Genomic DNA, 115,343 nt, shown 5'->3' with positions numbered 1-115,343 from the left:
CGTATGCCTCGTCCAAGCCCATGGCGCCGCTGATCACGGGGTTCACGAGATCGGGCGCGTGTTGGAGGACGATGCTTGCTCGCCCTAGCACGGCCGCGGCGACCCCCAACTGTTTGCCGAGGGAGCGGGTGGTGTGTCCCTTTTCGGAACGTGTTGTGTGTTCCGTGTCGGAGCGGTGGTGTTGTTCCGAGGCGGAACGGGCTTTGATGGTGATCATCGCGGTCTGTCCCTTGGTGAGGTTGCGGCGCCGGAGGTTGACGGAGAGGACGTACACGTCCGGGGCGTCACCCCCGTAGGTGGTGAAGTGTGGTTCGGTGCCGACCTGCTTGCAGGCGGCGAGCCGGCCGCGTCCGTCGAGGATCCGTCCGTGATGGTCCAGGACGATGGCTTGCAGCAGTCCGTTCTCACGGATGTCGTGGGCGAGAGCGTTCAGATCGTCCTCGTCAAGCGGGGGGATGAACGAGGCGGTGCGGTGGGATTCGATGTGATGCTCCTGGGAGGGGAGGGAGGTGGGTGGTGCACCCCGAAGGGGTGACGGGTCAGCGCTGTCGCGGGCTTGGGAGCCGGCTGGTTCCCTGGGCGGGCTACAGGGGCAGGTAGGTAAACCGAGCGGTGAGTTCATGGGGCGTGCCTAGGTCGGCGTGAGCCGACCGTGTCTTCATGGAGTTGGTCATTCTCTTGTTGGCAGTCGGTGCGGGTAGCGCACGGGATGGCGTCTCGGGGCGCAGTGCGGTGTGCACCGTTTTAGAGTCCGGGGAATCTCCGGTTTCGCGAACCGGGGAAGGACTGCTATATGCCGCCGACCGCACGATGCAGCGACGACACTGCCGACAGTTCGCCGGTGGCAGACAGGAAAGATCGCGAAAGGACTGGTGCAAGCGGGCAGGGGCATGTCAACGTGGACGACTCGCAGGGAAATAGCAGGTCAGATAGGTGATCGCGTTGACCGTCAATCTCTCCCAGCCCGGATTCTCCACCACCGTCGAGGCGCTGCGGGCGCGTTCGTGGCAGCTCGGTCCCGGCCAGCCGATGTCGGTGCTCGATCAGTTCAGCGAGGCTGATTTCAAGCTGGTCGTGGACGACCGGGCCGATGTTCACGTCAACAGCAAGGATGGACGTTTCTATCTCGGCTGGTTCCCCACGGGCCGTCCCGGCACCGACCGGGAGGGCTGGAAACTCGCCGTCACCGGCACCGCCCAGGTTCCCGGCTACCACGTCAGCTTCGACACGGAGACGCCTGCGCAGGTCGTCGCCGCGGCGGTCGCCGCCGTCCTCGCCACTTCCCGCCCCCTCTGAGGCCCTCACCCGATGAGGACAGGGTGCCCGCTTCGGCACCCGGCTGTTCATCCTTCGCCCGTACGCTTCCCCCGCTCTGAAGAGCGCCGCTTCCGCATGCAAGGAGAGCCCGTGGATCCGCAGAACCCTGATATGCCGGAGTTGACGGTCGGCGAGCTGGTCGACCAGTTGTCCGCCCTGGACCGTGATGCGACCGTGCGGTTGGCGGTCAATCCGTTCTTTCCCATGGCCCACCGCATCGCTGGCGTGATGCCTGGCCGGGACGAGAACGGGCGGCCCCTCGTCTTCCTTGCCGACGGTGACCAACTCGGCCATCTTCCACCTGATGTCGCGGTCGAGTTGACGTGGCAGGAGCCGACGATCGCGCCCACGCGTGGTCGTCGCAGGGCGGCCCGCCCCAGCGGCGGCGACCACTGAACCACCCCCGAGCACTCCGGAGGCGCTGCTGAACCCCCACCGTTCCTTCGACGCTTCCACTCCCGACCCGTCGGGCCCACCGCCTTGGTGGGTGTCGCCGCGGCATCTCGCCGGCGATGACGACGCCCTCGCCGACCTCGTCAGTACCTCCCTCGCCCGCATGGGTTGGCGGATGTGGCCGACCGCTCGCCAGACCATGCTCTATGTGAGCCCCGATGGCCTGTGCGGAGCTGAATGGGTCCATGCCGTCTACCCGTTCGCCCTGGGCGGCCTCCCGGTGGCGTGGCAGATCTCCGCCCGCTCCCACCCCACCAGCGCCATGCGCGAGTGGAACGCCTACTTCACCGGCGGTACACCACCGGAGGCGATCGTCGACTTCCTTCTCGCGCTTGACGCCCGCGCCGAGCCCCACGCCCCGCTCGGCGGGCCCGAGGTGGTGTTGGAGGCGCTGACCCGTCAGGGCTGGTTTCGCGATATCGACCGCCCCCAGAGTGCGGCCAACGATCCGGGCTTCACCGCCAGTTTTTCGCTGGAGGCGGTGCCGGAGCATGTCTTCGACGCCGACCCGCGCCCCGACCGGCCCGGCTGGCAGGCATGGGCCGAACCCGTTCTAGGGAATCCGCTGTGGTGCGCGACTTTCAGCGCCAGCGTCCCCCACGACCTCGTCGCCGTCTTCGCCACGTCCCTCGCCTCGCCTTTTCCCGTACGACGCCAGCGGCTACCCGAAGGCACCGAGGGACACCTCACCCTGCTGCCCCCAACCTGACGGGCAGCGCCATGCAGTCTGACTTTCCCCGCCTGTTCCGTCTGACGGAGGTTCTTTGTCCCCGCCGCTGATCCGTCTCGCCATCGGCCCAACGCACGGCACTGCCCACGTCGGCGTGCTGCTGGGGGTCGAGGCGGTGACGGCATGCGCCACCCACTCGACAGATCTTCAGCCTGTCCCGGAGGCGAGCGCGCACATCCTGTGCCAGTCCTGCGTCCGCGCCCTCCTCGTCCTGAGTACCGCGCCGCATCCCGGTGAGCCAGAGGCCCGGCCCGCCACCGGGACAGGCCGTGGCACTCTCGGGCACCGGCCTATCCCCGGCCACCTGCTCGCCTATTGCGGCAAACTCCTCGACACCCGGCCCACCCGATCCCGACGCCGGTGCGCTCTCTGCACCCGCCTCGGCGACGCCCTCGACACCCTGCGCCGCCAGGCTGATGAGCTGCTGCTTCCAGCGGGGGAGCCGTGTCACGGCGACGACCTCCTGCTCTGGGCGCCCCTCGGCCGAGGGAACCTTGTCACCGGCCATCGGCGCAACGCTGTCACGGGCAAGGGGTTCTGCGACCGGACGCTCGCTGGTGCCAACCCGGGGGCGTTGAACGAGTGCGCGCCGTGCAGATGGCGCTGGGAGGAGGCCGAGTTGGTGCGGCAGATGTTCACCCTGCCTCACATGAGGGACAGGGCCTGTAGCTGGGGCCAGCAGGACGTGGATCTCTTCGATGACCGTGCCTGCACTCTCGACTCCGGTGACGCCTACACGCTCTCCGGCTGCGAGGAGACGCATTATGTGGTCGCGGTCGCTGACCGTGGGGGTGAGAGCCACACCGATCTCCTCGTCTACCTCTCCGGCGAGGACCGGATTGCCGATCTGCGCGTGCGGCGGGACCGGCTGGTCGCTATCCAGCGCCCCGCCCGCTGAATCACCGCAGAACGGGTACGCAAGAGCCCGGAGGGTCAGGCCATAAATGGCCTGACCCTCCGGGCTTTCGCACTGTCCTCCACGAGTGCTTTGTGCCCGTTGGGGCTGGCTTGTGGGCGATAGGGTCCCCGTGACAGCTGCTGGGCCGCACGTTTTGAGGGAGCACTGTTGTGACCCTGGCCGAGGTCGGCCTCATCCAGCAGCCGCTCCCGCAACTGCGCCGAGGTGAAGACCTTGGTCGGCGTCCCGCCATCGGCCGCGGCCTGGGGCGCGGGAGCGGCTGCGGTGGTGCGCGCGGGGGCGGAGGTGGCTGTGGTGGGGGAGGGGCTGCTGGTGGAGCAGCCCGTCAGGGTGAAAGGGGCGAGTGTGGTGATGCCGACCACCCCGGGCGGTTCGGCGAGGTAGGGGGACCGGGGGTTAGTGGCCGAAATACTTGAGGCCGTCTTCGAGGGTGGTGTGGCGGTGCTCCATGGGGCCGCTGTTGCGGTTGAACCACACCGTGTCCAGGGCGGGTTCGGGTGTTTCGTGGCCCGCGTGGCAGCGCAGGAGGATCAGGCCGCGGGTGCTGAGGATCATCCAGTCGCGGTCCGCACCGCACTGCGGGCACGTGCGTACCTCGCCGTCGACAATGAGCTGTCCGCGCCAGGGCATCATCATCCCGGCCAACTCCCCCTGAGAGGCGGACAGTAAATCGGGCGGCAGGAAATCATCCACCGCGGTTGGGTCGGGGTCCTGTTGCGGGGTGGAGGTGGGGTCCGGCTGGCGGTCCGCCCACTGCATCATCTCCTGCGCGGCGCGTTGGGTTTCGCGCCACTCCCGGTTGTCGCGTTTGCGCTTGAACATCCCACTCTCCTTCACGTTTCGCCCCTCGGGCCCCACAGAGCGTGCCCCATACATCTGTCCGGCTTCAACTCTGAAAGTTGTTCATCACCGGGCCTTCCGCCGCTGGTCAGAACGCTTCGCGGAAGGCCGGGTCTTCATCTGCGGTGTGGTCGTCCCCCGTGTGGAGGCCGGAGGCAGGGCGGTGGTGTCGGCGGGCAGATCGGCCATGCGGCGCAGCCGCCACACCAGGACGTCGCTGAGGGAGCCAGCGGTATCCAGTTCCCGGCGCTGGGCGGCCTCGGCAAGCAAGCGGCCCGGGTCGTGGCCGGTGGTCTCGGCGTCGGCGAGGGTGACGGCCAGCGCCGGCCAGCCAACCTCCGCGAGGATCTGGTCCGCCAGCTCCGGCACCGCCGCCCTCACTAACGCCGCCTGCTGGAGCTGAAGCGGCCGGGCCATACGGCGCCCCCGCTCGTAGAGGGCAGCCAGCGGCTGTCCGGCAGCGGAGCGGTAGGCGGCACGCAGGTGTTCGGCTGTCTGCCGGGCGGCGGCGGCCTGCTGCGCATGCCCCTTCCTCGCGTGCCACCTCGCGGCGGCGACGGCGAGGAAGAACACCATGTCGATCACCATCGCCGTGGTCGTCCCATCCTCCCCCCGTCCCAGCGCCGGCCCACCGCGCACGAGGTCCCGGGCAGCCTGCCGCAGCGCCCGGTCATGCCCCCGTACAGCACGCACATGCGAGCGGGACGCCCGCTCGAACACCCAGGCAGCCTCCCGCAACTCCCGCCGCGTGTGCGCGGCGGACGTCTTCGCCAGCGCGTCCAACACCTCGCCGGCACCGACCAGCTGCGCCGCTACGGCCGGGTCGTCGCCTTGGTCGATGACCAGTACGGCGTGCCACGCCGCCTGTGTCGCACGGCGGCGAGCGGGTGCGGGCGCCGGGCCGCTCGCCGCGAGCTGGCGGCCGGAGGCCGATGGTGTATCCGGCATCTGCCCGGGTGCACCGTTCGCGGTGGTGGTCCAGCGTTCGCGGATGCGGGGGAGCGATAGGTCGGGGGCGAGCTTCGACCCGGAGTAGAAGACCGGTTCGTCGTCCTTGTTGCGGTCGTCGGGTAGGGCGACGGTGTAGCCGAGGAGGTCCCCGGACGGCGCGACCCGCCGCCGCACCAGGAGCCCGGAGGCGGCGAGCCGGTCGAAGAACTCAGCCTCATCCTGAGTGCCGGCTACCGCGCGCCGGACGGTCTCCCGCAGTTCCTCCCGCGGGGTGCGCTCCCTCTTCTCTCGTACGGCTTTGTGGCGTTCGGCGCTGGTGGGGCGTTGGGCGGCGGTGCCGTCACCGGCGTTGAGGCGGCGGAGGCCGTATTCGGTTTCGAGGAGGCGGGCTTCGGCCTGGGCGCGTTTGCCGTCCTGGCGCAGCCGGGCTTGCCGTCCGTCCTCGCGGACGATGGTGGCGATGATGTGGATGTGGTCGTCCGCGTGGCGGACCGCTGCCCAGCGGCATCCGGCGTCATCGCCTTCGGGGGCGATGCCGGTGGCGGCGACCATCCGGAGGGCGATCTCGCCCCATTGCTCGTCTGTGAGGACTGGGTCCTCGGGCGCGGCGCGGACGGACAGGTGCCATACGTGCTCGGCGGGGCGGGCGTTCTTGGGCAGGGCTTCGACGGGTTGGTCGAGGAGTTGCTGGAGGTCGGTGTATGTGGCTTCGGGGGTGCGGCCGGGGTCGGGGGCGAGGCTGTCCCAGGCCGCGACGAGGTGCGGGTCGGTGTGCTCCTCGTGGGTGCCGGGCCCGTACAGGTAGTGGAGCAGGCCGATGGTGCGCTTGCCCATTTTGTGGACGCGGGGGATCATTCGGCGGCCGTGGCCTGGTCCAGGTAGCGCTGGGTGAATTGGTCCACTCGGCTGGCGGCGCGGTGTACGGCGTTGAGGACTGCTCCGGTGTGCGGCACGTCGGCGCCGGAGTTGGTGGCCTTGGCAATCTGGTTGAGGTTGTTGCCGATCTGGCCGAGGTGGCGGCGCAGGGCGAACAGTTCGTTCACCATGGAGCGTTCGTCGGCGATCTGGGCGGCGGTGCGGTCGAGGTCGCGAGCGGCCTTGAGCGAGGTGTGGGCGAGGAACGACGCGACGCTCATACGGCAGGCGGCAGCGGCTCGGACGAGGAGCTGGTACTCGTCATCGTTCATACGACAGCTCGGCTGACGTACACGCTTGTGCTCGTCACGCAGACGCTCACGCTGCTGCACGGCGGGCTTCGAGACGACGGCGTGCGCGCACTGCTCGCTATGGCAGTGTTGGTTGCCCTCCTCGGGATGTGAGCCGCCCTCGGCCCCATCCCGATGGACCGGCGCCCCCTGGTGCCGGTCCACTTCCGTCACCCCTGGGGCGGGTGACGCGAGAGCATTGCTCCCACCGGGAGCAATGCTCTCGCACCAACTTGCTCGCGCTGAGGTCGAGTTGCAGTCGACCGAACCCTCGTCGGTGGTGTCGGTTGTGTTCGGGTGTGTCATCGGGAGCGGGCCTTCCTGGTGCGGGTGCGGTGCTGGATTCGGGCGGCCAGCTCGACCATCGCGGCCGGTCCGTCGAGGACTCGGATCGGTGCGCTGGGGGTGGCTTGGACGAGCCACTGGCCGGTGGGGAGGAGGACGGCGGCGTGCAGGAGCTGGTGGCGGACCAGGACCTCGGCCCACGCGCCGGCCTCGGCGGTTGTCGCGGCCGTGGTGCGGGAGTTGCGGGGGTACATGGGGGCTGTGACCTCCGAGATGGGGGCGGTACCCCGGTGTCTTGACCGGGGTACCGCTTCAGAGCGAGGGCGGGCGTTACGCGGTTTTAGCCGCATTCGGGGCAGCGTTCGTAGTGCCGGTTCAGGGCGCGGGCCATGGCCCGCTTGGCACCCAGCGCGTGTTTGGCGCTGACCTTCCCCGAGGGTTTGCCGTGGTGGCGTTCGGAGTGGTTGCGCAGGTAGGTGATGTCCTGTTCGTAGCCGGTGCGGATGCGGGTGAACCGTTGGCAGGTCTTCATCGGGTGCTCCTCGTGGTGGTGGTGCCGGTTGTGTCGCGCAGGCGCTGCAGGACCGGGGAGAGGTTCTCGTTGCGGATAGAGATGCGCTGGTCGCGCATGATCTCCCTGAGCTGGACGCGGGTGATGGCCTCGTTGCCGTCGCGTTCCAGCACCGTGGGGACGTGGGGGTGGATGAGGGCGACGATGTCGTCCTCGGAGAAGCGGGACCGTGGACCCCGGCCTGTGCGGGACCGTCCCCCGGTCCCCTTCCGCTGCGCTTTCGTCACGGTCCCGGGGACCGCGCGGGGACGGACGTCCTTCCCGTCGGTTGCGGCCGTCCTGTCAGCGCGGTCCCGGGGACGCTCCACGTCGCTGGGTGCCGGTCCCGAAGGCGTCACGGAGCGCCGGTCCCGGTCCCCGGTCCCCAGCTTTTTGGGCTTGGTTGGGCCTTCTGCCAGCGGTTTTATGTCGGGGACCGTGCGGTCCTGGTCCCCGGGGCCGTCGGGGACCGTGGGCCGGTCCCCGGCGGGGTGGTGTTCCGGCCCGGTCCCGTGAGACGGGCGGCCGGCACGGTCCCGGTCCCCGGTCCCTGGTGTCCCCGGTGTCAGTGTCCGGTCCCGGGGGCCGGAGGGCACGGTCCCGGATTCCGGTCCCGTTCCGGTCCCCGCGGGACGGTCCCCGTCTGGTGGGGTATCCGTTCGGTCCCGGGGATCGGTCCCGGACCGTGGCGTGGGGACCGGCTGAAGTTCCCGGTCCCCGGGGCGGTGGGTGGGGACGGTCCCCGTCTGTGGTCCCCGGTCCCGCTCGGTCCCCGTGGCGGTGCTGGTGGTGTGGGGGTGGTGGCGGGTGATGAGGATGTAGAGGTGGACGGCGCCGGCGAGGGCGAGTGGGGCGAGGGTGGACAGGATGGCGACGACGGTGTCACCCAGGCGTAGTCCACCGCCGGCCGCTATCTGCTGGTTGAGGCGGACCGCGTGGAGGGCGTTGGCCCAGATGCTCGCCGTGGTGGCGGTGCCGAACAGGGCCCATACGTACAGGCGGGCGCCGAAGGGCGCGGTGCGCAGGACGAGCAGGGCGCGGACCCCGTAGGCGATGAACCCGTCGATCACCAGGGGGAAGAGGTAGGTCAGGAATCCGCGGACGTGGATGGCGACGGCCATCTGCTGCAGCGCGTCGTACGACAGGGCGCAGCCGGCGGCGCCGAGGGCGAGGATGGCGAGGCGGTCCCAGGGGCCGACGGGGGCGACATCATGCGACGCGGTGGTGCTGGGGGTCATGCTGCCTTTCCGAGCGCGGCGATCAGAGCATGGGTGTGGATGTGGCCGGGGACCGGTGAGGACACCGGCGGCGTGTCCTGCGCGCCGCCCGATCCGTCGTCGTCCGCCTCAACGTCGGTGCCGTCCTGGTCCTCGCCGGTGCCTGCCGGTTCTGCGTCTTCGGCCTGGTCCTGGTCCTGGGCGTTGGTGTAGAGGTCCCAGTACCGGTCGCGGTCCTCAACGGCGTGGGCAGCCTCGCGCATGAGGTCGCGGGCGTAGTCGAGGTCGAGTTGGAGGGTGTAGGCGAGGCGCTCGGGGGCCCAGCCGCGGACGTGGGCGTGGCGGGTGACGGCCTCGCGCTCGGCGGCGGAGAGGTGCACGTCCCGACCGATAAAGGCCGCGCGAACCCGGGCGTAGTCGAGCCTTTTGGCGATCTTGGCTTGCCAGGCCCGGCGTTCGGTTTCGGTCAGGCCGCCCCAGACGCCTTCCTTGGTGCCGTTGTCGAGGGCGTGGTTGAAGCAGTCCCTCTTCACCGGGCACCGGCCGCACAGGGTTTTGGCCTGGGCGATGGCCTGGTGGTTGCGGGGCAGGGGGAAGAACAGCTTGTCCGCCTCAGCGGGGGCCAGGCTGCGGCAGAGGGCGCGGGCGTGCCAGCTGTGGTCGGCGATCCCGCGCAGCGCGGGCCGGGTGGCGTCGATGGTGGTGATGTAGCGCATGGGGAGTCTCCGGGGTACGCCTCATGAGGCCGTCGGCCGACACGCGTCACCGGTGGGTTGGGGTGCGCGTGTTCGGGAGGCGGGGCGGGCAAGGGGCGCGGGCGTGGGCCGTCGCAACGGGGGTCAGATGCCGGGAAGGGGCGGGTCAGCGGTGGCTGTAGCGGCGGTCGGGGCCGGTGAGTTCCACAGCAGTGCACATACCGGACAGGCGGGACAGCACTCGATCACCGACCGCGTTCCGCAGCAGCTGTTGTGTCCCCGCTCCGGGTTGGGGTGCTGGGGGGAGATTGGTGGTGACGAGGGTGGGGAGGTGGTGCTCGCCGCGCCAGGCCAGGACCCGAAAGGTGACCTCTTCCTTCCACTCGCTCCACTTGGCGGCGCCGAGGTCGTCCAGGACCAGCACCGGGACCCGCATGGCGTGCCGCAGGACGGCCTCGGTGTCCGTGTTCTGGCTGCGCAGTTGGCCGTAGAGGTCGGCGGCTTTGACGGCGTGCCAGCGCACGGCGCATCCGGCGGCGGTCAGGGACCGGATCGCGCCGAACGCCTGCCGGGTCTTCCCGGTGCCGGTCGGCCCCCACAGCAGCAGCGACGGACCGGTGCGGATCTCCCGACGCCCGGCCTGCCCGTACTGGGCGTGCCGGTCCCCGGCGTAGGGGGCAGTCGCCGACTCGGCGATCGTCTGCACCCAGGCGACGACGGCCGGATGGTCGGCGACCGCGTCCCGGTAGTCGGCGGGGATCCGCAGCTGGGCCGCCTCCAGCGCCGGAAGCGGCTGGGGAGCGGGATCGGCGGACAGGTGCCGGGCGGGGGCGATGCGGCGGGCGGCGAGCTGGGCGTCGAGGCGGGCGCGTAGCCGCTCGCCGATCGCGGGCTGGGGGTCGGCGGACCGGGTGAGGGTGCGGGTCACAGCGGCCTCCCGAACACGGCGCTAGCGGGCGGAGGGGTCGGGTTGAAGTACGGCTGATAGGCGTTGTCGGGGCTGGCCCAAGGGGCCCCGCCGGAGGCGCTTGAAGCCCCCGCTGCGACGAGGGCGGGTGGGTTGACGACCTCGTTCACCAGGCTCGGCAGCACGCTCGGATGCAGCGCCTTGGCCCGCAACCGGTCCAGCGCGGTGCGAATGTGCTCCGGTTCGAAGCCCTCGTCCAGCAGGGCCTTGAGGTTGCGCCCCAGCTGCCCGATGAAGTTCCCCGGCGGACGCTGGTGGCAGCCGCTGACGTACTCGGCCACCAGTTCCTTCGCCGAGACCCGCTCCAGAGCGGCGTCGGGTGCGGGCGCGGCGCGCCCCCTACGGGAAGATCCAGGATCCAGGATCCTAGATCCAGACGACGAGCCCTCGCGAGGATGCGACGAATCCTCCACGAATCCCGCCTGACCTACGGATTCATCAGGAGGCCCCGTGGGGGCCTTCTGATGGTCGATTTCAGAGCCCTCAGCGGCCGGGGACGTTCCGCGGGCGGCCTCAGCGAAAGACCCCGCGAGAGTCGAATCGGGTGAAACCGGTTGATCGAGCCCTCGTGGAAGGTCCGGCGAATCGGCGCCGGACAAGTTGCGGGAGGGCGTTGCCGGCGCGGCGGTGGCGCTCGGATGGGGGGCGGGGCAGGGAATGGTCGCGTGCTCCGCGCACTTGCGGCTCATCTGATGCTGCGGGCACCGGGGCAGCCGCGATGCGGACGGACGGTCGATCCGCTGGTGCTTCTCCCAGGTGACGATGTGGAGATAGGTGCGGCCGTCGCAGCCGGTGTACCGGCAGATCAGCCCGGCCACGGCCAACTCCTCCAGGTCCCGGGCGACGTGCGCGGGGGTGTGTTCCTGCCGCAGGGCCCACAGGCGTCCGGCGATGATCGCCGCATGGTCGCGGTGTCGGCCCTCGTCGTCGGCTTGGGTGAGGAGGCCGATGAACGTCAGCGTCGCGGTCACCGAGACCGAGGCGATGTCCTCGGACTCCCATATCTCCGGCTTGATCGTGCGGATCCGCGCCATCAGACCACATCCCCCTCGGGGGAGGCCGACGGGTGGCTGGAGGGTTCGGGTATCGCGCGGGCCGCGTTCGGCCTTTTGCGCGCGGGGGTGTGCATGTAACACTCTCCTTGAAGTGATGCCGTGCCGGTGTGTCCCTGTGAGAGGGCCGGTGCGGTGTTGGTGGTATGGCTCAGGTCCTTGCCGGGGCCGGAGTTGTGTATTGCGGTCGGCGTCTGAGAGTTCCCGCTCTCAGGCGCCGCCGTCATTTTCGGCTGCGGCTGTCGCTGGGGCGTTTCACATTGGGCGTCTCCTCGCAGTCCGGGGCCCGGTTCCGAGGTGATCCCGGGGGCCGATCAGCAACACACCACACACCCGGGGCGGAAGTCCATAGATAGCTCTAGTCCGCTGTACACCTCTGAAATTTCACAATGGACTGCAGAGCGGCGGCGGGGCTGCGGGGGCGGTGTCATGGATGGGCGTCGAGTGCCGCATACCTCGATGACACTCCGCACCCCAGACCCCCGTCTTCCCCTGCGCCGGTCGGTGTTCCGGCTGGTCACAAGGATTTAAACCCTGCGTAGTCGTGTCGTCAACGGGCTGCAAACCCACCCAACTCGCCGCACGCAAGCCCTCCCGTGCTCCTCGACCGTATGGGGAGCGGCCCTAACTCCCTTACCGGCCAAAGGGAATGAGAGGGCATCGCCGCTGAGGACGCGAACGGTCACCCTCCAAATGGGGCCCGGGGGGCGGGGAAATTCATCACCGGCAATTTTTTGCCGGTTTATTCGACCGGCAATTTTTTGCCGGTCCACTTGTCCCATTTCGCGTTGAGGGTGGCCTGTTGTCCCGCGAGTTGGTGCAGGATTCAAACACCGCCATATCTACCTGTGACCTGGGCCACGATCATGCATATGGTCTGGTCAAGGGAGATTTTCGATTGCGTATTGTGTGGGTCAAGCCGGATAGCAACGGATCGGCACAACCGGTCCTTACTTCGTCATGTGCGCAACCCATGCCGTGGCGAATTCCGGCCCAGGAGAGAGCAAGTCCACACGAAGGAATCCCATGGACCAGAACACCCCCCACGGTGACCCCGACGAAAATGAGGAGACGCCTCCCCCCGGCACACCCCGCCCGGGACAAGTCATGGGCCTTGGCGGGCTCCTGCGCGCATGGCGCACCACAGCCGGCACGCGGCTGGGCAACACCCTGACCCAACAGGACGTCGCGGAAGCCGTCGGCCGCTCCGAACGCTGGTACCGCAACCTGGAGAACGGCGCCACCGCCAAGCCCCTCGACCGCAAGCAATGCGAAGCCCTCGCCGACGTCCTCGACCTCGGCCGCGACGAACGCCACGCCCTGCTCCTGCACAACAACGGCGGATCACTCGATGTCCGCTCCCAGGAACTCGGCCCCCGGGCACGCAGCGCCCTGCGCCTGCTCATCGACAAGCAGATGCCGTCACCGGCCTACCTGTGCGACAGCAACTGGAACATCCTGGGCTACAACCAGACGATGGCCGAGTGGTTTCCCTGGGTGATGGAACCCGGCGCCAACCTGATGCGATGGGCCCTCACCACCCCCGAGGCCCGGCAGACCTACCATGACTGGGGCCAGCACGCCGTCGCCTTCACGAGCCTCCTGAAATTCGCCCTGGCCGGACGGGGCAACAACCCGGAACTGCCCCAACTCATCGCAGACGTCTGCAAAGACCCCGAAGTCCGCCATATCTGGGAAACCTACAACGAACTCGTCGAAAACCGGGACGGCGACGTCTACCGCATGAGCTTCGCGGCCCTCGACTGGGAACCCGTCGACCTCGTCAGCCACGTCCTCCACCCCGCCAGCCTCCCCGACTGCCGCCTCGTCGTGATCACCTGGCTCCAAGAAGAAGACGAACGAGACATCCTCGAATCAGCCGCACCAACGGAGGCAGAGTCAGTCGGTCAGAAGTGCAGGGGGTCCAAATCCCCGGCTCATCCACGTCTGCTCGCTCATGCGCTCACAGGGCGACTGTTCGTCCCCACCGCACAACAGGCAGCGGCCCTCGCCGGAGATGACGGCCTGGCCCTTCCCGTCATCAGCCAGATGATCGGTCCCAACTGCCAGTTGACGCTCTCCCCCCGGACGCAGACAGTCATCTGGGCAACCAAGGAAGACGACGACCGATGGGGCGTCGCAGAAGTCGACGCCTACACAGTGATCGTCCGCGTTCCGCAAGCGGCCCCACTCCCAGCCGCCTACCACGAGGTCAAGGCACTCACCCGCGCAGTCCTCCCCGCAGAACCAGCCGACGCAGTCGACCGAATCCAGATCCTGATCTCCCAACTGAAAGCACGTATCAGCCTTCTCGAAGAAATCCACCGAGACCTATGGGAGACCGACAACTCCCTCCCACACGCCTGGCACCCGGTAGACAAGCTCTAGCTACAGCAGCACGTCACACGCGGACTTTCCGCCGCCGTTGCGGGTCCGTCGCCGGGAAGCTGCGACCTGGGGCATCAACGAAGCCGATGGCACCAGAACGAGAGGCCGATAGGCGACGCCCAAGCGGTCTTGAGGGCAATGGGTCGCGGTCCCTGGGGGCCGGTGAGGTGCCGGAGATATGCGCGGTGTCGGGGGTCCGCGGGGCGTTGGAGGTGTCAGCAGGAGTGTCGCCGTGTGCGCCGGGAACGCAACGGGTCCGTCGGCGCCTGTTGTTCGGTCCACGCATCCACATGCCTCTTGAGTGGGCGAGTTGTGCGGTGTCTAAAGGAGATCGTCGAGCACAGTCTCGGCTGATTCTGAAGCGTCGGTCACGGCATCCAGGTGGTGGGCGGAGAGATATCCGCTTCCGAGTCCCGCTTCGGTAATGACTGCGCTGAGCCGCTGTTGCTGTGCGTCGTTCAGGGACCGCCAGGCCACGGGGTGGTTTAGGGTTTCGCGGGCGGCGTAGGCGTCGAGGGTGGCTGTGGTGGCGATGGCGTGGGTCAGCGGGCTGACGTGCTTGCTCGTCCGGTCATGGGGCAGGTCGAGTGCGGCCAGCCCGGCTCGGGTCTGGAACACGGCGTACGCAGGTGCGGGTGTGTTGAGCAGTGCCGTCGTCTCGCGGAGTATGAGGTCCAGGTCCGGGCTGGGAAGCGGGGAGGACGCCGAGCGGCAGTGTGCGCGTAGGAGTGCGGCGATGGTGGTCTCCCACGGTTCGGTGGGTGCGGTGGTGTCGATCATGTCGAGGGCCTGTTGGTCGAGGCCGCGTTCCATGAGCGCCATGATTGTGATTTGGCGGCCGTCGAGGAGGCGGTTGCCGACGCCGCGGTGCGCGTTCATGGCCTTGGCGGCTTCGGTCCAGTGGCCGATCCGTGCGAGGGCGCGGGCGCCGTCGATCAGCAGGGTCGTCCATAGTTCTTCGCACATCTTGCGGTGGTCGGCGTTGGTGCTGATGAGTGCTTTGAGATCGACCGTGTGGCCGTGGATCTCGGTTGTTTCGCGTTTCTGGGCGGCGCGGTAGAGGCGGGTGAGGACGTCGTAGGCGGCTTCGCCGTCGCCTTCGCGGGTGAGGAGGCGGGCAATGTTGATCAGGGGCATCAGCGACATCACGGCTATGGAACCCGTCAGGTTTCCGGCCTTGGCGAAGGTCTGGTGCTGCCGCCAGCACAGTTCGGTGGCGAGGTCGGGCATCCCGACGTCGGAGGCGATCAGCGCGGCGTAGTTGAGGACCCCGCTGGCGCGGGCCACCAGGTCATGGTGGCCCGCACCGGCGGGTGCGACGGTCAGCCCGGTGAGGTGGGTGATGCGCTCCTCTAGGGGGAGCGCAGGCGCCTTGAGGCGGCGGACCAGGGGGATGCGGCTGGCTATCGCGGGGACCACGAGGTCAGCCCTTGCGCGGCCAGTCGACGGTGAGGCGGCTGTAGGTCTTGTCAATGACGAACCGGGGGTCTGCGGCCGTGAGCTGGTGGCGGGCGTCGCCGACGGCCATGCGGAAGGCGGGCTCCGGGGCGGTGTTGCCCCAGCCCTCGTCCCAGTTCCGGATTTCGCCCGCGAGGTGGTCGGCGAGTTCGGCGGAGCGGGAGCCGTGGCCGATGACGCCGATCTCCCAGTACCGGCCCTTGTCGTCCTCGCCCTCCCGGATGGTCAGATAGGCGAGGGAGTCGCCGTCGAGTGCGGCCATGGAGCCCCAGCCGAAATGCGGGGTGAATCCGGGGCGGGAGCCGGGCATGCGGGAGAGGCCGTTGGGCAACACGAAGGCGAGGTAGAGGTACATCCACTCAAAGGGGTCGCCCTGACGGAGCTTTACCCCGGTGTAGACCTTGGACTGCTTCTGGTCGAGGACAGTGCGGATCGCGTCGCGGTCCACTTCCTGTTCGCTGAAGGTCTCCAGGTGGACGTTGCCCTCGCCCTCCATGCGCACGCGGGTGTAGATGTCGTCGCAGACGCCCTTGCGTAGCGGGATGAAGGTCGCCATCTCGCAGGAGACGGTCTTCCAGGTGTCCCCGTCGCGCTCGAAGGCGAAGCTGCGGGAGATGCTGCCGCGGATGCGCATCGGCAGGATCAGTCGGCCGCCGGGGGCGAGTTGGTCGAGGAGCTTCACTGGGACATCGCCCGCGCCCACGGTGAATTGGATGCGGTTGAAGGGTGCGTGCTCAGGAAGCCCCGCAGCACCGTCACCCAGCACCGCGGTCACGTTGTCGGCCCCCGCCCGAGCCAGGTTCTTGCTGGCCCCCTCGACCAGATCCCGATCCACATCCACGGTCCACACATGCCCGCCCGGGGCGACGAGCCGGCCCAGCAGACTGGCGTTGTACCCGGTGGCGGCCCCGGCCTCCAGAATCGTGTGACCGGGCTGCGCGCCGAGCTGTTCGAGCTGGGTCGCGACGATCGAGGGCGCCGAGATGCAGGAGATCATCTCTCCGTCCTCGTCGTGCTTGATCGGCACCGCGTCCTCCTTGTAGGCCGCCTCCAGGTCGACGCCGGGAAGGAACTCGTGGCGGTCGGTGGTGCGGAAGGCGTCGATCACGCCAGGGGTGCGCAGGTGGCCGCTGTCAACGAGGCGGTCCGCTAGTGCCTTGCGCAGGGTGGCGGAGGGGGAATTGGGTGTCACGGTGGTCTCCATTCGAGCGAGGGTAGGTCCGGGGGACGAGGCTCGGCGGGCGGACACGTCGGGTGCCTCTCCTTCGGAGAAGGCCACGTGTCGGCCCAGCCAAGCGGTGGCTGCCTGCTCGGTGGCAGGCACCCCGGCACGGTTGAACGCGAAGATCGCGTGATGGGCGAGGACGGCGCGCAGGCCGCGTGTCAGGTGGCCGCTGTCAACGAGGCGGCGCAGGCGCAGGCCGCCGTCGGCGAAGGCAGCGACGCGTTCGGCCCAGTCCGGTTCGGCGTTCGGGCGCCGGGCGGCGTCGGCGTTCATCAGGCGCCGCATCGACGTGACCGCCGTAGCGAGAGCCGGTCCGGTGGGCGGGGTGACGGGCGGGCGGAGGGCGGCGAGTTTGGCCCAGACGTCTCCGGCCTCGAAGGGGTCCAGCCCGGCCGAGCGGATCATGGTGGACAGCAGCAGCACACTGCGCTCTCGTCCACCTGGCTCTCCGGTCTCTGCCACGGCGGCGCGGCTGTCGGCGCAGAACACGTCGTGCGCGACGTCCATGCCGTCGGGCCCGCCGAACGCTTCGGTTTCCGGCTCGTAGACCCCGGTCACCCAGCCGCTGACGACCTGGTCGGCAACAAGCCGGTCGAGCAGATCCGCCGCGGGGCGCTCGGTGCGCAGCCGCAGACCGCTGTCCTTGCGGAGGAAGTGGAAGCGCTGGCCGGATAACGCGGCCGATAAGGCTTGGGCGGCTTCGGGGTTCACCGCGCCGCCGGGTAATGCCACGGTGGCGTGCCACCAGCCTGTTTCGCGGGTGATGGGAAGATTCTCGTCATCGACGTCCATGAGGGTTTCCTTGTTGGTGGTGCCGGTACGGGTCAGGTGATCAGCAGGGCACCGGTCCAGCCGGTGGAGTCGGTGCCGCCGAGGGCGAGCTGCGCGCCGCTGCGGCCCTCCATGAGCCCGGGTTTGGAGAGCCGGGGCAGATCGTCGGTCAGCCGCGTGTTCAGGTCGGTGATCAGCGGCGTGAACCGGTCCGGGGTGGGGCTGTCGGCGGCGACGGCGCGGGCGAGGGTCACGAGCCCGGCCCAGCCGTGGCACAGGGTGGCGTCGGTGATCCGGGCCAGGTGCGCCGGGCTGCTCAGTGTGCGCACGACGGTGTCCTCCGCCGCTTGTCGCCGGACGGGGTCGTCCAGGGCGAGGGCGGCGAGCTGCTGGGCGCGGGCGATGCCGGGCGGTCCGTAGCACCAGGACGGGCGGGCGAGCTCCGGCGCGGGCAGCTCTCCGGCGTCCATCTGGGCGCGGGTGATCCAGTAGCTGCCGCCGTACGAGTCGAGCCAGCGGGCGAGCACCCGGATGGCGTCGAGCTGCCCCGGCACATGGACATCCGCCCGGTGGGCGAGGGAGAGCACCGCCAAGGGCCCGGCGATGCCGTGCGCGACGCCGTTGTTGCCGTGTCCGCCGTCCATCTCCTTGCCGTCGGGTCCCTCCGCGGACCACCATCCTGGCAGCTCCCGCCCGTCGGCGTGGGCGGGTCGGGACAAGGAGACGAGATACGCCAGCACGTCCCTGAGCCGGGAAGGCGCCGAGCCCCGGACCAGCAGCAACGCGCCTAGTCCGGCCAGGCCGCGGATGAGGTCGAACTCCGCGAAAGGCGGCAGCGCACCGGACTCCTGCCGTCGGCGGGCGGCGGCAAGCCGGGCGTCCACCACACGGTCGACGGCGTCGCGGACGTCACCGCCCGCACGGCCGGCGCGGCCGAGCACGAACTCCAGCGCGGGAGCGCCGTGGAACAGCGACGCATTGGCCCCGGCGCTCACGCCGCCCGCGACCGCCCGCACGAGTTCCCGCCGAGCGGCGGTCAGGTCGCCGCGTTCGATGTGCAGCAGCGCGATCCCAAGGGCGCCCTCGGAGAGGTCCTGAGTCCTGGGCGGGACCGTCGCGGCCGTCATGCGCGAGCCTTGAGCGGGAAAACGAGGTTATGGGCCCGGCCGCCGATCCAGCCGTCCGCGTCGGACGGTGGGGCCTCGTGCAGGGACGCGACGCCGAACGGACTGGCGTCTAGATGGGCGCGGAGCAGATCCAGGTCCATCGGCCGGCTCAGATTGAGCGGAAGGTGCTGGTCGTCCTCGGCCAGCAGCACACGGTCCGGCACCCGAAACCGCACCATCCAGGCCCGCAGGCGCTCCACCCACTCGTCCGCCGCCGCGGTACGGGCGGGGAGGTCGCGGGCGCGGACCTTCCACCGCGCGGCCACCAGGATCGACCGCCGGTAGGTCAGGGCCGGGGTGAAAGGCAGGGTCCAGGCCGCACCCCAGTCGAACCAGGTGACCTGCGGCGCGGTGGCCCGGCTGATCTCGGCCAGGAACCGGGCCAAGGGCGGGGTGTAGTTGTTCCACAGAAAGTTCAGGGCGGTCGGTGTGAGCGTTTCCAGATGCTGGCCGGTGGCCGCTTCGGCGAGGTAAGGGCGACCGTCGCGCACGCCGACAACGAGGTCCGCCGGGAACAGGACGCCGTCGCCGGGGTGCCGGAACTCGCCGACGCTGATCACCCGGGGCAGTACACGCGGGGCTCGGGTGAGCAGGTCGGCCGGCACACGACCGGCGTGGAAGGAGAGCTGGACCAGCTCCGCACCGGGCTCGACCGTCGGCAGCGTGGCGTACGTTGCGCCGTTTCCAGGGAACAGGTGCCAAAACCGGCCCGTCATCGAACCGGCCGAGCGGGAAACGGTGGACACCCGAAGGCGGAAGTCTCCACGCTCCAGGGACAGTTTCGAGCGGGCGTGGACGGCCGCGCCGAGTTCGAGGTGGGGCGCGGTGACGGAGGGAGCGCCTGCGGTGGTTTCCAGCTCCTCGATCATCGCACCGGACAGGATGACCGAACGGGTGCCCTCGACCGCCGCCGTGCCGGCCAGCCCCAGCAGAAGCCGGTCGCGGAGGGTCATCGGCCGTGGGGGCTCGGCCCCCCGGCCGAATCCGTCGGGGAAGCCCAAGCCCTCTTCGGGGTTCGTGACCAACTCCACCGGCACTTCGACGGCTTCGCCGTAGCGCTCGATGAACCGCTCGGTCCAACGATGCCAAACAGAGATGCCATTCGGATGCGTGGCGAGACGAGCCAGAACGGTCGCGGCGGTCTCCGCCTCCGTCAACACCGAGCGGGGCAGCCGAACGACCGCATCCAGCCGCAGGTCAGGGGCAGCCAGCGTCTCGCGGACCTTCTCCCGCAGAGCGGGCGGCATGATGCCGGAGGGGTCGGCGACCGTCGCCGGCGCCCGCAGTGCCGACCGTAAAAGTCGTACCCTAAGGAGTTCCCCGATGAGCTTGGTCCGGTCACGTTCGGATGTGTCCGGAAACTCTGCGGCAAGCTTGTCTACCAGGGCCGCACTGCGTATCGGGGCGCGTGCCGCGTCAAGGACGAGGACGACCGCTGGGGTCAGGGCGAGGGAGAATTCGGCCGCGCCCTCGGACGGTATGAAGACCCGTTTGCCACGGCGCTGGGCGAGCGTGTTGACGCACACCTCCACGTCGGCTATCCGCTCGCCGTCCGCCTCCCAGCCGTTGACCGCCGCGTCGACCACGGCCGGGTCCGGCCGGCCGGTCGCCTGGTGGCGGGTGCCGATGTGTACCTCGGCCGTGTCGCCGAACTCGACCAGCGCGACACCGGCGAACAGCCCATACGGTGTGGGCCGGCGCGCGTACCGGATCGCGTACCGGGCCAGAGCCACAGCAGTCCGCCGCACCCGCCGCGCCTTCGGACTCCGGCCCGCGAGGATGGATTCCGTTCGGCGGGCGAGATCAGGGCTGGCACTCGACACCGCCAGCCGGAAGGCGTCGTCGGCCCACACAACGGCGAGCCACGAGCGCCAGGACTCAAGCGGCGCACCAAGTCCCGGCCACGGAGGCATCTCCGGCTCGGAGAGGTTCACCGCGGCCCGCAGCATCGCTCCCCCGGCGTCCTGATACCGGTTGAGTCGTACGCGCGTCATCACCACACTCCGTTCCTGGTGGAGCAGTGGCCGGGCGGAAAGCTCCGCCCGCCCACCGCCGTTGAACCGACTTAACTACGAGGTGACGCAGGCGCTCGGGCAGCTCGAACCACAGGTGTCACCCGTGGTGCACATCAGAACGGTCTCGGTCGCGGGCGTGCCCTCGATGAAGCTGATGTCCAGCCCGAACGGGTCGGCCTCAGCGACAGTGCGAGTGGTCTGCTGATCTTCGCCCACCGGCTTCTCGGTGTCGATCGCGGTCATGCGTGACTCCTTGGGTAGTAGCGGATCGTCCAGGGGTGCGGGCCTGGTCTGGCCGTCTGCGACGCTAACCAGGTCGCAGCCCCCTTGACGTCCCTCTTCGCCGCAAAGTGTGATTGAAGGTTGAATTCGGCTGAATCTGCACGGTGCGCGGGCCTCTCGATGCGAGCATGGTGGCGGTGGTGCCGAGGTACTGCTGACTGGCAGAAAGAGCCCCTCAGACGGGGCGGTTCGTCGTATCGGTGGTCGGCGCGGCGTCCGTGGCGACTGCGGGTGAAAGGTCAGGCTGCGGTGGCTCACGGATGCCGAGCCTCCGTATCTCGTGCCGTGTCATGTCTTGACGGCGATACCGGCGAAGGCTGGGCAGCCCTTCGCGGGGGCGGGGTGTGGGGTGAACTGGCGGATAGCGGAGTCGTGGGCGGACCACTTGTTGAGGGCGGTGAGCCCAGCGCCGAGGTGGCTGAAGTCACCGAAGAACGCCGCGACTTCCTTCTCGCTGCGGGGACGGGTGGAGATGCCGTGGCGTTCGTAGGCGGCCACTGCCAGGGACACACCGTGCGGGTTGAAGTGGGTGGTCAGGTGGGTGATCGACAGGATGCTGCCTGCTGATAGCCAGGACCGCAGCACGGCCATCGCATCCGCCACTGTGGTGTCGTCGGTGGACCACGGGAGCACGTCGTGGACTATTGCGGCGATCGGCTGCGTGAGATCGAGGGCTCCGGTCAGGCTCTCGTGTTGGAGGAGCTCCTGCATGTTCAGGAGGTCGGCGCCCAGCACGGCGGTCGTGTACGGGGGGCCGGTGTCGAGCCGGCACCGAGCGTGGCCGAGGACACCGGGGTCGCGGTCGATGTAGACGACAGGGCTGCCGTGGGGCAGGAGTTCATGGAGGTAGGGGCGGTGCGGCAGGCCGCATCCGAGGTCCAGGAACTGGCGGACACCGAGGCCGAGGGCGGTCGTGGCGGCCACCTGGAGGAAGTACCGGTTCGCCCTCGCCGCGGCGGGTGCCCACGGCGCGACCTGGCACAGGTCATACGCTGCCTTCCGATCGGCTTCGAAGGTATCGACCCCGCCCAGCAGGTGCTCGTACACCCGCGCCGCCCGCGCCGTGGCGGAGTAGTCGTGCCCCAGCGTTTCCAACGCTAGGGCACGACGAGCTGCCGTCACGTCCGCCTCCGGTGACGACGCCGCATCTGACGTCACGTTCATGGACGCCGTCACTGACCTCAGGCCCATGCCGGTCATCTGTCGGCCTCTGCTTCTTCGAGGTGGTGTTGGAGGGTGGTGACGGTGTGGGCGAGGCAGGCGGTGTGCCACACCCGTTCGCGGGGGTTGCCGGGCCACGGGGCGGTGGCCGCCTCCATGGCGCGCCGCACCGCGAGGTCCTCGGGGCGGGCTTCGGTGAGGAGTTGGGCGGCCATGTGGCGCAGTGTCAGCCAGGAGACGGCCAGTTCCGTCGGTGAGACCGGGCGGCGCAGGCGCCACCGGGTGTGCGCTTGTTGGGCTGTTGTGGTGATCGTTGTTGGTGTGTAGGGGTGGGCGTACGGATTCGGCGAGGGCAGCCGCCCGGCGGTGGTGAGGTGGGTGGCCGCTTCGGTGACCCGGGCGGGGCCGGAGACCTCCACGAGGCCCGCCTCGGCGAGTTGCCGCAGAGCCTGATGGGTCTCGCGGACCGTCGCGCACAGGGATACGGCCAGGTCAGGGGTAGACAGGATGGTTTCGGGTGGGTAGAGGCCGGCGGCTAGCTGCTCGCGCAGCCGGTGGGAGACCACCTGGGCATGCTCTCTCTGGGCGGCCAGGGAACCGGCCGGCATCGCCTTGACACCGCCGCCCTCCAGGACACCGTCCGCCAGGAGATCCTGGATCGCGTCCTCCACCAGGGACCGGGGCAGACCGTAGTCGCATCCGATCTGGTACGCGCTCAGCCGGGAGCCGAGGTACTGCTCGCCACTGTCCACGAGGAAGGTCAGGTATCTGGCGAAAGTAGCCAGTGAGCCAGGATCAGCTCGGCGCCCGTCCCGGACCGCCTCCAGAAGCCTTCTCACATCTCCCGCGTACGCTGCTGTCTCGTCCAATGGGCGGGACAGCGAACCCGCACTGATGACACGGGAGATGGCCTGGTCCCACCGGCGCAGATGCGCGGGCGAGCCCGAGGCCGCCGACCGGAAGGACTCGGCGGCCGGGAGCCAACGGCACACGACCCTAGCCAGGGATACGGCCCGCTGCCCGACACCGCCTGCGTCCTGGACCGCGAAGTGGGTGGTGGCGTTGGACGCGACCCGCAGATCACGGGACAACTGCTCACCACTGGCGGTCTCGTCACGGTCGACCCGCTGTTGTGCGTAGGTCATGGCGTCGGCGAGGGTGGTTGGTGTCCGGGGTGCGGGGAGGGCGCTGAGCGGCACCTTGGGGAGCCGGTCGTCGACCAGATGGCAGGGGACGAGGTCGTGTGCGAGGGCGAGCGCCCCGAGATGAGCGAGGGTCCGGGCTCGGAAGCGGCCCCTCAAAACGTCCAGCACCGCCGTCGCATGGTCGGTACTCCAGCCCCGGGCCGCGGCCACCTCCGACGCCGTCAGCCCGCTCACCACCTGTTCCAACACGGCCAGGTCTTCACCACGCAGAGTCCCGGCTTCGGGGACAGCGCCCGACAGGTCATCGGCGGTGACGAGCCGGTGCACCACAGCGGCGAAAACGGCCTGCGCGGGATCATCCCGCTCCACAGCGCGGCACGCACGCGCCAAGACCGCACGCGCCATCCCCGGCGACACCCCCATGGCCCGAGCGAGCTCCCTGCCCGCCAGACCATCAGCGGTCAACCGCAATGCGAGCTTCTCCCGTTCACGTACCAGCGGGGCCATGAGGGGGGCCGTGGTGGCGGTGTTCCGGGCGGCTTCGACGCTGGTGGCCGTCATCGCCGCCTCCGCTTCCGCTGGCTCTGGGCTGCGGCGATGGCTTGGGTCAGTTCGGCGTGCAGCGGCACGGTGAAGCCCATGATCCGTAGGAGCTTGCGCACCGGGGCACCGCCCAGGAGATGCAACTCGCGCCGGTCGGTATCCATGCGCAGGCGCAGGCCGAGCACCGCGCCGAGGGCAGCGGAGTCCAGGAACTGAACGTCGGTGAGGTCGAGGACCACGTCACCACGCGCCTCGCCCATGAGTGTGTCGAGGCGGTCCCGTAGGGGGGCGGTCTCCCGTTCTTCGACCATACCGCTGACAGAGATGATCAGGACGCCTCGCTCCGAGCGGGACGACAGCCGGGCCCCGTGGCCCAACTGCTCGGAGCTTGTCGTGTCCGGTGCGAGAGCTAGTTTGATGCCGGTGGCGCCGTAGCCGTGGACCTCGGACGGAGTGATGGCGGCGGTCTCAGCGTCGGGTTGGTGCCACTGGTGCACCGGCACCAGTCCCGGCTCCACCAGCGACAATCCAGTGAAGAGCCGCGCGATCTCCGTCCGGCTCCGGGTGCGGGCCTGCACCCGTTCCCCGGCCAGCAGCGCTTCGGCCCTGCGCATCACCAACGGTGCGAAGTCGTCGGTCGCATGAGACAGCACCATGGTGCTGCCCGGGGGGAGGGCGTCCACCAGGCGCGCGACGAGGGTGTGGGGCTGCTCCTCGTCCTGGAGGAAGTGCACGACGGCGGCGAGGAGTAGGCCGATGGGGCGGGTGAAGTCCAGGAACCGTTGCGCTTCGCTGAGGATGGCGTCGGGGTCGCGGAGGTCCGCTTGCACCACGGTGGTTGTGCCTGTGTGGCTGTGCAGGAGGGCGTCGGCGTGGGCGCGCACGATCGGGTCGTGGTCCACGTAGAGGATCCGCGAGTCGCTGTGGATGTTCTCCACGATGGTGTGGACGTTGGGGCCGGGATCGGCGGGGAAGCCGCATCCGACGTCGAGGAACTGGTTGATGTTGAGGTTTCGGGCGGCGTGGTCGACCGCGCGGATCACGAACGCGCGGTTCTGCGTGGCGATCAGTTGGGGGTCGAGGCCGAGCCCGCGGATACGGCGGGCGACGTCCCGGTCTGCTGTGTAGGCGGCCTTGGCGTCCTCGCCGTGCTGGTAGGCGTCGTAGAGCCCTGCGGTGCTGGGTGTGGGTGTTCCGGCTGGTGGGTGGGCGCGGTCGTGCTTCGGTTGTGTCATGGCGGTTCCGGGGTGTGGGTCTGAACGGCGGGGCTGGGAAATGAGGATGGGAGAAGGGGCGCGGTCCGGGTCGGGACGGCGGGGACCCGGGGTGGCGGCTATGGGCCGGTCGTTTGGGCGACGGCGTCGATGACCATGGCGATCACGGTGAAGGTGGCCAGGCGCCAGAGGAAGCAGCGAGGGCAGCACATAAGGGTTTCCGGTTCTGGGTCTACACGGCTTCGGGGCGGAGGAGTACGGGCAGTGTTCGGTGGCCGTGGGAGAGGAATGAGGGGAGTGGGGTTAGTTGGGTTGCGTGGATGGCGAGGGTGAGGTGGGGGAAGCGGGCGAAGAGCATGCGCAGGGCGGTGGTTGCTTCGAGGCGGGCGAGGGTGGCGCCGACGCAGGCGTGGACGCCGTGTCCGAAGGACAGGTGAGCCTTGTCGGGGCGGGCGGGGTCGAACCGGTCGGCGGTGCGCCCGTGGAGGGCGGGGTGGGTGTTCGCGGCGGAGTAGGCGGCGATGACGGCGTCGCCTTTGCGGATGATCCCTTGGGACTTGGGAAGGACGATGTCGGTGGTGGCGTAGCGCATTGGGAGGAGGGGGACCGGGGCTTTCCAGCGGAGGGTTTCCTCGACGATGTCGTCCCAGGAGAGGGCTCCGGTGCGGATCGCGGCGAGGTGCTGGGGGTGGGTGAGGAGGGCGGTGATGGCTTGGTCGATGAGGTTGACGGTGGTCTCGTAGCCCGCGGAGATGACGAGGAGGAGGGTGTCGAGGAGTTCCTGTTCGGTGAGCCCGCCGCCGAGTCCGTCGGTGTCGCGGGCCTGGATGAGGCGGGTGGTCAGGTCGTCTCCTGGCTCGGCGCGCTTGGTGGTGACCAGGCGGGTGAGGATGGCGTATAGGTCTTGGGTGTTGGCGGCTGCTTGGTCGGTGGTGAGGGTGGTGTCGAAGACGGAGTCGACGGTGCGGCGGAAGTCGGGGATGTGGTTGTCGGGGAGGCCCATCAGGTGGCCGATGACCCGGATCGGTAGAACCGCGGCGTAGCGCTCCCTCAGGTCGACCGGCGTGCCGGGTGCGGCGCGGTCGATGCTGGTGAGCAGTTCGCGGGTGATCTGTTCGATGCGGGGTGTGAGTGCGGTCATGCGGCGTCCGGCGAACGCCGGCGCGACCAGCCGGCGGAGCCTGCGGTGGTTGTCGCCGTGGGCGGTGAACATGTTGCGGACCCCGACCCACAGAGCCAGCGGCCACTCCTGGGTGTGGGTGGGGAAGCGGGGCCAGTGCCGGTGTGCGTCCTTGGAGATACGAGCGTCCATCAGCAGCGCTTTGAGGAGCTTCGGGTCGGTGATGGCCCACGCCTGCTCGCCGAGGACGTTGACGCGGGTGAGCGGACCGCGGGCCCGCAGTGCGGCGTCTTCGCCCTGCCGGTCGCTGCCCGTCGGATCGAGCACGAGAGCCGGTGCCGCGTGTTGTTGTGTGGTGATCACTGGGTGGGTGCCTTTCGATCAGGACGCGTGGCAGGTGGGCGAGAAGGTGACGGGGAGGGCGGCGAGGGCGCGGTGGAACGGGCCGGGCCGCCAGACGAGTTGAGGTGCGGGGACGGCGAGGCGCAGGTCGGGCAGGACGTCGCACAGGTGCTGGATCGCGGTCTGGGCGATGAGGTAGCCGGCCGCGCGGGCGGGGCAGGTGTGCGGGCCGGTCGACCAGGCGAGGTGGGCCCGGTTGCGGGCGCGGTCGTCGCCGGCGATGGCCGGGTCGTTGGACGCGGCGGCCATGCTGACGACGACCGGCTGATGCGCCGGCAGCAGTTGTCCTTCCACCTCCACTGGCCGTGGGGGGTAGGAGAGGCAGTAGTTCGCCATCGGCGGGTCGGTGTAGAGGGTTTCGTCGAGCGCGTCGATCGCGGTCAGGCTGCCGGAGAGCACATCCCCAGAGAACCGGGGATCGGTCAGCATCAGGCGCACGGTGTTGGTGATCAGGTTCGTCTGCGGCTCGATCCCCGCCCCATACAGAGTCACCAGCTGGTGGATCATCTCGATCCGATCGAGTCCGGCTTCGTGCGCTAGCAGGCGGCTGGTGACGTCATCTCCAGCCCGCTGCTGTTTGACGGTGATCAGTTCGTCCAAGGCAGCGGTGAGGATGTCGTTGCCGCGCTGGGCGTCGATGCCCTCGAAGATCGCGGCCATCCCTCGCGCTACACGCTCGCCTATCTCAGGCGGGCACCCGAGCAGGGTGTTCAGGGTCTGGAACACGAGCGGGAAGGCGTACTGCGACAGCAGATCCGCGCGCCCGAGCGGGCTGATCTCGTTGAGTAATCCGGTAGCTATCTCCTCGACCTGCCAGTTGAGCGCGTGGAGGTCTTCCGCGCTCAGTGCCGCGGTGGTCGCGGCCCGGTAGCGGGCGTGTTCCGGCCCGGAGCTGCGTAAGGCGTTGGGCCGCCACTCGATCATCGGAAGGATCGGGCAATCGCCGGGGACGGTGGACTGCCAGCCGCGCGGGTCGGCGGGGAAGGCGACTGGGTCGTTGAGGATGCGCAGGGCGGTGCGGTAGCCGATGACCAGGGTCGCGGTGACTCCGGGATGCAGTTCCACTGGCACCAGCGAGCCGTAGGCGAGTCGCATCCGCTCGTACGCGCTGTGCGGGTCGGCGGCGAACTCCGCCCCGTGTAGGGGGAACACCCCGTCCACAGCCGGACAAGGAGACGAGGGAAGGGGTTGGTTCATGGGGTGGGCTCCATACGGTCGAACAGGAAGCTGACGAGGGTGATCAGGGTGTGGAGGGAGGAGGCCCGGTCGCGGGCGTCGCAGGCGGTCAGCGGGGTGTCGGCGGTGAGATCGAGGGCCTCACGCACCGAATCCAGCGCGTGGCGGTGTGCTCCGTCGAACTCGTTGACCGCCACCGCGTAGGGCAGCCCCTGTTCCTCCAGGAGGGCGAGGATGGCGTCTGATTGGGCCAGGCGCCGGGTGTCGACCAGGACGAGCGCGCCCAGCGCCCCCTTCGCGAGGTCATGCCACAGGGGCAGGAACCGCGGCTGGCCCGGGGTGCCGAACAGATACAGCACCAGCTCCTCGTTGAGGGTGAGCCGTCCGAAGTCGAGCGCGACCGTCGTCCGCGTCTTGTGCGGCAGCCCGGCAACGTCGTCCACACCCGCACTGGCATGGGTCATCGCCTCCTCAGTGCGCAGCGGCTCCACCTCCGACACGCTGCTCACGAAGGTCGTCTTCCCGACGGAGAAGTGTCCGGCGACCAGGAGCTTTGTCGACCTGGTCACCGACGAGGGCAGATAAGCCACCCCCTCCCGTTCAGACGAGGGTGGGGGCACCGGCTCCCGTTCAGACGAGGGCGCGGAGTCCATCGAGTACCTCCTTCAGCAGGTCGGGGCTGGCGGTGATGTGGGCGCGTGTGGGGGTGGTGAGCAGGCCGTGGTCCATCAGGCGGGCGATCACGATCCGGGCGGCGGATGGCGGCAGGTCCGCATGGGCGGCGACCTCGGCGACCGACAAGGCGCGTTGGCGGCTGCACAGTGCGAGCACCCGCCGCTCCTCCCCGGACGCCTCGACGGGCGGGGCTACCGTGGTGGAGCGGACCAGCGCCGACAGGTCCAGGTCCCGGCTCGGGCGGGTGAGCCCGCCGGTACGCACATAGGCGCGTACCAGGTCACGGGCCCGCCGCGGCCCGTTCATGACCGTTCGGGACCGTCGTCCGCCACCCGGCGCGGGCCCGCCGTGAGCTCCCGGCCGACCCGGGCGGCCAGTTCGTTCATCCGGTGCGTGACCGCGCCGATGTCCGCTGTCGGGTCGGTGAGTACCACCAGCACGCTGTCCGTGGTCGCGGCGGACATGAGGACGAACCCGCCCTCGCACTCCACCAGCAGCTGCCGCACTCCACCGCCGACGTACTGGGCGAGTGCCTTGCCGACCGACACCTGGGAGGACACGGCGGCGGAGATCTTCTCCGCGTCCTCCCGGCTCACACTCTCCGACCAGGACATCACCAGACCGTCGGTGCTGGACAGCACCGCACCCTTCACACCCGCGAGGTCGAGATCCTTCAACAGCCAGCTGAGCGAATTCCCGCCGACATACTGCCGAGCCGAGTGAATAGCCATGGTCATGAAGTCCCTTCAGGAGACGGATGGGTCGACTGGGCGGCCTCACGGCCGCTGCGGCTGCCGGCCACCCACGCGGCGGCGGCACGGGAATGAGCTGGGCCCGGAACGAGGCCAAGGGATGGGTCCGGAGCGGACACGGCCGCTCGACGGCGCCGCCGAGGCAAGACGGCATCTCCTTCCGCCACGCCTTCTGGCTCCCGGACCGGGGCAGCAGCTGGGGTAGGTACGGGGGCGGCCTGGTCGAACACGGCGGCGTGCAGCAGCTCGCGGGTGATGAAGACGCTCGCCCGTGTCCCACCGAACGGGGAGGGGGTGTGGAGGGCGACCTGGAACCCATACCGGTGCGCGAGCGCCGCGATGGAAGGGAATCCGGCCTTCGGATGCGGGCCCAGCGCATGCAAATCCACTGCGGCACCGGACAACACCGCGCGTGCGAGGGCGAGGTCTTCGGCGGTCATCTGAATACCCGCGTCATCGACGAGGACGGTGACCCCGTGATGCCCCTGCTGCACCGACACCTCGACCGTCGCCGTCGGCGGCGAATACCGCAACGCGTTGTCCAGCAGATTCGCCACCACATGCACCAACGGCTCCACGAACCGCCCCTGCACCGCCACGTCCAACTCACCGAACCGCACCCGCGGAAAGTCCCGCACCCGCCCCATCGCACCCCGCACCACATCCGTCACCGACGTCGCCGGCCACGACCGCCCCGGCAAACCCCCACACATCACCAAGAACGACTGCGCCTGACGCGACATCTGCTGCGCCGTGTGATCGATCCGCGTCAGCGACGCGAACACCGCGTCGCCCTGGTGCTCGCGGAGGCAGTCGTCCACAACCCTGCTCATGTGCGCCCCGAGCGCGGTGATGGAGGAGGAGAACGAGCGCACCGCAGCCCGCGACGCCTCCCGAGATGTCTCGTTCAAGCCCTGTGTGGTCTGTTCGGCGCTGTCCACCCGCGCCCGCTCCAACTCGCACACCCACAACTCGGACAGCGCCTCGATCCCCGCCAGAAACCGCGTCCCGCGCAGGACCGCGGGGAAGGGAAGATCGGACACGGTCGGCTCCGGCAACCGCATCGACGCCGCGAGCTCCGCCAAACCGGTCGTCACCATGTACTCCAGCGCCCGATCCCGCGCCTCCAGAGCCCTGCCCAGCGCATCCCGCTCCTCCCGCGCCCGAGCTTGCTCACGCCACAGCCTCGATTTCCACCGTGAGCGGTAGACCAGCGCGACAGCCAGACATAAGCCCAGACCGCACCCCGTTACCACCACGACCACATCAGCTCTCATCAGATCTCTCAGGTCAGATCGGGTCAGCCACAACAGGAAAGGAATCGTTAGAAACCGGGAGGAAAGGGCGAACGCGGGGTGCGCCGGAACCGCCCGCGTCGCAACGGTGGAGGGGTGGCCGCCGGGGCGCTCCCCTGGCCCGTGCCCACGCAGGGAGGCGACGGGACAGGGGGCGGGACGCGCCCCGGCGCCGTTCTCACAGGGGTGGTCGGGTCAGGACCCCCGACCGGGCCTTCGCTGCCAACAGGGAGTGAAGGACCTGATGCCGGTGGCAGGGCAGGGGGAGGGTGGCCGCCGGGGCGCTCGACTCCGGGCCCGCGACTGGGGGTGTCGACGAGGGCGGAGACGGTGCGGTGCGCCCCGACGGCCGGTCGAAGGGCCGGCCTGCGGATCAGGGGCCGCGTCCGGCTTGGCGCTCATTGCCTCTGGGGCCGGCTACTGAAGTCCAGGGCGGTGCGTGTGGGCCCAGGAGACCGCGTTCATGACTGCGTAGGACTGCGTGCTCCTCGCACCGTGCTTCCAGGCTCCCGAGCACCAGTTGCCGCAGCTCCTGAGCTTGCTCAGGCTGCAACCCGGCCTGATCCGCGTACCGCTCAAGGGACCACCCCGCAGCCCACGCCTTGAGTAGATCCAGCTGCCAGAGCGGCATCTCCACGGGAGGGGAGCTGTGGATGGCGACGAGCCTGCGGGCTGCGGCAAGGTGCACAATCCGCGTCCACCGAACACCCCGCCCGCTTGTCAGCGCCCGCCCCAACAGGGCGACACCACGTTGCGCTTCCCTCACGTTGGGGAAGAGGCCGCAGTCCGACAGGGTCCGTGCTGATACGCCCTGGGCGACCGCGTCCAAAACCACTGCGTCCTTGGCCGACACCGGCCCATGACCCTGCGCGGTGAGTCCGTAGAAGCGGTCCCTCGCCACCCGGGAGACCCACGGCGGACACGTCGCCCCCCACTCGACGACGAAGCCCTCCCTCCCCGAGTCGGCGAAGCGAAGCCGCACATCGGGGAAGTTCAACCGGCCGGACAGCGCACCGACAATGCCGTACCCGATCTCACGCGTTGCCGCCTCCAGCACACCACCGAGCCGACTGCCCCCGACCGGGATTGCCAACAGCGGAGCCCGGAAGACACACAACGCCACAGAGGACGCGAGAAGGAGTGGGTCGGCCAACCGACCCAACATGAACTCGTAGTCATACGCCATCTGCGGAGGATGCGCCGTCACGTTCAACGCCGGATACGCCCGGCGGACAGGTGGGGCGGGCGCCGAAACTGAGGCGCCGCTTCGACCGGCTTGCATGGGTACGGTTGGGGAGACAGGACGGGTGGAAGCCGAGGGCATCGCTGCGAGGGTCATGAATCTTCCGTCAGTAAGGGGACTGAAGGGACAGTGAAGTGGCGCGGTCCGGGTGCGGCTGTGAGGAGAAGCGAACGAGGCTCCGTTGGTGGAGGACGTTCATCCAGACCCGCTTGCCAGACCTGTCGAGGCGCGGGATGTAGCCCCAGTTGTCGCCGATCTGCTGGACCAGGGACAGGCCCCGGCCACATTCATCGTCGTCGCCCGCACGACCCAAGTGCGGTGGAGCTGCGGAACCGTCCTCCACCCCGACACACAATCCCTGCTCGTTGCACTCCAGGGTCAGCGTGACCAAGTCGCCAGGATTTGAGCCATGCTTGATGGCATTGATCACCAGTTCGTTCACCGCCACCAGCAGCAGATCCAGGTCCTGGCCGGTCAGCGTTGATTCCCAGGCCCGCAGGAAGTGGCCGCATAGTCTCCGAACCGTCGGAGCGTAGGACTTGAGTGCTGGGAACACCGCACAGCACAAGCCCGGTGCCGACGGAGAACCGGTCGGGCGCAATGCTTCGCTGCCTAGGGCACCAGGCAGGTCGGTTCGAGTCCAGGCACGGAGCCAGTCGGCTCTCTCCCAGGGGGCCGGCTCGCTCGCAGTCACCGAAACCCGGTGCTCAGCCAGCCAGCTCAGCGCGTCGGCACGGTGCATATCGTCCCACTCGAGTTCCGCCCGTGACCGCACGAAAAGCACGCTCCCGTCGGCGGTACCCAGAAACGGGGCCAGCTTCCGCCACCCAAGCCGCTCTCGGAGCGACATGCGTGTGTTGGCGGTGTCGGCGACTGACGCGCGGACCACGTAGCCGCGCTCCTCGGCCGTGTGGGTCAACCCGTCGAGGGCAGCCAACGACTTGTCCGCGCTCGACTCGCAGGCATACAGGACTGCGGATTTCACAGAACCGGACACGGGCAGACCTCCGGCGGACAGTGGCGTGGAGGGATCGGTGGAGCGGGGAGGCCAGACCATTCGAATCACATCCTTGTGACCGGAGCTGAGGCGGAATGTGCCGCCGCCCGGCAAGGGCATCGGGGACTGCCGCGTGAGGGGGAGGGCGGATCTGGCGGTGGCGGGGCCCAGATTCGTGGAACGGCGGCTCGCGGGACAACCCTGACTTCTCACGGCCCGCGGCGTTTTCCGTGACTTCTCAGGGGCCCGGCCAGGGTTTCCGAGAGAAGTCACGGAAACCAAAGGGGCGTTCTCACCTGCGTCACTACACTCGGTGCACAACTCGTATGCGGAGGTGACGACATGGCCGAGCGGCACCCGGCCTCCTGCGCCGCACGACTGCGCGACCGTGCCGAGACTGAGGGCTGGCCCGCCGATCAGGCAGCCGCCACCATCTCGCAGTGCTGCTCGGTGGGCCTCTTGCGGGCACACCGCCTCGCTCAGGGCTGGACCCTCCAGCAGGCGGTAGACGCCTACCGGACCATGACCCGGGGCGTGGCCCGGGCCGCCCGCGTCGACCAGGAACAGCTGCGGATCTGGGAAACCCGCCCCGCACGCCGCCCCAGGGCGCAGACCATCGATCTCCTGTGCCGCTTGTACGAAACCAGCGCCGAAGGACTCGGCCTCACCGGCGACTACACCCCGCCCACCACTTCCACAGCGCCTGTGAAACCGATTCCGGGCCTCCACCGAAACCCCGCCCCCGCCGCCCCCCAGCCAGCGGCTGACGCACTCGACCAAATCCTCGACCGGACCCGACACGGCGTGGACCGCACTCTCGCCCGCGCCACCGTCAGCCCCACCCAACTGGATCTTTTGGAGGAGCGGCTGCTGGACCTGCGGCGGCAGTACCTCGTCACCGCACCGGTCCCCACGCTCGGCCTCATGCTGCCCGACCTCGAAGAGATCCAGCTCCTGGCCTCCGAACGGCAACCCGCCACCGTGCAGATGAGACTGTCGGAAATGACCGCCGTGCTGGCCACTCTCGTCGCCGATGCCCTGATGAAGCTCGGTCGCCTGCGCCAGTCCGGAGCTTGGTACGCCACCGCCCGCGCCGCAGCCGACGACAGCACCGACACTGACCTTCGCGCCCGAGTCCGCGCCCAGGCCGCGATGCTGCCCTACTACTACGGACCTCTGACCACAGCAGTCGCCCTCTCCCGCGAGGCCCGGATACTCGCCCGGCACCACCTCACCCCCACCGCAGCGTTCTCCGCCGCCGCCGAAGCCCGAGCCCTCGCCCGCCACGGAGACACCACCCGCGCCCACGAGGCGATCCAACGCGCCCGCGACGCCTTCGACCGCGCCAGCACCGGCGACCCCGACGACGCCTTCGCCTTCCCCGAACGCCGGCTCCTGCTCTACCTCAGTGGCGCACTTACCTACCTCGGGCACACCCACGAAGCCGAACGCGTCCAGACCCGCGCACTCACTCTCTACGGCAGCCACGGAGGCATCGACCCGGCCTTGATCCACCTGGATCAGGCGATCTGCCTCGCCCGCGAGCGCCACCTGTCCGAGGCATGCCGCCTCGCTACCAGTGCCTACCTCGAACTGCCGCCCGGCCAGCGCACCGAACTCCTGGAAGCCCGCGCCCACGACGTCCTCAGCAGCATCCCGGAACGTATGAGATCCGCACCGGCCGCCCGCGAACTCGGTGAAGCCCTGGCACTCCCCACCAGCGGGAAGTGACAGACCCACCCGGTCTGCATCAGCCTTGGGGCCATGACGGAGCCCCACCTGCCCGGCGGATACACCAGCGACGAACTGACCACCCTGCTCGCGCAGGCGTGCGAGGAACTCGGCCTCGATGGCGGCCGGCCGCGTCTGCTGCGCGGTCACACCAACGCCGTTGTCCTCCTCGGTGCCGTCGTCCTCAAGATCGCCCGCAAGGGGACCACACCGCAGACCCTCGAGCGAACGGTCGCCCTCGTCCGCTGGCTCCAAGACCAGGGCTTCCCCACGGTGCCCTTCCATCCCACCGCTCGGCAGCCCCTCCACCTCGCCGACGGAGCCCTGGCCACCGTCTGGACCTATCTGCCCCAGCCCGCCAACCCCATAACCGCGGCCGACCTCGCCGCCCCCCTCGCGGCCCTCCACCGCCTGCACACACCGCCAGTACCAGTACGGCAGCTCGATAACCTCACGGCAATCCGCCGCTCCCTCGCCACCACCCGAACCCTCGACGCCGAAGACTGGGACTTCCTCAGCCACCGAGCCGACCAGCTCGAACACGCCCTCACCCAAGTGGAATACGTCCTCGCGCCCAGCATCGTCCAGGGAGACCCGCAGCACCGCAACGCTCTCCATGACACGGCCGGCGACCTGACGGTTCTGTGCGACTGGGACACCGTCGCCCTGGGGCAGCCTGAATGGGACCTGGTCACCGTGGAGATCCATTGCAGGCGCTTCGGCTACGGCCCGCGCCACTGGGCTGACTTCGCCGACGGGTACGGGACCGACGTGACCACGTGGCCCGGCTACCGCGTCCTGCGCGACATTCGCGAACTGCGCATGATTACCACCAACGCCCGCAAAGCCGCACACACACCCGGATCGCTCTCCGAGGTGCAGCGCCGCATCAAGGGCCTGCGCGAGGAAGAAGACGCTCTGCTGTGGAGCATCCTGTGAAGCGGCAGCTCCTCGACCGTTGGGCCCCGTCTCTGCGGTTCCGAGAAATGGGGAGCAGACGGGCAGCAAGACGTCCGCCTTCGAGGCCCGTTGCTCGGAGGAGAAGCGAGGCTGGTTGCGCGGCCTGCGGGACGGGCTCCCCATGCTGCTATCCCGACGGGGGGCGGTACGGCTCATCTTCTACGCTCCCGATCATTGTTGGAGGACTCGTGTGAACGCCAGCAGCGCCTGGCACTTGCGTGGCTTGGCGCCGGCGAATGCGGCCTTCAACGGAAGAGCCAGGCGGTTGAGGGAAAGCCGCTGCCACGAGGCCCCAGGAACCTTGTGGGTCGCCGCGTTCTGTGTCGAGACGAGCACACACCGAAAGCGGTGGGGTGGACAATGACGTGGACCGATCCAGCACCGATCCCAACGCAGAAGGGCGTCTTCGATGTCTGACCAGCTCCGGAACGATATGCGGCAGGAGCGCCGGGCATCGGCCATGGGGTGGAAGCAGTTCGCCCGCGAGGCGGGGTTCGGGGAGGCATATCTGCGCAATGTGGAAAACGGAAACCGCGCGGTGACCCACGGCGTCGCAAACGCCTACGACCGGGTCCTGAAGACCGGCGGAGCATTTACGGGGGTACTGGAGGACATGCCAGCGATGGCGACGGGCGCGCCATGGGATCAACCGAGGAGCCTGACCGTTCTTACTGGCCTTTTGAAGGGGAGCAGCGTGGACCGTAGGGGCGTTCTCTCGGCAGGGGCGGCGCTGGCCGCCTCGGCGGGCAGTTGGTCCAAGGCCCTGGGGTCGAACTCGTCGACCGAGTTGCCTATCGCCCTCGCCCACGGAGCTGTCCTGCTAACCCATGTGGAGGACCGGCTCGAACATCTCAGGCACTTCGACGACGAACTTGGCAGCGGCGAGTTGTACCAGCTGGCCCGCAACGAATTGTCCTTGATCGTAATGTTGATTAAGTCGCGTCGCTACGACAGCTTCGCACTAGCTCATTTGCACTCGATGGCGTCCGAGGCGGCTCGTCAGATCGCATGGGCGGCCTTCGACCAGGGCTCCCCCGGCATTGCCCAGCGCTTCTTCGACGGGTCTCTTCGAGCTTCCGCCGAGGCCGACGACCCCATTGCCGGTGCCTACACGCTGTCGTTCGCCGCGATCCAGTGCTACTCCACCCCAGGTCAGGCAAACCGTGCAGTATCGCTTCTGGAGACGGCACAGGAACGGGTGAGGCGGAAGGCGACTCCACGCATGCACGCCATGCTGGCCGCCCGCAGCGCCCGTGCGCTATCAAAGTCCGGTGCAAAGAGGGAGTCTGCTCGCCAACTCGCCATCGCCCGATCTGCACTGGACAAGGGCAGGCACGACGATGACCCAAAATCCTTGTATTGGGTGGACTACGGTGAAATCGAAATGATCGCCGGCTCGTCCGCTTTGCAACTCGGAGACCCGGCCGAGGCGATACGCCGCTTCGAGGCCGCCATGCATGCCTCGTACCCTGGCGACGAGGCGTACCCGCGAAGTCACGCGATCTATCTGGCCCGAGCGGCTGAAGCCCATCTCGCGATGCACGACCTGGACGCAGCAGTCGCCAAGGCGCACCACGCGGCCCGATGCCTCGGTTCGGTGGACTCCGAGCGTTCCGCGACCGAACTAGATGGACTTCGCGTGAAGCTGGCGGCACATACTTCCTACGGCCCGGTACGCGAGTTTCTACAGGCCGGATAGGCCGAGCAGTCCGCAGAGACGGCTAGCCGCCACATTCTCGTCTAGAGCGAGGAGGGGGGTGATGCCGAGACGGTGGGCGACGGCGAGGTTCTCCTCGCTGTCGTCGAGAAACAGGCACTTGGTGGCCGGCACCCCGAGCTTGTCGAGCACTAGGTGGAAGATGGCGGGCTCGGGCTTGCGCATCCCGTGCTCCGAGGAGAGCACGACCTCGTCGAAGGTGCCGTGCAGGTCGAATCCCGCATACGGGTCGTACGGTTCCCGCCCGAGGCTGTTGGAGAGCACGGCGGTCCTGATTCCGGCAGACCGCGCCTGCTGGGCTACCTTGAGCATCTGGTGAGCCGGGAAGGCGTCGTGGAGATAGCGGGCCATCAGGTTGTCAGGTGCGACGCCCATGAGGGCGGCGAACCCGCTGTTCCAGTCGGTCTGGCTGATACGACCAAGCTCGAGCTGCCGAAACAGCTCCTGCCCTCGCGGGTCGGACCACGCGCGAAGAAAGGTGCCCCGCGCGAGCCCCTCCCGGTCCTCAAAGTACGAGATGACCTCGACCATGTTGAAGGTCAGCACCCCGAAGAAGTCGAAGATCAGGCCGTCGTACTTGGGCTTTGGGGATGTCGCCATTCGCGAAGCCTACGGTCTTGAACCCCTTTGCAGCAGGGACCCTCGGCCGTCATCTTCTCCAGAAGAGCTGGTGCAGCCCAGCCGGGCAGTGAGCGGCGGTGCGTCCCGAGCCGGCACCCGCTCTCCGCGTGACTCTTCCGCCCGCCTCGTTGCCTCCGCAGGGAGGCGGGCGCGATGTCCCTGCAGGGTATGAGACTCCACCGGCTCGTACGCTGCCTGGCCCTCACCGCTGGGCACGTGCCCAGCGGCCGGGCCGACGGCCAGACCGAAGCCCTGTTCGCCATCACCCGTGCCCACGCGCTCGCGAAGACCGGCTGGGCGCTGGCTGGCGTCCAACGGGCCCATGCCTCACTGGCGGCCGGGGGCGACGATCAGGTGCCGTTCTGGGCCCGCCAGCCTCCCACTCCCGCTTTCAGTTGATCAAACACCCCGACCCTGTATGGATCATGGCCGTCCCCGACCGGAGACGGAAACAGGGCCCTGCCCGCCGTCCGTTGCCAGTCCCTGCCCGGCTACGGCCGGGCAGGAACCGGGGCCTGCGGGCCTCGCGCCGTGGGCAGAGTGATGCCCTCAGCGTGGGCGGCCTGTCCTGGGCGCAACGTCCAGGGCACAGAGCCTGTTTCCGTCAGCCACTCATTCGCCAGCAGGCGTCCCACGACGAAGCTCTTCAGTGAGCGGTTCAGTTCCCAGCTCAGGCCCGCGCACAGCTGGGCGTACGAGGGGCCGTGTCCGTGCTCGCTCCGGAAGGCCACGGTGAACTCAGCCGCCAGTGGGCCGCGGTCCGTTTGGGTGTCCTTCCACTTGCCGTAGGCGGTCTTGAGGTTCCTGGAGAAGAACTGAGGGCGGCCGGGTGCCGTGAACGCCTGCGCGACCCGCTCAGGAGGCAGAGCGCACACGGCGCAGAACTCGACGGCCTCAGCGTGCCGTCGCAGGGCAGGGGTGGCCGCGCTTTTCCACTGTGTCCATGCATCTGCGTCGAACTGGAATCCCGGAGTTGAAGTGGCCACGACCGCTTTGCCTTCGCTTTTCGGGGGCTCCGCCGCCGACGCCGTGTCGGTGCGATGGCGCATGCCCGACAAATGGCGTACTGCGGGGTCGAGGCGGCAGCGGTCCCCGGACAGCTCGGCAAGGAAGCCTTTGCACAGGAGGTCGGGCAAGGTGGCCCGGCAGGCTTCGGGAAGGTCGGGCGGGATCTGTCCGAGGAGCTTGGACGTGCTGTGTGCGGCGAGGAATAGGCCGGCCAGCCGCGCGGCGGGCGGGAGCTTCCTGACCGGCTTGGCGGACAGGGCCCGCGTGGTCCATCCGGACACCCGCGAACGCGTGTTCTTCCCGAAGGACAGGGGGTGGTCCGTCTCCTGGGCCAGGTCGGGGACGGTGACGGGGACCGGTGCCGCAGGATCGCCGTCGAAGACCACATCCTCCACCTGCCAGCCCAGGCCGCGAAGAGCGTCAACGGCTCCCCGTGCGTCACTCAGCCGCAAGGCAGACAGATCCGCCCCGGTGATGTTGCCGACACCACCACGTGCTGCCCGGATGGCCACCACCACGGCGACGAGGTGAGCGTCGGGGCCGGGAAGGGGCAGCGAGGCCACGTAGCTCAACAGTGCGCGCGCCGCTTCACCCTGCTGGGACGTCAAGAGGAAGGGCAACTGCTGGGCCCTTCCGGCTGGGGCTGCGCTGACATTGCTGGGGCTGGATGAAGTGTTCGACACGGCACGTCCAACGCCTGCCGTAGGCCGGAGTCACCGCCTTTGCTCCGTCTGGAGCAGGACGCTGCCGAGGAGAGTTGCCCCTACTCGCCAGAACAAATCCTGGCCTGCATACCTGCTCTTTCGCTTGGCAGTGCTAGATAGACGAGCGTGGTTGGTGCCTTCAACAACTACGCGGGCGGAACTACCACCCTGGGGCCACCACGCTTCACTGTGAGGAGGATTCGGTCGATGCCAGGCAGTCATTTATCGGCCGTCTTTGACGCCCCCTGTTCCTGATTCGCTCACGGCAGACGGCAATCTTCCTGCGAGGACTTGAATCCGCCAGTAAGCCATGTCAACGTACAACACCCCCGAGGCCAGTCGAGCAGGTGGTGACCCGTGAAATCAATTCGACCGAGGTGAGTTTCGCGGGTGTTGTCCTTCAGTCCGAGCCCCGCCATGCCCACTTCGGGGTTGACGGTAATGGGGTCGGCTGGGGCCCTCTTATCTGGAATCTCCGCGACGCGGAATCAGGCGGGTCGGAGGAGTGCGCAGGGCGATGTATAGCCGACGATCCCCAGTTCGCCAAATCGGGGATCGTCCGGACCATTGATGTCGTTCGCAGGGGCCGCTTGGCGGTGGACCTGCTGCGAACGGAATGGACAGCTGCTGCCCGGAATGTGAAGGAAGGGCACCCGTTGCTGTCCGTTCGCGAACGGCCAGCTCGCCGAGGCAGGGCATCCGGTAGCCAGATCCGCTGTGGAGTCTTCTGGTGCCGCCCTGGCGGTTGGCCGCCCACTCGGTCTGTTGCCCAGAAAGGGGCCCTCCCTATGTGCCGACCCGCGATACCTGCTGCCCATTCCCAATATTCCCCCACACATTGGTTTGTAGACCTTTCAAGGTCGCACGCTGCAACCGCCTGCTCCCTTGCGGTGTCCCCGTGACGGTTGCGACCTGCCCCGGACAGAAGCTGACCGTGGATGAAGTCTGTGGCGAGCTGCAGATTTCCCGATCCACCTTCTACGACTGGAGACAGAAGCGCCGCGGCCCGCGCTGCATACGGCTGCCCAACGGGTCAATTCGCGTGCGGCGCAGTGATCTCGAAAATTGGCTGACTGATTGCGAGGACCTTACGTGAACGGAACTGTCAGCGTCCGGGTATTCACTACAAAGGTGAACCGGCTGGCGAAAGGATTCAGCTACACCGTCCGCTGGAAGGTCGACGGCCAGGTGTTCAGCAAGACCTACAAGACATCCGCGCAGGCGAATACTCGCAGATCCCAACTGGTCGCCGCAGAGAAGAAAGGCGAACTCTTCAGCACCATCACGGGGCTCCCGGCCACGCTGGAGACCCGCGCTTCGGGGCTGCGCTGGTACGACTTCGCCGTTGCCTACGTAGACGGAAAGTGGCCCAAGATCGCTGGGAACACCCGCAAAAACCTCTCGAAGGCGATGACCACCGCCACCATCGCCCTCTTGAGGAGCCCGCTGCCAGGGCACTTCGACCCCGTTCAGGTGCGGACCGCGCTGCGTGAGTGGGCCTTCAACGCGAAACGGCGCGCCGATCAGGACATCCCCGGCGAGGTCCGGGAAATCCTGGAATGGGTCCAGCGCAACACGCTGCCTGTGGCGAACCTGGACGACGAGGACACGGCAGAGAAGTTCGTAACGGCGCTCGGCACTCTCCTGAACGGGAAGCCCGCCGCCGCCAGTTCCATCTCCCGCAACCGCCGCATCATGAACCCGGCCATGGAGCAGGCGGTCAAACGCAGACTCATACGCGCCAACCCGCTCCCCAAGGGCAGAGGTGAGAGCAAGCCGTCCTCCCAGGCGGCCCAGGCGATCGACAAGCGGTCCCTCCTCAACGCCGCCCAGTGCACCGCGCTGCTGACCTGGGTCGGGCAGAGATCGCGCATGGGCCGCTGCTATCGCGCCTTCTTCGCCACTCTCTACTACGCCGGACTCCGCCCGGAGGAAGCCGTCGGCATGCTCGTCAGCGACGCCACTCTCCCGGAAGAGGGCTGGGGCGAGCTGCTAGTCCACACCGCGCAGCCGGAGGTCGGCAGCCGGTGGACGGACACAGGCGAGGTCCACGAGGCACGAGGGCTCAAGGGGCGCGCCCAGGGGGACACCCGGCCAGTGCCCGCCTACCCGACCCTCGTGGCGGTCCTGCGCGACCTGATCGCGGACTACGACCTCAAGCCCGGCGACATTCTCTTCCAGGGGGAGGGTGGAGGGATCCTCTCAGGCTCGGTCTACCGCCGGGTCTGGACGAAAGCCCGGAAGGAAGTCCTCCCAGAACACGAGTGCGCCTCCCCGGTCGGCAAACGCGTCTACGACCTGCGCCATACCTGCCTGACGGGCTGGCTCAACAGCGGTATCCCGCCGGCGCAGGTCGCTGCCTGGGCTGGGAACAGCGTCGCCGTCCTCCACGCGACCTACGCCCGGTGTGTCACCGGGCAGCTGAAGGATTACCAGAAGCGTATCGAGGCCGCCCGGGGGGTGGAGCTGGAGCTCACTGAGGGATGAGCTTGCTGGGATCCGATGCCCGCACCGTGCCGCGTTCGCGAGCACGATGCGGGCATCCGCGCGTTCCGGGGCAGGTCAGAGGCCCCAAACCATTCCACGCATATTCCACAGATACTCGTAGAGACCCGCCTTCAGCGGGGGTCAGCCGGACTCCGAGACCATCCGGAAGGGCAATACGCCGGTTCGCCAGGAAGGGGCTCCACCCCTCCTGACCTGCAAAAAACGGCACTGCGACGAGATGTACGGTGGTGCCCCCGGCAGGACTCGAACCTGCGGCCAAGCGCTTAGAAGGCGCCTGCTCTATCCACTGAGCTACGGGGGCCGGATGGTGGCTGCGGCTACCGGAGCCCTGGGGTCCGTGACCTTGCCGGGGTCAAGGATAGGGCTCCTGTCGCCTTGACCCGGTTGCTTCACCTGCGTGGCACGTTGTGTAGGTTCGGTGAAGCGAACCGATAATCGCAGGCAGGTGCGATTCCTGCATCGCTTTTCGCGTCTCGCGTCCTGGGTGTTGTGCACTCGTTATGCCTGCGCCCCACTCATCCCAAGTGTCCCAAGTGTCCGACCGGCGCGCAGACATTCCCATACGCTTCAAAAAGCCGCCAAAATTAGGCATTCTTCCCATGTGGTGACCTTGGATGCACGGCCCCAGCTGATCGACGCCCTTACCGCCCTACGCGACCGTGTCGCTGCTGTGCGTCTCCCCCTGTCCCTTCCGGACACACCCCGTGCACGTCAATCCCGCGTCGAGCTGCTCGCCCAGCTCGACGACTACCTCGTGCCGCGCCTCAAAGACCCCGGAGCCCCGCTCCTCGCCGTCGTCGGGGGGTCCACGGGAGCCGGGAAGTCAACGCTCGTGAACTCCCTCGTCGGGCGGCGAGTCAGCCAAGCCGGGGTGCTGCGGCCCACCACCCGTATCCCCGTACTCGTCTGCCATCCCGACGACCACCACTGGTTCGCCGGAATGCGAGTGCTCCCGCATCTCACCCGCGTATGGCTGTCCCAGCAGGACGAGAACGAGGAGATCGACGAAAGCGACGAGAACGACGCCGATGGCGTCCCCGAGCCGGAAACGGAGGGGGGAGCGCTACGGGTCGAAAAGGCATCGACCCTGCCGCGCGGACTGGCCCTGCTCGACGCGCCCGACATCGATTCCCTCGTCGTCGGCAACCGGGTCCTCGCCGCCGAACTCATCTGCGCCGCCGATGTCTGGGTGATGGTGACGACCGCGTCCCGCTACGCCGACGCCGTGCCCTGGCACCTACTCCGTACCGCAAAGGAGTACGACGCGACCCTGGTCACCGTCCTCGATCGGGTGCCCCACCAGGTCGTCGGCGATGTCTCACGGCAGTACGCGGCCCTGTTGACGAAGGCCGGACTCGGCGACGTACCCCGATTCACCATCCCCGAACTTCCCGAATCGGCCGGCGGCGGCAGCGGTCTACTGCCCACCACCGCCGTGGCGCCCCTCCTTGCCTGGCTGGCCCACCGAGTCCACGACCCCGCGGCCAGACAACAGGCCATCGGCCGCACGGCAACCGGAGTCATCAACTCACTCAAGGCCCGGATGCCCGAACTAGCCGCCGCCGTCGCCGGACAGTACGCCGCAGCCGTACGCCTCATGGGCGTCGTCGAGGAGGCCTACGACAGGGAACGGGAACGGCTGAATCGTCACCTCAAGGCCGGCTCCGTACTCGCTGGCGACGCCCGCACCCGCTGGCGCGGCTTCCCGCGCGACAGCTCCGCCGGCGAACTGCTCGACGCTCTCGCCGGCAGCCTGAGCGCGCTGGTGCAATGCGCGGTCGCCGCCGCCGACGAACATGTGCAAGACGCCTGGCGGCGAGAGCCAGGAGCGGAAGCCGTCGTACTGGCAGGACGCCTGGACCTGGAGGCGGCGGAACGCATCGGAATCGCCGTCCGACGCTGGCGCCGAGAACTGGAGGAACTGGCCGACGACGAGGTACGCCGACTGGAACTCACCCCCGCGCCCGACGCCGAGACCGTCGCCGCGCTCGTCGCCACCGCGCTCCTCGGCGGCCGCCGGGCCAGCAGCGCGGGAGAACAACTCGCCGAACGCATCGGCGCCCAAGGCGCGCTACGGCTGCGCGACCAGGCCGGGGACCTGATGACGACCTGCATCGACGGCCTGCTCAACAGCGAGCGCGACCGCCGGCTCGCACCCCTCGACGCCCTCGATGTGTCCCCCGAACCACAGGCCGAGCTGATCGCCGCCCTGTCCGTACTCCAGAAGGTGAGGTGATGGCGGTGACCGCCATCACGGGCGACGAGAACCAGACCGCTGAACAGGAGTCCACTGGACACGAGCCCGCTGAACAGCAGCCCGAACCACCGCCTCCGGTCGACGCGGAAGACGGCCACTGGGACGACGGACTGATCGCCAGACGCGCCACCGACCGCATCGAGGAGAAACGCGGACCAACCGTCACCGACGACCGCACGAACGACGAGGACCTACCGATCGGCGGCAACTACGACGGCCCGCTGCGCACCCGACTGGACGCGTTGAGAGAACTCGTCGGCCTCTCCCGTACCCGGCTGGACGGCACTGCCCTCGCCGAGGCCGGACGGGTCCTCGACGAAGCCTCCGCCCGGCAGCGCCTCTCCTCCCGGCACACCGTCGTCGCCATCGCGGGCGCCACCGGAAGCGGAAAATCCACCCTCTTCAACGCGCTGGCCCAGGTGCCGCTCTCCGAGACCGGCCTGCGCAGACCCACCACCTCCGCCCCCATCGCCTGCAGTTGGTCGGAAGGCGCGGCAGGACTCCTCGACCGGCTCGCCATCCCCTCACGGCTGCGCCGCCGCCCGCTGGCCGGAGGTGCCGACGAACTCTCCGGCCTGGTCCTCGTCGATCTACCCGACCACGATTCGGCGATGGTCAGACACCGTGAGCAGGTGGATCGCGTGCTGGCGCTGGTGGACGCGGTGATCTGGGTCGTCGACCCGGAGAAGTACGCGGACGCCGCACTGCACGAGCGATATCTGCGGCCACTCGCCGGCCACGCCGAGGTCACCTTCGTCGTGCTCAACCAGATCGACCGGCTGCCCGGCGACGCGGCTGACCAGGTCCTCGACGATCTGCGCAGACTGCTCGACGACGACGGTGTGGCAGTGGGAGAACACGGCGAACCCGGCGCCACCGTGCTCTCCCTGTCGGCCCTCACCGGCGAGGGCGTCGACGAGTTGCGAGACGTGATCGGCGCGTTTGTGCAGGAGCGCACCGCCGCCGCGCATCGGCTCGCCGCCGATGTGGACGTGGCGGCGGCAAAGCTGCGCACGGCCTACGTCGCCGACGGCCGGACCGGCCTCGACGAGCGGGCCCGTGAGGACTTCGCGGCCCGGCTCGCCGAGGCGGTCGGGGCGAAGGCGGCGGGCGAGGCGGCCGAGCGCGAGTGGCGTCGACACGCTGGACGAGCGTGTGGAACGCCCTGGCTACGGCTGTGGCGCTGGTACGAGCTCAAGCGCACACCCGGTGGTGCGGTCGGGCCGATCACACCACCGCTGGAGGAGGAGCTGACCGCTCGGCAGCGCGTCGAACAGGCGGTTCGTACGGTCGCCGATGAGGCGGCGGCCGGCCTGCCGGCGCCCTGGGCCCAGGCGGTGCGGGAGGCGGCGGTACGCGGCGCGGACGGCCTGCCCGAGGCGCTGGACGAACTGGCGGTGCGCGAGGCGGCGGCAACCGGTAAACGGCCCCTGCGGCCGGCGTGGTGGCCCGCGGCGGTGCTGGCCCAGGCGGCGATGACCCTGTTGCAGATCTATGGCGGCCTCTGGCTGGTCGGCCAGATCATCGGGCTGCTCCAGCCGGGGCTGATCGTTCCCGTGCTGCTGATGGCAGCGGGGATCGTGGGTGGCCCCCTCGTCGAGTGGGCGTGCACGGCGGCGGTACGAGGACCAGCGCGGCGCTACGGGCAGGACGCGGCGCGACGGCTACGGGAGGTGGCCGCGGGATGCGGCCGGGCGAGAGTGCTCGATCCGGTCGCGGGGGAGCTGATGCGGTATCGGGAGGTACGGGAGCAGTACGCGACCGTGGCAGGGAGGACGAGTACGAACAGCGGACGCGGTGTCGGCGGTGTCGGTAGTGCCGGCACCGCCAGCGGGATTGGCGGGGTTGGCGGGATTCGTGGGGTCGGTGTTCGGGGAGCCGCTGGAGGTGCCGGCAGACACGCTGACGGTGGTCTCGGGGGTAGGGCCGGCGCGAGTGGCGGGTCCCCGGCTCGGGTCCGGTGAGGGGCCCGGTCCTCGCCGGGGGTCAGGGCCCCTGGTGAGGCCCCGGGAACCGGCCTGGGCGGATGTCTGGCGACGGACCGGGTGACGGACCGGGTGACGGGCCCCGGGCGGTATCGGGCGACGGGCCCGGGTGACGGACCGGGTGACGGGCCCCGGGCGGTATCGGGCGACGGGCCCGGGTGAAGGCCGGGGGACGGGTTCGGGTGAAGGCCGGGGAACGGGTTCGGGGGTGATGGGGTTTTCCACAACCGTCCGGTAATCCACAGCCACCAGCAGGATTCTCCGGGCCATCCCACGATGGAGTCCGGCCGGCAGGAGCAGGCCGCAGCATCATCCGGCGCTCACCCGGGGATGAGGAGATCCGGGACCAGGGGCCGTTGGGTCCCGGAGTCTCCCTCTGACTCGCGCGTGGGCGTTGGATCGACCGTAGGGGGAGGTGGTCGCCATGCACGACACCATGGTGACGGTGGTGGGCAATGTCGCCACACAGGTGGAGTACCGGGAGACGGCGACGGGCGGGATGGCTCGATTCCGGATCGCGGTCACCCCGAGGCGCTGGGATAAGCAGAGCAACGCCTGGACCAATGGGCGCACCAGTTTCTACACCGTCTTCGCCTGGCGGACTCTCGCGAACAATCTGGCCGGATCGGTTTCCGTCGGCGAACCGCTCCTGGTCCACGGGCGTCTGAGGGTGCGCGAGGAGCAGCGTGACGGGCAGCGGAGGACATTCGTCGACATCGAAGCTCTGGCAGTCGGACACGATCTGACGCGTGGCACCGCGGCCTTTCGACGCGGCGGCAGAACGACGACACCGACCACACCCGAAGGGGTGGGCGTCTTGGCGGGGGAGTTGGTCATGGCTGGCGGTGGAGGTGGGCCAGGCACGGTAGGTGCGCCGACGAGGCCGGACTCACCCGGCGATCCGGCTACTCCCGGCGCATTTGGCTCCTTGGCCGGATCGGATGGGGGAGCCACCGGGGGGCCAGGGGTGGGTGCGGGCATGGGCGCGAGCGGCATCGAGGGGGCCGCTGACCTCTGGGAAGGCGCCACAGCGACCAGGCGGGGACATCCCGGTATGGAACCCTCATGGCAGCGAGGTAACCCAGCGCCGGGACGGCCCCCACGACCGTCAGGGGAGTCCCGGCACGAGACAGCAGCGGAACAGACGCGGCTCGACGTCTCGGCTGCCACCTCTGCCCTTCTGTCGGCATCCGCTCCCGCAGCATCGGCTTCGGCGGCTGATTCGGCGGCGGAACCACCCTTCTGACCCCACTTCCCGCCCCGAGCGCCCATCCCCATGATGAGAGAACCATTCCTGGTGCTGGTGCTGGTGGTGCCGTTCGGAGTCGCTGGGGATCTCGGGTGCAGCCGAAGTCCTGGGGTGCGATCGAGCGCTTCCCGGGCTGGGGTTTCGCGAATGGGATGTTCCCATTCCCCCGACTGCCGGTGGGGGAGGCCAGTTCTGGCGGTGCCAGTCCAGACCGCGCCTCTTCCATCGCGATCGAGCAACCGCATGACGTGCAGGCATCGGTACCGGACTGACGCATGACCGGATCTGGATCGGTTCCTCGATCGACGCTGGTCCGATCGGTGTTGGTGAGCGACCGCCTGGTTTCCTTTTCCGTGTCCTGCGCGGGAGTTGTGAAGGTCCGAGGGTGAGGAATGGAGCTCCCGTATCAGTTGGCGCATGCCGGACAGACTGCGATAACGATTCCGATTCGGAATGCCTATCTGACCGTATGGCGGGGGACTGGGTGGCACCGTCTCTCTAGGATTCCCCAGTACTCACGGGGCACTTGAGTTGCTGGCGAGGCACTCCCCCCACGCGTCACAACGCGACCATGTGCCACACGCGAATGGCGCCTCGCCCGAAGGGGAATTCTGTGTTTGCCAAGTTCGCTGCGTCGGTTGCACGCAGAAGGGGCACCGTTCGTCGACTGACAACGGCTGCTGTGGTGTCGGGAGTCGTCGCATCGGGCTCCCTCATCGGTGCCGGCACGGCAGTCGCCGCCGACAGCACCCAGCACCAGGGCGGGGCGGTCGCCACGCTCAACGGGCTGACAACCTTCGATCGCGCCGTACTCAAGGTGAACGGCAAGAGCCACCCCATTCCCGCAGGTGTCTTCGAGCTCACGGTCGATGGGGGCGGCCGGTTGAAGACGTACTGCGTCGACATCCACAATCCGACCCAGGACCAGGCGAAGTACCTGGAGACGTCCTGGAGCGAGACCTCGCTCGGCACGAACCAGAACGCGGGCAAGATCCGCTGGATTCTTCAGCACTCCTACCCCCAGGTGGACGATCTCGCAGAGTTGGCCAAGGAGGCCGACACCGGTCCCCTCACCCAGAAGACGGCCGCCGCGGGCACTCAAGTGGCCATCTGGCGCTACTCGGACGCAGCGGATGTCGAGGCAGTCGACCCCGCCGCCGAGAAGCTGGCGGACTGGTTGCAGAAGAAGGCGAAGAAGGTCGCGGAGCCCAGGGCCTCGCTCAATCTGGAGCCCAATGCCGTCTCCGGTAAGGCCGGTGGCCGGGTTGGACCCGTCACGGTCCGTACCGACGCGGATCAGGTTTCCCTCGCGCCGCCGGTGGATGCAGCCCTCAGCGGAGTCAAGATCACCGACCTTGACGGACAGCCCGTCGCTTCCGCCGTCAACGGCACCGAGGTGTACTTCGACGTCCCGGCCGGCGCCCCCGACGGGACGGCGGAACTCACCGCCCAGGCGGCCACCTCCATACCGGTGGGCCGGGCCTTCGCCGCGTCCACCAAGAGCCAGACCCAGATCCTCGCCGGGTCCAGCGAGTCCACCGTTTCGGCGACCGCCAAGGCGACCTGGGCGAAGACCGGAGCGATACCCGCCCTCTCCGCACGGAAGAACTGCGCCAAGGGCGGTATCGACATCACCGCGGGCAACCAGGGCGACGCCCCGCTCACGTTCGAGCTGGCCGGCTCCACCCACACGGTTCCCGCCGGGGCGTCGAAGGTCATCACCGTCCCCGTCGCCGAGGACCGACCGTACGACTTCACCATCACCGCGCCCGGCGGCTTCCAGCAGACCTTCAAGGGCATCCTGGACTGCAAGATCACCGGTGTGCCGAGCACCGAAACGGTGACGGCGACGGAGGCTCCGGTGTCCCAGCTCGGTCCGGCATCAGCCGGCGGTGCGGCGGCTGGCCTGGAGGGTGATCTCGCTGCGACCGGAGGCTCCAACTACACCCCGATGATCGCGGGAACCGCCGTCGCCCTGGTCGTCATCGGTGGAGGTGCGATCTTCTTCCTCCGCAAGAAGAAGGCCCCGAGCGGTGGTCAGACCGAGGCCGGCCATCCCGAGCAGACCGATGGCCAGGCCGAAACCAGCGAGTCGGACAAGTAGTCGACGCGTCGACGCCCAAGCCGCCAGATCCTGCGCTGGATTCCGCGCGGGGTTTTGCCCAGGAGTCGATCGGCTGCTTTCGGTAACGATCCGCCCCTGGAATCGTCGCTTCGTGTGATTGGCCATCGGATGGTCGTCGGCCCCTTCAACACCGCGAGGGCCTGGGAAACCACAGCGGTCGCCCGAGCCCTCGCCCCGGTTCCACCACTTCCCTGGCTGACCGCGGCGGTGGAACCGCAGCCCAGGGACCCGGAACGACGGGTGGATGGGCCTCTGGCCGGATCGAACGATTGACGGCCGGGTGAGGGGCCCGCCGGAGTAATGGGTGCCGGGCCGTTCATGGGCCGTCCGCGGGCTGTCTCTGGGCCGTCAACGATGGCCAAACGGTGGTCAACGGTGGCCAAGAACGACCAATGACCACCAGGACCCTCCGTATGACGGCTGGCTGCGCTCCAGATCAGAGGCCCTGCAACTACTCGTTTTCATCCTCAGGTGGACGTACGGCAAGATGGGGTGTATCTGCCCACCCACTTCTTGCCGGACGGTTTCTCTTGGCTGAGTACATCTACACGATGCGCAAGACGCGCAAGGCGCACGGCGACAAGGTCATCCTCGATGACGTGACGCTGAGCTTCCTGCCCGGTGCGAAGATCGGTGTGGTCGGCCCAAACGGCGCCGGTAAGTCCACCGTCTTGAAGATCATGGCCGGTCTGGAGCACCCCTCCAACGGCGATGCCTTCCTGTCGCCCGGGTACACGGTCGGCATCCTGCTTCAGGAGCCGCCGCTGGACGAGTCCAAGACCGTGCTGGAGAACGTCCAGGGCGGTGTGGCGGAGATCAAGGGCAAGCTCGACCGGTTCAACGCGATCGCCGAGCAGATGGCGACCGACTACTCCGACGCGCTCCTTGACGAGATGGGCAAGCTCCAGGAGGAGCTCGACCATGCCAACGCCTGGGACCTCGACGCCCAGCTGGAGCAGGCGATGGACGCCCTGGGCTGTCCTCCCGGCGACTGGGCGGTCACCAACCTCTCCGGTGGTGAGAAGCGTCGGGTAGCACTCTGCAAGCTGCTGCTCGAAGCCCCTGACCTGCTGCTGCTGGATGAGCCCACCAACCACCTGGACGCCGAGTCGGTCCAGTGGCTGGAGGCACACCTCGCCAAGTACGCGGGCACCGTCGTCGCCATCACTCACGACCGGTACTTCCTCGACAACGTCGCCGGCTGGATCCTTGAGCTCGACCGCGGTCGGGCCATCGGCTACGAGGGCAACTACTCCACCTACCTGGAGTCCAAGCAGTCCCGTCTCAAGGTCGAGGGCCAGAAGGACGCCAAGCGCGCCAAGCGGCTCAAGGAGGAGTTGGAGTGGGTCCGCTCCAACGCCAAGGGGCGACAGGCCAAGTCCAAGGCCCGTCTCGCTCGTTACGAGGAGATGGCGGCCGAGGCCGACAAGATGCGGAAGCTGGACTTCGAGGAGATCCAGATCCCGCCGGGCCCGCGCCTCGGCAGTGTCGTGGTGGAGGTCGAGAACCTCTCGAAGGGCTTTGGCGACAAGCTCCTCATCGACGACCTCAGCTTCACCCTGCCCCGTAACGGCATCGTCGGTGTCATCGGCCCGAACGGCGCCGGCAAGACGACGCTGTTCAAGATGATCCAGGGTCTTGAGGAGCCGGACTCCGGTGTCATCAAGGTCGGCGACACCGTCAAGATCTCCTACGTCGACCAGAGCCGCGCCAACATCGACCCCAAGAAGTCGCTGTGGGCCGTGGTCTCGGACGAGCTCGACTACATCAACGTCGGCCAGGTCGAGATGCCGTCCCGCGCCTATGTCTCCGCCTTCGGATTCAAGGGCCCGGACCAGCAGAAGGCCGCGGGCATCCTCTCCGGCGGTGAGCGCAATCGGCTGAACCTCGCACTCACCCTCAAGCAGGGCGGCAACCTCCTGCTCCTCGACGAGCCCACCAACGACCTGGACGTCGAGACGCTCTCCTCGCTGGAGAACGCGCTGCTGGAGTTCCCCGGCGCGGCCGTGGTCGTCTCCCACGACCGGTGGTTCCTGGACAGGGTCGCGACGCACATCCTCGCGTACGAGGGTGACTCCAAGTGGTTCTGGTTCGAGGGCAACTTCGACTCGTACGAGAAGAACAAGATCGAGCGCCTCGGTGCGGATGCGGCCCGTCCGCACCGTGCCACGTACAAGAAGCTCACCCGAGGCTGAGGCGAAGAACCTATGGCTCGACACATCTACAGCTGCCCCCTTCGTTGGTCGGACATGGACGCCTTCGGGCATGTCAACAACGTCGTCTTCCTGCGGTACTTGGAAGAGGCGCGCATTGACTTCATGTTCCGGCTGGCTCCGGGCGACGGCTCCCCGTCGTTCTCCGGGGGGTCCGTGGTGGCGCGGCATGAGATCGACTACATACGGCCGCTCGTGCACCGGCATGAGCCGGTGATCGTCGAGTCATGGGTGACCAGGATCGGCGCGGCGTCGCTGACCATCGCGTACGAGATCAAGGACGAGGTCTCGACCGCCGAGGGCCCCGGTGGTGCCGTGGACGCTCCGCAGGTCTATGTGCGAGCGTCGACCGTGGTCGTCCCGTATGACCTGGAGGCGGCCCGTCCGCGCCGGATCAGCCCGGAGGAGAAATCGTTCCTCCAGCAGTACCTGCCCGAAACGGGCGCTGAAGCCGGAGCGCAAGCGGCGACGGAACCGGAGACACAGCCCGTGCCGGCGTCCGACAGCAGGGCGGCTGATGAGGGCGCTCTCGTCGCATGAGCCTGCCCGCACATGGTCTGTACCTCGCTGATGCGAGGGAGGCGGAGGATCTCACCGCCTTCCTCGCTCGGCTGATCCACTACGACCGCGCCGCCGCCGTCAGGCTCCAGGCCGGCGGTTCCGACGGTCCCCAACCCCATCTCGCCGTCTTTGGCCGCCCGCCCTCGTTCGAGGTGCTGGCGATTCGCACGGCACGGCTGGCAGCCCCTGCCCAGCTGGACATCACCGTCTCCGCCGGCGAGCTGCTTGAAGGCATTGCCGGCGCCGGGTTCACCGTGCCCGACGCGGTCACCGGACCTCCGTGGGCCGGGGTGCTGCCGCCCCGCGGCGGCTGGCACAAGATCCCCGGGCTGCCCACGGTGGAAGCGATGCGCGAGGCGGTGGCGGCGGCCGTCGCCGAGTTCCGCTACCGCGACGAGGCTCTGCCCGACGAACAGCGCATCCGCACGGAACGCGACCGGATCGGACGCGAGATCTGGTCCCGTACGGTCGGTGCCGCACCCCTGCCGCTGCGGGCTGTCCACGCAGCCCAGTCGTTGGGGTTCCTCCCTCCGGGAGTCGCGGTGGCGCTGCTCGGCGCGGGTTCCTGGCTCAGGCTCCGTACCCCCTTCGGCTCCATCGCCGTACGGATGAGGGGCCTCGGGGGGCTGGACGTCACCCCTGCCAGGGGCTGAGGCCCAGGGGCCGGACGTCACCCCCACCGGGGACTGAGGCCCCTCCACACCCACTGGCCCCATGGGCGAGGGCCCCGTGAGTGGTGCCATCGCTGGGGACCAGCTGCCCGCCCCGGGCATGCCATGGAGCGGATCAGCTGACGACCGAGGGGAATTGGGCCGGGGCCGATTCCCTAGCCGGGGGTGTTCACCATGGACGCCGCCGCGTAGGTGAGGTACTTCCAGAGCTGTTCCTCGTGCTCCGGGGCGAGGCCCAGCTCATCCAGGGCGTCCCGCATATGCCTCAGCCAGGCGTCATGGGCCGCCTGGTCAACCTTGAACGGTACGTGGCGCATGCGCAGCCGCGGATGGCCGCGGTTCTCGCTGTAGGTGCGGGGGCCACCCCAGTACTGCATCAAGAAGAGCGCGAACCGGTCCTCTGCCGGACCGAGATCCTCCTCGGGGTACATCTCCCGCAGCAGAGGGTCCTCGGCGACGCCCTGGTAGAAGCGGTGTACGAGGCGCCGGAACGTCTCTTCGCCGCCGACCTGCTCATAGAAGGTCTGCTCCTGAAGCGTGCCGCGCGGGATCTCGTTCACGTGGATAAGCCTCGCAATGTGTCTGTAGACCGGCCCCGGGGGTTGACTGCCGGGGGGTCCGGGGCGGTTCCCCGGGAAAAGCCGCACACGTCCATCGTCTCAGACGGACCGGCGGAGGACCTGGGCCCTAGGACCCCCGTCCCAGGCCCTGGAAGGCCCCTCTTCCCCTACTCGCCGGTACCCATCCGCGGGTCTCGCCGGTACCCATCCGCGGGCGGCTCGCACAGCCGTCCGCGGCGGTGGAGAGTGGAGGCATGGGGACGGGATGGGAACGCTACGGTCAGCCTGCCGCCGAGGCCCAGGCGGCTCTGGTGCGGCTGATCGCGGCCGAGGGCGGTCTGACGGACCCCGCCTGGAGGCTCGCCTTCGAAGAGGTGCCGCGGCACCTCTTCGTGCCCTATTACTTCGTGAATCGCGTGGGCACCTATGAACGGCTCTGGTGCGAGGACCCCGACCCGATCCGGCGGGAGCGCTGGCTCAGGGGCGCCTACTACGACGGTCCCCTGGCGACCCGCGTGCGCGACGGCGAGCTGATCTCTTCGAGCAGCCAGCCGTCCCTGATGGCCGGGATGCTCCAGGCCCTGGAGGTCCGGGACGGCGACTCCGTGCTGGAGATCGGCGCGGGCACCGGCTACAACGCCGCCCTGCTGAGCCATCGTCTGGGCGATTCCAAGGTGACCAGCATCGATATGGACGAGGAGATCACCGAGTCGGCTCGCACCCACCTCGCTGCCGCCGGCTACCGTCCGACCGTGGTCACCGGTGACGGGGCGCGCGGTTGTGCCGAGCGGGCGCCCTTCGACCGGATCATCGTGACCTGCACCCTGCCGTTCATCCCGTACGACTGGCTTGCGCAGTGCAGCCCGGGTGCGCGCATTCTCGCCCCGCTCTCCACCGGGCTGATCGCCCTGCGGGTGGAGGATGACGGCGACGGCCGGAGTGCGGAGGGGCGCTTTCTGGGGACCTCCGCGTACTTTGTCGCACTCCGGGGCTCAGGTGCGGTGCCTGAGAGGCGGGTGAGCGGACTGCCTCACCGACTGGCCGAGAATGATCTATTCCGCTTCTTGCTCACGCTGACCGCGGGCAGTCTTGAACCGCGTGAGGCGCTCTCGCTCTGGGAGCGTGAGCGCCGCCCGTCGCGCGATCGGTTCGGCGTCACGGTCAGACATGGCCATCAGTGGGCCTGGCTTGATGATCCGCAGGGGCCCTACTCCTGGCCCCTCGGGCGTACGGCAGAGGGCCCCGCCACGGCTCCGCGAAACTAGCCGCGCCGGATGGTGATCGTCGTCCAGGCGCCGACATGGACCCGGTCACCGTCGTTCAGAGCCACCGGCACATACGGTTGGATCGGCTCTTCCCCGCCGTTGATCGTGGTGCCGTTGGTGGAGTTCTGGTCGACGACCGCCCAGGAACCGTCCTGCTGCTGCACCAGCACGGCGTGCTTGTGCGAGACCCCCGGGTCCTCCGGCGGTACGGACAGGTCAATGTTCGGGGCCTCGCCCGTGGACTGGCGGCGACGGCCGATGGTGATCTGGCCACCGATGAGCGGAAGGTGCTGCTCCGGCGAGTACGCGGGCAGATTGAGGCCGGTCGCATCCGGACCGCTGCGCTGCATCATCGCCAGGAAGTAGTCCCGATCGGGTGCGACGACAGCCGTCCAGCTTCCCTGGGTCCGGTAGGGCGGCTGGGACTGATGCTGACCGGGCGCACCTCCCGGGCCATGGCCGCCGGACTGCATCTGCCGACCCTGCTCGCTGTACTGCGGTGGTGCGCTCCCCTGCCCGGACTGCTGCTGGAAGAGGGAGAGCCCTGCCTGCATCCCCGAGCCTTGGGGCTGGGCGGGACCCAGTGACGGAGAGGAGTGCGGCTGCGAGGGCGGGGACAGCATCCAGTCGTCCGCGCCGCCCGTCTGCTGTGCCTGCGAGGGTATCGGCGGTTCGGGCTGCTGTTGGTAGGGCTGCTGTCCCTGGTGTCCGTGGCTCTGGGGGAATCCCGGGGGCTGGGAGTATCCCGGATGACGCTGCTGCCCCGAAGGATCGCCGAGGGGCTCCGCGGGTCGATTCAGCTGCGAGGGGCGCGAACCCTGGTAGTCAAAGGGATCGTGCTGCTGCCCATGATGACCCCCCTGGGGGCCTTGGTGCGCCGGTGATCCAGGAGGAGGTTGGCTGGTGAACCCCGAAGGGAGGTTCAGCCCGGACTGGGGTTGCGGCGCCGGGGCGAGCGGGGTGTAGGAGGTCGCTGTGTGCGTCAGGAAGTTGTACCGGCACTCCTCGCAGTACGAGGACACGCCCTCGCGCGGGGTACGGCACTGCGGACATAGCTCAGCCACGGCGGTGGCGTTCGGGTCGTTCTGGCCCGGGTATCCGTACGAGGGCGGCGAACCCCCTCCTGGAGGAGCGCTGGGGCCGGCCATGCGGTGGCCGCAGACCTCGCACCAGTCTTCAGAACCCGACTGGTGTCCGTTCGGGCAGGTCGGCATGTCGGCGCTTCCCCCTCTCCTTGTCCGGCCCGAGGGCCGTCCCACTTCGTGTTGTCGCTTGTAGGTGCCTTGGACGCCGAGCGCACCGACTACTTCTTCACGCGCACCGTTTTCGTGGAGCGCGTTTCGAGGGTCATCTCATCGGCATCCGCGACCTTGGCCTTCAGTCGCACAGTACCCGTCGCGACATCGACCACGTCCACCACCTTCGAAAGGAGTTTCGCAGTGTCCTCATTGCCCGAGGCCGCCGCGAGCTGTACGGCGCGACCCAATTTCGCCGTAGCGTCATCGAAATCGCCTGACTTGCGAGCATCGAGACCTTGTTGGATGACTTGTGCTAGTTCGGCCTGGCCGGTGTAGTGCGCGACCTGCGGGTTGATCGATGTCGAAGCCGCCATGTCGTCCGTCCACACCGCCCGGACCAATCCCTGGGACAGCACCTGCGGTGTACCGCCGTCCACCGCCGGAATGATCAACGAGGCGCGGGCGGCCAGCATCTCCTGGCCGATGCTCGCGTGGGGCACTTCCACGCACACGTGATAGTCGCGGGACTCATCGCCCCAGGAGCCGGTCGGATAGTCCCCGGCCCGCGGATTGGCTTCCGTGCGTCGTCCGGTCAGCTCCTCGACCGTGGGGGCTACCTGCTTGATGAACTTGATCTCCACACCGACCGGCGTCCAGAGCCTGAGCGCCACATCGGCGATCTCCTTGCCCATCGCCTTTTCCATCATGCCCGTGAAGTCATCGGCGAGATGGGCTGGGTCGGCGACGATATCGGCGGTGCCGAGCAGGGCCGATGCGATACCGGTGACTTCCTTGACTTCCCAGTCGGTGCCGACTCCACGCGCGTCACAGGTGAAGCGGCCGGCCGCGTCGCTGAGCGCGGAGCCCAGTTCCTCCGGGGTCTCATGCTCGTTGCGTCCGTCGGTCAGCAGGATGCCGTGCCGGATGCCGCTGTGCGCGGTGGCGAGAAGTCTGTCCGAAAGCCGCAGCCAGGTGCCGATGGCGGTCCCGCCTCCCGCCGTGAGCCGACGGAGCGCCTGCCTTGCCTCAGCACGGGTGTGCGCATCCGCGCTCGCCAGCCGTCCACCGCCCGGATAGACCTCGGCGGCCTGGTGGGTGCCCGCGACCACGGCGAACTCCACGCCGTCGCGCAGGGTGTCGATCGCGGCGGACGTCGCGTCACGGGCGTTACGCATCTTGGTGGGCGGGTAGTCCATCGACCCCGAGCAGTCGACCATGATGACGACGGCCCCGCCCGATGCCGGACCCGGTATCGCCCCGGGCGCCGCTGAGGCGCCGGTGAGCTGTCTGGCTCCGGTCGTGCCGCCGCCGGTGGAGGTGACCGTCACGATCGCGTTCACCTCGCGCCCGCCCTCAGGCAGGAATTCGTTCTGATACACCTCGACGGAGAACTGCGGAACCTGGGACTTGGAGAAAACGGCCATCTGATGGGCTCCTTGAGCACTCCACTCGGGAGATTCGGTCAGTGGTGCGGTCCTCGCCGGCCGCGAGGACCGGTGGTGATGCTCCCGTTCGGGGGCTGGGCTGAGGTCGGCTGGCTCGGGGTAGGCGGTTCTGGTCGGTGCGGTGAGACCGGAGCGTTCTCATGGCGACCCGGATGACCTCTGGCGCGTCTGCTGCGGTTGAGCGGGTACCGCCGGTTAACGGTTCAATAGCGGTATCGCAGTGGAGCGGTGGACGGGGCGTCATACCGGGCCCGAGGTGGTCCAGGGCGATCCTGCCCCTTGCCGTTCGACCGCGAACGGGAGGATCGCCACTGTTACGTTGTCGTGGCCCCCGCCGTCGAGGGCATGTCCGACCAGCACTTGGGCGCTGTGCAGGGGTCGCTCGGCGGCGTCCGCGGGGATCACCCTGGCCATTTCCTCCGCGGCCTCGGCGTAGTTCCACAGGCCATCCGTGCAGACCACCACGGCGCCAGGGCGATCTGGCTTGAAAGCGGCTGTGTGCGGGTCGAGTTCATAGGCATCGGCACCCAGCCAACCGGTGATGGCGTGGGCGCGCTGGTCCGCGTAGGCCTCGTCCTCACCCATCAGTCCCGCAGCGACCATCTGGGCGGCCCAGGAGTCGTCCTCGGTGAGCCGGGCCGCCGGAGTGCTGCGGTCGTCCGGTACCCAGTACGCCCTGCTGTCGCCCACCCAGCCGATGATCAGAAGACCACCGGCGGAGATGGCACCGACGATCGTGCAGGCGGGGGCGTTCAACTGGTGCTGCGGGGCGGGCTCCAACGGGTCGACCGGAGGGCCCTGTCCGGCCAGGGAGTTGACGGCGGCGGCTGCGGCGACGATCGCCTCATGCATGGCCTGCTGCGGGTGGGTGCCCCTGGGCAGGCTGGTCAGCAGGAGCTCATTGGCGGTACTGGCCGCCGCCATGGACGCCTCATCGGGACGGACGGCCGATGAGACACCGTCGCAGACGATCGCGATGACCGCGGGCGAGCCGTCCGGGAGGGCGGTGGTGGAGATGGCGAAGGCGTCCTCATTGCGGTGGTGGCGCAGCCCGCGGTCGCTGACCGCCGCGACCGAACTCAACTCCAACTCCATGTGATCGCGTTCGCGCGGCTGTGCGTGGCCGCAGTTCTCGCAGTAGCCGTCGGTGTCTACCCGGCCAGCACGGCACGCCACGCACACCTTGGTGCTCGGCGGCGCGGGCGGGGCGACGGTGCGGGGGTCGGCAGCGCTCGGGGGAGCCCCCGGGGCCGGTAGCCCGAAGTCACCGCCTTCGTGTCCCGGGGCCACCCCGGAGGGGCCTGGCGAAGTGTCGTAGTGCGCCGGGCGGGACGGGGGGCCTTGGGGGGTGGGGACACCGGTTGCGCCACCGCCGCTGGGGAAGCCACCGACGGCGGGCCCTGATGAACCACCCGAGGCCCCTGAAGGAGCGCCGGTGCTGTCGCCGAAGGGGGGGTGGCCTGCTGGGTTGGTGACGCCATGGGGCCCCTGGCCGGCCCCCGCGGCCGGGGCGCCTGACGCGCCGCCGAAGGGATTGGCCGCGTTCTCGTATCCAGTGGCTGTTTCAGGGCGGACCGCTCCCGCGGCGCCTGCCTGGGGATCTCCCGTGATGCCTTGCGGCTGTGCGCCGGAGAGCGGCAACTGAGCCCCACGGGAGTCCAGGCCCGGCAGTTCACCGGGATGCTGCACTCGTGGCGGAACGCCCGAGCTGTCCACACCGCTGGCGGATGGCCAGGCGCCGGGCGTGACCGGTACACCCATGGCGAGTGTGGGGCGGTCGCGCCCCGCTGGCGCCGGCCCGGCGGACAGCTCAAGTCCGCACGCTCCGCAGAAGCGGTCCCCTTCTTCCAGCGGTTCCGTGCAGCCGGGGCACGACGGCCCTGCGGCCGACTGATGCATCTGCGACGACATCGATCACACCCACGTCCGGGGGCGGAAGCGGTTGGCACGCTCCACCAGGTCCATCCGCTCCTCGCCCCGCTGGGCGAGCCGGGCGAGCACCCGGAACGAGCGTTCCAGCCCGAAGCGCAGTCCGCGCTCATCCAGTGCACTGCCGAGCAACTCGGTCGGCGCGGGCCGCGCGGCGGGCGCGCTGCCGGGCCTTGGTGTGCTCGACGGGTCCGGTACGGGCTGCGATGCTCCGGGACTACCGGAGAGTACCCAGTCCAGCGCCGTACCGAGTACCTCTGTGGACAACTGCTCGCGCCGTACGGCGTCCAAGCCGAACTCCTTCAGGGCGTCCACCTGCGCGGCGGCGGCGGCCAGGTCGGCAAGGAGCGGGTCCTGTGCGGCTCGCCGTCGCAGCCGTGCCCGTACCGCGGCCACCCGGGCCGCCGTGTAGTGGATGGACACCTCCGGCACCGACTCCAAGGTGCGCACGGCCCCGGCTCGGTCGCCCGCCGCGAGTTGCACCCGGGCCAGCCCGAAGGCGGCGCTGACATAGCTGGGATCGGTCGTCCACACCAGACGGTAGTACTCCGCGGCATTGTCCAGTTGACCCAGCACCTCGGCGCACACACCGAGGGCGAGCTTGGGCGCGGGCTCTCCTGGGAACGCGTCGTAGATCGCGTCGAAGGAGAGCGCGGCCGCCGCTCTGTCCCCGGTCACCAAAGAGGTCAGACCGCGATACCAGACCACCCGCCAATCGTCGGCGTGTTCGGTCTCCAGGGTCTGCAGCGCTGTCGTGGCGGAGCCGAGGTCGCCCATCTCCAGTTGGGCGCGCAGTTCGCGCAGCCGGGTCTCGGGGGATGCCCCCGGGGCGGCGCGCAGCGCGGCGATCAGCTCGGCGGGTGCCGAGGTCATCAGGCCCGCCAGGAATCCGGCGTTGGGGTCCCCGGGGTCCACCCGCGGGACGGGCAGGGCGAGGGACACCGCCCGGGTGTCGAGCTGGACCAGATGCGGTGCCAGGCGTGCTCCGGCCGCCGTCTTGGCCGAACTGCCCAGGACGGCTCCCACCGGTCCGCCGGAAGCACTCAGAGCGCCAGCGCCGGCCGGCGAGCCGCCCGGTGCTGCTCCGCTTCCGGCCGTACTCCCCCCGGGGACCCCAAGGCTCAGCTGCGGCGCAATGGCGGCCAGGCCAGCGGCCTTGGCGCCCCGCCCCGGAGCCCGTGCGCCGAGGGTGGACACATCCGCGTCCAGCTCGGCGAACAACTCCGCATCGGTCACCCGTACTTCGGTGCCGAAGAGGGTGGACAGCGATGGGCGGGGGCGGCCGGTCTGGATCGCGACGACCTCCCTGAGGACTCCGGTCAGCTGCTCCGCCATCTCCTGGGCAGAGGAGAACCTCCGGGCCGGGTCCGGGTCCGTGGCCCGTACCAGTAGCCGGTAGAACGACTCGTAGGTTCGGAAGACCTGGATGTTCTCCGGGTCCGGCAGGGAGTCCACGAACACGTTCGTATAGCCCTGGAAGTCAAAGGACAGTACGGCCAGTGTCCGGGCGACGGTGTAGAGATCGGATGCGACGGACGGACCGACGTCCGCGACCTCCGGGGCCTGGTACCCGACCGTCCCGTAGATCGCGGACTCGTCATCGTCCATTCGCCGGACCGCGCCCATGTCGATCAGCTTGAGCTGGTCCTGCTGCTGAATGGCGTTGTCGACCTTGAAGTCGCAGTACAGCAGGTTTCTGCTGTGGAGGTGGCCAAGGGCCTCCAGCGCCTCGATCCCATAGGCACAGGCCTGCTCCACCGGCAGTGGGTCCCGCTTACCGGCGGCGTCCCGCCGGTCGTTCGCCAGTTCCTTGAGCGACTTGCCGCCGACGTACTCCATGACGATGTAGCCGTCGAGCGAGCCGGTCCGCTGGTCGAGGTGTTCGACGAAGTTGTAGATGCGGACGATGTTGGAGTGCTCGATCTCGGCGAGGAAGCGACGCTCGGAGATGGCCGCGGCCATGGCGTCCTGGTCGCCGGTGTCCAGTAGGCCCTTGAGCACCACCCATCGGTCGGAGACCGCACGGTCCACCGCCAGATAGACCCATCCCAGCCCGCCGTGGGCCAGGCATCCCACCACCTCGTACTGTCCGCGCACGATGTCACCGGGCGCGAGCTTCGGCACAAAGGAGTAGGGATGGCCGCAGGAGGTGCAGAAGCCCTCGGTACGGCCGGGGATACCACCGCGCGAACGGCCCACGGGCGCACCGCACTCGGAACGGGAGCAGAACCGCTTGCGCTCGGGGACCTCGGGCTCGCTCATCACCGCGGAGCGTGGATCGGGGCGTGGCACCTCAGGCACCACCACCAGCCCGGCGCCCAGTCGGTTGCGGCCGGACGCACCGCTGGAGGTGCCTGAGCTACGCACCGAGATCGACTGCGATGTGGTACTGGCCCCGGTCAGCGACCGCGACAGCCGCCCTGAGACGGATCGGCGCGATGTCGAGGAACGTGACGAAGCCCGGGAGGATCGGGAGCTGTTGCGTACGGATGAGCTGCTGCGACCGCTGCCGTCCGGGCCCTCACCGGCCGAGGCGCCGGCTCCGGTGCCGGAACGACTCGCGGCGACCACCGGCGCAAGGCCGCAGGTGTCGCAGTACAGCTCGCCGCCGCCCATGTCTTCGTAGCTGCCCTCACAGCCGGGGCGCTGGCAGTTCGTCCCCTCGTTCATGACTCCTCCGTCCGCGTGCTCATCTAATACCCTCCGCGGTCCGTGGGGCCCGACGGGCCGGGCTCCCGCTGGGTCAACGCCTCAGCCGCGGCCTGCTGGTAGCGCAGCACCGCGTGCTCGGCGACCCGTAGATCACACGGCGCGCTCCACAGCATTCTTCGCGCGGCGTCATAGCGCTCGATGAGCAGCGGGTCCTCCGCGAAGCCGTGGCGGGCCACCTTGGCCTTGTAAGCGTCCAATCTGCCGCGCAGCTCCGCCCGGACCGCGAGCGGGGCGGTTACCGCGGTCAGGGACTCACGGGCGCGGAGCAGTTCGTCCTCGGCCTCTCGCTCCAGCAGTTCCAGCAGGGGGGAGAGCCGATGCCACTGGGAGTGACGGCGGTACTCGGCGGCGGTCGCGAGCCGCTCCTGCAGGGCGGTGGCCGGCCCGCTGACTGCGGGCACCTCCGAGGCGGCGATCTTCGCCAGCACCTCCCCTCGCGCTGAGCGTGCCGCGGTGAGGGTGCGATCGGCGCGCGAGAGCACGTCCCGCAGCCTGATCAGCCGCTCCTCGGAGTCCTGGCGGACCCGCAGTACCGCGTCTATCTCACCCCTGATGTCCTGCAGGGCGCGGGCAGAACGGTCATAGCGGTCGGTGTCCGGTCGTCCGCCGCCCGGTGCGGACGATCCTGGAGCGGGCCGCCAGAACGCCATGGGGTCGGAGATCACTTGGGCGCGGAGCGTGGTCAGCTCATGGGTGATGGACTCCAGTTCGTCCCCGGAGGGGTGTTCGCCCGGTCGCACGCCGACGGAGTGCGCCAGCGAGCGGGTGCGCTGAAGCTCGGCGGAGAGCAGATCGATACGGGCGGGTAGGGCCGACCAGACCGCATCGGCTGTGACGACCATGTCCAGGGAGCGGGCGTAGAGGTCATTCATCCGGGCGACGAGCTCTTCCAGGCTGAACTGCTCGGAGAGCTTGGCGGGGCCGGTGATCGAGGAGGTCAGCTGCGCGGTGGGGTTGGCCACGGTCACGCTGGCCCCGCGGAGTCGGTCGGTGAGCTCCACCAAGTCCTCACGGCTCGACCAACGGCGACGTGCGCGCAGCTCCCGGGCGCTGGTGAGGGCGGAGCTGTACGCTTCGAAATATCCCCAGAGCACGGTGATGGACTGCTCGGTGGCGGCCCAGCGGTCCTTGGTGACACCGGTGAGCTCGGCACCTTCGAGGAGTCTGCGCCCCGCGTGGTCCTGGAGGGCCAGCAAAGAGGTCTCGATCGCCTCGTACTCGGCTCCGAGCCGCGCCAGCGCGCGGTCCACCTCGTCCCGGTCCATCGGCGGCCCGGGAGCTTTCCCGGAGCCGGCGAACGGTCCCGCGGCGCCCATCGATCACCTCTTTCGTCGGTCAGCCGGGCGTTGTCGCACGGCTCCTGCACTCCCGTCCCGCTGCCGCACCGCAACCCCGTCGCGATGTCGCCGCTCTCCGAAACGGGTCCTACCTGCCGCTGTCACCGGGGCACGGTCCGGTCGGCGTGCCAGCGACGGAACCGGTCGGCGTTGACCGCCCGGTCTCCGCGCGGCTACCCCGGCCGGGTTGCCACCCCTTGGCTCCAGGCGACCCAGACGTTGGGCCGTCTATCCGGGCTATCCGCCTAGCCGTCCCGGTACTTGGGTGCGGGCGGCCCGGATATCCCGGGCAGATCGTCCGCCAACCAATCCTGGTAAGCGGCCTTCCACGCGGTCTGTCGGTACTCCTCCAGTACCTGGTTCACCCGGCGGACCACATCGTCCTTGCCGAGTTTGGTCGCCACTCCGTAGAACTCGGTGGTGAAGGGCTTGCCGCCCTTGAGCTCCACGGTAGGGTCCTGTGCCGCCTGACCCGCGGCGAGGGCGTTGTCCGTGACGACCGCGTCGACCAGTCCCTCCTGCAGCCGTACCAGGCAGTCCAGCTGGTTGGAGACCGTGAGAACGTCGTCGTCAGCGGGCTTTCCGTCGTGCTTGTCCTTGAAGATCGCCCCGAATGAGTTCTTCTCCAGTTCTTCGTAGGCCGTCGAACCCTCGGCCGAGCAGACCCTCTTGCCCTTGAGTGAGGCGTTGTACCCCGTGATCTTGGAGGTCTTGGGGGCGAGGACCTGCTGTCCGGCCTGGAAGTAGGCGGTGGAGAAGGCGACCTGCTTGATCCGGGCGCAGTTGATCGTCATCGTCCGCACCACGATGTCCACCGTGCCGTTGTTCAGCGCGGGGATGCGCTGGTTGGTGGGTATGGCACGGAAGATCACCGCGTCCGGCTTTCCGAGGATGTCCTCGGCGATGGCACGGGCCAGATCGATGTCGAAGCCCTTGAGTGAACCGGTCGCCGGATCGCGGTACCCCCAGCGGTAGCTGTTCTGGTCGACACCGACGATCAGCTTCCCGCGCTTCTTGATCGCCAGGATGTTGGGTCCATCCGCTGAGGACGGGGTCAGGGACGCCTCCGGGCTGGTGCAGGCGTCGGCCTTCGCCGGCTCCACCATGGAGATGCTGTGACCCGTCGCCGGAAGGTGTGAGACCGCCCCTTGGGAGAGCGGCAGCAAGGTGCCCACGGCCGTCAGCACACAGGCCGTGGCCATGCCGGCGACACCACCCCAGCCCCGGAAGCTCACTCTGCCCCTGAGCCGCGAGGCGCGCGGGTCGAGCCGAGCGCGACTCTCCCGCCTGGCCGCGCTGCCCGCGGCTGGCTCAGCACCGGCCCGTGCCCCGGCTCCCGCCGCTGCCTGGGACTCGGTCCCTGACCCGGTCTCGTCGTCCGGCATCACGCCCCCTCTCACCGGTACTCCGAAAGCCTGCGGTTGATGCCGAGGATCGCGCCTGCCGCACCCAGCACACCCAGCGCGGCCGCGCCCAACGGAAGGCCGCCCAGCGCGTCCCGTCCAGCGCGGGCGGCCCGGGTGAACTCTCGCTGCTCATGCGCCAGCGCCTTCGCCAAAGCCGCGTCCACCTGATCGAACGACTCCCCGGTCGAGTCCTTCGCACCGATGACCTTGTCCAGCGCGCCGTCGTAGTCGCCGGACTTGTCGGTGGTACTGGCCGCCCGGTGCCGGAGCTGCCACTCGGCGACGCTCGTCGCAGCGGCCTTGACGGGGTCGCGTCCCTCGTCGTCGTCCGCGAGCGTCTCCGCCCTGCCCAGCCCATCGCTGAGCTTGAGCATCCCCGCGCCGTACTCCGATTCGTACTTGTCACGCTTGCCGTCATCGGTGAGTACCGCGCCCCGCGCGACCAGGGTGAGGTTCTCATTGGCTCGGGCCTTGAGGGAGCTGATCCTGGCGTCGTTGAGCACCTTCAGCGACTTCTGACCGTGCTCCCGGGCCTCGTCCAGCTGGGAGCGGGCCACTGTGTGCCCGACCGCGAGCCAGAGCAGGACGACCGTGGCGGCGGCGGTGGCGGCCAACAGGCCGTGGTTGAAGACGCGATTGGTCCGACGGTAGCTGCGGTGTTGGGCCCAGCCGAGCGCTCCGAGGGCCAGCAGCCCGAGCGCGATGGAGAGTATCGGCCAGAAGCGGGCGTCCTCGTCGTCCCGGTCGAGCCGGGAGCTCTCCGCGTCGTAGAGCTTCTGAGCTGCGGGTAGCAGCACCTTGCTCATCTGCTCGTTGGCGAATCGCAGGTACGCTCCACCGAGGGGCAACCCTTGCCGGTTGTAGGTACGGGCTGTCTCTACCCGCCCGGTGTAGAGCGGGAGCTGTTCGTTCAATGTGGCTATCTGGCGGCCGGACTCGCTGGAACTGTCCGTGTGGGTGGCGGCCTTGATCAGCAGTTGCGAGGCGAGGCTGATGTCCTTCTCATACCGCTCGCGCACCCCAGCGGGCTCAGCACCCGAGCCGGCCAGGAACCCACTGGACGCCGCGGTGTCCGCGTCGGCCAGCGAGCGGTATACGGACGCGGCATCCGCGCTCAACGGTTGGCTGCGGCTGACGACGTCATCAGCCGCCGAGGCTCGGTCGGTGATCTCGAACGCGGTGACCGTGCCGAAGACGACGACCAGCGCGGCCAACACGGCCCCGATGATCCTCAGCCGTCCCGGCTCGGTCGTGGCGGCGGAACGGACCCGGTCCGCCGCGTCCGCCAGGGCACCGCGGGGCACCGGTGACCCACCAGACGGTGGAAGTCCCAGAGCGGTCCCAGGCGGCTGCGCGGGCGTGGGCGTCGGCGTGGACGTCGGAGCCGAATGCACGGGCACGGGCTGCCCGGTTTGCAGCTGTGTCACCTGACCTCCCCCTCGGTCGCTGACATCGGCCCGCTCCCCAGCGGGTCGGAGGATGTCCCCTGGCCAGAGTATGGCCGCGATGACGGACAAACACAGCTAGATTGACTGGATCTTGAGCCTGTGGCAATGGGACCGTTGAGTCCGATCAGCTGTGGTTCCTCCTCCTGAATACGCTTCAGGACCTTGATCGGTTCCCCTTTCCAGCGCACTGATGGGGGCGTGACCGACAGTCCGCGCCCCCTGGCGCCTCCTCATCCCCGCGGTTTCCGCTGTCCGTTCCTGCGCTGTGCGCATCTGACGGGGCGTGCGGGCGCTCTCTCGAACCGCGGGAACCCGACCGAACCTCTCCCCGCTTCCTGATGAACCGCTGTCTCCGACCCCCGGGATCCGGCGCCCCCACAGGCTTCATCCCCACAGACTTCACCCCCGCAGCCTCGCCCGATAGCGCGGAGACCGGCAGCTCCGGGCGCCAGCGCTGTGAGGGGGAGCCTGTGCCTCCGCTCCCGGGTCTGAACCCCGACCCGGACCCCATACCCCGGAGCCGTCCGCTCAAGCCCCGACTCCCCGCCCTCGGCAGCGGCTTCGGCGGCGCCCCGGCGGCCAGGCACCGGCACCGGAAACGAGCAGGCCGCTGAGCACTGGAAAGCAGGCCCGCCCCGATCATCACCGGGCCGAGCCATCGGTGAGCACTGCTCCGCGCCCTGACCTGCGGTGAGCACCGCGTACGACGAAAGCCCGTGTGCCTGCCCTCCAGTCGGGTCAGACACACGGACCGCATCACCACCACGTCACCACTGCATCGCCCCCGACGACCTGTACGTAGCACGGCACGCCTGGGCCCGTCGTGTACTCGTGGAGAAGCACCGGGCGGGTGCGCCTTCCGTGCCGCGAGGCGCCGGGGCGCCCCCTGTCCGCCCCCTAGATGTAGTAGGCGCGCAGCTTGGCCCGGGCCGCTGCTGGAGCTCCCAGACGGTCGAGACCGAGCAGCGCGGCTCCCAGTACCGGTGGAGCCGTCACCACCCTGATCACGGCCTTCGGGGCCTTCGCCGCGAGCAGTGCGACGATCTGCTCGTCCAACTCCGGATGCCGGGCAGCCAGTACGCCTCCGCCCAGCAAGACCGGAACCCTCTCGTCCAGTAGGCCTAGCTTCTCCAGGGCCACCGTCGACATGGCGACGACTTCCTCCGCCTGCCGACGTACCAGGGAACGTGCCACGGGGTCCCCCGCGATACTGGTGGCGAAGAGGACGGGAGCCATCTCATGTCTGCGTTCCACCGGGATCCGCCCCAGATGGAATGCCTCGATCAGTGCGTACATCGAGTCCAGACCGAAGTGGCGCGGAAGCGTTCGGGCTAGTTCCGTCGGTTCGCCGCGACCGTCCTCCGCCCGTGCCGCATGCCACATCGCTTCATCGGAGAGCCCGCCGCCACCACCCCAGTCCCCGGAGATCTTCCCGATCGCCGGGAACCGTGCGGTACGGCCGTCGGGGAGCATGCCCACGCAGTTGATGCCCGCACCGCACACCACGGCCACGCCCAGCGGCTCGTCCACACCCGCGCGGAGCACCGCGAAGGTGTCGTTGCGCACCTCGGCCGTGCGTGCCCAGCCACGGCTGAGGATGGCTTCGGTCAGTTCCCGCTCCTCCACCGGAAGGTCTGCGTTGGCGAGACACGCCGAGACATGCTCGACCTCGCCAATGGCCGCGCCCCGCGAGCGGGCGTCCGCCAGGGCGCCCTCGACCGCGGTGCCCAGCATGTCGAGTGCCGCGTCGATACCGGTCGTCGGCGGCTGGAAGCCACCTACCCGCGCGGTCGCGAGTACCGAACCGTCCACCCCGACGAAGGCCAGATCGGTCTTGCTGTTGCCCGCGTCGATGGCGAGGACGGAGGAGGTCGCGGTGTCGGACCCCGCAGCGATCACGCCCACGCCAGGTGCTCCCGGTTGTGCGCGATCAGCTTGCCGGTGAGCGCCTCGGCGTACTCGTACTGCCCGATCAGGGGATGCGACAGCAGCGTGCGGAAGACGCGTTCCCGCCCGCCGTGCAGTGCGGCGTCCAGGGCCAGCCGCTCATAGGCCGTCACCTGTGCGATCAGCCCGGAGTACAGCGGATCGAGCTCCGGTACGGGCAGGGGTACGGCCCCCTGCGCACCGACTGCCGCCTGTACCTCGATCACGGCGTCATCGGGGAGGAAGGGCAGTGTTCCGTTGTTCAGGGTGTTCACCACCTGGTGGGGGCTGCCGCCGCCACCGAGCAGCGCCGCCGCGAGGTCGACGGCGGCCTCCGAGTAGAAGGCTCCACCGCGTTTGGCGAGCAGTTCGGGCTTGGTGTCCAGCTGCGGGTCCGCGTACATCGTGAGCAGTTGCCGTTCCATCTCGGCGACCTCGGCGGCCCGTGACGGTTTGGTCGCGAGCTCGCGTACGACCTCGTCGTGGCCGTAGAAGTAGCGCAGGTAGTACGACGGTACGACGCCGAGCCGGTCGAGCAGCTGACGCGGCAGCCGGAGATCCCCGGCGATCGCGTCGCCGTGTTCGGCCAGCAGCTTGGGCAGTACGTCCGCGCCCTGGGGACCGCCCACCCGCACCCCGGTCTCCCAGGTCAGATGGTTGAGTCCGACGTGGTCCAGATGGATGTCGCCGGGCGCGGTGTCGAGCAGCGCGGCGAATTTGCGCTGGAATCCGATGGCGACATTGCATAGCCCAACGGCCTTGTGGCCGGCCTGGAGCAGCGCCCTGGTCACGATGCCGACGGGGTTGGTGAAGTCGATGATCCAGGCGTTCGGGTTGGTGCGGCGCACCCGCTCGGCGATGTCGAGGACGACGGGAACCGTGCGGAGCGCCTTGGCCAGACCGCCCGCCCCAGTGGTCTCCTGGCCGATGCAACCGCATTCCAGTGGCCAGGTCTCGTCCTGCTGGCGCGCGGCCTGGCCGCCGACGCGGAGCTGGAGGAGCACCGCGTCGGCATCGGCGACGCCCGCGTCCGTATCCGTGGTGGTGGTGATCGTTCCCGCATGGCCCTGCCGCGCGAAGATCCGCCGGGCCAGGCCGCCGACGAGTTCCAGGCGTTCCGCGTCAGGGTCGATCAGGACCAGCTCGCTGATCGGGAGGGTGTCCCTCAGCCTGGCGAACCCGTCAATCAACTCGGGTGTATAGGTGGACCCGCCACCAACGACTGCGAGCTTCATCAAAACGTCTAGCCTTTCACTCCGGTCAGTGTGACACCCTCAACAAACGCTTTCTGCGCGAAGAAGAACACGAGGATCACGGGGGCCATGACCAGAATGGTCGCGGCCATCGTGAGGTTCCAGTCGGTATGGTGCGCTCCCTTGAACGACTCAAGGCCGTAACTGAGCGTCCAAGCGGCCGGGTTCTCCGATGCGTAGATCTGCGGGCCGAAGTAGTCGTTCCAGGCGAAGAAGAACTGGAACAGAGCCACCGCGGCGATTCCCGGTTTGGCCATGGGGAGCACCACTCGAAGGAGAATGCGCAGCTCGCCACAGCCGTCTACCCGTGCGGAGTCCAGATACTCACCGGGAATGGTGAGCAGGAACTGCCGCAACAGGAAGATGGCGAAGGCATCCCCGAACGCCATCGGGATGATGAGTGGCCAGAGGCTTCCCGCCAGGTCCAACTCCTTGGCCCAGAAGAGGTACATCGGGATGATGATCACCTGGGGTGGCAGCATCATCATCGAGATGACCAGCATCATGGCCAGCCGCTGTCCGCGGAATCGGAACTTGGCGAGTGCGTAGGCCACGGGAATCGAGGAGACAACCGTGAGGACGGTTCCCAAGCCGGCGTACAGCAGGGTGTTCTTCCACCAGGTGAGAAAGCCCGGGGTGTCGAACACCTTGGCGTAGTTGCCCCACTCCCAGGTCGTCGGAATGAGATCCCGGGTGAGCGTCTGCTGGCCGCCCATCAGCGATGTCAGGAAGATGAAGACGAACGGGAGGACGAAGAACAGCGCTGCGGCCACGCCGAGGGAATGCACCGCGATCCAGTGCAGCAGGGCCTTGCGGCGGGCAGTGCGGTGTGCGGCGGTCCTCGGTGCTTTTGCCGTGGGCTTGGAAGGCTTGTCGAGTGTTGTGGTCATGATTCAGTCACCCACCCGGATGAGTCCGCCTCGGCTGCGCATCAAGAACGCGGTGAAGACCATCGAAAGCGCGAAGAGGACGACGGCGATCACGGCAGCCGCCCCGTAGTCGAAGCGTTGGAATCCGGCGTTGTAGATGATCTGCGGCAGGGTCAGGGTCGATTTCTCGGGATAGCCCGGCTCGAACTGCTGCCCGCTGCCGCCGATCACTCCCGATGCCACTTTCCCGGCGACAAGTGGCTGGGTGTAGTACTGCATTGCCTGGATCACGCCCGTGACGACCGCGAACAGCACGATGGGTGAGATGTTCGGCAGGGTGATGAAACGGAACTGCTGCCAGGACGAGGCCCCGTCCAGCTTCGATGCCTCGTACTGCTCCTTGGGTACGTCGAGCAGCGCCGCCATGAAGATCACCATCAGATCGCCGACGCCCCAGACGGCCAGCGCGGTGAGTGCCGGTTTGGACCAGGTGGGATCGGTGAACCAGCCGGGCGCCGAGATTCCGACCGATTCCAGGATCGAATTGACCGGTCCTGTTCCGGGGTTGAGCAGAAAGACGAAGGCGAGTGTGGCGGCGACCGGCGGGGCGAGATAGGGCAGGTAGAAGAGGGTGCGGAAGACACCGGCACCCGTCTTGATCTTGGTGATGAGAAGTCCCACGCCGAGCCCGAAGGCGACTCGGCAGGTGACCATCACCAGCACCAGCCACAGGGTGTTCCGAACCGCGGGCCAGAACATCGGGTAGTCGTTGAAGACATAGGTCCAGTTGTCCAGCCCATCGAAGACGGGCGGACGGATGCCGTCGTACTTCATGAAGGAGAAGTACACGGTCGAGATCAGCGGATAGGCGAAGAAGACGCTGAAGCCGATCAACCAGGGCGAGAGGAAGGCCGCGGTTCGAAGCGCCGCACGGCGGCGCTTCGAACGCAGGGTGTACGTGGTCATCGCGGTTCGGACCCGCTCACTTCAGCTTCGCGATGTCGGTGTCGATCTGCTTGGCCGCCTTTTCCAGACCGGCCTGCAGATCCTTCACCCTGCCCGCCTCGTACTGGTAGGCGAGGTCGGAGAGGGTGGTGTGGTACGAGCCGCCGTCGATATTGGCCGGGCTGGTGTTGGACTTGGGGTGCTGGGCGATGTCGACGAAGGTCTTGAACGCCGGGTCGATCTTGAGGTCGGGCGACTTGAGTGCCTCGATCGTCGAGGGCACATTGCGGATTCCGTTGGAGAAGGCCACGACCGCGGCGGTGTCCGTGGTCATGTACTTCACCAGCTCCCACGCGGCGTTCTTCTTCTTGCTGGTGGAGGCGATCCCCACGATCGTGCCGGCGAGGTACCCCTTGCCGTAGTCGGCTATCTGGTCATCCGCCACGGGCAGTGGAGCGGTGCCGATCTCGAACTTCACCCCCGCGTCCTTCGCCATTCCCAGCCGCCACTCGCCGTCGAGCTGCATGGCTACCTGACCGGTGTGGAAGGGGTGCTTGGCACCCCATTCATCACCGAAGGTGTTGCGGTACTTCTCCAACTTCGCATAGCCGCCCAGCTTGTCCACGAGACCCTTCTGGTAGGTCATCATGCGCGCGAAGGCCGGGTCCTTGGCGATGTTCGACTTGCCCGCCGCGTCGAAGTAGGTCGGTGACCACTGGGAGAGGTAGTGCGAGGTGGAGGTCTCATAGCCGTGGTAGTTCGGCATAAAGCCGAGCTGCTCGAAACCCGCGCCCTTGGGCTTGGTCAGTTTCTGGGCGATCTCGGTGAGCTCGCTCCAGGTCTTCGGTGGCTCGGTGATCCCCGCTGCCTTGAAGGCGTCCTTGTTGTAGTAGAGGCCGTAGGCGTCGCTCAGCAGCGGTAGCGTGCACTGGTTACCGTCGAATTGCGTGTAGTCGAGCAGCGGCTTGTGGAAGACCTTCGTCGGGTCGATCTTCGACTTCTTCAGATACGAGTTGAGATCGACGAAAGCGCCCGAAGAGCAGAATTGGCCGACGGTGGTGGTGGAGAAGGACGAGACGACATCCGGGGCGCTGGAACCGCCCGCGCGCAGCGCTTGATTGATCTTGTCGTCGGTCATATTGCCGACGATCTTCACCTTGATGTTCTTGTGTGCGGCTTCGAAGCGCTTGACGTTCTCCTGGATCGCCTTGACCTCGCTCGGAGCCGACCAGCCGTGCCAGAAGGTGAGTGTGGTGTTCGCCTTGGGGTCGTCCTCGGCCTCGTTCTCCGCCGAGCCCGTGCAGGCGGTGGCGAGGAGGGCGATGGCCGCGGTCGCGGCGAGGGTTGCTGCTGCTTTGCGCGTGCGTGTGGACATGGCGGTGTCTCCCTGTGTGGGGTAGAGGGACGAGTGGTGCCTGTCTGTTCTCTGAGCGGTGCCTGTCTGTTTCTCTGAGCGGTACGGGAGTTGCTGTCCGGGGGACCGTGTCGGCTGACCCGACACCTGAGCGGTCTCCGTGAACGAGCCGTACGGACCGGCCGGGGAGAGCCGCGATCAATGGGTGAAGAAGCGGTGATGAGGGGTTGAGCGGCCCCTCATCGAGAGGTGTCGAAGACTTCGTCCCGGGTGGTTGCCAGGGCGCTCTCCAACGCCCCGCGCAGCACGGGACGTTCGCGTACGGCGCCGAGTACCAGTCGCGGCCGGGACGCCGCGAGCTCGGACAGTTCCGTCTGCACCCGAGCGCGCAGCGGCTCCCCGCCGGCTGCGATGGCCTCGCCGGACAGCACGATGAGTTCGGGGTCGAGGAGGGCGACCATGGAGGCGAGACCGGTGGCCAACGCGGTCGCATAGGCCTTGAGGAAGTCCCGATAGGGGCCCGAGCGGGCCTCAGCGGCCCGTGCCACCAGTGCGCTCGCGACATCGGTGTAGTGGCCCTGGCCGATGTCCTTGACGCCGAGCTCCCGGGCCAGCCGGGGCAGTGACTGCGCCCCCGCCAGTTCCTGGAAGCCCCCGCTGTTCGCCTTGATGACCCGGCGGACCAGCGGAGTGCCCGGCACCGGTAGAAAACCGACCTCGCCCGCGCCTCCGGTGAAACCGCGGTGGAGCCGGCCACCGATGACCACGGCGGCGCCCAGGCCTTCCTCGTTCCACAGCAGCATGAAGTTCTCATGGCCCTGGCCGGCGCCGAGCCGCTGCTCCGCCACGGCGACGAGATTGACGTCGTTCTCGTACTCGACGGGCATGGGCAGTTCGGCGGCGAGCTCATCGAGGAGGGCGGGGGAGTGCCAGCCGGGCAGATGGGAGGCGTACCGCAGCCGGCCGGTGGAGGGGTCAAACGCCCCCGGGGTGCCGATGACGGCCCGATGGATGTCGCTTCGGGTGAGTCCGGCGCCCTTCACCGCTCCATCGAGGGCATCGGCGACCTGCCCCACGACGCTGACGGTACGGCGGCCCGGGGTCGGCAGCTCGAACTCGCTCACCACCTCACCGGTCAGATTGGCGACGGCGGCGCGGATACGCAGCGGGGTGACATCAAGGGCGGCGGCGAAGGCGGCACGGGCATTGACCGTGTACAGCTGAGCACTGGGGCCGGGGAGCCCGGCTGTGGTGCCGGTGGCCACGACGAGCCCCGCTGCCTCCAGTCGGGCCAGCAGCTGGGAGGCGGTGGGCTTGGAGAGGCCGGTGAGCTTTCCGATTTTGGTGCGGGACAAGGGGCCGTGTTCGAGGAGGAGATCAAGGGCCGCACGGTCGTTCATCGCGCGAAGCACACGCGGGGTGCCGGGAGTGGTTCCGGGAGGTCCGGCCACGGCGAATGCACCTTTCCCTTCGGCTGCTGCCTATATGTATAGATTGTTAGTAAGGTTTCCTATCCGGTGAGGAAACTAGGGGCGCGTGGGGCGTGCGTCAATGGGGTCGTCTGTGTGGCAATCAATCCGTTATCTAAGGCTCCCCGGGCCGACTCCCGAACGGGGAACATCCGGGCGGCTCGGACCTTTTCCCGCCCGCTCACGGCCTCGCCGAGCTCCGATTCGTCCAGCCGGTGAACCGCCGCGTCCTGAGTGCGGACAGTCGCCCCAACGCGGTAGGGCACGGGCCCTGAGGCGCGTGCCCTACTGCCTGCCCCGGCCGGGGGTCTCCCGGTGGACAGGTGGCGAAGCTGCTGGAGTTGCGCGTATGTCGCTGGCGCGGAACCGGGGGGACGGGGGGCGCGGCTCCCGCGCCGGGACCGGTCGGAAGGCGATGGCCTCATGCCTCAAAGGGGCACGGCTGTCCACGGCTGTGGAGAGCGCGGACTCTGGCATCGTTAGCGCGCTGCGATGGCCGCAGCCGCCACAACTACTTCGTCAGGTTGGCCGGCGGCGGTATGGGCGAGGCGGCCATGGACTGAGGCGACAGGGGGTTCGCCATGGCGGAAGGCGGCGCGACCGCAGCGGCTGGATCCGCGCCCGTGGTCTCCTCCACGGCCAGCGGCAGACCACCGACGATACGGATGCCCGCCGCATCGAACGCGTGCTTGATGCGCCAGCGCAGTTCCCGCTCCACCCCGAGCGCCTTGCCCGGCATGGTCTTCGCGGCCACCCGGATCGTCATCGAGTCCAGGAGCACCTCGGTCAGCCCCAGCGTTTCCACCGGGCCCCACAGTTGCTCGTTCCACGGCTCGGCCTTCGCCAGTCCGTCCGCTACCTCGCCGATCACCGAGCGGACCCGGTCCAGGTTCTCGGAGGGCCTTATCGCCACATCGACCGTTGCGGTCGCCCAGCCCTGGCTGAGGTTGCCGATCCGCTTGATCTCTCCGTTGCGCACGTACCAGATCTCGCCGTCGTCACCCCGCAGCTTGGTGACCCGCAGCCCGACCTCGATGACCTCGCCCGAGGCGACACCCGCGTCGACCGAGTCACCGACCCCGTACTGATCTTCCATGATCATGAAGACTCCGGAGAGGAAGTCGGTGACCAGGTTGCGCGCGCCGAAGCCGATGGCCACGCCCGCGACCCCGGCGGAGGCCAGCAGCGGAGCCAGATTGATCTTGAAAGCGCCGAGGATCATCAGGCCCGCGGTGCCGAGGATCAGAAACGACGCCACCGACCTGAGGACCGAACCAATGGCCTCTGAGCGCTGGCGCCGACGCTCCGCGTTGACCAGCAACCCGCCGAGCGCCGTGCCCTCCACCGCCTGGGCGGAACGGTTCATCCGAGCTATCAACCGGGTCAGCGCGCGGCGCACCACCATCCGCAACACCACCGCGATGACGATGATCAGGGCGATACGGAGGCTGGTGTTCAGCCAGGTGGACCAGTTCTGCTCCACCCAGCCGGCAGCATCCCCCGCCTGCTTGGCCGCCTCGTCGAAAGAGACCGGGGCCGATGGTGGCGCCGACGGATCGGCGGCCGACAGAGCGGACGGCGTGAGCACGGTCACGTGGTGAAACACCTCCAGGGCAGGGTGGACGGCTGACCAACCACCCTAACGGGGCATCCCGTCCGGTCCGCTGTGATGTTCGAGGGAGAGACCGGGCTCACCTGGGGATGAATCATGCAGGCCAGTCGTTGCGCAGGTAGTCCTGCTTCGGGTGTGGTTCAAAACACTCCGAGCCCGTTACGGCTACGTGGTGGCGCTCGGACCTGGCCTGAGGAGAGACTGAGAGCAGATCGTCCCGGCGCGAGCCACGCGCCGCCGGCGTACAAGGAGGCAGCCACAGTGCCGCATGTCCTGGTCCTCAATGCGTCGTACGAGCCCCTCGGCGTCGTACCGCTCCGCCGCGCGCTCGTCCTCGTCCTGGAGAACAAGGCCCTCTGCCTTGAGGAGTCCGGCGCCTTTATGCACAGCGCGACCCGCGTCATCGCCGCACCCAGCGTCGTTCGGCTGAAGCGGTTTGTGCGGGTCCCCTATCGGGGGCCCGTTCCTCTTACTCGTAAAGCGCTATTCGCCCGTGATGGCGGGCGCTGTATGTACTGCGGTGGCGTCGCAACCAGCGTCGACCACGTCATTCCGCGCAGCCGTGGCGGGCAGCACGTCTGGGACAACGTGGTGGCGGCTTGCCGCCGCTGCAACCACGTCAAGGCGGATCGGCAGCTGCGGGAGCTGGGATGGCGGCTGAACCATCAGCCCGCGCCGCCGAGCGGACTCGCGTGGCGGATCATCGGCACGGGACATCGAGACCCGCGCTGGCTGCCTTATCTGCAACCGTACGGCGCTGATGATGTGATGGCCCGGATAGACGGCATCTCCGCCTGAGTCCGGAGCCATTTTTCGTGGTCCGGCCCTTTCGGGGATGTCGGTGCCGCTGCCCGGCCGGCGGGCTCCGCCGACCGGGCCCTTGTGCTGTCCGGCGTCGCCACCCACACCGTACGCGTCTGCGCCTCCCTATGTACCCGCTGTGCGCCGGTCATCTCCGCTGCGACGAATCTGCGACGAATCTGCGGTGCGTCTGCGGCGGGTCTGCGGCGGGTCTGCGGCACATCGGCGTCGACTGGACCGGGAGACCACCAAAGCGCCGGCGCTTCACGGTTCCCCGCTCTCCCGGCCGAGACGGCACCCCAACCCGGGCCCGGAGCCACCGCGTGACCCGACCCGCAGCGGTACGCGGATAGGGTGCCGTGTCTTCGGCCAGTGGCCCGCGGCGCGGGCGTCTCACCGGGCCGGCACCCCCGGTATCTCCCACGAGTGCCACCGCGCTCACTCCTTGGTGATCGCGTACGCCTCCGCCGACCACAGCGAGTACCCAAAACGGGTCGCCCGTTTGTCGCCCTGTATCCGGATGAAGCGGACCTCTTCCCTGGAGTCCATCCGCACCGCCTCCCGGCCCCCCCGACCGTCCTCCACCGTCGCGGCCGTGCGCCAGTTGCGGCCGTCCGTCGAGACCTGGACGCGGTACTTGGCCGCGTAGGCGTCCTGCCAGTGCAGTACGACCTGGCCCACCCGGGTGGGGCTGGCCAACTGGAGCTGCCACCAGGCACCGTCCTCGGCCGGTGATGACCAGCGGGTCTGCGGATCGGCGTCGATCGCGGCACCAGCGGGGAAGTCCGGGGTCTCGTCGCCCGACGAGAGCGCCGATGAGCCCACCGCAAGCGCCAGATCGGGCCCCCCGGTCGGAGGGAAGGCCCGTACGGTCAGTGTCTGTATCTGCCCGGCGAAGGACAACGGCACCTGGTACTCGCCGGCCGGGGTGCCCGCCGGTACGGAGACCGTCACCGCGACCTGGGTGCGCACCCCTCGGGGCACGGCCGTCTGCGGGGGGACCTTCACCACGATTCCCTTGGGCGCCTTGGCGACCAGCGCTCCCCGCACTTCGCCAGGACGGTGTGGCGTCAGCTCTGCCAGGGCCTGCCCAGGCGGCCCGCCGATCTCCACGTCCAACTGTTTCCGTACGAGAGCGAGACCGGCCGCGGCCTCGTCGGAGAACCACGGCACCAGGGACCGGACGGAGACGGGGGCCATGCCCTGGGGGACGACGCGGATCGCGTCCGCCAGCATTCCGCGGCCGTCCACCTGCGTCCAGCCATCGGGTGACAGCGTTCCGATGGGCAGCCATCCCTGGCCGGGCAGATGGGCTTCCAGCCTTCCGGGGCCCGTCTCCAGCGCGGTCATGGCGACCACGGCGGTCAGCGGACGCGCCCGGCCGAAACGCACACTGTCGTGGCCCGCGGTGTTCTTGAACCGGTTGGCACCGGTCCAGGTCGTCCCCTCCGTCTTGACCCGGTCGAAGAAGGGGTCAAGAACGCCCTTGCCCACCGTGGCCCGGCTCGCCGCGAGCTGGGCGCGCAGCGAATCGATGGCGAGCGAGGCCCGCCAGGCCGCCGGCCCGTCGCCGCGCTGCTGCGCTTGCAGCATGTCGACCGCCAGCTCTCCTGCTCTGCCGTACCGGGCGAGCTGTTCCAGCCAGGGTCTTACCTCGTCGTCCAGGCGGCCATCGGCAGGGGTCTTCAGCGACTCCTGCACCTGGCGCATCACGGTGAACTTCGCGCGCAGAGCAGTGGCCGCCCGGTCCCTGGCGGCGGGGTCCGCGCCGGCCCGTGAGCGCCAGAACTCGTCGAAGAGGGGCTTGAGGTAGCTCGACTCGGAGGGGTTCAGTATCGACGAGGAGTGGTTGCCCGCCAGCGCGCCGAGCGCTTCCCTGGTCCCCGCGTCTCCACCCGCCAGGTCGGATATCGCGGCCTGCCAGGACTCATCGGGACGGTACCCCCGCGGATTCCAGGCGAAGTCGGCCGCGGTGAACAACGGAATGCGGGACGCCGATGCCTGCTCCATCGCATTGGCGAGCAGCGCGGAGGAGCCGGTGGCGACGGCAGGCTCACGGCCCGTGTAGGGGCCGAGGAAGATCCGGTCCTGGGCGTAGTCGTTGACCGGGTAGTTGTCCATCGTGACCAGCGGATGCTTGAACGCTTTCCGAGCCCCGGCCAGTTCACGGCCCGTGATGGTTCGCGGCACCACGCCGACGCCCGTCCAGGCCACCTGAACCCGCCCGTCCAACTCGGCGGCGAGGGCCGTTCGGTACTCGGTGACACCGTCCTGGTAGAACTCGGTCGGCATCAAGGACAACGGCTCGGCACCCGGATAGCGATCGCTGAGATGCCGGGCCACGGCGTCCGCGACGCGCGCGTGCGCCTTCGCGGCGGCCTTCGGGCCGGAGCCGTACACCTCGACGTCCTTGTCGCAGTGCCACTCGCTGTAGCTGACGTCCTGGAACTGGACCTGGAAGGCGCGCACCCCCAGCGCCCACATGGCGTCGATCTTCCGGATCAGCGCCTTGATGTCACGGTCGTCGGCCAGACACATGGCCTGGGCGGGGGCGACCGCCCACGCGAGCGTGACGTGATTGCGCCGGGCGCTGTCGGCGAGTTGCCGGAACTCCGCACGCTGTGCGGCCGGGTAGGGGTCGCGCCAGCGGGCCTGCCGGAACGGATCGTCACCAGGCGCGTAGAGATACCGGTTCTGCTTGGTGCGCCCCATGAAGTCCACCTGCGCCAGGCGCTCCTGGTGCGTCCACGGCTGGCCGTAGAAGCCCTCCGTCATGCCGCGCACCGCTGTGCCCGGCCAGTCCCGCACGACCGCACCGGCGACGGCCGTGCCACCCGCGGCGGTCTTGGTGATCAGCTGACGCAGCGTCTGCACCCCGTGGAACAGACCGCTCTCGCCGACACCGTCGATCGCCACCGAGCCCCGCCCCTGAACCAGACCGGCCGCGATCCGATAGCCACCGGTCGGCAGGTCGGCACGCTGCGGGGCTCGCAGGGCCGTCAGCGCGTCCTGGGCGCCCGCGCCACCGATGGAGAAGACGGGGCCACGGCCGGGCAGTGCCGTGTAGAGCGTCTGGACGCCGGAATCACGCAGCAGTCGGTGGGCCAGTTGGACGGCATGGGGATCGGCGCCCGGGGCGGCGATCACGGTGGCCTCCTCCCCCAGCGCCACGGCAGGGCCCGCCGCGCGTATCGACTGCGGGCGCGGCCACACGGACGGAAGCCCACTGTCGCCCTTGGGGTCCTCGGTGTTACGCGCGGGCGAACCGGGGTCGGTGGGGGCGGCCACTGCCCCCTGCGCACCGCCGAGGAGACCGCCGATCACCGCGACCGCGACGGCGGTAGCCGTACGCCTGCTGCGCACGAGTCGCAACGCTGCCCCCTCGTTCTTGGATGCCATCGATCCCCGGATGTCACCGTTTGGTCTCGAAGCCCACCACTAGCGCGGGGAAGGTGTCAATGTGCGTGGCCGTTGTGTGGCTTTTGCCTACCGTGACGGGCGGTTCAGAGGCCGCTGGGAGGGTGCCGAAGGCGGATCCGGAGGGCTGGGCGTTGTCCTTACCCGAGCTCCGCCGCTGCTTTCCGCCTCAGGCCGCCCGCTGCTTTCCGTCGAGTCGGCACGGCTTTCCGTCGAGCCCGCACGCTCCTTGTGTCCCGGCCCGCACGCTCCCTGCGCCGCGGGCCGTAGAGCCCGCCATGGGCACCGCCGCCGCGCCGGGGCCGGAGGCCGGAGCGGTACCGCCGCGGCGGGTTCCGGGATGCGCCGGTTGGGGGCGCCCGGTGGCACCTCGCGGCGCCCGGTGGCGCGCCGGGGCGAGGGGTGAGGGGGTGAAGGGGTGGAGACAGTGAGAGGGGTGCAGACGGGGGAGGAGGTGGAAAGCGGGGAGGGGAAACCACTCTAACCCCGGGAACCTTCTGTGACGAAGGACACGTTGATCGGTTGTACGGGTCTGCAGCGACACCCCCTGGGTAGGCCTGTTGTGACTCGTTACCGCCAGTATCGACTGTTGGGAGTGTCCGTCATGGCCGCGTCTGCCCATCTTCTGCTCTCCGCGTTCGCCCCGCTGTCCGCAGTGCTGCCCGAGCAGCCGGCGACCGCGGAACACACCTCGGGTACGGCCCGATCGAGTGACTCATCGAAGAGGGTTCGTCCCGGGGAGAAACCCCTCACCCCCGCAGGGCCCGCGGACAAACCCTCGGGGCAGCGCCCCCTCCTCGGCATACCCTCCGGCCCCGCGCCCGGCCCGTATCTGAGCGAGCTGCCCGGCCCCGGCCCGCTGACCAGCGAGCCCCCGCTGCCCGACGCGGCCCCGCTCACCAGCGAACCTCCCCTTGCCTCCCTCACCCCGCTCACCAGCGAGCCGACTGCCGCAGCGATCACCGGAGGCACCCAGTCCCCAGGAGTCTGAAGGAGTCCTTATGGGCCTAGCCAGGCTCGCGGCGCTCTACGGTGTCGCGACTGCCTACTCGCCCTCCGAGGGTGTGACCGTCCCCGTTCCCGAAGCCACGGTGATCGCCGTCCTTGCCGCGCTGGGCATTGACGCAGCGGGCCCCGCGCAGATCCGGAGCGCGCTGGATCGCGCCGAGTCCGCCGCGGCCAAGCGGCTGCTGCCCCCCACGGTGGTCTGCTGGCAGCGGACCACCGCCCCCGGGGAGAGCGGAGAGGCCCCCGGGAGCGGACCTCCGGTGCTGGCCCGGCTCCCTGAGGGCACCGCGCTATGGATCACCCTGGAGGGCGAGCCCACGGCGGCACCCCAGGGGCCCGACCCCCGATGGGATGAGTTGCCCCACGGCGTCCACCGGCTACGGGCCGAGACGCCCGACGGCCGCACGGCACACGCTTCCCTGATCATCGCCCCCGCCAGCGCACCGCTCCCTCCTCGCCGCGCCCACGGCTTTCTCGTCCAGCTCTACTCCCTGCTCTCGCAGCGCTCCTGGGGCATGGGCGACCTCGGTGACCTCGCTGAGCTGGCGAGTTGGTCCGGGCGTTCGCTCGGCGCCGGATTCCTTCAGATCAACCCGCTCCACTCCGCCGTACCCGCCAAGCCGGGAGGCAGGGCGGACCCCTCTCCGTACCGGCCTTCGTCCCGGCTGTTCCCCGACCCCGTCCAGCTACGGATCGAGGACATCCCCGAGTACGCCTACGTCAGCGGCCCGGACCGACAGCGGCTTGATCTGCTGTGCGAGAAGGCCGCGCGGCTACGGGAATCGGTGTTGGACAAGGGCGCGCTGATCGACCGGGACGCCGTATGGGCGCTGAAGCGCTCAGCGCTGGAGTCGGTGTTGCGCGTCCCCCTCGGGCCCGGGCGGCGGGCCGACTACTGCGATTTCCTCGCCGAACGGGGCCGCGCCCTCGATGACCACGCCACCTGGTGCGCACTCGCCGAAGTGCACGGGCCCGACTGGCACTCCTGGCCCGCCGAGCTCCGCGACCCTCGCTCGCCCCGCACCGCCCGGGCCGGACAGGAGCTGAGGGAACGCGTCGAGTTCCACTCCAAGGCCGCCTGGCTCACCGACCGCCAGTTGATCGCGGCCGAGGGGGCGGCGCGCGCGGCGGGCATGAGCATCGGCGTCATCCACGATCTCGCGGTCGGGGTGCATCCGGGCGGCGCCGACGTCTGGGCCCAGCCGGAGGTCTTCGCCGCGGGAATGTCCGTCGGCGCGCCACCCGACGCGTTCAACGGCCGCGGCCAGGGCTGGGGCCTGCCACCGTGGCGACCGGACGCACTGGCCGCGTCCGGCTACGCCCCGTACCGCGAACTGCTGCGTGGAGTGCTGCGCTACGCGGGGGGAGTGCGGATCGACCATGTGATGGGACTCTTCCGGCTCTGGTGGGTGCCCGAAGGCAGCCCACCCACCGATGGCACCTATGTCCGCTACGACGCCGAGGCGATGCTCGCCATCCTCGTCCTGGAAGCGGACCGGGCGGGAGCGATCGTCCTGGGTGAGGACCTCGGCACGGTCGAGCAAGGGGTACGGGAGACACTGGCCCGGCGCGGGGTGCTGGGCACATCCGTGCTCTGGTTCGAGCGCGACTGGGCGGGCGGGGGCCGTCCACTGCCACCCGACGCATGGCGCGAGGGCGCTCTGGCGACCGTGACCACCCACGATCTGCCGTCCACGGCGGCCCGACTCACCGGCGCGCACACCGAACTGCGCGCCCGGCTGGGACTGCTCACCCGGCCCCTGGACCAGGAGCGATCCCGCGAGCGTGCCGATGTCCACGAATGGCTGCGCCTGCTGCAAGGTCTCAGGCTGCTGCCCGAGGGGACGAACGACGAGGAAGGGCAGATCCGAGCGGTCCACCGCTTTCTGCTGCGGACCCCGGCCCGGTTGATCGGAGTCTGGCTGCCGGACGCGGTGGGGGACCGCCGTCCACAGAATGTGCCCGGCACCTGCGATGAGTATCCGAACTGGCGGCTTCCGGTGGCGGACGCCGAAGGCCACCCCGTCACCCTGGAGGAGTTCGCGTCCTCGCCCCGGACGCATGCGCTGATGGAGGTGTTCGCCAACCGCCGGCCCCCGGGGGTTCGCCCCCCTCGGTAGTGCGGGCCGGGGAGCGCGGTGCCCCTGGGGAGACCCGGGGTGTCCCCACGTCAGACGGTCCCGACCGACGCCGGGGCGGGCATGGCTCCCCGCCCCGCCCTGCCCCGTACGGCACCCCGGGCGCGCGGCTCAATCGGCCGTTCGCTACGTTGGCACCGTGGACAAGAAGAACGCTTTGCGCGCCGGCACCGTCGTAGCCGGTACGACGCTGATGATGCTGCTCCTGTCGTCACCCGCGCTCGCCCTGACGCGTGACGACGGCGACGACCCGGCCCCGCGCCTGAGTGTGGTCGAAACCCTTGGCCTCTTCGTCATCACCCCGCTGGCGATCTTCCTGCTGATCGCGGGCCTGGTCATGGTGCTCGACAAGTCCAAGAAGCCACAGGTCTAACCGCCCACCGCGGTACGGACCCTCCCTGGGCGCTCCCGGGGTGTGCACGGCTGGTCGTGCGCATCTGAGGGGCGCCCTCGGCATGCACTCCTCGGCGTTCGGTGTGCCGGAGGGTCGTCGCGTCGGGTGATCGTCGCGTCCGGCGGTCGATGGGTACGGGTGTGAACCGCACCGACCGCACCGGGCGGACGCCACCCTCCAGCCCCACCTTCCAGCCCCACCGGCGCCCTCCGCCGTGCTCCGACTTCACCGGGAGCCGGCCCGGCCCTACTCAAGCCCGGCCCTACTCATGCGCGCCGAGCAGCTTGCGCAGCAGTGTGGCCAACTGCTCCGCTTCCTCCGTGTCGAGTGCTGATCCCAACTTCTGGTGCTGGACCCCGAGCCCCGCGGTGACCGCCCCGTCCGCCAGTTCCAGGCCTCGGTCGGTCAGGGTGACCCGCAGCGCCCGCCGATCGTCCGGACAGGGGTTACGGGTGAGCAACCCGGCCCGCTCCAGCCGGTCCAGCCGTCCGGTCATCCCCCCTGTGGTCAGCATCAAAGTCGCCGACAGCTCGCGCGGTGAGAGGGTGTACGGCTCCCCTGAGCGGCGCAGAGTCGCCAGTACGTCGAACTCCCCACGCGACACCCCGAAGCGTGCGTACTCCTTCTCGACCGCGTCCCCCATGGTTCGGGCGATGCGGTAGATCCGGCCGTAGACGGCCATGGGCCCGGTGTCCAGATCCGGTCGCACCTGAGCCCACTGGTCGACGATCGCGTCCACGGCGTCAGCGGCGAACGGCCTGCCTTCCCCGGTCGTCGTGGTGGCTGCCCGCTCCGTCGGACCGGTCGCAGCGCCGGGGGAGTGCTGTCGACCGGGGGAGTTCGGGGTGTGGGACGAAACCATGGGAACAGTATCCGTCCCTTGTGGGTTGACTGCAATTAAGTTACTCGCTACTAAGTAGCTAGCGAGTAAGCTATTTACTTGTCTTCTCCGGGAGGGACCCCATGAACCGAGCCGCCGTTATCGCCCTCACCGCGCTGGCGCCGATCTCCTGGGGCTCCACCTATGTGGTCACCACCGAGTTGCTGCCACCCGATCGGCCCCTGTTCACCGCGATGCTCCGCGCCCTGCCCGCAGGAGTGCTGATCCTTCTCCTCGCCCGGGTACTGCCGCGCGGGGCCTGGTGGTGGAAGACCGGGGTCCTGGGGGCACTCAATATCGGGGCCTTCTTCCCGCTGCTCTTCCTGGCCGCCTACCGCCTGCCGGGCGGGGTCGCCGCTGTCGTTGGCTCGGTCGGGCCGCTGGTCGCCATCGGGCTGGCGGCGCTGCTGCTCAGCGAACGACCCACACTCCGCACCATGCTCGCCGCGATAGCCGCGACCTTCGGTGTGAGCCTGGTGGTGCTGCGGGCAGGGGCCGCACTCGACCTGGTGGGGGTGCTGGCCGGGCTTGCCGGTGCGGCGTCGATGTCCGCCGGTGTCGTCCTCACCAAGCGGTGGGGGCGTCCCACCGGCGTCGGCCCGCTGGCCATGACCGGATGGCAGCTCACCGCGGGGGGCGTGCTGATCGCGCCGCTGGCCCTGCTGGTCGAGGGGCCGCCGCCCGCGTTCGATGCCCGCGGTGCGGCCGGGTACCTCTATCTGGCCCTGGTGAACACCGCGGTCGCCTACTGGCTCTGGTTCCGCGGCATCGAGCGGCTGTCCGCCACTTCGGCCACGCTGCTGGGGCCACTGTCACCGCTCACCGCGGCCGTCATCGGTTGGGTCGCGCTCGGGCAGACGCTCGGCCCCGTACAACTTCTGGGCATGGCCCTGGCATTCGGTGCGACCCTGGTGGGACAGCTGGGCCCCCGTCGCCCAGCGGCGGTCCTGCCGCCACTCGATCAGCGGGCCCCGGCGGTTTCCCGCACCCGTGCCGCCCGCCGTTCAGGCTCTCGCGGTGCTGACGATCCCCGAGACGCACCGGGGCTCCGTGCCCCAACGGATGATCCGGCTGCCGCGGAGCCGTCGGCCTCTCGGTCCGCGTCGGAGCCCGCTCGCTCCCAACCGTCACGTAGGGCGATCCAGCACCCGCCCCACCCCACCGCACTCCCACGATCGATGAGCGACAGACCCCGCACCAGTGGCCGGTCCAGCCGCGAGAACAACGGCGGACCGGCCTGCGCGTCACCACCCGTACCAAACAGTGCCCACCGACCAGGGCGCGGTGGACAACCGGTCCGCTAGGAGGCTTCGATGGCCGCCGACGACACCGCGAGCGACTGCAGATACCGCATCAGCGCCATCAGCACATCTCGGCTTGACCCCCGCAGTCGGGCGTCGCACTCCACGATCGGCACCGAAGCGGGCAGATCGAGCGCGCCCCGGATCTCCTCGATCGGATAGGGGGGCGCGTCCGGGAACGAGTTGACGGCCACGACGAACGGCACCCGCCACTCCTCCAGCCGTCCGATGACATCGAAACTGACCTCAAGGCGCCGGGTGTCGACCAGCACGACCGCTCCGAGCGCGCCTTCGAACAGGCCGCGCCACAGAAACCAGAACCGTTGCTGCCCCGGGGTTCCGAACAGGTACAGCACCAACTCCTCATTGATGCTGATCCGGCCGAAGTCCATGGCCACGGTCGTCGAGGTCTTGCGCTCCACCCCGTGGGTGTCATCGACGCCGACCCCGGCCTGCGTCATGGTCTCTTCCGTGGTGAGTGGCCTGATCTCGCTCACCGCGCCGACCAGGGTGGTCTTACCCACCCCGAAACCGCCGACGATGACCACTTTGACCGCCGCTGTGGTGGTCTCAGGCAGCACATCCTCGCTGCGCGGCCCCAGGGCCTGCTCAGAGCTTCTGAAGTCCATCGATCACTGCCTCAATCAAAGCGCGGTCGGGGAGTAGGGCCGGCTGGACCGGCGCGCGTGCCATCACCTGCTTGTCGATCAGTAGATCGCTGAGCAGGACGGTGACCACGCTCACCGGGAGACTCAGATACGCGGAGATCTCCGCGACCGAGAGGGGTGCTTGGCACAGTCGGATGATGGCGGCCTGTTCCGGCTGCATCCCGTGCCGGGGGCCCGACTTGGCCACGATCAAGGTGACCAAGTCGAGCGCTGCCGGCACGGACGCGCCGCTGCGGCCGCCGGTAATGACGTACAGCCGCTCGGGACTACTGTCTTCCCAGTCCCCCGCTTTGTTCACGCGGACTGCCTGTCCTGACGCGGCGGTGTGCTCAGGTGCTCGCCGATCCGCAGCACGAGGTCGCGCATCCGCTGCCCCATCAGCCCGGCGTCGACCCCTTCGTCGGCGAGTACGGCGAGGTACGCGCCGGCGCCCGCCGCCATCAGATAGAAGAAGCCGCCGTTCATCTCGATGACGACGAGGTGCATCCGCCCGTCGCTGCCGGGGAGTTCGGCGGCGACCGCACCGGCCAGGCTCTGCAACCCGGCGCAGGCGGCGGCCAGGCGGTCGGCGGTGTCGGTGTCGGCGCCGAACTGGGCCATCCGTAGGCCGTCTGCGGACAGCACGACCACATGCCTGGTCTGCGGTACGCCTTCCGCCAAGTCCTTGAGCATCCAGTCCATGTTGGTCTGGTTGGACTGCTGCTGAATCATGGCTGCGTACTCCCCTTGTTCGTCTGGGTGGCCTCACCGGCCAGGCCGTTCTGGAACGCCGCGAGCCACATGCCGGGCTGTACCGCGGGTGCGGACTCCGACTCCTGTGCCGAGACGGCGGGCGCTGCGCTGACGGGGTTCTTCCGGCGCCGCTGTGGCAGACCGGTCGGAGTCCGTTCGGTGATGACCGGGAGTTCCTCCTCGGTCGGCATGAAGTCCTTGGTGGAAGGCCCGGTCACCGGCCTGATCGCTCTGACCGGCCGTTCCGCGGGAAGCGGCGCGCTGTTCGGGCGGGGCCCTGAGGTGGCCCCGATGCCATGGGCGAGGCCGCTGGCCGACGAGACGGTGGTGATCAGATCCGTGGGTACCACGAGTACGGCGCGCACTCCGCCGTACGCCGAAGAGCGCAGCGACACCTGGAAGCCGTAGGCCTGCGAGAGCCGACCGACCACCGCGAGTCCGAGGCGGGGGGTCTCACCGAGGTCATTGACATCGATGCCCTGCTGGGCCTGCTGCAGCATCCGCTCGGCCCGCTGGCGGGCCTCCTCGCTCATGCTGACTCCGCCGTCCTCGATCTCCACGGCGATGCCCGAGTTCACATCGAGGGCCGTGAGGTGGACCTTGGTCTGCGGCGGGGAGTAGCGGGTGGCGTTGTCGAGGAGTTCGGCCAGAGCGTGGATCAGCGGTTCGACGGCGGTGCCGACGACGGCGACCTCCGCGACCGAATGCAGTTCGACCCGCTGGTAGTCGGTGATACGGGACATCGCGCCACGCATCACGCTGTAGAGGGGGACGGCCCTGCTCCACTGGCGCCCCGGGCGGGCACCGCCGAGTACGGCGATGGAGTCGGCGAGCCGGCCGATCAGAGCGGTGCCGTGGTCGATCTGGAGCAGATCGCCGAAGACCTCGGGGTTCTTGCCGTGCCGGTCCTCCATCTCCCGCAGCTGCTGTGCCTGCTGGTGCACGATGGCCTGGACTCGACGGGCGATGTTCACAAAGGCACGTTGGGCCGACTCGCGGAGGTCCTCCTCCTTGACAACCGCGTCAAGGACTGAACCGAGTACCGCCTGGTGCTCGGCTGAGGTATGGAGGGAGTCGAGGATGTCCTCCGGGAATTCGCCCTTGCGCAGCCGCTGCACCACGAGCGGCAGCAGTTCGACGACCAGACGGGTGGTCTCGGCCTGCTCCCGGGCCAGCGCCGCCTCGCGTTGGGAGAGCCGCAGGTTCAGTAGGGTCACCCGCCGTCCGCGGCGCACCGTCTCCGCGCAGGAGATGGCGATCGCGAACACGGCGATCACATCGACCCAGATCACAGCGGTGCGAGCGGAGGACGAGACCAGGGCCGCGGCAGTTGCCGCTGCGGCGGCGGTGATGACGACGGGCACGAGCCACACAAGGGAAGCCGTGGGCCGCGGATTTCCGGTCGACGTTTCCTGTCGAACCATCAGCACCCTCAAACCATCGGAACGGGAATCAAACCATCGGAACGGGAATGATCAAATGATGTCAGTCGGGGAGCATATCCCCGTCTGGTTACGGGTGGTGACGAGAGTTCAGCAAATTTGGCGGGATGTATGCGCTCGAAAATGGCGAAGATGCCCGTGTCGTGGGCTCCGAGCCTTGGATGATCGATTTTAAGCCAAATTATGAACGGAGTCAGGGGAAAAGACGTCCACCGGACCGGAGGGAAACCGCTCCCATCACTTCCGACCTGCACAGACAGCTATCGGACGGCCATGCCAGGGAAACGGGCTACCCTCCACCAGCGCCCCCAGTGGCCGCGCCGAACGGTGGTAGACGCACCAAAGGGCTGCGACTGGGGTAGATCCCCCGGTCGCAGCCCTTTGGCAGGGTTTGGGAAGGGTCAGGAAGCCGCCGCCGCGTCCGCCGCCTGCGCCTTCAACGCCCGCTCAACGCCCGCGCGCGACTCCGAGACCAGCCGGCGCAGTGCCGCGTTCGGCTCCGCCGCCTTGAGCCAGGCGTCGGTGGCGTCCAGTGTGGCCGCCGAGACCTGGAGCGAGGGGTAGAGCCCCACCGCGATCTGCTGGGCCATCTCATGGCTACGGGACTCCCACACGCCCTTGACCGCCGCGAAGAACGCCTCGCCGTAAGGGGCGAGCAGCTCACGCTGATCGGTCTGGACAAAGCCGTGGATCACCGACTCCTGCATCGAGTTGGGCAGGGTGTCGCCCTCCACGACCGACGCCCACGCCTCGGCCTTGGCCGCCTCCGTGGGCCGAGCGGCCCGGGCGGTCGCCGCGTGGCGCTCACCGGCCGCCGTCTTGTCCCGCTCGTACTCGGCGGCGATGTCGTCCTCGTCCAGCACCCCGGTCGCCGCGAGGCGCTCCACGAACACCCAGCGCAGCTCGGTGTCCACCGCGAGCCCCTCGATGCTCTGGGAGCCCTCCAGCAGCGCCCGGAGCAGGTCCAGCTGCTGCGGGGTACGAGCGGTCGCAGCGAAGGCGCGTGCCCACGCCAACTGGTGGTCGCTGCCGGCCGCTGCCGACCGCAGATGCGCCAGGGTGGCGTCGGTCCACTGGGTCAGCCCCGCCTCGCGCCACTCGGGCGCCGCGTACAGGTCGATCGCCAGCTTCACCTGGCGGTGCAGCGACTGCACCACACCGATGTCGGACTCCTTGCCGATGCCCGACAGCACCAGCGACAGATAGTCCCGGGTCGCCAGTTCCCCGTCGCGGGTCATGTCCCACGCCGAGGCCCAGCACAGCGCCCGCGGCAGCGAGGCCGTGAAGTCCCCCAGATGCTCGGTGACGACGCTCAAGGACCGCTCGTCCAGCCGGACCTTGGCGTACGAGAGGTCATCGTCGTTGAGCAGCACCACCGCGGGCCGCGCGGTGTGCGGCGGGAACGGGACCGCGGTCAGCTCGCCGTCGACGTCCAGCTCGATCCGCTCGGTGCGGACCAGCTTGCCGTTCCCGTCGAGGTCATAGCAGCCGATCGCGATCCGGTGCGGGCGCAGCGTCGGCTGACCCTTGGCACCCGCGGGCAGGGCGGGTGCCTCCTGGCGCACCGCGAAGGACGTCACATGCCCCGCGCCGTCCACCTCGATCTCCGGGCGCAGGATGTTGATGCCGGCCGTCTGGAGCCACTTCTGCGACCAGGTGGTCAGATCGCGCCCCGAGGTCTTCTCCAGCGCGCCGAGCAGATCGGCCAGCCGGGTGTTGCCGAAGGCGTGCGCCTTGAAGTACGCCTGCACCCCGCGGAAGAACTCGTCCTCGCCGACGTACGCCACCAGCTGCTTGAGCACGGAGGCGCCCTTGGCGTAGGTGATGCCGTCGAAGTTCACCAGGACATCGTCGAGATCCCGGATCTCCGCCATGATCGGGTGGGTCGACGGCAACTGGTCCTGCCGGTACGCCCAGGTCTTCATGGAGTTGGCGAAGGTGGTCCAGGAGTGCGGCCAGCGCGAGCCGGGCGCCGCGGACTGGCAGGCGATGGAGGTGTAGGTGGCGAAGGACTCGTTCAGCCAGAGGTCGTTCCACCACTCCATGGTGACCAGATCGCCGAACCACATATGAGCCAGCTCATGCAGGATCGTCTCCGCCCGCACCTCGTACGCCGCGTCCGTCACCTTGGAGCGGAAGACATACTGGTCACGGATGGTGACCGCGCCCGCGTTCTCCATGGCGCCCGCGTTGAACTCCGGCACAAAGAGCTGGTCGTACTTGGCGAAGGGGTAGGCGTAGTCGAACTTCTCCTGGAACCACTCGAAGCCCTGCCGGGTGACCTCGAAGATCGCGTCCGCGTCCAGGTACTCGGCCAGTGACGGCCGGCAGTAGATGCCCAGCGGCACCGACTGGCCGTCCTTCTCGTACGAGCTGTGCACCGCGTGGTACGGGCCGACGATCAGGGCCGTGATGTAGGTGGAGATCCGGGGGGTCGGCTCAAAGCGCCAGACCGTGTCGACCGGCTCCGGGGTCGGCGAGTTGGAGATGACCGTCCAGCCCTCGGGAGCCTTCACCGTGAACTGGAACGTCGCCTTGAGGTCCGGCTGCTCGAAACTGGCGAACACCCGGCGCGCGTCCGGCACCTCGAACTGGGTGTAGAGGTAGGCCTGCTGGTCGACCGGGTCGACAAAGCGATGCAGTCCCTCGCCGGTGTTGGTGTACGAGCAGTCCGCGACGACCCGGAGTTCGTTCGGTCCCTGGTGCAAATGGTTGAGCGCGATCCGCGAATCACGGAAGACGGCTGCCACATCGAGCGATTTGCCGTTCAGAACGACCTCGTGCACCGCGGGGGCGATCAGGTCGATAAAGCTCTCCGCGTTCGCCTCGGCGGAGTCAAAGCGCACGGTGGTCACTGACCGATAGGTGCCCCCCTCCTGCGCTCCACTCAGATCGAGCTCGATCTCATACGCGTGGGTGTTGAGCAGACGCGCCCGCTGCTGCGCCTCTTCGCGGGTCAGATTCGTGCCAGGCACGCTGGTGTCTCCTTGCATTTCTGAAGTTTTTCGTGACGTTTGCCGTCATCCTTCCATGCGGGACCTCGCTGGAGGCCTGGGTTTCCCGCCGTGGGACGCCAGGCGCCGGAACCGGCCGAATGCTCGCCACCGATGGGTTCGACCACCGCGTCGAGAGGGTGGCTACCCACCCGGCGCCCCGGCATTCCGGGGCAGCTCAAACGCTTGTCGACACGGCGATCATGGAGCATGGCCAAGGGCCCCGCCCGGCGTACCGGACAGGGCCCTGGGGGTCTTGGGTCGCTGCTAGCCGCGCAGCTCCTCGGCGACCAGCTCCGCGATCTGCACCGCGTTCAGCGCCGCACCCTTGCGGAGGTTGTCGTTGGACAGGAAGAGCGCGATGCCGTGCTCCACGGTCTCGTCCACCCGGATGCGCCCCACGTACGAAGCGTCCTTGCCGGCCGCCTGGAGCGGGGTCGGGATCTCGGAGAGCTCCACACCCGGGGCGTCCTTCAGCAGCTCCTGGACGCGCTCGACGCTCAGCGGACGCTCGAAGCGGGCGTTCACCTGGAGCGAGTGCCCCGAGAACACCGGTACGCGCACACAGGTGCCGGACACCTTGAGCTCGGGGAGCTCCAGGATCTTGCGGGACTCATTGCGCAGCTTCTGCTCTTCGTCGGTCTCGAAGGAGCCGTCGTCGACCAGGTTGCCCGCCAGCGGGAGCACATTGAAGGCGATGGGGCGCTGGTAGACGCCCGGCTCGGGGAAGTCCACGGCCTCACCGTCGTGGGTCAGCTCGGTCGCCCGCTCGATGACCTGCTTCACCTGGCCGTCGAGCTCGGCGACACCGGCGAGCCCGGAGCCGGACACGGCCTGGTAGGTGGTGGCGACCAGTGCGGTCAGCCCGGCCTCGACGGCCAGCGGCTTCAGTACGGGCATCGCGGCCATGGTGGTGCAGTTCGGGTTGGCGATGATCCCCTTGGGGCGGTCCTTGACCGCGTGCGGGTTCACCTCGGAGACGATCAGCGGCACCTCGGGGTCCAGCCGCCAGGCGGAGGAGTTGTCGATCACGACCGCGCCCTGGGCCGCGACCTTCTCGGCCAGCGCCCGGGAGGTGGCGCCGCCCGCCGAGAAGAGGGCGATGTCCAGCCCGGAGTAGTCAGCGGTGGAGGCGTCCTCCACGGTGATCTCCCGGCCTTCCCACTCGATGGTGGAGCCGGCCGACCGGGCCGATGCGAACAGCCGCAGCTCATCGACGGGGAACTTCCGCTCGGCGAGGATCCTGCGCATGACTGTGCCGACCTGACCGGTGGCTCCGACGATACCGACCCTCACGGACGTCTCCTTTTGCCTGTTCAGAGTGGTTTGCTGGCCGCTGGGGCCGGGTCCATGATGCGTATGTCCACGGCCCTGTTGTCCAGTCCATTGTCCAAGGGACGGAATCTGTGACGTAGGACATGCGCAAACGCACCAGAACGCCGCCCGCCGGGGGAGCCCCGCCGCGCGCGGGAACGCGCCGGGAGCCCACTGCGCGGGAACGGCCGAGGGGCGGGTCGCCCGGTCTCCCGGACGCCCGCCCCTCGGATCACCTCACCTCGGGGTTACGGAGTGACCTTCGTGATCACCACGCTCCCCGCGCCCGCGGCCGAGCCTCGGGTGTTCACCAGGCGCGCCTCGCCGAAGAACTGACGTCCCTCGGGAGCCGCACCGGCCACCACGACCTCGGCGCTGACCGGGGCGGAGGCGCCGGTGGCCAGCTTGACCGTCGCCGCCGCGTCCACCTTCAGCTGACCGAGCGAAGCGGCGAAGAACACATCCCGGTAGTCGTAGGAGATACCGGCCGCGTCGGGGACCGCGTAGCCGTCCACCACGATCTCGTACTCACCCGGCGGGGGCTTGATCAGACTGACCGCCTCCTCCGAGTCACCGTCGGCCGCCTGCCCGACCTGCACCTTGTTGCGGTACACGGTCAGATCCAGGTCGGTCGCGGTGTTGGAGACCTTGCCGATGGCGACATCGAGTCGCTCCACACCCTCACCGAGGGTGACGAACGTCGACTGCTTCTCGCCCTGCTTGATCGTCGGCCGGTTGGTCTTCGCCGAGCCGAGCGAACCGCCCACCAGCTTGCCTTCCAGAGCGGCGAGGTCATTGGTGACCTTCCACTCGACGGGGGTCGGGGTGCCGGTCTTCGCCTCGGGGAGCGTCTGCACCGCCGGGTCGAAGCTGGCGCCGAGCAGCGTGACATCCAGCTGGTACGGGTTGTCCAGCAGCGGGGACGTACGCCGTGACTCGACCTCGATCTCCCAGACGCCCGGCTGCGGGTCGGGGTACGAGCGCAGGTCGGGACGGCAGGTGTTGGCCGGGTTGTTGTAGTTCGGGTAGCAGAAGATCGTGGAGCTGTTCTCCATCTGCACCCCGTACGGGTGGATGGAGATAAACCGGGTCTGGCTACCAGCGGCCAGCCCGCCGAGCGCGACCTCAAGCGACTTCGCGCCCTGCGGCACGGTGACGAAGTACGACTTGTGGCTGTTGCGCTGCACCGTGTCGGTGGCCGACACGGTGTACGAGGGCTTCGCCAGCGGTGTGGAGACCACCACGGTCGACAGGATCTGCTTGTCGACGCCCTCGGTACGCGGGTCGTCCGCCTCCAGGATGGCGCTGTGGACTCCGCCGGCCTTCGGGCGGGCCTGGACGGTCACGGTGACCGGCTGGTTCAGCGGCAGCCGCACCCGGTCGCCGTTGAGGAGCCGGAACACACCGCCGTCGTTGTACTTCCACTCCAGGTCGTGCCAGAGCGCGCCCGCGGGGCCGGTGGTGCGGGTGACGGTGATGTCGTACGTCTTGGACTCACCGGCCTTGAGGCCGCCCTCGCGGTCATAGAGACCGGTGCCGAAGCCCGGCGTCTTCAGCGCGAAGTCGATCGCGGTGTCGACCGGGGCCTTGACGCTGTACTCATGGGCCGTCGCGCCGTCCTGGATCGACTCCCAGGCGCCCACGACATTGACCATGCCGGCGCCCTGCTCATGCGCCTTCACACCGGAGATCTTCTTCGCGGTGCTGGTGAGCGCGGTGCGCAGCTTCGCCGGGGTCAGTTCGATGCCCCGCTGCTCGGCGGCCGAAAGGAGCAGTGAGGCCGCGCCCGCGGCCTGCGGCGATGACATCGAGGTGCCCTGCATCATCGAGTAGCCGGGCGGCAGCGCGTACCCGGCCTCGGCGACCGGGCCGCCGGCCTGCCAGGTCTGGGTGGTGTTGATCGCGGCGCCGGGGGCGGTGATGGTGGGGGTGAACCCGCCGTCCTCACGCGGTCCACGCGAGGAGAACGGAATCAGTGCGCTCTTCTTCGTCACGATCGAGCCGTAGTTGGCGGCCCAGGTCTCCTTGGTGATGGAGGCCGCGACGGAGATCGCCTTGTGGGCGACGCCGGGGTCGCCGACGGTGTTGACACCGGGGCCGTCGTTGCCGGCCGAGATCACCAGCTGGACGCCGTAGAGGTCGATCAGCCGGTTGTACATCTCGGCACGGGCGTTGCTGCCGTCATTGAGCGCGGGCAGCCCGCCGATGGAGATGTTGACGATGTCCACACCGCGTTCGATGACCAGGTCGGCCAGGCCCTCGGTGAGTGCGATGTTGGTGCAGCCACCGGTCCAGGTGCAGGCACGCGAGGAGACCAGCTTGGCTCCGGGAGCGGCACCGTTCATCTTGCCGCCGAAGAGGCCGTTGGCGGCGGTGATGCCGGCGACGTGGGTGCCGTGCGAGCCCTCGATCACACCGATGTTGACGTAGTCGGCGATCGCCCCGGTCGTCGGGTGTACGACGTCCTCGCGGACCTCGATGACGAAGGGGATGCGCTCGACGACCGGGGTCGCCGGGTTGTCCGTGCCGAAGTAGCCGACCTGGAAGCCGTTGCGGTACGGCTTCATCACGGTGTCGTTGCTGAAGTCGGCGTCGTTGTCGAGGTCGACGCGGACGGTCCGGGTGGTCGGGTCGTACAGCAGCGCCCACTGGTCGGTGGTGTCGCCGTCGCGGTTCAGATCACCGTTCATATCGCCACCGATGGTGGCGTTCTCGGAGAAGACGCTGAACTTGTACTCGCCGGCCGGGGCGTTGTAGGTGCGCCCGTTGACCGCGAAGACCGGTCCCTTCACCCCGAGCTGCATCTGCCGCCAGGTGTTGTCACGGTCCAGGACCGGGTCGGTCGCCGTGACCCAGTCGACGATCTTGCGCTCGCCGGTGCTGGTCTTCTGGAGCGCCGGGTGACCGAGGTCGATCCCCGAGTCCATGATGCCGATGGTCACACCGCGACCGTCGTACTTGCCGTTCTTCTTGACGAAGTCGACCGCGCCCGTCTCGAAGGACGGGTTGTACGGGTTCTTCGCCGGGGTGTCCTTGTCCGGTGCCGCGGCGGCCGCGGCCTGCTTGGCCGCCTTGCCCGCTGCCTTGACCCGGTCGGCGCCCGGGGTCGGGTCATCCAGCTTGATCTCGTACTTCAGGTCGATGCCCACCACGCTGGAGAGCTTGGCCGCCGAGGCGAGTGCCGCCTCGGCCTTGCCGGTGGGGATCGTGGCGCGGACATAGCCGAGCTTGTCGTAGGTCCTGCCGACCGTGGCGCCCGGTACCGCGTCGAGTTGGCCGCTGACCTGCTCGGTGGCGCCCGGGGTGGTGGCGACCATGACGGTGACGGTCTTGGCGCCTTCGGCCTCGGCCTTGTCGAGCAGATCGGCGTCGGCCGCACCGAGTTTGTCGGATGCTTTGGTGGCCTTGACGCCGGTGGTGCTGCCCGGGTCGTCGGCGGGGGCGGTGGCGAACACCGGTGCGGCTCCTGCCGCTACCAGCGCAGCCACCATCGAGGCCGCGGCCGCGACGCGGGCCACGCGTCTGTGCCCAGTTACGGAGCGCCCGGATATGGGGCTCTGGGATTCGGGGGTCATCAGCATCCCTGTTGGTGAAAGAGACGTTTCCCTGCTGCAAACAGCTTGACGATTGGTCAGTCCGGATTTCGGTGCCGGGTGACCGCTCAGCCTTACGTACGCCATGGCGGTTTGGGGAGGGCTCAAGGACGCCTAAATGCAACGATGGCGCCAACCCGCCACAGTGGAGGATGCGCCACTGGGAACAAACAGGGAGTTACCGGCCGGTAGGGTCGTGTGCGTATGGAATGGCTGATAGCAGCTCAACTCCCCACGCCCGAGCAACCCTCGGCCCCGCTGTCTGAGTCCCCACGGCTGATCGCAGTCGACGACAGGAGCTGCCATGCCAACACAGACGATCCGGACCACACTGATCGCGGCGGTGGCGGTCGCCGCCGCCGGAGCCCTGATCGCCCCCGCCGCCGCATCGCCCAGCCTCTCGACCACGACCACGACCACGACCGCAGCTCGGCCGGCTAGTCATGGCCATGACCGCACTCAACAGGCCATCGAAGCGCTCGTTCGCGAGGGAGTGCCCGGTGTCGTCGCCCAGACACGCGATCGCCAGGGCGCCTGGAGCGGCACCGCAGGCGTCGGCGACCTCCGCACCGGCAAGAGCCGCTCGGCCCAGGACCGCTATCGAGTCGGCTCCATCACCAAGACCTTCGTCGCCACCGTACTGCTCCAGTTGGAAGCCGAGGGCAGACTCGATCTGGATGACTCCGTACACCGCTGGCTCCCGGGAGTGGTCAGCGGCAACGGCCACGACGGTCGCCGTATCACCGTGCGGCAACTGCTCAACCACACCAGCGGCGTCTACAACTACACCGATGACCCCGGCTTCGTACGGAGGGTCTTCGGCGACGGCTTCTTCCAGCACCGCTACGACACCTGGCAGCCCCGCCGACTCGTCGACATCGCGCTGCGGCACAAGCCGTACTTCGCCCCCGGTGCGGACTGGCACTACTCCAACACCAACTACGTCCTCGCGGGTCTGGTGATCGAGAAGGCCACCGGCCGCCCCTACGGCTCCGAGATCGAACGCCGCATCCTGCGCCCGCTGAAGCTGCGCGCCACCTCCGTGCCGGGCACCGACCACCGGGTGCCCCAGCCGGCGAGCCGCGGGTACTCCAAACTCAGCGAAGACCCCACCGCGACGAAGATCCACGATGTGACCGAACTCAACCCGTCGGCCGCCTATGCGGCCGGTGAGATGATCTCCGACTCCGGCGACCTCCAGCGCTTCTACCGCGCCCTGCTCAAGGGGGCGCTGCTGCCGCCCAAGCAGCAGAAGGCCCTCACCGACACGGTGCCGATCGACCCCAACCAGTCGGGGGTCGGCTACGGACTGGGCCTGATGAGTCAGAAGCTCTCCTGCGGCAAGGAGGTCTGGGGCCATGGCGGCGGCATCCACGGCTCCAACAGCAGGGCGGCCGTCACCCGGGACGGCGACCACTCGCTGGCCATGAACTTCAACGGCGACTGGATGGGTGACCGGGACGCCGTGCTGGAGGCCGAGTACTGCCGCTGACCCCTCGCGCACCCAGCCGGGGCACTCAGCGGGGCAGCACCACCACATAGGCGGCGGGGGCGCGGTCTCCCGCCGCCGTGAGCGCGGTCCGCACCACCATCGCCTGCTGTTCCAGGGAGTCCCGCAGTTTCGCCGGCGTGAGATGGACGACCGTGATGCCCAACCGCTCCAGATGCTCCCGCTTGCGGACGTGCTCCGACCAGGCGGCGTCCTCGCCGTGCCGCGGGGAGCGGGTGTTCAGCTCCACCGCGACGGCCTGGTCGGGCCAGTAGACGTCCACCTTGCCGAGGTGGGGGCCGCCCGGCAGCCGCAGATCGACGTTCCAGACCGGGTCGGGCAGTTGGTACATGCCCACCATGTCGTACAGCCGCTCCTCGGCGATGGACCGGCCCTCGGCGAGGAGCGAGTCGACGACGTCCACCACCTGGGGGAGGTTCAGTAGCCGGGCCCGGCTCAGTTCCCCGACGATCGCGGCCGGGTCGCAGTGCCGGTCGCGTACCGCCTCGGTGAGCAGTCGACGGACGAGGTCCGCGTCGGTGAGCTCCGCGACGGCGTCCGCGAGGGCACGGGCCACCGGGGCGACGGGTAGCCCGGTGATCTCCCCGGCGGCGGGCAGGGAGTGCGTTCGGACGATCCGGGCGCAGCCGATGGAGCGCAGCCGGCGGGTGCGCGGCACCAGTACGTCGATCCGTTCGATCCCGGTCAACGGCGGTGCGCTGGCGAACTGGTAGAGCGCCAGCGCGGCCAATCCGGTGATCATGGCATTTCCGTACGGGGGTGCCGTGCCGTGCTCGAACTGTGCGGGGAGCACCGGGCGTCCGGCGTAGAGCAGGGCCCCGTGGAGCCGCTCCTCGCTCGTGGGGGTGCCCGGGTGCAGCAGGTACACCCCCGGCAGCAGCGCCTGCCACGGTCCACCGGGGCGGCATCGCGCGGCCGCCTGCGCGGGGGAGACCCCGTGGTCACGCAGTTGAGGAGTGGACAGGAGGCGGGGGCGGATGTCGGTCAACTGGTGCAGCGGCAGGGGGTTCATGCTGCGGGGATGCCCATCTGGACAGGGTGAGCTAACACGCCGTTACCAATTCGTCGACAATTGGGGACAAGTTAGGCCTAAAGTACGGCTGTTCGACTGCCGATTACCGCCCCTTTCTGGTCCCGGTCAACTGGCTCCCAAGGCACCCCAGCGTGTCAGGACTCTCGCCCAGCCTTCCCGGTCCGCTTGCCCCGCCGTTCGGTGGAACGCCCCGATGGGCGGACACCGATGGGCGGACACGCCTCGGGGGCGCCCCACGCCTCTCCGCGCGGAAACGCCCCCGGTGGACGGTGGCCAGGACTAGGCCGAGGCGTCCCGAGCCTGGGCCCTGGCTGCACGGGAGAGATCGTCCCGGGCTTCGAGCACCAGCCGGCGCAGTGCCGGTGGCGCTGACTCATGAGCCGAGAGCCAGGCGTCGGTCGTGGCCAGTGTCGTCCGCGCGTCCTGGAGCGAGGGGAACAACCCGCGCACCACATCCATCCCGATCTGAATGGACCGCTCGTCCCACACCCGCTCGATCATCTCGAAGTACCGGGCCGCGTAGGGCGCGAGCAGCTCCCGCTGTCCCGCCTGGGCGAAGCCCGAGATGGTGGCCCCCACCAGAGCGTTGGAGAGGGTGTCCGACTCCACCACCCGTGCCCAGGCGACCCGCTTGACCTCCGCCGACGGTCGGGCGGCCAGCGCGCGCACCTCATGCCGCTTGCCGGACGCGGTGTCATCGCGTACCAACTCCGCCGCGATCATCGCCTCATCGGCCACGCCCTGCGCCGCCAGCGGCTCCAGGAACGCCCAGCGCAGCTCCTGGTCCACCTCCAGGCCGTCGATCTTCGCCGTACCGGCGAGCAGGCCGCTCAGAAGCTGACGGTCGGCTGCCGACGCGGCCACGGCCGCGAAGAACCGCGCCCAGGTCAACTGGTGCTGACTGCCAGGCTCCGCCAACCGCAGCTCCCTGAGGGCACCCTGGGCGAGCAGTCGGCCGCCTTCCGCCCGCCAGGCGGGTGCCGCGTAGTGCACCAGCGCGGTGTGGGTCCAGGTGTGCAGCATCTGCAGCACCCCGATGTCGCTCTCGCGCCCGGCGAACCGCAGCACCAGATCCACGAAGTCCCGGGCGGGCATCAGAGCGTCCCGGGTCAGGCTCCACAGGGACGACCAGCACAGCGCACGGGCCATCGGGTCGGCGATGTCACCGAGGTGGGCGCGCAGGGTCTCCAGCGAGCCCTCATCAAAACGGATCTTGCAGTACGTCAGATCGTCGTCGTTCACGAGGATCAGATCGGGCCGCTCGCCGCCCACCAGTTCCGTGACGACGGTCCGGGGCCCGCTCACATCCACCTCGGCCCGCGCATAGCGCACCAAACCCGACTCCGGCCCCTCGTGCCGGTAGAGCCCTACCGCCACCCGGTGCGGTCGCAGGATCTCGCCGTCCTGCACGATCGCCAGTTCGGTGATCCGGTCGGCCGCGTCATAAGTGGCCATGGGCGTCAGCGAGTTGACGCCCGTGGTCTCCAGCCAGAGCCGCGACCAGGCCACCATGTCCCGTCCTGAGGTCTCCTCCAGGACGGACAGCAGATCGCCGAGCCGGGTGTTGCCGTAGGCATGGCGCTTGAAGTAGCGCCGCGCGCCTTCCAGGAACGCCTCTTCCCCCGCGTACGCCACCAACTGCTTCAGTACGGAGGCGCCCTTGGCGTAGGTGATGCCGTCGAAGTTCAGTTTGGCGTCCTCCAGGTCCCGGATGTCGGCGGTGACCGGGTGGGTGGACGGCAACTGGTCGGCGCGGTAGGCCCAGGCCTTGCGGTTGTTGGCGAAGGTGACCCAGCCGTTGGTGAAGCGCGTCGCGCCGACCGACGCGTAGGCGCCCATGAAGTCGGCGAAGGACTCCTTGAGCCAGAGGTCGTCCCACCAGACCATGGTGACCAGATCGCCGAACCACATGTGGGCCATCTCATGGAGGATGGTGTTGGCCCGGCGCTCGTAGGATGCCTGGGTCACCTTGCCTCGGAAGATGTACTCCTCCCGGAAGGTGACACACCCCGGGTTCTCCATCGCGCCGATGTTGTACTCGGGCACGAAGGCCTGGTCGTACTTGCCGAACGGGTACGGATAGTCGAACCGGTCGTGGAAGAAGTCGAGGCCCTGCTTGGTGACGAGGAAGATGTCATCCGCGTCGAAGTGCCGGGCGAGCCCCTTGCGGCACATCGCCCCGAGCGGGATCTCCAGCACGCTCCCGTCATCGAGGGTGCGGGTGTAGAGATCGGTCTCGTAGTGGTACGGACCGGCGACGACCGCGGTGATGTAGGTGGAGATCGGCTGGGTCTCGCCGAACCGCCACACCCCGTCCTTCTCGCTGTCCCGCGGATTCTCCGCGGGGCTGTTGCTCCAGACGGTCCAGCCCTCGGGCGCGGTCACCTCGAAGCGGTACGGCGCCTTGAGGTCGGGCTGCTCGAAGTTGGCGAAGACCCGCCGGGCGTCCGCCGGCTCGTACTGGGTGTAGAGGTAGACCTCGCCGTCCTCCGGATCGACGAACCGGTGCATCCCCTCGCCCGTACGGCTGTAGGCGCACTGCGCGTCCACGACCAGTACGTTCTGTGCCGCCAGCGAGTCCAGCGCGATCCTGGAGCCGTCGAAGACGGCGGCCGCGTCCAGCGCGGTCCCATTGAGCGTGACCGAGGTGACGGCCGGGGCGATGAGGTCGACGAAGGTCGATGCCCCCGGCCGGGTACTGCGGAAGCGGATGGTGGTCACCGAACGGAAGGTGTCCGGGTTCGCCGTGCCCTCCCCAGGTCCCTCGACCGCGGAACGCAGGTCAAGGGCCACCTCGTACCCGTCGACGGACAGCAGCTCCGCCCGCTGACGGGCTTCGTCGCGGGACAGATTCTCACCGGGCACGGGCTCTCCTTCTTGACTCGTTCGAACAGGACCGATCCTGTCATGCGCACCTGGCAGCCGGTATCCCGGGAATCGGTCGGCGAGCGGCGGCGTTGTCGCGTTCAGGCGCGCGGCGCGTCGCGATGGTGGATATCGATGAGCCGCTCTGTGGATTTGCGATGAGGAGAGACATGTCCGAGAACGGCAAGACTCCGGTTGATTTCTGGTTCGACCCGCTGTGCCCCTGGGCCTGGATGACCTCCCGCTGGATGCTGGAGGTGGAGAAGGTCCGCGATGTCGAGGTCAGCTGGCATGTGATGAGCCTCGCCGTGCTGAACGAGGACAAGTTGGACGAGATCCCCGAGAAGTACCGGGAAGGCCTGAAGGCGGCCTGGGGTCCGGTCCGGGTCGCCATCGCCGCCCGGGAGCAGCATGGCGCCGAGGTGCTGGGCAAGCTGTACACCGCGCTCGGCACGCGTTTCCACAACCGTGGCGAGGGCCCGACCCGGGAAGCGGTCGTCGGCGCGCTGGAGGACGCGGGCCTGCCGGTCAGCCTGGCCGACTACGCCGACCAGGACACTTATGACGCCGAGCTGCGCGCCTCCCACAAGGAGGGCATCGACAAGGTCGGTCAGGAGGTCGGCACCCCGGTGATCGCGGTGCCGGGACCGGACGGCGAGCAGATCGCCTTCTTCGGTCCGGTCGTCACCCCCGCCCCCAAGGGCGAGGAGGCGGCCAGGCTCTGGGACGGGACGCTGCTGGTGGCGTCGATCCCCGGTTTCTATGAGATCAAGCGCACCCGTACGGCCGAGCCCTCCTTCGACTAGACCGACCGGCCGGATAAGAACTGCCCGGGTAGACCGACTGGCCGGATAGGAAGCTGCCCGGGCACGCGGGGGCCGGGGGACAAGCGGAAGTGCCCCACGAGTCATGTCCTCGTGGGGCACTTCCTCTATTCCGCCTGCGAGTGAAGGTTGAGAAGACGATCACGAGCAGGACGACCGTCCGGGCCTTCATCGGGGGCCCGGCTGGGTGGTGCTTGTCAGGGAGTGATCAGCGGAGTGCGGTCCTTGGCCTCGGCGTAGCGCTTTGCCACGTCCTGCCAGTTCACGACCTCCCACATGGCGTCGATGAAGTCCACCTTCTGGTTCTTGTACTGAAGGTAGAAGGCGTGCTCCCAGGCGTCGAAGACCAGGATCGGTACCGAGCCCTGACCGACATTGCCCTGGTGGTCATAGATCTGCTCGACGATCAGACGACGGCTGACCGGCTCGTAGGCGAGCACTCCCCAGCCCGAGCCCTGGGTCGTCGCCGACGCCTTGGTCAGCTGGGACTTGAACTTCTCGAATGACCCGAAGGACTCGGCGATGGCGTCCGCGAGTTCGCCGACACCGTCCTTGTCCAGCGGCTCGCCGCCACCGTCACCGGTCATGTTGTGCCAGTAGATGCTGTGGAGGATGTGCCCGGAGAGATGGAACGCGAGGCTCTTCTCCAGGCCGTTGATCGCTCCCCAGGCCTCTTTGTCACGAGCTTCCGCGAGCTGCTCAAGGGTGTCGTTGGCGCCCTTGACGTAGGCGGCGTGGTGCTTGTCGTGGTGCAGCTCGACGATCTGCGGATTGATGACCGGTTCGAGCTCGGTGTAGTCGTACGGCAGATCAGGAAGTGTGTAGATGGCCATTGCTCCGGTCCCTCCGACTGCTTATTGCGCATCTTATGCAAGTGCACGTTAGCAGCAGGATTAGGGGGCCGCAGATCAGGCATTGGTCCTAGGTCGCTGGTGCCGTACGGTCCCTCGCGAGCACCGCCAGATCGGGAAAATCGGTGACGACGGCGTCTACGCCGAGGCCGTAGTACAGGGCGTACTCACCGAACGCGTCCCCGAACTCCCAGTCCTCGCCCTCCCGACGGAGCCCACCGGTCAGAAACCCGTTCTCCGCGCGGAGGGTGTAGACGCCGACTCTCAGACCGGCGGCGTGAGCGTCGGCGAGCAGCGGGGAGGGCGCCAGTACCGACGACTTGTCAGGTCCGATCCACTGCGCGTAGCGGGCGATCTCCCGCAGCCCTTCGGGGGTCGCCATACGGCCATAGGTGGTGTCGTGCCCGAACGGCCCACCGTTCAGGCCGAGCGCCTGCCACAGGGGCAGCCCAAGGCCGGCCGCCGCGATCCGCCGCAGACTCGACGGCTCGAAGGACTGGATGACGCAGTCCCGCGGGCCGAGCCGGTTGCGCCGTACGGTCCGCACCAACTCCGGCTCCAGCGGCAGCCCGATCGAACGGAAGTAGCCGGGATGCTTGAGTTCGGGGAAGAGCGCGATGGGGCGCCGATGGCGCCGGGAGAGTGACCGGGTCAGATCGATGACCTCCTGGAAGGTGAGGATCGGCGCCCGGCCGTCGAAGACCGTGTTGCGGTTGCGCAGCTCCGGCAGCCGTTCCACGGCCCGCAGGGTCTTCAGTTCGGCGAGGGTGAAGTCCTCGGTGAACCAGCCCCGCACCCGCCGTCCGTCGATCACCTTGCTGGTCCTGCGGGATCTGAACTCCCGGCGCCCCGGTACATCCGTGGTCCGGGAGATCTCGTTCTCGTGCCGCACCACCAGAACGCGGTCCTTGGTGGAGACGAGGTCGGGCTCCAGCCAGTCAGCGCCGACCGCCGCGGCCAGGGCGTAGGACTCGGCGGTGTGCTCAGGTCGCCAGCCAGGCGCGCCACGGTGGCCGATGACCAGGGGCCGCCGCGCCGGCTTGCCCGCGTCGGCCGGGGCCCTCGACGCCGCGCTGGTCCCGGGCGCCCTGGTCCCCGCCGCCCTGGTCCCCGGCATGCCGGCCGCCGTCGCACCGGCCGCGAGCAGCACCGAACGCCGCCCGGGCGACCTCGCCAACTCGAACCCCGGCCTCAGTTGGCTCGGGCCAGCGCCCGAGCCACGGCCAACCGATCCAGATGCTCCTCGTACGCCTTCGCGTAGAACGCCGCCCGTGCCGGGTCCGGCTCCACCACCTCCACCGGGGCCGTCCACACCCCGGCGTCCAACTCCGTACCCGAGCGAGCGGCGGCGGCGAGCACCGCACCCCGCGCACCGACCTCGCCCTCCGCGATCCGCACGGGCCTGGCCAGCACATCCGCGAACAACTGGGCCCAGGCCGAGGAGCGGGTGCCGCCACCGCAGAGCGCCAGCGAACCCGTCAGCCCCGCCGCCTGCAGGCAGTGCCGGGCGGCGAAGCCGATGCCCTCGCAGACCGCCCGTACCAGGTCCCCCCGGGACGACTCCAGGGACACCCCGGTGAACTCCGCCCGCAGCCGCGGCTCCACGAAGGGGGCCCGCTCCCCGGAGGGCGCGAAGTAGGGCAGCACCCGTACGCCATGGGCTCCGGGGGGAGTCGCCTCCAGCAGCGCGTCCACCTCGGTATGGGACACACCGGCGATCCCCAGCATCCAGTCGAGTGCCGCGGTCCCCACCATGGCGGGCATCGCCCGCAGCCACTGACCGGGGCGATCGGTCGAGATATGCAGGCCGGCGGGGTCCCCGTCGAGATCCAACTCCCGGGTGACGACCAGCGCGGCCAGGCAGGTGCCCACGATCAGCAGCCCATCACCGGGGGCCGTGACACCCGCGCCCAAGGCGCAGGCGGCCAGATCATAGGGGCCGCTGGCAATCGGCGCGCCGGACGCCAACTCGCCGACCGCGATCGGATCGCTGACGGTGGGCAGCAGGCCCCTGCGGTGGGTGAGCCCGAGCGCGGCCACCACCTCGTCGCAGTAGCGGCGGGTACGGGGGTCGAGGAAGGGCATCGACGCGTCGGAGACATCGGTCGCGCGTACGCCCGTCAGCCGCTGGAAGACCATGTCCTTGCAAGCGACCGCGGATGCCGCCGCGTCCAGGGACGCCGGTTCATGGCGGTCCAGCCAGGCGAGCACCGGGCCGGGGCAGCCGGGGAACATGGCACTCCCGGTGCGCCGGAACACCGAGGTGATGACCCCCGCGGCGCTCCACTCCTCCACCAGGGCGTGGGCGCGCCCGTCCATCCAGGAGATCGCGGGCCGTACCGCCCGCCCGGACTCATCGACCAGCCACACCCCGTCGCCCTGCCCGGTGAGGCCGACCAGCGCGGGCCGCCCGACCCGCTGGGTGAGCGCGCTCACCACGTCCTGGACGCCTCCGTACACCTCGTCCATGTCCTGCTCGACGCGCCCGTCCTGGATGTCGAGGCGCACCGGGCGGCACTCGGTGTGGAGGGGTTGCCCCGACTGGTCAAAGGCAACGGCCTTGACCATGGATGTACCGGCGTCGATCCCGATGAATGCCACCATCGCGCCCCTCCCGCGGAGTGAGTCCCTCGCCCGAGTCTTCCCCGCGCGCTTCCCCATCCCGGGGACCCGCGCCCGATGTGTCCCCTACCCGGCCCTACTCCGACTCCTCACTCCGACGCTTCACCCGGTCCTGCCACGGGGGAGGACCGGGCGGTCCCTGCTCGACCTGTACGGCGAGAGACACCAGGTCGAGTCGGCCGGCGAGGCCGACTGACGCCGCGCCGACGCCCGAGGGTTTCGGCGGGTCAGCTCCTCGCGGTGTTCCCGCACCCGTTCACGTCGGTGTTCCCGCATGTCGAGGGTCCAGGCCGGCGTTCTCGTGTACGAGGGCCTAGGCCACGATCAGGCGGAGGCCGAGCTCTGCCGCGTCGAGGGCGACGAGGTCGCGGTTGCGCTCGGCCCACCGGCCCGAGGAGAGGTCGTCGCCCAGTCTGCTCACGGCCCGCCGCTCGGCCCCTGGCCCGACTCTGGTCCATACCGATACCGCGCGGCGCACCTCTTCGTCCAAGTACGCCTCCGGCCGACGCCAGTACGCCTCGAAGAAGCCGTCCGCGCAGTCCCACGGGATGAGCACCGGCTCCGCACGGCCGCCGATCGCGCGGGTCAGGTCGGCCAGCGAAGGCCAGTCCACGAGCAGGTCGGCGAATTCGGGCAGGTAGTCGCGGGTGAGCCAGAACCGCTGGCGCCGATCGATGTCACTGGCGTCGTAGGTGAACACCACGACGCGGCGGGCCACGCGCCGCATCTCACGCAGCCCGGCGATCGGGTCCCGCCAGTGGTGAACGGTGCTGAAGGCCATCGCGGCGTCGAAGGACTGGTCCTCGAACGGGAGGCTCTCCGCGCTCGCGGCCACGCACGGCGCCGCGTCCGCGGGACGCTGTGCCCGCATGACCGCCGACGGTTCCACCGCCGTGACATCGCGGTCGGGAGGCTCATAGGAGCCGGTGCCGGCGCCGACGTTCAGCACCGTCCGGGCGTCCCCGAGCGCATCCCAGACCCTCTCGGCGATCCGCGGCTCGGTGCGCCGCGTCGCCGGGTAGGCGGACCCGATCGCTTCGTACAACTGTGCTCCGAACAATTGCAGTTGCTCCTCAGGTGTTGTCCTGATCCCCATCGCCCGTGCCTCCAGTTCCCTGTCCAGGGCCGTCACCATGGCAGCGGCGCGGTCGCGCTGGTCCAGCAGCAGGCCGCGCAGCCGACGCAGGTGTGCCACCGCGTCGGTGGCGGGGTCGTCCACCAGATCCGCGATCTCGCGCAATCCGAAGCCCAGCCGCCGATAGGCGAGCACCTTCCGCAGCCGCTCCAGATCACCCGACGAGTAGGCCCGGTAACCGGCCGCGGTCCGCGCGGACGGCTCCACGAGTGCGATCTCGTCGTAGTGGTGCAGTGTGCGGACGCTCACTCCGGCCAACTCGGCCACCCGCCCCACGGTCAGATGCTCTTCCACACCACCGACCATGCGGCCTGACGCCACGTGAGGGTCAAGCGCTGTGCTCCCGGTAGCGCGTGCGGCCGACCATGACCACGATCGGGTCCCGCGTCCGCCAGGGTGCTCAACCCCGCACGCACGCCCTGAAACTGGTCCACCTGGCCCGGACGGCGGCAGACCCTCGTCCACCATCAACGCGGGCCGCACCCGACGGGAGAACACTCCTGATCGAACATCAGCGCACCGCACTCGCCACGCCACCTCTGCACAGGCCGAACACCGACGTCGTCCCGCTGGAGCGCCAGTGCCCGGGCTCCCTCAGGGGCGCGGGGCCGGGGCCGAAAGCCCCCCAACAGACTCTCGGCCCCGGCCCCGACCGTGGCCCCCGCCCACCCCGTCGCCGGGTGTGGGGGAAGGCAGGTACCGAGGGTGGGCGATCCGGCTACGGCAGGGCGTTCGCCAGCGGCTCGCCCCTGGCGTACCGCACGACCTCGGCCGCGGCGATCCGCGCGGCCTTGCGCGCCACCGACTGGCTCGCCCCACCCACATGCGGAGTCAGCACCACATTCGGCAGCGACAGCAGCCGAGCGCCCGGCCGCAGGGGCTCCTCCTCGAAGGTGTCCAGCGCCGCCGCCCCCAACTGCCCGCTGTCCAGGGCGTCGCAGAGCGCCTCCGTATCGACGAGACCGCCCCGGGCCGCGTTGATCAGCACCGCTCCCCGGGGCAGCAACGACAACTCCCGCGCCCCGATCAGCCCCTGGGTCTGCGGAGTCAGCCTGGCGTGCAGCGTCAGCACCCGTGAGCGCGACAGCAACGCCTCCAGCGACGACGTACGCATTCCCCGTACATCGCCGCGCACATAGGGGTCGTAGACCTCCACCTCAGCCCCGAACGCGCCCAGTACCCGCGCCACCCGGCTGCCCACCGCCCCGTATCCGACCAGGCCGACCGGGGTGTCCTCCAACTCCATCCCACTGCGCTCGTAGGTGTAGTAGGAGCCGTCCCAGCCGCCCGCCCCGGTCAGCGACGCGTGTGCTTCGGGGATGCGCCTGAGCGCCGACAGCATCAACCCGATCGTGAACTCCGCCGTCGCGGCCGCATTGCGCCCCGGCGCGTAGCAGACCCGCACCCCCTGCTCCCGCGCCGCGTCCGCGTTGACATTCACCGGCCCACCGCGGCAGACCGCGATGAGTTTGAGTTCGGGCGCCGCTTTGAGGACGCGTTCGGTGAAGGGGGCCATTTGAGTGACGCATACCTCCACGCCGTCCAACGCCCTGATCAGCGCATCCTCCGCGTCACTGGCCTCATTGACTTCGCCGACCTGCCCAAATGGCTCAATCGGCCAGGGCAGGGTGAGTTCGGTCAGCTCCAGCGAGGAATCGGCGAGGTCATGGCGCAATGCCTCGGCGATCAGGGAATTGCGGACGAAATGGTCGCCGGCAGCCAGGACTTTCATTCAATTCCTCCGCGTGATCGTTCGCGAGATCATTTACGGTCTACGAGCCAATTCGGTCAGGTGTCGCCCACGGTGCAGACCTGATAGGGGATCTTGTGCTCGTCGAGTTCGCGCCTCGCGTCGGCCGGAGCACCGTCGTCGATGAGGACCAGGTCGAAACGGGAGAGCGGGGCGAACCGGTGGAGCGCGGTCCGGCCCAGCTTGCTGTGGTCGAGCAGGAGTATGTTCCTGGCCGCCGAATCGAGCATGGCGCGCTTCACGGACACGATGTGCTGCTCCTGGTGGTACGCGAACCCTGCGGACGCCGCCGACGTCGAGGTGAAGGAGATGTCGGCCCGCAGCGACTGCACGGCCTCCACACATGCGACCCCGAGGAAGGAGGAGTGCAGCGGATCGTAGTCGCCACCGAGCGCGATCAGATGGATGCCGCGCTCGGTGGAGAGCAGCGTGAGCGCTTCGAGGAAGTTGGTCACCACGGTCAGGGGGGTGACCCTCCCGAGCAGACGTGCGAGCTCCAAAACCGTGGAGGAGTCATCGAGCATCACCGCCATGCCCGGCTCGATGAGATCTAACGCGCGCGCTGCGACGCCCGCTTTCTCGTGGCGCATGGACTTCATTCGGTACGCCACATTTGACTCGAACACACCGGACGGCTGTGCGGTGACACCGCCTCGGAACTTTCTGACAACCCCCTGCCGTTCCAACTCGTCCAGATCGCGGTGCACGGTCATCAAGCTGACCCCGAACCGCTCGGCGAGTTCCGCGGCCGCAGCCTCGCCCCGCGCCAACACATGGTCGGCTATCGCCTCCCTGCGTGACGCGGGGTGCTGCCGTCCCATCCGACCTCCCACGCCCGATGGCTTGAATCGCAACAGAGCTTGAGTCAGCTAAAGAGGGCCGTCAATGCTTCGCGCAGCGGTTTTTCGCGGTGCAAGATGAGAACTTCTCATAAAGCAACGTGAAAAGGGTTATGGCTTAAGGGGCTGTTATGTGGATGGGCATCGATCTCGGCACGCAAAGCGTCCGCGCGGTGGTCGCGGACGATGAAGGCGTCGTCCACGGCAGCGGCTGCGCACCCCTCGCCGGCGTCCGCGAGGGCAACCGCCACGAGCAGTCCCCCGACGCCTGGTGGACCGCGGTCAGCGCCGCCACCCGCGCCGCGCTGCACGGTGGCCACCGCCCCCGCGCACTGGCGGTCTGCTCCACATCGGGCACGGTCCTGCTCACCGATCCAGCGGGCCGGAGCCTCACCCCGGCCCTGATGTACGACGACGGCCGCGCCCCGGGCCGCGGCCCCGGCCGGGCCCTTTGGCTGCTGGCCGGGTACGGCCCCGGACGCATCACCCACCAGGCGGATCTGATCGTCTCCCGGCTCGCCGGACGGCCGCTGGCGACGGACTCCAGCCATGCCCTGAAGACGGGTTACGACCCCGAGCGCGAGGTCTTCGACACCCCCGGGGTGCCGGTCGAAGCGCTGCCCGACGTGGTGAGCCCCGGCACCCTGCTGGGCGAGGTCGGCCCGGCGGCAGCGGCGGAGACCGGTATCCCGGCCGGTACGGCGATCGTGGCCGGGATGACCGACGGCTGCGCCGCCCAGATCGCCTCCGGGGCGCTCACGGTGGGCTCCTGGAACTCGGTCCTCGGCACCACCCTGGTCCTGAAGGGAGTGACCGCGACCCCCCTGCGGGACCCGTCCGGGGTGGTCTACAGCCACCGCTCGCCGGACGGCAGTTGGCTTCCCGGCGGTGCCTCCAGCGTCGGCGCCGGGGCGCTGCGCGTGGCCTTCCCCGGCGCCGACCCGGCAGCGTTCGACGCCCTGGCCGCCGACCACGAGCCGGCGCACACGGTGGCGTACCCCCTGGTCGGACGCGGGGAGCGCTTCCCGTTCCTGGCCCCCGACGCCGTGCCCTTCCTCCTCGGTACCCCGACCTCCGACGCGGATCACTGGGCGGCCCTGCTGCAGGGGATCGCCCTGATGGAACGGCTCTGCCTCGACTATCTGGACCTGCTGGGAGCCCCGGTGGACGGCTCCTTGACCTTCACGGGCGGCGCGGTTCGCAGCGGGTACTGGACCCGACTGCGCGCCGAGGTGCTGGGACGGGCCGTGCGGGTCCCGGAGTACGGCGAACCAGCGCTCGGCATGGCGGTGCTCGCCGCCTACGGCGCCGGTTCGGCCCCCACGCTCGCGGCGGCGGCGCACCGGATGGTCCGGCCGGGGGAAGTGTTCACACCGAGTGGGAGAGATCGCTTCCTTGAGCCGTATCGGGTGCTGGTGGGGGAGTTGGAGCGGCGCGGTTGGCTACCGGGCCCGGTGGCTGCGCACGCCAGGGCCCGCGCGAACTGAGTCCATGAGGACCTGGGTGCCTGTGGCCGAGGGCCCGCGCGAACGGGGTGAACCCGTGTGACCTGCGCCGGCTGGCCCGAGCTGCCCCCACCGCCGACCGCATCCGACGGATGCCCACGCGCGGATCCGAGGGGAGCCGTACGGGCTGAGTGCGCGTCCGGAGCGGACACCAGTCGGCGGATATCGATCAGCGGACGTCGACACGACACCTGAGCGAGGGCAGGACGGTTCGCCGGGGCGCACTTGGGCACAGCAGATGATCAGAGGGTATGAACCTGAACGTACCGATGTGAGCCGGTACGAAGTGAGTGGACGAGGAGGACCTGGCATGAGCGCGACCCTGTTGCTGGCCCGGCACGGCCAGACCGTGTGGCACGCCGAGAACCGCTATGCGGGGGTGAGTGAGGTGGCTCTCACCTCCGAGGGCCAGGACCAGGCGCGCCGACTCGGCCGATGGGCCGCCCGTACCCCGCTCGACGCGATCTGGACCTCGACGGTCTCCCGTGCGATCGCGACGGCCGAACCGGCGGCCACGGCGCTCAATCTCGTCCCGAAGCGTGAACGCGACCTGCGGGAGTGCGACTTCGGGGTGGTGGAGGGACGCACCCTCGCCGAGTTCGCCGCCGAGAACCCCGAAGAGGCGGCAGCCTTCACCAGGGATCCGGTGGCCCACCCCTTCCCGGGTGCGGAAGACCCCCGGGCAGCCGCCGCTCGGGGAGTCGCCGCCCTGCGTCGGATCGCACGGGAGCACGACGGAGAGCGGGTGCTGGTGGTGGCCCACAACACTCTTCTGCGGCTGGTGCTCTGTGAGTTGCTCTCGATTCCGCTCGGGAACTATCGCCGAACCTTCCCCGTACTCCGCAATACGGCAGTGAGCGAACTGCGTATGAAAGAGGGTGAATGCGCGCTGCTCTCACTCAATGTGCCCTGTGCATGAGATTTGCGGGTGTAGGCGCTTCAGTGGGTATCGGGGCTAGTCATATGACTGCCAAGGGCATCGATTTCGCCGATGATACCGGCAGATGAAGTCGATATCGGGCTCGTCATTGTTATCACGCGGTGATTTTCCGTCACATACATGAACTCTGTTACGTTGCTGGCCGTCGCGGAGGGGGGAGCTTTCGCGGCCTGTCTTCCATCTCGCGTGGGGTCGCCGCAACGGCGTGACCGTGGAGTACACCCATAGATCCGTAAGCGCGATCATCGTGAACGCGGATACGGGGATACGGGGAAGCGTTCCTCAGAACGCCGACATCTGTCGGCCTTCGGTGGAAGTAGCCGCGCTGACCTGGAGTTTCATCTCTCCCTGGATATCGTTGGATATCCGAGGAGAACCCGCGCGAGCCTGGCGACAGCTGACTCCGGTGGTCGAGGCCAGAGTGTCCCGCCATCGGCATGGGCGAAGGGCAGCGGGAATGGCGGAGGAGAATGAGCGCACCACGGTTATGGAAGGCCCTTGGGTGGTGCCTCTGATTGCCGTGTCACTGGCTCAGACAGTTCGGCTCGGTGGTGGGCCTTCGCCGCACACACTGCTGGCCGCCTGGGGACTGTCCGGTATCGCCACCGTTCTCTTGGTGACGGCATGGATTCCGATCTACCGAAACGCCCGCGCGGGTGTGCGCAGCCCCAGTGTTCCCCGGTGGGGCCCGTCCACCGGAGCCATGGCGCATGCCCTGCTCGGATGTCAACTGCTGGCCCTCGGCTTTGACCTCTAGTCACCCGGGCGGATCGCGCGAAGGGGGAAAGCCGATGCCGCACCGATTCACCGACGAGGGGCGCAGGGGGAACCCTGGGCTCCAGGACTCCTCGTACGGTGGTCGATCGGGCGCTGGGCGGGTGCGGCCGCCCGGTCTTGGGGGCGTTGTGTGACGGTGGACGCGGTCACACGGCCAAGGCCCCGAGCGCTGCGCTGGATGGCGCGTGCCGGGCCCCGGGAGTTTCGGCGTCGGTGGTCAAGGCCCCGAGCGCTGAGCAGGGTGAACAGCGGTCGCGGGCGCGCTGGAAGTGGCCGTCACTCGGCTGGGGCCTCGGCTGCGGCGGCCTTTCGGGCGCCAGCCATCTGCCGGGCACAGCCGATCGCCGCGAGCGCGAGGGTCAACCCGCCCGATGAGAGCAACTGGGTCCGGGTGTCCGCCTCCCTGGCCATCAGGACGAACACCGCGGCCATCCCGGCGAGCGCCACCCAGGTCAGACCCGGGTACCACCACATCCTCACCACCAGCCGGGCCGGGTCCTCGCGCTCGGTCCTGCGCCGCAGGATCAGTTGGGAGATCGCGATGAAGATCCAGACGATCAGAATGATCGCGCCGACCATGTTGAGCAGCCACATAAAGACGTCATCCGGGCGCCAGTAGCTGAGCAGCACACATCCGAAACCGACGATGGACGAGAACAGCACCGCGGGCCGCGGCACTCCGCCCGAGGTCTTCCCGAGCGCCTGGGGACCCTGCCCGCGTGCGATCAGCGAGCGGGCCATCCGGGAGGCCCCGTAGATATTGGCGTTCATCGCGGACAGCAGGGCGATCAGCACGACGACGTTCATGATCTGGCCCGCGGCCGGAATCCCCAGATGATCCAGGGTCGCCACATACGGCCCCTTCTGTTCCACCTGGGGGTCGTCCCATGGCACCAGGGTGACGATCACCGCCATGGAGCCGATGTAGAAGATCGCGATCCGCCACATCGCGGTACGCACGGCCTTGGCGACCCCGCGTACCGGGTCCTCGGATTCGGCAGCCGCGATGGTCACCGTCTCCAGACCGCCGTAGGCGAAGAGGGAGGCGAGCAACCCGACCACCAGACCGTCCACGCCCATGGGCATAAAGCCGCTGTCGCCACTGAGGTTCGCGGTGCCCGGGGCATCCGTGCCCGGCAGCAGTCCCGTGATGGCGAGAACGCCGATCCCCAGGAAGATCACGATCGCGGCCACCTTCAAGGCGGCGAACCAGAACTCGAACTCCCCGAAGTTCTTCACGGCGGCAAGGTTCGTGCCACAGAAGACCAGCATGAACAGGGCGGCCCAGGCCCACTCCGGGGTGCCGGGCAGCCAGCCCGTCATGATCTTGGCCGCGCCGATCGCCTCAAGACCCACGGCCACACAGAGCAGAAACCAGAACGCCCAGCCCGCGGTGAATCCCGCCCAGGGGCCTATCGCCCGCTCGGCGTGCACCGAGAACGAGCCGGATGCCGGATTGGCTGCGGACATCTCGCCGAGCATCCGCATCACCAGCATCACGAGCAGCCCGGAGAGGGCATACGCGATCACGATGGAGGGGCCGGCCTTGGCGATGCCCGCACCCGATCCGACGAAGAGTCCGGCCCCGATGACACCGCCGAGGGCGATCATCGAGAGATGGCGTTGCTTGAGTCCGTGCGACAGCGTCACATCGTCCGGGCGACGGTCGACGGGCGCTGGTGGGGGCGCGGAGGTCCGAGACATGGAAGTGCCCTGTTCCTTGGCAGAGGGTGAGCGGAGCAATTTTGAGCACGGCGCCCGCTCACGGGGAACACACGTCCGCTATACGGTCACTGGATTGACACAAGGTATCCATGCGAGTGCCCTGCGAGGGCCTCCGTATGCGTCCCGGGGTTTTAGTGGAACCCAACAGGCGCCGTGAAATGCTCCGCTGGAGCGAAGAGGGCCCCACCTCAGTGACGAGAGTCACGCCCCCATGCGTGTGTAGTCGCCAATTTGTTGACTCCCCATGAAGCAGCCGTATCGGGCTTGTCGATGGCTGATGGTGAACGATCGTTCGCTCCTGGGCTACGGTCGCTGTGCTTCAAAGATTCCTTGCTTCTCCCTACACCTTCCCTCGCTTCCGCGGAGTCCCGATGAGCACTGCCACAGCCACCTCCCGTCCCGGCGCGGTCCTCGCGGACCTGCTGCCCGCCTCCCGTACCCGGGACATCGCGCTCGTCATCGGGGGTGCGGCCCTCACGGGAATCGCGGCCCAGATCGCGCTCCCGATCCCCGGCTCCCCGGTCCCGGTCTCCGGCCAGACCTTCGCCGCGCTCCTCGTCGGCACCGCCCTGGGCGCCCGCCGAGGCCTTCTCTCGCTGATGCTCTACGCACTGGCCGGCATGGCCGGGATGCCCTGGTTCGCCGAAGGCGAGTCCGGCTGGGGGATGCCGTCCTTCGGCTACATCCTCGGCATGCTGCTCGCGGCCACGGTCGTCGGCGCCCTCGCCCGCCGTGGCGCGGACCGGTCCGCACTGCGGATGGCCGGCACCATGGCCCTCGGCTCGGTGATCATCTACGCGGTCGGTGTGCCCTATCTGGCGCTCTCCACCGGTATGACCCTCTCCCAGGCGATCGCCGCGGGCCTCACCCCGTTCCTGATCGGCGACGCGCTGAAGGCGGCCCTGGCGATGGGTGCGCTGCCCACGGCCTGGAAGCTGCTCGGCCGCCGCGGCTGAGCAAGCACTGACCACGGCTCCCACCGGGGCCACCGAGGCGCGT

At 68.9% G+C, this 115,343-nt stretch carries 91 protein-coding genes, 1 tRNA gene and 2 pseudogenes (1 of these 94 cut by a window edge); 32 read left to right on the top strand and 62 right to left on the bottom strand.

The features are described from left to right. Positions 1 to 622, bottom strand: the 5' portion of a protein-coding gene (locus tag NBG84_RS27815; RefSeq protein ID WP_250922366.1) for a ParB N-terminal domain-containing protein. It extends 353 nt beyond the left edge of the window; 622 of the gene's 975 nt are visible here — the first part of the coding sequence; the start codon lies at positions 620 to 622; the stop codon falls past the left edge of the window. 311 nt (positions 623 to 933) lie between these two features. Here NBG84_RS27815 and NBG84_RS27810 point away from each other — a divergent pair, with 311 nt between their 5' ends. From NBG84_RS27810 to NBG84_RS27790, 5 genes are all read left to right on the top strand, one after another. Next, positions 934 to 1,296 carry an SPDY domain-containing protein gene (locus NBG84_RS27810; RefSeq protein ID WP_425608709.1) on the top strand — a complete coding sequence of 121 codons (363 nt, stop codon included), beginning with the start codon at positions 934 to 936 and terminating at the stop codon, positions 1,294 to 1,296. Positions 1,297 to 1,428: 132 nt separating this feature from the next. Next, positions 1,429 to 1,713, top strand: a complete 285-nt coding sequence (locus NBG84_RS27805; RefSeq protein WP_250922639.1) for a hypothetical protein — start codon at positions 1,429 to 1,431, stop codon at positions 1,711 to 1,713. 91 nt (positions 1,714 to 1,804) lie between these two features. After that, complete coding sequence (locus NBG84_RS27800; protein WP_250922365.1) at positions 1,805 to 2,479, top strand: SPDY domain-containing protein; 675 nt, start codon at positions 1,805 to 1,807, stop codon at positions 2,477 to 2,479. Between the two features lie 55 nt (positions 2,480 to 2,534). Next, on the top strand, positions 2,535 to 3,398 hold the full coding sequence (locus NBG84_RS27795) for a hypothetical protein (protein ID WP_250922364.1): 864 nt from the start codon (positions 2,535 to 2,537) through the stop codon (positions 3,396 to 3,398). 225 nt (positions 3,399 to 3,623) lie between these two features. Next, complete coding sequence (locus NBG84_RS27790; RefSeq protein WP_250922363.1) at positions 3,624 to 3,803, top strand: hypothetical protein; 180 nt, start codon at positions 3,624 to 3,626, stop codon at positions 3,801 to 3,803. A 12-nt stretch (positions 3,804 to 3,815) separates the two neighbouring features. Here the strand turns inward: NBG84_RS27790 and NBG84_RS27785 are convergent, their stop codons facing one another. The 9 genes from NBG84_RS27785 to NBG84_RS27745 all read right to left on the bottom strand — a co-directional run bounded on the left by NBG84_RS27785 (position 3,816) and on the right by NBG84_RS27745 (position 11,163). After that, on the bottom strand, positions 3,816 to 4,241 hold the full coding sequence (locus tag NBG84_RS27785; RefSeq protein ID WP_250922362.1) for a hypothetical protein: 426 nt from the start codon (positions 4,239 to 4,241) through the stop codon (positions 3,816 to 3,818). Between the two features lie 84 nt (positions 4,242 to 4,325). Next, entirely contained in the window at positions 4,326 to 6,065 is a 1,740-nt protein-coding gene (locus tag NBG84_RS27780; RefSeq protein ID WP_250922361.1) for a relaxase/mobilization nuclease domain-containing protein, read from the bottom strand. Next, a complete protein-coding gene (locus NBG84_RS27775) occupies positions 6,062 to 6,721 on the bottom strand; it encodes a plasmid mobilization protein (RefSeq protein ID WP_250922360.1) in 660 nt (219 codons plus the stop codon). Before NBG84_RS27775 ends, NBG84_RS27780 begins: the two co-directional genes overlap by 4 nt. Then, on the bottom strand, positions 6,718 to 6,954 hold the full coding sequence (locus NBG84_RS27770) for a hypothetical protein (protein ID WP_250922359.1): 237 nt from the start codon (positions 6,952 to 6,954) through the stop codon (positions 6,718 to 6,720). Before NBG84_RS27770 ends, NBG84_RS27775 begins: the two co-directional genes overlap by 4 nt. Positions 6,955 to 7,040: 86 nt before the next feature. Further along, positions 7,041 to 7,232 (bottom strand): hypothetical protein, encoded by a 192-nt coding sequence (locus NBG84_RS27765; RefSeq protein ID WP_250922358.1) that lies wholly within the window; start codon positions 7,230 to 7,232, stop codon positions 7,041 to 7,043. Next, complete coding sequence (locus NBG84_RS27760) at positions 7,229 to 8,488, bottom strand: DUF2637 domain-containing protein (protein ID WP_250922357.1); 1,260 nt, start codon at positions 8,486 to 8,488, stop codon at positions 7,229 to 7,231. The genes NBG84_RS27765 and NBG84_RS27760 overlap by 4 nt, the downstream gene beginning before the upstream one ends. Then, on the bottom strand, positions 8,485 to 9,183 hold the full coding sequence (locus tag NBG84_RS27755; protein WP_250922356.1) for a WhiB family transcriptional regulator: 699 nt from the start codon (positions 9,181 to 9,183) through the stop codon (positions 8,485 to 8,487). The genes NBG84_RS27760 and NBG84_RS27755 overlap by 4 nt, the downstream gene beginning before the upstream one ends. A gap of 145 nt (positions 9,184 to 9,328) precedes the next feature. After that, the gene (locus NBG84_RS27750; protein ID WP_250922355.1) at positions 9,329 to 10,090 is read right to left on the bottom strand and encodes an ATP-binding protein; all 762 of its coding nucleotides are present in this window, start codon (positions 10,088 to 10,090) and stop codon (positions 9,329 to 9,331) included. Further along, the gene (locus tag NBG84_RS27745) at positions 10,087 to 11,163 is read right to left on the bottom strand and encodes a hypothetical protein (RefSeq protein ID WP_250922354.1); all 1,077 of its coding nucleotides are present in this window, start codon (positions 11,161 to 11,163) and stop codon (positions 10,087 to 10,089) included. The genes NBG84_RS27750 and NBG84_RS27745 overlap by 4 nt, the downstream gene beginning before the upstream one ends. A gap of 1,044 nt (positions 11,164 to 12,207) precedes the next feature. Here NBG84_RS27745 and NBG84_RS27740 point away from each other — a divergent pair. Then, entirely contained in the window at positions 12,208 to 13,569 is a 1,362-nt protein-coding gene (locus NBG84_RS27740) for a helix-turn-helix transcriptional regulator (protein WP_250922353.1), read from the top strand. A gap of 321 nt (positions 13,570 to 13,890) precedes the next feature. Here NBG84_RS27740 and NBG84_RS27735 read toward each other — a convergent pair whose 3' ends face one another. From NBG84_RS27735 to NBG84_RS27660, 16 genes are all read right to left on the bottom strand, one after another. After that, entirely contained in the window at positions 13,891 to 14,988 is a 1,098-nt protein-coding gene (locus tag NBG84_RS27735) for a hypothetical protein (protein WP_250922352.1), read from the bottom strand. A gap of 4 nt (positions 14,989 to 14,992) precedes the next feature. Beyond that, entirely contained in the window at positions 14,993 to 17,044 is a 2,052-nt protein-coding gene (gene fxlM / locus NBG84_RS27730; RefSeq protein ID WP_250922351.1) for a methyltransferase, FxLD system, read from the bottom strand. Positions 17,045 to 17,076: 32 nt separating this feature from the next. Beyond that, entirely contained in the window at positions 17,077 to 18,150 is a 1,074-nt protein-coding gene (locus tag NBG84_RS27725) for a lanthionine synthetase C family protein (protein WP_250922350.1), read from the bottom strand. Beyond that, positions 18,147 to 20,183 carry a lantibiotic dehydratase family protein gene (locus NBG84_RS27720; protein ID WP_250922349.1) on the bottom strand — a complete coding sequence of 679 codons (2,037 nt, stop codon included), beginning with the start codon at positions 20,181 to 20,183 and terminating at the stop codon, positions 18,147 to 18,149. The genes NBG84_RS27725 and NBG84_RS27720 overlap by 4 nt, the downstream gene beginning before the upstream one ends. Positions 20,184 to 20,258: 75 nt before the next feature. Then, positions 20,259 to 20,447 carry an FxLD family lanthipeptide gene (locus NBG84_RS27715; RefSeq protein WP_250922348.1) on the bottom strand — a complete coding sequence of 63 codons (189 nt, stop codon included), beginning with the start codon at positions 20,445 to 20,447 and terminating at the stop codon, positions 20,259 to 20,261. 327 nt (positions 20,448 to 20,774) lie between these two features. Next, the gene (locus NBG84_RS27710; protein WP_250922347.1) at positions 20,775 to 21,608 is read right to left on the bottom strand and encodes an SAM-dependent methyltransferase; all 834 of its coding nucleotides are present in this window, start codon (positions 21,606 to 21,608) and stop codon (positions 20,775 to 20,777) included. Between the two features lie 74 nt (positions 21,609 to 21,682). Next, a complete protein-coding gene (locus tag NBG84_RS27705) occupies positions 21,683 to 23,353 on the bottom strand; it encodes a hypothetical protein (RefSeq protein WP_250922346.1) in 1,671 nt (556 codons plus the stop codon). Next, positions 23,350 to 24,570 carry an SAM-dependent methyltransferase gene (locus tag NBG84_RS27700; protein ID WP_250922345.1) on the bottom strand — a complete coding sequence of 407 codons (1,221 nt, stop codon included), beginning with the start codon at positions 24,568 to 24,570 and terminating at the stop codon, positions 23,350 to 23,352. Before NBG84_RS27700 ends, NBG84_RS27705 begins: the two co-directional genes overlap by 4 nt. Before the next feature lie 211 nt (positions 24,571 to 24,781). Continuing rightward, positions 24,782 to 26,032, bottom strand: a complete 1,251-nt coding sequence (locus NBG84_RS27695; RefSeq protein WP_250922344.1) for a cytochrome P450 family protein — start codon at positions 26,030 to 26,032, stop codon at positions 24,782 to 24,784. Between the two features lie 18 nt (positions 26,033 to 26,050). Then, entirely contained in the window at positions 26,051 to 27,268 is a 1,218-nt protein-coding gene (locus NBG84_RS27690) for a cytochrome P450 family protein (RefSeq protein ID WP_250922343.1), read from the bottom strand. Then, a complete protein-coding gene (locus NBG84_RS27685; RefSeq protein WP_250922342.1) occupies positions 27,265 to 27,900 on the bottom strand; it encodes a GTP-binding protein in 636 nt (211 codons plus the stop codon). The genes NBG84_RS27690 and NBG84_RS27685 overlap by 4 nt, the downstream gene beginning before the upstream one ends. Further along, positions 27,878 to 28,228: a DUF742 domain-containing protein gene (locus tag NBG84_RS27680; RefSeq protein WP_250922341.1), complete on the bottom strand. Its 351-nt coding sequence runs from the start codon at positions 28,226 to 28,228 to the stop codon at positions 27,878 to 27,880. The genes NBG84_RS27685 and NBG84_RS27680 overlap by 23 nt, the downstream gene beginning before the upstream one ends. After that, positions 28,225 to 28,659: a roadblock/LC7 domain-containing protein gene (locus NBG84_RS27675; RefSeq protein WP_250922340.1), complete on the bottom strand. Its 435-nt coding sequence runs from the start codon at positions 28,657 to 28,659 to the stop codon at positions 28,225 to 28,227. The genes NBG84_RS27680 and NBG84_RS27675 overlap by 4 nt, the downstream gene beginning before the upstream one ends. Further along, positions 28,656 to 29,951, bottom strand: a complete 1,296-nt coding sequence (locus NBG84_RS27670) for an ATP-binding protein (RefSeq protein ID WP_250922339.1) — start codon at positions 29,949 to 29,951, stop codon at positions 28,656 to 28,658. The genes NBG84_RS27675 and NBG84_RS27670 overlap by 4 nt, the downstream gene beginning before the upstream one ends. Before the next feature lie 391 nt (positions 29,952 to 30,342). Next, complete coding sequence (locus NBG84_RS27665; RefSeq protein WP_250922338.1) at positions 30,343 to 31,155, bottom strand: DUF6302 family protein; 813 nt, start codon at positions 31,153 to 31,155, stop codon at positions 30,343 to 30,345. Positions 31,156 to 31,318: 163 nt separating this feature from the next. Beyond that, positions 31,319 to 32,329 carry an ATP-binding protein gene (locus NBG84_RS27660; RefSeq protein WP_250922337.1) on the bottom strand — a complete coding sequence of 337 codons (1,011 nt, stop codon included), beginning with the start codon at positions 32,327 to 32,329 and terminating at the stop codon, positions 31,319 to 31,321. Between the two features lie 222 nt (positions 32,330 to 32,551). On the opposite strand from NBG84_RS27660, the gene NBG84_RS27655 reads away from it, so the two are divergent. From NBG84_RS27655 to NBG84_RS27645, 3 genes are all read left to right on the top strand, one after another. Then, positions 32,552 to 33,940, top strand: a complete 1,389-nt coding sequence (locus NBG84_RS27655; RefSeq protein WP_250922336.1) for a helix-turn-helix domain-containing protein — start codon at positions 32,552 to 32,554, stop codon at positions 33,938 to 33,940. Positions 33,941 to 33,973: 33 nt separating this feature from the next. After that, a complete protein-coding gene (locus NBG84_RS27650) occupies positions 33,974 to 34,879 on the top strand; it encodes a phosphotransferase (RefSeq protein WP_250922335.1) in 906 nt (301 codons plus the stop codon). 430 nt (positions 34,880 to 35,309) lie between these two features. Continuing rightward, entirely contained in the window at positions 35,310 to 36,599 is a 1,290-nt protein-coding gene (locus NBG84_RS27645; protein ID WP_250922334.1) for an NsdA family TPR-like regulatory protein, read from the top strand. Here NBG84_RS27645 and NBG84_RS27640 read toward each other — a convergent pair. Beyond that, positions 36,585 to 37,217, bottom strand: a complete 633-nt coding sequence (locus NBG84_RS27640; protein ID WP_250922333.1) for an HAD-IA family hydrolase — start codon at positions 37,215 to 37,217, stop codon at positions 36,585 to 36,587. The two genes, NBG84_RS27645 and NBG84_RS27640, sit on opposite strands and share 15 nt — an antisense overlap. 174 nt (positions 37,218 to 37,391) lie before the next feature. Between NBG84_RS27640 and NBG84_RS27635 the strand changes: the two genes are divergently transcribed. Next, positions 37,392 to 37,637, top strand: coding sequence for a hypothetical protein (locus NBG84_RS27635; protein ID WP_250922332.1), 246 nt, complete (start codon positions 37,392 to 37,394; stop codon positions 37,635 to 37,637). 92 nt (positions 37,638 to 37,729) lie between these two features. Here NBG84_RS27635 and NBG84_RS27630 read toward each other — a convergent pair whose 3' ends face one another. Continuing rightward, complete coding sequence (locus NBG84_RS27630; RefSeq protein WP_250922331.1) at positions 37,730 to 38,929, bottom strand: hypothetical protein; 1,200 nt, start codon at positions 38,927 to 38,929, stop codon at positions 37,730 to 37,732. A 919-nt stretch (positions 38,930 to 39,848) separates the two neighbouring features. Here NBG84_RS27630 and NBG84_RS27625 point away from each other — a divergent pair. Together NBG84_RS27625 and NBG84_RS27620 are read left to right on the top strand one after the other, a co-directional pair. Continuing rightward, positions 39,849 to 40,046, top strand: coding sequence for a helix-turn-helix transcriptional regulator (locus NBG84_RS27625; RefSeq protein WP_250922330.1), 198 nt, complete (start codon positions 39,849 to 39,851; stop codon positions 40,044 to 40,046). Further along, a complete protein-coding gene (locus NBG84_RS27620; RefSeq protein WP_250922329.1) occupies positions 40,043 to 41,437 on the top strand; it encodes a tyrosine-type recombinase/integrase in 1,395 nt (464 codons plus the stop codon). The genes NBG84_RS27625 and NBG84_RS27620 overlap by 4 nt, the downstream gene beginning before the upstream one ends. Positions 41,438 to 41,683: 246 nt before the next feature. On the opposite strand, the gene NBG84_RS27615 is transcribed toward NBG84_RS27620, so the two are convergent. After that, positions 41,684 to 41,759, bottom strand: a tRNA-Arg gene (locus NBG84_RS27615). Between the two features lie 309 nt (positions 41,760 to 42,068). On the opposite strand from NBG84_RS27615, the gene NBG84_RS27610 reads away from it, so the two are divergent. The 7 genes and pseudogenes from NBG84_RS27610 (at position 42,069) to NBG84_RS27580 (ending at position 52,501) form a co-directional block, all read left to right on the top strand. Beyond that, entirely contained in the window at positions 42,069 to 43,694 is a 1,626-nt protein-coding gene (locus NBG84_RS27610) for a dynamin family protein (RefSeq protein WP_250922638.1), read from the top strand. A gap of 5 nt (positions 43,695 to 43,699) precedes the next feature. Beyond that, positions 43,700 to 45,679, top strand: a complete 1,980-nt coding sequence (locus tag NBG84_RS27605) for a YfjP family GTPase (RefSeq protein ID WP_425608721.1) — start codon at positions 43,700 to 43,702, stop codon at positions 45,677 to 45,679. A gap of 445 nt (positions 45,680 to 46,124) precedes the next feature. Beyond that, positions 46,125 to 46,472: pseudogene (locus NBG84_RS27600) on the top strand (single-stranded DNA-binding protein); the annotation flags it as partial. A gap of 1,063 nt (positions 46,473 to 47,535) precedes the next feature. After that, positions 47,536 to 49,053, top strand: coding sequence for a Cys-Gln thioester bond-forming surface protein (locus NBG84_RS27595; protein WP_250922637.1), 1,518 nt, complete (start codon positions 47,536 to 47,538; stop codon positions 49,051 to 49,053). A gap of 551 nt (positions 49,054 to 49,604) precedes the next feature. Beyond that, positions 49,605 to 51,269: an energy-dependent translational throttle protein EttA gene (gene ettA / locus NBG84_RS27590; protein WP_250922327.1), complete on the top strand. Its 1,665-nt coding sequence runs from the start codon at positions 49,605 to 49,607 to the stop codon at positions 51,267 to 51,269. Positions 51,270 to 51,281: 12 nt separating this feature from the next. Then, complete coding sequence (locus NBG84_RS27585) at positions 51,282 to 51,827, top strand: acyl-CoA thioesterase (RefSeq protein WP_250922326.1); 546 nt, start codon at positions 51,282 to 51,284, stop codon at positions 51,825 to 51,827. Beyond that, positions 51,824 to 52,501: a DUF8010 domain-containing protein gene (locus NBG84_RS27580; protein ID WP_250922325.1), complete on the top strand. Its 678-nt coding sequence runs from the start codon at positions 51,824 to 51,826 to the stop codon at positions 52,499 to 52,501. Before NBG84_RS27585 ends, NBG84_RS27580 begins: the two co-directional genes overlap by 4 nt. Before the next feature lie 173 nt (positions 52,502 to 52,674). On the opposite strand, the gene NBG84_RS27575 is transcribed toward NBG84_RS27580, so the two are convergent. Continuing rightward, complete coding sequence (locus NBG84_RS27575) at positions 52,675 to 53,079, bottom strand: globin (RefSeq protein WP_250922324.1); 405 nt, start codon at positions 53,077 to 53,079, stop codon at positions 52,675 to 52,677. Positions 53,080 to 53,333: 254 nt separating this feature from the next. On the opposite strand from NBG84_RS27575, the gene NBG84_RS27570 reads away from it, so the two are divergent. Next, positions 53,334 to 54,344 carry a methyltransferase domain-containing protein gene (locus NBG84_RS27570; RefSeq protein ID WP_250922323.1) on the top strand — a complete coding sequence of 337 codons (1,011 nt, stop codon included), beginning with the start codon at positions 53,334 to 53,336 and terminating at the stop codon, positions 54,342 to 54,344. On the opposite strand, the gene NBG84_RS27565 is transcribed toward NBG84_RS27570, so the two are convergent. The 4 genes from NBG84_RS27565 to NBG84_RS27550 form a co-directional block, all read right to left on the bottom strand. Then, entirely contained in the window at positions 54,341 to 55,558 is a 1,218-nt protein-coding gene (locus NBG84_RS27565) for an FHA domain-containing protein (protein ID WP_250922322.1), read from the bottom strand. The two genes, NBG84_RS27570 and NBG84_RS27565, sit on opposite strands and share 4 nt — an antisense overlap. A gap of 89 nt (positions 55,559 to 55,647) precedes the next feature. Then, on the bottom strand, positions 55,648 to 57,006 hold the full coding sequence (locus NBG84_RS27560; protein ID WP_250922321.1) for a vWA domain-containing protein: 1,359 nt from the start codon (positions 57,004 to 57,006) through the stop codon (positions 55,648 to 55,650). Positions 57,007 to 57,267: 261 nt separating this feature from the next. Continuing rightward, entirely contained in the window at positions 57,268 to 58,788 is a 1,521-nt protein-coding gene (locus NBG84_RS27555) for a PP2C family protein-serine/threonine phosphatase (RefSeq protein WP_425608708.1), read from the bottom strand. A gap of 153 nt (positions 58,789 to 58,941) precedes the next feature. Further along, positions 58,942 to 61,329, bottom strand: a complete 2,388-nt coding sequence (locus NBG84_RS27550) for a serine/threonine-protein kinase (RefSeq protein ID WP_425608720.1) — start codon at positions 61,327 to 61,329, stop codon at positions 58,942 to 58,944. Here NBG84_RS27550 and NBG84_RS41620 point away from each other — a divergent pair. Next, positions 61,307 to 61,582, top strand: coding sequence for a hypothetical protein (locus NBG84_RS41620; RefSeq protein WP_425608723.1), 276 nt, complete (start codon positions 61,307 to 61,309; stop codon positions 61,580 to 61,582). The genes NBG84_RS27550 and NBG84_RS41620 overlap by 23 nt on opposite strands. 67 nt (positions 61,583 to 61,649) lie before the next feature. Here NBG84_RS41620 and NBG84_RS27545 read toward each other — a convergent pair whose 3' ends face one another. The 10 genes from NBG84_RS27545 to NBG84_RS27500 form a co-directional block, all read right to left on the bottom strand. Further along, positions 61,650 to 62,984, bottom strand: a complete 1,335-nt coding sequence (locus NBG84_RS27545; RefSeq protein WP_250922318.1) for a hypothetical protein — start codon at positions 62,982 to 62,984, stop codon at positions 61,650 to 61,652. A 266-nt stretch (positions 62,985 to 63,250) separates the two neighbouring features. Beyond that, positions 63,251 to 64,390 (bottom strand): glutamate ABC transporter substrate-binding protein, encoded by a 1,140-nt coding sequence (locus NBG84_RS27540; RefSeq protein WP_425608707.1) that lies wholly within the window; start codon positions 64,388 to 64,390, stop codon positions 63,251 to 63,253. Positions 64,391 to 64,401: 11 nt separating this feature from the next. Continuing rightward, a complete protein-coding gene (locus NBG84_RS27535) occupies positions 64,402 to 65,838 on the bottom strand; it encodes a hypothetical protein (protein ID WP_425608706.1) in 1,437 nt (478 codons plus the stop codon). Between the two features lie 918 nt (positions 65,839 to 66,756). After that, the gene (locus NBG84_RS27530) at positions 66,757 to 67,764 is read right to left on the bottom strand and encodes an N-acetylglucosamine kinase (protein ID WP_250922316.1); all 1,008 of its coding nucleotides are present in this window, start codon (positions 67,762 to 67,764) and stop codon (positions 66,757 to 66,759) included. After that, on the bottom strand, positions 67,755 to 69,020 hold the full coding sequence (locus tag NBG84_RS27525; protein ID WP_250922315.1) for a 6-phospho-beta-glucosidase: 1,266 nt from the start codon (positions 69,018 to 69,020) through the stop codon (positions 67,755 to 67,757). The genes NBG84_RS27530 and NBG84_RS27525 overlap by 10 nt, the downstream gene beginning before the upstream one ends. Positions 69,021 to 69,028: 8 nt before the next feature. Further along, entirely contained in the window at positions 69,029 to 69,928 is a 900-nt protein-coding gene (locus NBG84_RS27520; RefSeq protein WP_250922314.1) for a carbohydrate ABC transporter permease, read from the bottom strand. Between the two features lie 3 nt (positions 69,929 to 69,931). Then, positions 69,932 to 70,873: a carbohydrate ABC transporter permease gene (locus tag NBG84_RS27515; RefSeq protein ID WP_250922313.1), complete on the bottom strand. Its 942-nt coding sequence runs from the start codon at positions 70,871 to 70,873 to the stop codon at positions 69,932 to 69,934. 16 nt (positions 70,874 to 70,889) lie between these two features. Next, positions 70,890 to 72,227 (bottom strand): ABC transporter substrate-binding protein, encoded by a 1,338-nt coding sequence (locus tag NBG84_RS27510; RefSeq protein WP_250922312.1) that lies wholly within the window; start codon positions 72,225 to 72,227, stop codon positions 70,890 to 70,892. Positions 72,228 to 72,445: 218 nt separating this feature from the next. After that, positions 72,446 to 73,606, bottom strand: a complete 1,161-nt coding sequence (locus NBG84_RS27505; protein ID WP_250922311.1) for an ROK family transcriptional regulator — start codon at positions 73,604 to 73,606, stop codon at positions 72,446 to 72,448. A 580-nt stretch (positions 73,607 to 74,186) separates the two neighbouring features. Then, on the bottom strand, positions 74,187 to 75,269 hold the full coding sequence (locus NBG84_RS27500; RefSeq protein WP_425608705.1) for a mechanosensitive ion channel family protein: 1,083 nt from the start codon (positions 75,267 to 75,269) through the stop codon (positions 74,187 to 74,189). 279 nt (positions 75,270 to 75,548) lie between these two features. Between NBG84_RS27500 and NBG84_RS27495 the strand changes: the two genes are divergently transcribed. After that, positions 75,549 to 76,085, top strand: a complete 537-nt coding sequence (locus tag NBG84_RS27495) for an HNH endonuclease (protein WP_250922310.1) — start codon at positions 75,549 to 75,551, stop codon at positions 76,083 to 76,085. Between the two features lie 441 nt (positions 76,086 to 76,526). Here the strand turns inward: NBG84_RS27495 and NBG84_RS27490 are convergent, their stop codons facing one another. Further along, positions 76,527 to 79,487: a glycoside hydrolase family 84 protein gene (locus tag NBG84_RS27490; protein ID WP_425608704.1), complete on the bottom strand. Its 2,961-nt coding sequence runs from the start codon at positions 79,485 to 79,487 to the stop codon at positions 76,527 to 76,529. A 622-nt stretch (positions 79,488 to 80,109) separates the two neighbouring features. Between NBG84_RS27490 and NBG84_RS41615 the strand changes: the two genes are divergently transcribed. From NBG84_RS41615 to NBG84_RS27475, 3 genes are all read left to right on the top strand, one after another. After that, a complete protein-coding gene (locus NBG84_RS41615; protein ID WP_250922309.1) occupies positions 80,110 to 80,496 on the top strand; it encodes a hypothetical protein in 387 nt (128 codons plus the stop codon). A gap of 10 nt (positions 80,497 to 80,506) precedes the next feature. Further along, complete coding sequence (gene malQ, locus NBG84_RS27480) at positions 80,507 to 82,633, top strand: 4-alpha-glucanotransferase (protein ID WP_250922308.1); 2,127 nt, start codon at positions 80,507 to 80,509, stop codon at positions 82,631 to 82,633. 157 nt (positions 82,634 to 82,790) lie between these two features. Beyond that, complete coding sequence (locus tag NBG84_RS27475; RefSeq protein ID WP_250922307.1) at positions 82,791 to 83,024, top strand: hypothetical protein; 234 nt, start codon at positions 82,791 to 82,793, stop codon at positions 83,022 to 83,024. A 283-nt stretch (positions 83,025 to 83,307) separates the two neighbouring features. On the opposite strand, the gene NBG84_RS27470 is transcribed toward NBG84_RS27475, so the two are convergent. Beyond that, on the bottom strand, positions 83,308 to 83,907 hold the full coding sequence (locus NBG84_RS27470) for a MarR family winged helix-turn-helix transcriptional regulator (RefSeq protein ID WP_308312117.1): 600 nt from the start codon (positions 83,905 to 83,907) through the stop codon (positions 83,308 to 83,310). Between the two features lie 101 nt (positions 83,908 to 84,008). Here NBG84_RS27470 and NBG84_RS27465 point away from each other — a divergent pair. Beyond that, a pseudogene (locus NBG84_RS27465) lies at positions 84,009 to 84,926 on the top strand (EamA family transporter); the annotation flags it as partial. Positions 84,927 to 85,225: 299 nt separating this feature from the next. Here the strand turns inward: NBG84_RS27465 and NBG84_RS27460 are convergent. From NBG84_RS27460 to NBG84_RS27430, 7 genes are all read right to left on the bottom strand, one after another. Continuing rightward, entirely contained in the window at positions 85,226 to 85,855 is a 630-nt protein-coding gene (locus NBG84_RS27460) for a GTP-binding protein (protein ID WP_250922306.1), read from the bottom strand. After that, positions 85,836 to 86,192 carry a DUF742 domain-containing protein gene (locus NBG84_RS27455; protein WP_250922305.1) on the bottom strand — a complete coding sequence of 119 codons (357 nt, stop codon included), beginning with the start codon at positions 86,190 to 86,192 and terminating at the stop codon, positions 85,836 to 85,838. Before NBG84_RS27455 ends, NBG84_RS27460 begins: the two co-directional genes overlap by 20 nt. Next, a complete protein-coding gene (locus NBG84_RS27450; protein ID WP_250922304.1) occupies positions 86,189 to 86,605 on the bottom strand; it encodes a roadblock/LC7 domain-containing protein in 417 nt (138 codons plus the stop codon). Before NBG84_RS27450 ends, NBG84_RS27455 begins: the two co-directional genes overlap by 4 nt. Continuing rightward, the gene (locus NBG84_RS27445; protein WP_250922303.1) at positions 86,602 to 88,050 is read right to left on the bottom strand and encodes a sensor histidine kinase; all 1,449 of its coding nucleotides are present in this window, start codon (positions 88,048 to 88,050) and stop codon (positions 86,602 to 86,604) included. Before NBG84_RS27445 ends, NBG84_RS27450 begins: the two co-directional genes overlap by 4 nt. A gap of 419 nt (positions 88,051 to 88,469) precedes the next feature. Further along, a complete protein-coding gene (gene pepN / locus NBG84_RS27440) occupies positions 88,470 to 91,043 on the bottom strand; it encodes an aminopeptidase N (protein ID WP_250922302.1) in 2,574 nt (857 codons plus the stop codon). A 285-nt stretch (positions 91,044 to 91,328) separates the two neighbouring features. Then, positions 91,329 to 92,357: an aspartate-semialdehyde dehydrogenase gene (locus NBG84_RS27435; protein ID WP_250922301.1), complete on the bottom strand. Its 1,029-nt coding sequence runs from the start codon at positions 92,355 to 92,357 to the stop codon at positions 91,329 to 91,331. 266 nt (positions 92,358 to 92,623) lie between these two features. After that, a complete protein-coding gene (locus NBG84_RS27430; RefSeq protein ID WP_250922300.1) occupies positions 92,624 to 95,956 on the bottom strand; it encodes a S8 family serine peptidase in 3,333 nt (1,110 codons plus the stop codon). A gap of 316 nt (positions 95,957 to 96,272) precedes the next feature. On the opposite strand from NBG84_RS27430, the gene NBG84_RS27425 reads away from it, so the two are divergent. Further along, positions 96,273 to 97,460, top strand: a complete 1,188-nt coding sequence (locus tag NBG84_RS27425) for a serine hydrolase domain-containing protein (RefSeq protein WP_250922299.1) — start codon at positions 96,273 to 96,275, stop codon at positions 97,458 to 97,460. A gap of 25 nt (positions 97,461 to 97,485) precedes the next feature. On the opposite strand, the gene NBG84_RS27420 is transcribed toward NBG84_RS27425, so the two are convergent. Next, on the bottom strand, positions 97,486 to 98,490 hold the full coding sequence (locus tag NBG84_RS27420; protein WP_250922298.1) for a hypothetical protein: 1,005 nt from the start codon (positions 98,488 to 98,490) through the stop codon (positions 97,486 to 97,488). Positions 98,491 to 98,790: 300 nt separating this feature from the next. Next, a complete protein-coding gene (gene pepN / locus NBG84_RS27415) occupies positions 98,791 to 101,376 on the bottom strand; it encodes an aminopeptidase N (protein ID WP_250922297.1) in 2,586 nt (861 codons plus the stop codon). A 170-nt stretch (positions 101,377 to 101,546) separates the two neighbouring features. Here pepN (NBG84_RS27415) and NBG84_RS27410 point away from each other — a divergent pair, with 170 nt between their 5' ends. Then, positions 101,547 to 102,182 carry a mycothiol-dependent nitroreductase Rv2466c family protein gene (locus NBG84_RS27410; protein ID WP_250922296.1) on the top strand — a complete coding sequence of 212 codons (636 nt, stop codon included), beginning with the start codon at positions 101,547 to 101,549 and terminating at the stop codon, positions 102,180 to 102,182. A 215-nt stretch (positions 102,183 to 102,397) separates the two neighbouring features. Here the strand turns inward: NBG84_RS27410 and NBG84_RS27405 are convergent, their stop codons facing one another. The 6 genes from NBG84_RS27405 to NBG84_RS27380 form a co-directional block, all read right to left on the bottom strand. After that, positions 102,398 to 103,033: a superoxide dismutase gene (locus tag NBG84_RS27405; RefSeq protein WP_250922295.1), complete on the bottom strand. Its 636-nt coding sequence runs from the start codon at positions 103,031 to 103,033 to the stop codon at positions 102,398 to 102,400. 88 nt (positions 103,034 to 103,121) lie between these two features. Next, the gene (locus NBG84_RS27400) at positions 103,122 to 104,228 is read right to left on the bottom strand and encodes a glycerophosphodiester phosphodiesterase family protein (RefSeq protein ID WP_425608703.1); all 1,107 of its coding nucleotides are present in this window, start codon (positions 104,226 to 104,228) and stop codon (positions 103,122 to 103,124) included. Between the two features lie 14 nt (positions 104,229 to 104,242). After that, on the bottom strand, positions 104,243 to 105,655 hold the full coding sequence (locus tag NBG84_RS27395; RefSeq protein ID WP_250922294.1) for an FGGY family carbohydrate kinase: 1,413 nt from the start codon (positions 105,653 to 105,655) through the stop codon (positions 104,243 to 104,245). Positions 105,656 to 105,986: 331 nt separating this feature from the next. Beyond that, positions 105,987 to 107,114, bottom strand: a complete 1,128-nt coding sequence (locus NBG84_RS27390; protein ID WP_250922631.1) for a MerR family transcriptional regulator — start codon at positions 107,112 to 107,114, stop codon at positions 105,987 to 105,989. 412 nt (positions 107,115 to 107,526) lie between these two features. Beyond that, positions 107,527 to 108,540, bottom strand: a complete 1,014-nt coding sequence (locus NBG84_RS27385; protein ID WP_250922293.1) for a 2-hydroxyacid dehydrogenase — start codon at positions 108,538 to 108,540, stop codon at positions 107,527 to 107,529. Between the two features lie 56 nt (positions 108,541 to 108,596). Next, positions 108,597 to 109,379 carry a DeoR/GlpR family DNA-binding transcription regulator gene (locus tag NBG84_RS27380; RefSeq protein WP_250922292.1) on the bottom strand — a complete coding sequence of 261 codons (783 nt, stop codon included), beginning with the start codon at positions 109,377 to 109,379 and terminating at the stop codon, positions 108,597 to 108,599. Positions 109,380 to 109,528: 149 nt separating this feature from the next. Between NBG84_RS27380 and NBG84_RS27375 the strand changes: the two genes are divergently transcribed. From NBG84_RS27375 to NBG84_RS27365, 3 genes are all read left to right on the top strand, one after another. Continuing rightward, the gene (locus NBG84_RS27375) at positions 109,529 to 110,884 is read left to right on the top strand and encodes an FGGY-family carbohydrate kinase (RefSeq protein WP_250922291.1); all 1,356 of its coding nucleotides are present in this window, start codon (positions 109,529 to 109,531) and stop codon (positions 110,882 to 110,884) included. A gap of 328 nt (positions 110,885 to 111,212) precedes the next feature. Then, positions 111,213 to 111,821, top strand: a complete 609-nt coding sequence (locus NBG84_RS27370; protein ID WP_250922290.1) for a histidine phosphatase family protein — start codon at positions 111,213 to 111,215, stop codon at positions 111,819 to 111,821. Between the two features lie 478 nt (positions 111,822 to 112,299). Continuing rightward, positions 112,300 to 112,599 carry a hypothetical protein gene (locus tag NBG84_RS27365; RefSeq protein ID WP_250922289.1) on the top strand — a complete coding sequence of 100 codons (300 nt, stop codon included), beginning with the start codon at positions 112,300 to 112,302 and terminating at the stop codon, positions 112,597 to 112,599. Between the two features lie 296 nt (positions 112,600 to 112,895). Here the strand turns inward: NBG84_RS27365 and NBG84_RS27360 are convergent, their stop codons facing one another. Continuing rightward, positions 112,896 to 114,323, bottom strand: a complete 1,428-nt coding sequence (locus tag NBG84_RS27360) for an amino acid permease (protein ID WP_250922288.1) — start codon at positions 114,321 to 114,323, stop codon at positions 112,896 to 112,898. A gap of 392 nt (positions 114,324 to 114,715) precedes the next feature. Here NBG84_RS27360 and NBG84_RS27355 point away from each other — a divergent pair, with 392 nt between their 5' ends. Further along, positions 114,716 to 115,300, top strand: coding sequence for a biotin transporter BioY (locus tag NBG84_RS27355; protein WP_250922287.1), 585 nt, complete (start codon positions 114,716 to 114,718; stop codon positions 115,298 to 115,300). The last annotated feature ends 43 nt before the right edge of the window (positions 115,301 to 115,343 follow it).

It is taken from the genome of Streptomyces albipurpureus (assembly GCF_023701525.1).
Taxonomy (GTDB): Bacteria; Actinomycetota; Actinomycetes; order Streptomycetales; family Streptomycetaceae; genus Streptomyces; species Streptomyces albipurpureus.
Note: the sequence above shows the minus strand (reverse complement) of the source record. Positions and strands in the feature narration are given on the sequence as shown.

Bases quoted from the DNA above. Each gene is read 5' to 3' on its own strand.
- NBG84_RS27805 (WP_250922639.1), top strand. From the start codon at position 1,429: ATGCCGGAGTTGACGGTCGGCGAGCTGGTCGACCAGTTGTCCGCCCTG.
- NBG84_RS27785 (WP_250922362.1), bottom strand. From the start codon at position 4,241: ATGTTCAAGCGCAAACGCGACAACCGGGAGTGGCGCGAAACCCAACGC.
- NBG84_RS27780 (WP_250922361.1), bottom strand. From the start codon at position 6,065: ATGATCCCCCGCGTCCACAAAATGGGCAAGCGCACCATCGGCCTGCTC.
- NBG84_RS27775 (WP_250922360.1), bottom strand. From the start codon at position 6,721: ATGACACACCCGAACACAACCGACACCACCGACGAGGGTTCGGTCGAC.
- NBG84_RS27770 (WP_250922359.1), bottom strand. From the start codon at position 6,954: ATGTACCCCCGCAACTCCCGCACCACGGCCGCGACAACCGCCGAGGCC.
- NBG84_RS27765 (WP_250922358.1), bottom strand. From the start codon at position 7,232: ATGAAGACCTGCCAACGGTTCACCCGCATCCGCACCGGCTACGAACAG.
- NBG84_RS27760 (WP_250922357.1), bottom strand. From the start codon at position 8,488: ATGACCCCCAGCACCACCGCGTCGCATGATGTCGCCCCCGTCGGCCCC.
- NBG84_RS27755 (WP_250922356.1), bottom strand. From the start codon at position 9,183: ATGCGCTACATCACCACCATCGACGCCACCCGGCCCGCGCTGCGCGGG.
- NBG84_RS27745 (WP_250922354.1), bottom strand. From the start codon at position 11,163: ATGGCGCGGATCCGCACGATCAAGCCGGAGATATGGGAGTCCGAGGAC.
- NBG84_RS27740 (WP_250922353.1), top strand. From the start codon at position 12,208: ATGGACCAGAACACCCCCCACGGTGACCCCGACGAAAATGAGGAGACG.
- fxlM (WP_250922351.1), bottom strand. From the start codon at position 17,044: ATGGACGTCGATGACGAGAATCTTCCCATCACCCGCGAAACAGGCTGG.
- NBG84_RS27725 (WP_250922350.1), bottom strand. From the start codon at position 18,150: ATGACGGCCGCGACGGTCCCGCCCAGGACTCAGGACCTCTCCGAGGGC.
- NBG84_RS27720 (WP_250922349.1), bottom strand. From the start codon at position 20,183: ATGACGCGCGTACGACTCAACCGGTATCAGGACGCCGGGGGAGCGATG.
- NBG84_RS27715 (WP_250922348.1), bottom strand. From the start codon at position 20,447: ATGACCGCGATCGACACCGAGAAGCCGGTGGGCGAAGATCAGCAGACC.
- NBG84_RS27705 (WP_250922346.1), bottom strand. From the start codon at position 23,353: ATGACGGCCACCAGCGTCGAAGCCGCCCGGAACACCGCCACCACGGCC.
- NBG84_RS27700 (WP_250922345.1), bottom strand. From the start codon at position 24,570: ATGACACAACCGAAGCACGACCGCGCCCACCCACCAGCCGGAACACCC.
- NBG84_RS27690 (WP_250922343.1), bottom strand. From the start codon at position 27,268: ATGAACCAACCCCTTCCCTCGTCTCCTTGTCCGGCTGTGGACGGGGTG.
- NBG84_RS27685 (WP_250922342.1), bottom strand. From the start codon at position 27,900: ATGGACTCCGCGCCCTCGTCTGAACGGGAGCCGGTGCCCCCACCCTCG.
- NBG84_RS27680 (WP_250922341.1), bottom strand. From the start codon at position 28,228: ATGAACGGGCCGCGGCGGGCCCGTGACCTGGTACGCGCCTATGTGCGT.
- NBG84_RS27675 (WP_250922340.1), bottom strand. From the start codon at position 28,659: ATGACCATGGCTATTCACTCGGCTCGGCAGTATGTCGGCGGGAATTCG.
- NBG84_RS27670 (WP_250922339.1), bottom strand. From the start codon at position 29,951: ATGAGAGCTGATGTGGTCGTGGTGGTAACGGGGTGCGGTCTGGGCTTA.
- NBG84_RS27665 (WP_250922338.1), bottom strand. From the start codon at position 31,155: ATGGCGTATGACTACGAGTTCATGTTGGGTCGGTTGGCCGACCCACTC.
- NBG84_RS27660 (WP_250922337.1), bottom strand. From the start codon at position 32,329: ATGCCCTTGCCGGGCGGCGGCACATTCCGCCTCAGCTCCGGTCACAAG.
- NBG84_RS27655 (WP_250922336.1), top strand. From the start codon at position 32,552: ATGGCCGAGCGGCACCCGGCCTCCTGCGCCGCACGACTGCGCGACCGT.
- NBG84_RS27650 (WP_250922335.1), top strand. From the start codon at position 33,974: ATGACGGAGCCCCACCTGCCCGGCGGATACACCAGCGACGAACTGACC.
- NBG84_RS27645 (WP_250922334.1), top strand. From the start codon at position 35,310: ATGTCTGACCAGCTCCGGAACGATATGCGGCAGGAGCGCCGGGCATCG.
- NBG84_RS27640 (WP_250922333.1), bottom strand. From the start codon at position 37,217: ATGGCGACATCCCCAAAGCCCAAGTACGACGGCCTGATCTTCGACTTC.
- NBG84_RS27635 (WP_250922332.1), top strand. From the start codon at position 37,392: ATGTCCCTGCAGGGTATGAGACTCCACCGGCTCGTACGCTGCCTGGCC.
- NBG84_RS27595 (WP_250922637.1), top strand. From the start codon at position 47,536: ATGGCGCCTCGCCCGAAGGGGAATTCTGTGTTTGCCAAGTTCGCTGCG.
- NBG84_RS27585 (WP_250922326.1), top strand. From the start codon at position 51,282: ATGGCTCGACACATCTACAGCTGCCCCCTTCGTTGGTCGGACATGGAC.
- NBG84_RS27580 (WP_250922325.1), top strand. From the start codon at position 51,824: ATGAGCCTGCCCGCACATGGTCTGTACCTCGCTGATGCGAGGGAGGCG.
- NBG84_RS27570 (WP_250922323.1), top strand. From the start codon at position 53,334: ATGGGGACGGGATGGGAACGCTACGGTCAGCCTGCCGCCGAGGCCCAG.
- NBG84_RS27565 (WP_250922322.1), bottom strand. From the start codon at position 55,558: ATGCCGACCTGCCCGAACGGACACCAGTCGGGTTCTGAAGACTGGTGC.
- NBG84_RS27560 (WP_250922321.1), bottom strand. From the start codon at position 57,006: ATGGCCGTTTTCTCCAAGTCCCAGGTTCCGCAGTTCTCCGTCGAGGTG.
- NBG84_RS27555 (WP_425608708.1), bottom strand. From the start codon at position 58,788: ATGGGTGTACCGGTCACGCCCGGCGCCTGGCCATCCGCCAGCGGTGTG.
- NBG84_RS27545 (WP_250922318.1), bottom strand. From the start codon at position 62,984: ATGGGCGCCGCGGGACCGTTCGCCGGCTCCGGGAAAGCTCCCGGGCCG.
- NBG84_RS27540 (WP_425608707.1), bottom strand. From the start codon at position 64,390: ATGCCGGACGACGAGACCGGGTCAGGGACCGAGTCCCAGGCAGCGGCG.
- NBG84_RS27525 (WP_250922315.1), bottom strand. From the start codon at position 69,020: ATGAAGCTCGCAGTCGTTGGTGGCGGGTCCACCTATACACCCGAGTTG.
- NBG84_RS27520 (WP_250922314.1), bottom strand. From the start codon at position 69,928: ATGACCACAACACTCGACAAGCCTTCCAAGCCCACGGCAAAAGCACCG.
- NBG84_RS27515 (WP_250922313.1), bottom strand. From the start codon at position 70,873: ATGACCACGTACACCCTGCGTTCGAAGCGCCGCCGTGCGGCGCTTCGA.
- NBG84_RS27510 (WP_250922312.1), bottom strand. From the start codon at position 72,227: ATGTCCACACGCACGCGCAAAGCAGCAGCAACCCTCGCCGCGACCGCG.
- NBG84_RS27505 (WP_250922311.1), bottom strand. From the start codon at position 73,606: ATGAACGACCGTGCGGCCCTTGATCTCCTCCTCGAACACGGCCCCTTG.
- NBG84_RS27490 (WP_425608704.1), bottom strand. From the start codon at position 79,487: ATGGCATCCAAGAACGAGGGGGCAGCGTTGCGACTCGTGCGCAGCAGG.
- NBG84_RS41615 (WP_250922309.1), top strand. From the start codon at position 80,110: ATGGCCGCGTCTGCCCATCTTCTGCTCTCCGCGTTCGCCCCGCTGTCC.
- malQ (WP_250922308.1), top strand. From the start codon at position 80,507: ATGGGCCTAGCCAGGCTCGCGGCGCTCTACGGTGTCGCGACTGCCTAC.
- NBG84_RS27470 (WP_308312117.1), bottom strand. From the start codon at position 83,907: ATGGTTTCGTCCCACACCCCGAACTCCCCCGGTCGACAGCACTCCCCC.
- NBG84_RS27460 (WP_250922306.1), bottom strand. From the start codon at position 85,855: ATGGACTTCAGAAGCTCTGAGCAGGCCCTGGGGCCGCGCAGCGAGGAT.
- NBG84_RS27450 (WP_250922304.1), bottom strand. From the start codon at position 86,605: ATGATTCAGCAGCAGTCCAACCAGACCAACATGGACTGGATGCTCAAG.
- NBG84_RS27445 (WP_250922303.1), bottom strand. From the start codon at position 88,050: ATGGTTCGACAGGAAACGTCGACCGGAAATCCGCGGCCCACGGCTTCC.
- NBG84_RS27430 (WP_250922300.1), bottom strand. From the start codon at position 95,956: ATGCTGATGACCCCCGAATCCCAGAGCCCCATATCCGGGCGCTCCGTA.
- NBG84_RS27425 (WP_250922299.1), top strand. From the start codon at position 96,273: ATGCCAACACAGACGATCCGGACCACACTGATCGCGGCGGTGGCGGTC.
- NBG84_RS27420 (WP_250922298.1), bottom strand. From the start codon at position 98,490: ATGAACCCCCTGCCGCTGCACCAGTTGACCGACATCCGCCCCCGCCTC.
- NBG84_RS27410 (WP_250922296.1), top strand. From the start codon at position 101,547: ATGTCCGAGAACGGCAAGACTCCGGTTGATTTCTGGTTCGACCCGCTG.
- NBG84_RS27405 (WP_250922295.1), bottom strand. From the start codon at position 103,033: ATGGCCATCTACACACTTCCTGATCTGCCGTACGACTACACCGAGCTC.
- NBG84_RS27395 (WP_250922294.1), bottom strand. From the start codon at position 105,655: ATGGTGGCATTCATCGGGATCGACGCCGGTACATCCATGGTCAAGGCC.
- NBG84_RS27390 (WP_250922631.1), bottom strand. From the start codon at position 107,114: ATGGTCGGTGGTGTGGAAGAGCATCTGACCGTGGGGCGGGTGGCCGAG.
- NBG84_RS27385 (WP_250922293.1), bottom strand. From the start codon at position 108,540: ATGAAAGTCCTGGCTGCCGGCGACCATTTCGTCCGCAATTCCCTGATC.
- NBG84_RS27380 (WP_250922292.1), bottom strand. From the start codon at position 109,379: ATGGGACGGCAGCACCCCGCGTCACGCAGGGAGGCGATAGCCGACCAT.
- NBG84_RS27375 (WP_250922291.1), top strand. From the start codon at position 109,529: ATGTGGATGGGCATCGATCTCGGCACGCAAAGCGTCCGCGCGGTGGTC.
- NBG84_RS27370 (WP_250922290.1), top strand. From the start codon at position 111,213: ATGAGCGCGACCCTGTTGCTGGCCCGGCACGGCCAGACCGTGTGGCAC.
- NBG84_RS27365 (WP_250922289.1), top strand. From the start codon at position 112,300: ATGGCGGAGGAGAATGAGCGCACCACGGTTATGGAAGGCCCTTGGGTG.
- NBG84_RS27360 (WP_250922288.1), bottom strand. From the start codon at position 114,323: ATGTCTCGGACCTCCGCGCCCCCACCAGCGCCCGTCGACCGTCGCCCG.
- NBG84_RS27355 (WP_250922287.1), top strand. From the start codon at position 114,716: ATGAGCACTGCCACAGCCACCTCCCGTCCCGGCGCGGTCCTCGCGGAC.